This window comes from Sulfurospirillum sp. UCH001 (assembly GCF_001548035.1).
Taxonomy (GTDB): Bacteria; Campylobacterota; Campylobacteria; order Campylobacterales; family Sulfurospirillaceae; genus Sulfurospirillum.
Window position 1 is genome coordinate 115343 of record NZ_AP014723.1, and the last position, 115343, is coordinate 230685.

At 36.7% G+C, this 115343-nt stretch carries 123 protein-coding genes and 1 tRNA gene (2 of these 124 running past the window's edge); 84 read left to right on the top strand and 40 right to left on the bottom strand.

Annotated elements, in window-relative coordinates; all coding sequences use genetic code 11:
• The 3 genes from rpsT to UCH001_RS00580 form a co-directional block, all read right to left on the bottom strand.
• Nucleotides 1-11, bottom strand: the 5' end (the start) of a protein-coding gene (gene rpsT / locus UCH001_RS00570) for a 30S ribosomal protein S20 (RefSeq protein ID WP_067172833.1). The gene continues 265 nt to the left of window position 1, outside the view; the window shows 11 of its 276 coding nt (coding positions 1-11); its start codon is at nt 9-11; its stop codon lies beyond the left edge, outside the window.
• Between the two features lie 111 nt (nt 12-122).
• Entirely contained in the window at nt 123-1835 is a 1713-nt protein-coding gene (locus UCH001_RS00575) for a TrkA family potassium uptake protein (RefSeq protein ID WP_067172836.1), read from the bottom strand.
• Nucleotides 1836-1847: 12 nt separating this feature from the next.
• Nucleotides 1848-2225 (bottom strand): DUF6394 family protein, encoded by a 378-nt coding sequence (locus tag UCH001_RS00580; protein WP_067172839.1) that lies wholly within the window; start codon nt 2223-2225, stop codon nt 1848-1850.
• 119 nt (nt 2226-2344) lie between these two features.
• Between UCH001_RS00580 and glmM the strand changes: the two genes are divergently transcribed.
• The 7 genes from glmM (at nt 2345) to rplT (ending at nt 7454) form a co-directional block, all read left to right on the top strand.
• Nucleotides 2345-3685, top strand: a complete 1341-nt coding sequence (glmM, locus tag UCH001_RS00585) for a phosphoglucosamine mutase (protein WP_067172841.1) — start codon at nt 2345-2347, stop codon at nt 3683-3685.
• Nucleotides 3678-4124 (top strand): signal peptidase II, encoded by a 447-nt coding sequence (gene lspA, locus UCH001_RS00590; protein WP_067172843.1) that lies wholly within the window; start codon nt 3678-3680, stop codon nt 4122-4124. The genes glmM and lspA overlap by 8 nt, the downstream gene beginning before the upstream one ends.
• Nucleotides 4125-4205: 81 nt before the next feature.
• A tRNA-Val gene (locus tag UCH001_RS00595) sits at nt 4206-4281 on the top strand.
• 53 nt (nt 4282-4334) lie between these two features.
• Nucleotides 4335-6152 carry a threonine--tRNA ligase gene (gene thrS, locus UCH001_RS00600; RefSeq protein ID WP_082705632.1) on the top strand — a complete coding sequence of 606 codons (1818 nt, stop codon included), beginning with the start codon at nt 4335-4337 and terminating at the stop codon, nt 6150-6152.
• Nucleotides 6149-6664 carry a translation initiation factor IF-3 gene (gene infC, locus UCH001_RS00605; protein ID WP_067172846.1) on the top strand — a complete coding sequence of 172 codons (516 nt, stop codon included), beginning with the start codon at nt 6149-6151 and terminating at the stop codon, nt 6662-6664. Before thrS ends, infC begins: the two co-directional genes overlap by 4 nt.
• Before the next feature lie 127 nt (nt 6665-6791).
• Entirely contained in the window at nt 6792-6986 is a 195-nt protein-coding gene (gene rpmI, locus UCH001_RS00610; protein WP_014768316.1) for a 50S ribosomal protein L35, read from the top strand.
• A gap of 114 nt (nt 6987-7100) precedes the next feature.
• A complete protein-coding gene (gene rplT, locus UCH001_RS00615) occupies nt 7101-7454 on the top strand; it encodes a 50S ribosomal protein L20 (RefSeq protein ID WP_012855888.1) in 354 nt (117 codons plus the stop codon).
• Nucleotides 7455-7635: 181 nt separating this feature from the next.
• On the opposite strand, the gene ccoG is transcribed toward rplT, so the two are convergent.
• Nucleotides 7636-9006, bottom strand: a complete 1371-nt coding sequence (gene ccoG, locus UCH001_RS00620) for a cytochrome c oxidase accessory protein CcoG (protein ID WP_067172849.1) — start codon at nt 9004-9006, stop codon at nt 7636-7638.
• Entirely contained in the window at nt 8996-9694 is a 699-nt protein-coding gene (locus UCH001_RS00625; RefSeq protein WP_067172851.1) for a recombinase family protein, read from the bottom strand. The genes ccoG and UCH001_RS00625 overlap by 11 nt, the downstream gene beginning before the upstream one ends.
• 202 nt (nt 9695-9896) lie before the next feature.
• Here UCH001_RS00625 and rpsU point away from each other — a divergent pair, with 202 nt between their 5' ends.
• From rpsU to UCH001_RS00670, 9 genes are all read left to right on the top strand, one after another.
• Nucleotides 9897-10109 carry a 30S ribosomal protein S21 gene (gene rpsU / locus UCH001_RS00630; RefSeq protein WP_025343347.1) on the top strand — a complete coding sequence of 71 codons (213 nt, stop codon included), beginning with the start codon at nt 9897-9899 and terminating at the stop codon, nt 10107-10109.
• Between the two features lie 134 nt (nt 10110-10243).
• Nucleotides 10244-10963: a helix-turn-helix domain-containing protein gene (locus tag UCH001_RS00635; RefSeq protein WP_067172854.1), complete on the top strand. Its 720-nt coding sequence runs from the start codon at nt 10244-10246 to the stop codon at nt 10961-10963.
• Between the two features lie 6 nt (nt 10964-10969).
• Nucleotides 10970-11602 (top strand): UPF0323 family lipoprotein, encoded by a 633-nt coding sequence (locus UCH001_RS00640; protein ID WP_067172856.1) that lies wholly within the window; start codon nt 10970-10972, stop codon nt 11600-11602.
• Nucleotides 11603-11604: 2 nt separating this feature from the next.
• The gene (locus UCH001_RS00645) at nt 11605-12786 is read left to right on the top strand and encodes a glutathionylspermidine synthase family protein (protein ID WP_067172858.1); all 1182 of its coding nucleotides are present in this window, start codon (nt 11605-11607) and stop codon (nt 12784-12786) included.
• A 19-nt stretch (nt 12787-12805) separates the two neighbouring features.
• Nucleotides 12806-13303, top strand: coding sequence for a YajQ family cyclic di-GMP-binding protein (locus UCH001_RS00650; RefSeq protein ID WP_067172861.1), 498 nt, complete (start codon nt 12806-12808; stop codon nt 13301-13303).
• 3 nt (nt 13304-13306) lie between these two features.
• A complete protein-coding gene (locus UCH001_RS00655) occupies nt 13307-13609 on the top strand; it encodes a hypothetical protein (RefSeq protein ID WP_067172862.1) in 303 nt (100 codons plus the stop codon).
• 42 nt (nt 13610-13651) lie between these two features.
• Complete coding sequence (locus tag UCH001_RS00660; protein WP_067172865.1) at nt 13652-15241, top strand: phosphoethanolamine transferase; 1590 nt, start codon at nt 13652-13654, stop codon at nt 15239-15241.
• Nucleotides 15242-15250: 9 nt separating this feature from the next.
• Entirely contained in the window at nt 15251-15613 is a 363-nt protein-coding gene (locus UCH001_RS00665) for a diacylglycerol kinase (protein ID WP_067172868.1), read from the top strand.
• 146 nt (nt 15614-15759) lie between these two features.
• A complete protein-coding gene (locus UCH001_RS00670; RefSeq protein WP_067172870.1) occupies nt 15760-17934 on the top strand; it encodes a malate synthase G in 2175 nt (724 codons plus the stop codon).
• Nucleotides 17935-17991: 57 nt separating this feature from the next.
• Here the strand turns inward: UCH001_RS00670 and UCH001_RS00675 are convergent, their stop codons facing one another.
• The 9 genes from UCH001_RS00675 to UCH001_RS00715 form a co-directional block, all read right to left on the bottom strand.
• Nucleotides 17992-18288: a c-type cytochrome gene (locus UCH001_RS00675; RefSeq protein ID WP_067172872.1), complete on the bottom strand. Its 297-nt coding sequence runs from the start codon at nt 18286-18288 to the stop codon at nt 17992-17994.
• Nucleotides 18289-18360: 72 nt separating this feature from the next.
• The gene (locus tag UCH001_RS00680; protein ID WP_067172875.1) at nt 18361-18696 is read right to left on the bottom strand and encodes a hypothetical protein; all 336 of its coding nucleotides are present in this window, start codon (nt 18694-18696) and stop codon (nt 18361-18363) included.
• Nucleotides 18690-19877, bottom strand: coding sequence for a HAMP domain-containing sensor histidine kinase (locus UCH001_RS00685; RefSeq protein WP_067172878.1), 1188 nt, complete (start codon nt 19875-19877; stop codon nt 18690-18692). The genes UCH001_RS00680 and UCH001_RS00685 overlap by 7 nt, the downstream gene beginning before the upstream one ends.
• The gene (locus UCH001_RS00690) at nt 19834-20508 is read right to left on the bottom strand and encodes a response regulator transcription factor (protein ID WP_067172881.1); all 675 of its coding nucleotides are present in this window, start codon (nt 20506-20508) and stop codon (nt 19834-19836) included. The genes UCH001_RS00685 and UCH001_RS00690 overlap by 44 nt, the downstream gene beginning before the upstream one ends.
• A complete protein-coding gene (locus UCH001_RS00695; RefSeq protein WP_067172882.1) occupies nt 20495-20722 on the bottom strand; it encodes a DUF1104 domain-containing protein in 228 nt (75 codons plus the stop codon). The genes UCH001_RS00690 and UCH001_RS00695 overlap by 14 nt, the downstream gene beginning before the upstream one ends.
• Nucleotides 20723-20725: 3 nt before the next feature.
• Nucleotides 20726-21322, bottom strand: coding sequence for an ABC-type transport auxiliary lipoprotein family protein (locus tag UCH001_RS00700; protein ID WP_067172885.1), 597 nt, complete (start codon nt 21320-21322; stop codon nt 20726-20728).
• A gap of 10 nt (nt 21323-21332) precedes the next feature.
• Nucleotides 21333-22286: an MlaD family protein gene (locus UCH001_RS00705; RefSeq protein WP_067172887.1), complete on the bottom strand. Its 954-nt coding sequence runs from the start codon at nt 22284-22286 to the stop codon at nt 21333-21335.
• 7 nt (nt 22287-22293) lie between these two features.
• On the bottom strand, nt 22294-23028 hold the full coding sequence (locus UCH001_RS00710; protein ID WP_082705633.1) for an ABC transporter ATP-binding protein: 735 nt from the start codon (nt 23026-23028) through the stop codon (nt 22294-22296).
• Nucleotides 23025-24155 carry an ABC transporter permease gene (locus UCH001_RS00715; RefSeq protein ID WP_067172889.1) on the bottom strand — a complete coding sequence of 377 codons (1131 nt, stop codon included), beginning with the start codon at nt 24153-24155 and terminating at the stop codon, nt 23025-23027. Before UCH001_RS00715 ends, UCH001_RS00710 begins: the two co-directional genes overlap by 4 nt.
• Nucleotides 24156-24336: 181 nt before the next feature.
• Here UCH001_RS00715 and msrA point away from each other — a divergent pair, with 181 nt between their 5' ends.
• The gene (gene msrA, locus UCH001_RS00720) at nt 24337-24864 is read left to right on the top strand and encodes a peptide-methionine (S)-S-oxide reductase MsrA (protein WP_067172891.1); all 528 of its coding nucleotides are present in this window, start codon (nt 24337-24339) and stop codon (nt 24862-24864) included.
• Between the two features lie 21 nt (nt 24865-24885).
• Here msrA and UCH001_RS00725 read toward each other — a convergent pair whose 3' ends face one another.
• The 3 genes from UCH001_RS00725 to UCH001_RS00735 form a co-directional block, all read right to left on the bottom strand.
• Nucleotides 24886-25491: a MarC family protein gene (locus tag UCH001_RS00725; RefSeq protein ID WP_067172894.1), complete on the bottom strand. Its 606-nt coding sequence runs from the start codon at nt 25489-25491 to the stop codon at nt 24886-24888.
• Nucleotides 25492-25504: 13 nt separating this feature from the next.
• Nucleotides 25505-27196 carry a methyl-accepting chemotaxis protein gene (locus tag UCH001_RS00730; RefSeq protein ID WP_067172903.1) on the bottom strand — a complete coding sequence of 564 codons (1692 nt, stop codon included), beginning with the start codon at nt 27194-27196 and terminating at the stop codon, nt 25505-25507.
• Between the two features lie 191 nt (nt 27197-27387).
• Entirely contained in the window at nt 27388-29079 is a 1692-nt protein-coding gene (locus UCH001_RS00735; RefSeq protein ID WP_067172906.1) for a methyl-accepting chemotaxis protein, read from the bottom strand.
• Nucleotides 29080-29187: 108 nt separating this feature from the next.
• Between UCH001_RS00735 and UCH001_RS00740 the strand changes: the two genes are divergently transcribed.
• The 3 genes from UCH001_RS00740 to UCH001_RS00750 are packed head-to-tail and all read left to right on the top strand — an operon-like array spanning nt 29188 to nt 32392.
• Nucleotides 29188-30378 (top strand): MFS transporter, encoded by a 1191-nt coding sequence (locus UCH001_RS00740; RefSeq protein ID WP_067172908.1) that lies wholly within the window; start codon nt 29188-29190, stop codon nt 30376-30378.
• A gap of 22 nt (nt 30379-30400) precedes the next feature.
• On the top strand, nt 30401-31990 hold the full coding sequence (locus UCH001_RS00745) for an HD-GYP domain-containing protein (RefSeq protein ID WP_067172911.1): 1590 nt from the start codon (nt 30401-30403) through the stop codon (nt 31988-31990).
• A 60-nt stretch (nt 31991-32050) separates the two neighbouring features.
• Nucleotides 32051-32392, top strand: a complete 342-nt coding sequence (locus UCH001_RS00750; RefSeq protein WP_067172914.1) for a hypothetical protein — start codon at nt 32051-32053, stop codon at nt 32390-32392.
• 46 nt (nt 32393-32438) lie between these two features.
• Here the strand turns inward: UCH001_RS00750 and UCH001_RS00755 are convergent, their stop codons facing one another.
• On the bottom strand, nt 32439-33077 hold the full coding sequence (locus UCH001_RS00755) for a class I SAM-dependent methyltransferase (protein WP_067172917.1): 639 nt from the start codon (nt 33075-33077) through the stop codon (nt 32439-32441).
• 121 nt (nt 33078-33198) lie between these two features.
• On the opposite strand from UCH001_RS00755, the gene UCH001_RS00760 reads away from it, so the two are divergent.
• From UCH001_RS00760 to UCH001_RS00785, 6 genes are all read left to right on the top strand, one after another.
• Nucleotides 33199-34362 carry an ABC transporter substrate-binding protein gene (locus UCH001_RS00760; protein ID WP_067172919.1) on the top strand — a complete coding sequence of 388 codons (1164 nt, stop codon included), beginning with the start codon at nt 33199-33201 and terminating at the stop codon, nt 34360-34362.
• Nucleotides 34352-35965 carry an ATP-binding protein gene (locus UCH001_RS00765; RefSeq protein ID WP_067172922.1) on the top strand — a complete coding sequence of 538 codons (1614 nt, stop codon included), beginning with the start codon at nt 34352-34354 and terminating at the stop codon, nt 35963-35965. The genes UCH001_RS00760 and UCH001_RS00765 overlap by 11 nt, the downstream gene beginning before the upstream one ends.
• 1 nt (nt 35966) lies before the next feature.
• Complete coding sequence (locus UCH001_RS00770) at nt 35967-36626, top strand: response regulator (RefSeq protein ID WP_067172926.1); 660 nt, start codon at nt 35967-35969, stop codon at nt 36624-36626.
• Nucleotides 36627-37145, top strand: a complete 519-nt coding sequence (locus UCH001_RS00775; RefSeq protein ID WP_067172929.1) for a peptidylprolyl isomerase — start codon at nt 36627-36629, stop codon at nt 37143-37145. It begins immediately after the preceding gene.
• 47 nt (nt 37146-37192) lie between these two features.
• A complete protein-coding gene (locus UCH001_RS00780) occupies nt 37193-37531 on the top strand; it encodes a P-II family nitrogen regulator (RefSeq protein ID WP_067172932.1) in 339 nt (112 codons plus the stop codon).
• A 95-nt stretch (nt 37532-37626) separates the two neighbouring features.
• Nucleotides 37627-38808 (top strand): ammonium transporter, encoded by a 1182-nt coding sequence (locus tag UCH001_RS00785; RefSeq protein WP_067172935.1) that lies wholly within the window; start codon nt 37627-37629, stop codon nt 38806-38808.
• 31 nt (nt 38809-38839) lie between these two features.
• Here UCH001_RS00785 and UCH001_RS00790 read toward each other — a convergent pair whose 3' ends face one another.
• On the bottom strand, nt 38840-39859 hold the full coding sequence (locus tag UCH001_RS00790; protein ID WP_067172938.1) for an aldo/keto reductase: 1020 nt from the start codon (nt 39857-39859) through the stop codon (nt 38840-38842).
• A gap of 66 nt (nt 39860-39925) precedes the next feature.
• On the opposite strand from UCH001_RS00790, the gene pyrC reads away from it, so the two are divergent.
• The 4 genes from pyrC to UCH001_RS00810 are packed head-to-tail and all read left to right on the top strand — an operon-like array spanning nt 39926 to nt 43614.
• Nucleotides 39926-40933 (top strand): dihydroorotase, encoded by a 1008-nt coding sequence (gene pyrC / locus UCH001_RS00795; RefSeq protein WP_173636804.1) that lies wholly within the window; start codon nt 39926-39928, stop codon nt 40931-40933.
• Entirely contained in the window at nt 40923-41588 is a 666-nt protein-coding gene (locus UCH001_RS00800) for a response regulator transcription factor (RefSeq protein WP_067172942.1), read from the top strand. Before pyrC ends, UCH001_RS00800 begins: the two co-directional genes overlap by 11 nt.
• A complete protein-coding gene (locus tag UCH001_RS00805) occupies nt 41578-42426 on the top strand; it encodes a HAMP domain-containing sensor histidine kinase (protein WP_067172945.1) in 849 nt (282 codons plus the stop codon). The genes UCH001_RS00800 and UCH001_RS00805 overlap by 11 nt, the downstream gene beginning before the upstream one ends.
• 36 nt (nt 42427-42462) lie before the next feature.
• Complete coding sequence (locus UCH001_RS00810) at nt 42463-43614, top strand: PilZ domain-containing protein (RefSeq protein ID WP_067172948.1); 1152 nt, start codon at nt 42463-42465, stop codon at nt 43612-43614.
• Nucleotides 43615-43639: 25 nt separating this feature from the next.
• On the opposite strand, the gene UCH001_RS00815 is transcribed toward UCH001_RS00810, so the two are convergent.
• The 5 genes from UCH001_RS00815 to UCH001_RS00835 all read right to left on the bottom strand — a co-directional run bounded on the left by UCH001_RS00815 (nt 43640) and on the right by UCH001_RS00835 (nt 46922).
• Nucleotides 43640-44605, bottom strand: coding sequence for an amino acid ABC transporter permease (locus UCH001_RS00815; RefSeq protein WP_067172951.1), 966 nt, complete (start codon nt 44603-44605; stop codon nt 43640-43642).
• Nucleotides 44606-44608: 3 nt separating this feature from the next.
• The gene (locus UCH001_RS00820; RefSeq protein ID WP_067172953.1) at nt 44609-45409 is read right to left on the bottom strand and encodes a transporter substrate-binding domain-containing protein; all 801 of its coding nucleotides are present in this window, start codon (nt 45407-45409) and stop codon (nt 44609-44611) included.
• A 26-nt stretch (nt 45410-45435) separates the two neighbouring features.
• Nucleotides 45436-46176, bottom strand: coding sequence for an amino acid ABC transporter ATP-binding protein (locus UCH001_RS00825; protein WP_067172956.1), 741 nt, complete (start codon nt 46174-46176; stop codon nt 45436-45438).
• A 98-nt stretch (nt 46177-46274) separates the two neighbouring features.
• The gene (locus tag UCH001_RS00830; RefSeq protein WP_067172959.1) at nt 46275-46589 is read right to left on the bottom strand and encodes a hypothetical protein; all 315 of its coding nucleotides are present in this window, start codon (nt 46587-46589) and stop codon (nt 46275-46277) included.
• An 18-nt stretch (nt 46590-46607) separates the two neighbouring features.
• A complete protein-coding gene (locus tag UCH001_RS00835) occupies nt 46608-46922 on the bottom strand; it encodes a c-type cytochrome (protein ID WP_067172962.1) in 315 nt (104 codons plus the stop codon).
• Between the two features lie 180 nt (nt 46923-47102).
• Between UCH001_RS00835 and UCH001_RS00840 the strand changes: the two genes are divergently transcribed.
• Nucleotides 47103-48008 carry a DMT family transporter gene (locus UCH001_RS00840; protein ID WP_067172965.1) on the top strand — a complete coding sequence of 302 codons (906 nt, stop codon included), beginning with the start codon at nt 47103-47105 and terminating at the stop codon, nt 48006-48008.
• Here UCH001_RS00840 and UCH001_RS00845 read toward each other — a convergent pair.
• Genes UCH001_RS00845 through UCH001_RS00855 form a run of 3 tightly spaced genes read right to left on the bottom strand, consistent with a single transcriptional unit; the run spans nt 48005 to nt 50460 of the window.
• Nucleotides 48005-48811, bottom strand: a complete 807-nt coding sequence (locus UCH001_RS00845; protein ID WP_067172968.1) for a metal ABC transporter permease — start codon at nt 48809-48811, stop codon at nt 48005-48007. The two genes, UCH001_RS00840 and UCH001_RS00845, sit on opposite strands and share 4 nt — an antisense overlap.
• On the bottom strand, nt 48808-49569 hold the full coding sequence (locus UCH001_RS00850) for a metal ABC transporter ATP-binding protein (RefSeq protein ID WP_067172971.1): 762 nt from the start codon (nt 49567-49569) through the stop codon (nt 48808-48810). The genes UCH001_RS00845 and UCH001_RS00850 overlap by 4 nt, the downstream gene beginning before the upstream one ends.
• Before the next feature lie 12 nt (nt 49570-49581).
• Nucleotides 49582-50460: a metal ABC transporter solute-binding protein, Zn/Mn family gene (locus tag UCH001_RS00855; protein ID WP_067172975.1), complete on the bottom strand. Its 879-nt coding sequence runs from the start codon at nt 50458-50460 to the stop codon at nt 49582-49584.
• Between the two features lie 115 nt (nt 50461-50575).
• Here UCH001_RS00855 and UCH001_RS00860 point away from each other — a divergent pair, with 115 nt between their 5' ends.
• The 21 genes from UCH001_RS00860 to UCH001_RS00960 all read left to right on the top strand — a co-directional run bounded on the left by UCH001_RS00860 (nt 50576) and on the right by UCH001_RS00960 (nt 73267).
• The gene (locus UCH001_RS00860) at nt 50576-50947 is read left to right on the top strand and encodes a Fur family transcriptional regulator (RefSeq protein WP_067172978.1); all 372 of its coding nucleotides are present in this window, start codon (nt 50576-50578) and stop codon (nt 50945-50947) included.
• Entirely contained in the window at nt 50944-51426 is a 483-nt protein-coding gene (locus UCH001_RS00865; RefSeq protein WP_067172982.1) for a hypothetical protein, read from the top strand. Before UCH001_RS00860 ends, UCH001_RS00865 begins: the two co-directional genes overlap by 4 nt.
• A gap of 10 nt (nt 51427-51436) precedes the next feature.
• The gene (nfo, locus tag UCH001_RS00870) at nt 51437-52279 is read left to right on the top strand and encodes a deoxyribonuclease IV (RefSeq protein ID WP_067172985.1); all 843 of its coding nucleotides are present in this window, start codon (nt 51437-51439) and stop codon (nt 52277-52279) included.
• Between the two features lie 19 nt (nt 52280-52298).
• Complete coding sequence (locus UCH001_RS00875; protein WP_067172988.1) at nt 52299-53519, top strand: OmpP1/FadL family transporter; 1221 nt, start codon at nt 52299-52301, stop codon at nt 53517-53519.
• Nucleotides 53520-53521: 2 nt separating this feature from the next.
• Entirely contained in the window at nt 53522-55087 is a 1566-nt protein-coding gene (locus UCH001_RS00880) for a fatty acid--CoA ligase (RefSeq protein ID WP_067172991.1), read from the top strand.
• A 92-nt stretch (nt 55088-55179) separates the two neighbouring features.
• A complete protein-coding gene (locus tag UCH001_RS00885) occupies nt 55180-56913 on the top strand; it encodes an ATP-binding protein (protein WP_067172994.1) in 1734 nt (577 codons plus the stop codon).
• A gap of 76 nt (nt 56914-56989) precedes the next feature.
• On the top strand, nt 56990-57388 hold the full coding sequence (locus UCH001_RS00890) for an NAD(P)H-quinone oxidoreductase subunit 3 (protein WP_371258009.1): 399 nt from the start codon (nt 56990-56992) through the stop codon (nt 57386-57388).
• Nucleotides 57370-57879, top strand: coding sequence for an NADH-quinone oxidoreductase subunit B family protein (locus UCH001_RS00895; protein ID WP_067172997.1), 510 nt, complete (start codon nt 57370-57372; stop codon nt 57877-57879). Before UCH001_RS00890 ends, UCH001_RS00895 begins: the two co-directional genes overlap by 19 nt.
• Nucleotides 57876-58676, top strand: coding sequence for an NADH-quinone oxidoreductase subunit C (locus UCH001_RS00900; protein WP_067173001.1), 801 nt, complete (start codon nt 57876-57878; stop codon nt 58674-58676). Before UCH001_RS00895 ends, UCH001_RS00900 begins: the two co-directional genes overlap by 4 nt.
• Nucleotides 58677-58678: 2 nt before the next feature.
• Nucleotides 58679-59905: an NADH dehydrogenase (quinone) subunit D gene (gene nuoD / locus UCH001_RS00905; RefSeq protein WP_067173004.1), complete on the top strand. Its 1227-nt coding sequence runs from the start codon at nt 58679-58681 to the stop codon at nt 59903-59905.
• Between the two features lie 8 nt (nt 59906-59913).
• Nucleotides 59914-60153 carry an NADH-ubiquinone oxidoreductase subunit E family protein gene (locus tag UCH001_RS00910; protein ID WP_067173007.1) on the top strand — a complete coding sequence of 80 codons (240 nt, stop codon included), beginning with the start codon at nt 59914-59916 and terminating at the stop codon, nt 60151-60153.
• Nucleotides 60153-60998 (top strand): hypothetical protein, encoded by an 846-nt coding sequence (locus UCH001_RS00915; RefSeq protein ID WP_067173010.1) that lies wholly within the window; start codon nt 60153-60155, stop codon nt 60996-60998. The genes UCH001_RS00910 and UCH001_RS00915 overlap by 1 nt, the downstream gene beginning before the upstream one ends.
• Complete coding sequence (locus UCH001_RS00920) at nt 60995-63472, top strand: NADH-quinone oxidoreductase subunit G (RefSeq protein WP_067173013.1); 2478 nt, start codon at nt 60995-60997, stop codon at nt 63470-63472. The genes UCH001_RS00915 and UCH001_RS00920 overlap by 4 nt, the downstream gene beginning before the upstream one ends.
• A complete protein-coding gene (gene nuoH / locus UCH001_RS00925) occupies nt 63465-64457 on the top strand; it encodes an NADH-quinone oxidoreductase subunit NuoH (RefSeq protein ID WP_067173016.1) in 993 nt (330 codons plus the stop codon). The genes UCH001_RS00920 and nuoH overlap by 8 nt, the downstream gene beginning before the upstream one ends.
• A 9-nt stretch (nt 64458-64466) precedes the next feature.
• Complete coding sequence (gene nuoI / locus UCH001_RS00930) at nt 64467-65081, top strand: NADH-quinone oxidoreductase subunit NuoI (RefSeq protein WP_067173019.1); 615 nt, start codon at nt 64467-64469, stop codon at nt 65079-65081.
• A gap of 7 nt (nt 65082-65088) precedes the next feature.
• Complete coding sequence (locus tag UCH001_RS00935; RefSeq protein ID WP_067173023.1) at nt 65089-65643, top strand: NADH-quinone oxidoreductase subunit J; 555 nt, start codon at nt 65089-65091, stop codon at nt 65641-65643.
• Nucleotides 65640-65942, top strand: a complete 303-nt coding sequence (gene nuoK, locus UCH001_RS00940; protein WP_067173026.1) for an NADH-quinone oxidoreductase subunit NuoK — start codon at nt 65640-65642, stop codon at nt 65940-65942. The genes UCH001_RS00935 and nuoK overlap by 4 nt, the downstream gene beginning before the upstream one ends.
• Nucleotides 65943-65944: 2 nt before the next feature.
• A complete protein-coding gene (nuoL, locus tag UCH001_RS00945; protein WP_067173029.1) occupies nt 65945-67801 on the top strand; it encodes an NADH-quinone oxidoreductase subunit L in 1857 nt (618 codons plus the stop codon).
• 9 nt (nt 67802-67810) lie between these two features.
• On the top strand, nt 67811-69337 hold the full coding sequence (locus tag UCH001_RS00950; RefSeq protein ID WP_067173033.1) for an NADH-quinone oxidoreductase subunit M: 1527 nt from the start codon (nt 67811-67813) through the stop codon (nt 69335-69337).
• Nucleotides 69337-70824, top strand: a complete 1488-nt coding sequence (gene nuoN / locus UCH001_RS00955) for an NADH-quinone oxidoreductase subunit NuoN (protein ID WP_067173036.1) — start codon at nt 69337-69339, stop codon at nt 70822-70824. The genes UCH001_RS00950 and nuoN overlap by 1 nt, the downstream gene beginning before the upstream one ends.
• 40 nt (nt 70825-70864) lie before the next feature.
• Nucleotides 70865-73267, top strand: a complete 2403-nt coding sequence (locus UCH001_RS00960; RefSeq protein ID WP_067173039.1) for a hypothetical protein — start codon at nt 70865-70867, stop codon at nt 73265-73267.
• A 52-nt stretch (nt 73268-73319) separates the two neighbouring features.
• Here UCH001_RS00960 and UCH001_RS00965 read toward each other — a convergent pair whose 3' ends face one another.
• Both UCH001_RS00965 and miaA read right to left on the bottom strand, forming a co-directional pair.
• Entirely contained in the window at nt 73320-74738 is a 1419-nt protein-coding gene (locus UCH001_RS00965) for an aldehyde dehydrogenase family protein (protein ID WP_067173042.1), read from the bottom strand.
• A gap of 17 nt (nt 74739-74755) precedes the next feature.
• Nucleotides 74756-75652 (bottom strand): tRNA (adenosine(37)-N6)-dimethylallyltransferase MiaA, encoded by an 897-nt coding sequence (gene miaA / locus UCH001_RS00970; protein WP_067173045.1) that lies wholly within the window; start codon nt 75650-75652, stop codon nt 74756-74758.
• 135 nt (nt 75653-75787) lie between these two features.
• Here miaA and mqnP point away from each other — a divergent pair, with 135 nt between their 5' ends.
• The 3 genes from mqnP to UCH001_RS00985 are packed head-to-tail and all read left to right on the top strand — an operon-like array spanning nt 75788 to nt 77697.
• Nucleotides 75788-76657 carry a menaquinone biosynthesis prenyltransferase MqnP gene (gene mqnP, locus UCH001_RS00975; RefSeq protein ID WP_067173048.1) on the top strand — a complete coding sequence of 290 codons (870 nt, stop codon included), beginning with the start codon at nt 75788-75790 and terminating at the stop codon, nt 76655-76657.
• A gap of 4 nt (nt 76658-76661) precedes the next feature.
• On the top strand, nt 76662-77192 hold the full coding sequence (locus UCH001_RS00980; protein WP_067173051.1) for a hypothetical protein: 531 nt from the start codon (nt 76662-76664) through the stop codon (nt 77190-77192).
• Entirely contained in the window at nt 77182-77697 is a 516-nt protein-coding gene (locus tag UCH001_RS00985) for a DUF6115 domain-containing protein (protein ID WP_067173054.1), read from the top strand. Before UCH001_RS00980 ends, UCH001_RS00985 begins: the two co-directional genes overlap by 11 nt.
• 33 nt (nt 77698-77730) lie before the next feature.
• Here the strand turns inward: UCH001_RS00985 and UCH001_RS13480 are convergent, their stop codons facing one another.
• Nucleotides 77731-79176 (bottom strand): methyl-accepting chemotaxis protein, encoded by a 1446-nt coding sequence (locus tag UCH001_RS13480; RefSeq protein ID WP_067173057.1) that lies wholly within the window; start codon nt 79174-79176, stop codon nt 77731-77733.
• Nucleotides 79142-79654 carry a PAS domain-containing protein gene (locus UCH001_RS00995; RefSeq protein ID WP_067173061.1) on the bottom strand — a complete coding sequence of 171 codons (513 nt, stop codon included), beginning with the start codon at nt 79652-79654 and terminating at the stop codon, nt 79142-79144. Before UCH001_RS00995 ends, UCH001_RS13480 begins: the two co-directional genes overlap by 35 nt.
• A 148-nt stretch (nt 79655-79802) precedes the next feature.
• On the opposite strand from UCH001_RS00995, the gene moaA reads away from it, so the two are divergent.
• Complete coding sequence (gene moaA, locus UCH001_RS01000) at nt 79803-80771, top strand: GTP 3',8-cyclase MoaA (protein WP_067173064.1); 969 nt, start codon at nt 79803-79805, stop codon at nt 80769-80771.
• Here the strand turns inward: moaA and UCH001_RS01005 are convergent.
• Nucleotides 80753-81907: a molybdopterin molybdotransferase MoeA gene (locus tag UCH001_RS01005; protein ID WP_067173067.1), complete on the bottom strand. Its 1155-nt coding sequence runs from the start codon at nt 81905-81907 to the stop codon at nt 80753-80755. The genes moaA and UCH001_RS01005 overlap by 19 nt on opposite strands.
• Nucleotides 81908-81987: 80 nt before the next feature.
• Here UCH001_RS01005 and UCH001_RS01010 point away from each other — a divergent pair, with 80 nt between their 5' ends.
• The 15 genes from UCH001_RS01010 to UCH001_RS01080 all read left to right on the top strand — a co-directional run bounded on the left by UCH001_RS01010 (nt 81988) and on the right by UCH001_RS01080 (nt 94072).
• Entirely contained in the window at nt 81988-82398 is a 411-nt protein-coding gene (locus UCH001_RS01010) for a hypothetical protein (RefSeq protein ID WP_067173070.1), read from the top strand.
• A 1-nt stretch (nt 82399) separates the two neighbouring features.
• Nucleotides 82400-83068 (top strand): 16S rRNA (uracil(1498)-N(3))-methyltransferase, encoded by a 669-nt coding sequence (locus UCH001_RS01015; RefSeq protein ID WP_067173072.1) that lies wholly within the window; start codon nt 82400-82402, stop codon nt 83066-83068.
• Between the two features lie 97 nt (nt 83069-83165).
• Nucleotides 83166-83366: a 50S ribosomal protein L31 gene (gene rpmE / locus UCH001_RS01020; protein WP_025343427.1), complete on the top strand. Its 201-nt coding sequence runs from the start codon at nt 83166-83168 to the stop codon at nt 83364-83366.
• Between the two features lie 12 nt (nt 83367-83378).
• Nucleotides 83379-84191 carry a 16S rRNA (cytidine(1402)-2'-O)-methyltransferase gene (rsmI, locus tag UCH001_RS01025; RefSeq protein WP_067173075.1) on the top strand — a complete coding sequence of 271 codons (813 nt, stop codon included), beginning with the start codon at nt 83379-83381 and terminating at the stop codon, nt 84189-84191.
• Nucleotides 84192-84282: 91 nt separating this feature from the next.
• Nucleotides 84283-84966: a 23S rRNA (guanosine(2251)-2'-O)-methyltransferase RlmB gene (gene rlmB, locus UCH001_RS01030; protein ID WP_067178430.1), complete on the top strand. Its 684-nt coding sequence runs from the start codon at nt 84283-84285 to the stop codon at nt 84964-84966.
• Nucleotides 84959-85888: a hypothetical protein gene (locus tag UCH001_RS01035; RefSeq protein ID WP_067173078.1), complete on the top strand. Its 930-nt coding sequence runs from the start codon at nt 84959-84961 to the stop codon at nt 85886-85888. The genes rlmB and UCH001_RS01035 overlap by 8 nt, the downstream gene beginning before the upstream one ends.
• Nucleotides 85885-86700 carry a hypothetical protein gene (locus tag UCH001_RS01040; protein WP_067173081.1) on the top strand — a complete coding sequence of 272 codons (816 nt, stop codon included), beginning with the start codon at nt 85885-85887 and terminating at the stop codon, nt 86698-86700. Before UCH001_RS01035 ends, UCH001_RS01040 begins: the two co-directional genes overlap by 4 nt.
• Before the next feature lie 12 nt (nt 86701-86712).
• Nucleotides 86713-87924 (top strand): LL-diaminopimelate aminotransferase, encoded by a 1212-nt coding sequence (locus tag UCH001_RS01045; protein WP_067173084.1) that lies wholly within the window; start codon nt 86713-86715, stop codon nt 87922-87924.
• 3 nt (nt 87925-87927) lie between these two features.
• On the top strand, nt 87928-89199 hold the full coding sequence (locus tag UCH001_RS01050) for a homoserine dehydrogenase (protein ID WP_067173088.1): 1272 nt from the start codon (nt 87928-87930) through the stop codon (nt 89197-89199).
• On the top strand, nt 89199-89525 hold the full coding sequence (locus UCH001_RS01055) for a YraN family protein (RefSeq protein WP_067173091.1): 327 nt from the start codon (nt 89199-89201) through the stop codon (nt 89523-89525). Before UCH001_RS01050 ends, UCH001_RS01055 begins: the two co-directional genes overlap by 1 nt.
• A gap of 85 nt (nt 89526-89610) precedes the next feature.
• Nucleotides 89611-89928 carry a thioredoxin gene (trxA, locus tag UCH001_RS01060; protein ID WP_039671931.1) on the top strand — a complete coding sequence of 106 codons (318 nt, stop codon included), beginning with the start codon at nt 89611-89613 and terminating at the stop codon, nt 89926-89928.
• A gap of 115 nt (nt 89929-90043) precedes the next feature.
• Nucleotides 90044-90976 (top strand): NAD(P)/FAD-dependent oxidoreductase, encoded by a 933-nt coding sequence (locus tag UCH001_RS01065; protein ID WP_067173094.1) that lies wholly within the window; start codon nt 90044-90046, stop codon nt 90974-90976.
• A gap of 18 nt (nt 90977-90994) precedes the next feature.
• Nucleotides 90995-91762: a 4-hydroxy-tetrahydrodipicolinate reductase gene (gene dapB, locus UCH001_RS01070; protein WP_067173097.1), complete on the top strand. Its 768-nt coding sequence runs from the start codon at nt 90995-90997 to the stop codon at nt 91760-91762.
• 19 nt (nt 91763-91781) lie between these two features.
• Nucleotides 91782-93119, top strand: coding sequence for an amidophosphoribosyltransferase (gene purF, locus UCH001_RS01075; RefSeq protein ID WP_067173100.1), 1338 nt, complete (start codon nt 91782-91784; stop codon nt 93117-93119).
• Nucleotides 93119-94072 (top strand): TIGR01212 family radical SAM protein, encoded by a 954-nt coding sequence (locus UCH001_RS01080; RefSeq protein WP_067173103.1) that lies wholly within the window; start codon nt 93119-93121, stop codon nt 94070-94072. Before purF ends, UCH001_RS01080 begins: the two co-directional genes overlap by 1 nt.
• Before the next feature lie 6 nt (nt 94073-94078).
• Here the strand turns inward: UCH001_RS01080 and UCH001_RS01085 are convergent, their stop codons facing one another.
• The 5 genes from UCH001_RS01085 to UCH001_RS01105 all read right to left on the bottom strand — a co-directional run bounded on the left by UCH001_RS01085 (nt 94079) and on the right by UCH001_RS01105 (nt 97914).
• Complete coding sequence (locus tag UCH001_RS01085; RefSeq protein WP_067173106.1) at nt 94079-94621, bottom strand: DUF2393 family protein; 543 nt, start codon at nt 94619-94621, stop codon at nt 94079-94081.
• Between the two features lie 10 nt (nt 94622-94631).
• Nucleotides 94632-95168 carry a DUF2393 family protein gene (locus UCH001_RS01090; RefSeq protein ID WP_067173108.1) on the bottom strand — a complete coding sequence of 179 codons (537 nt, stop codon included), beginning with the start codon at nt 95166-95168 and terminating at the stop codon, nt 94632-94634.
• Nucleotides 95158-95841 carry a bifunctional phosphoribosyl-AMP cyclohydrolase/phosphoribosyl-ATP diphosphatase HisIE gene (hisIE, locus tag UCH001_RS01095; RefSeq protein WP_067173112.1) on the bottom strand — a complete coding sequence of 228 codons (684 nt, stop codon included), beginning with the start codon at nt 95839-95841 and terminating at the stop codon, nt 95158-95160. The genes UCH001_RS01090 and hisIE overlap by 11 nt, the downstream gene beginning before the upstream one ends.
• The gene (locus UCH001_RS01100; protein WP_067173115.1) at nt 95838-96932 is read right to left on the bottom strand and encodes an SPFH domain-containing protein; all 1095 of its coding nucleotides are present in this window, start codon (nt 96930-96932) and stop codon (nt 95838-95840) included. Before UCH001_RS01100 ends, hisIE begins: the two co-directional genes overlap by 4 nt.
• A 67-nt stretch (nt 96933-96999) precedes the next feature.
• A complete protein-coding gene (locus tag UCH001_RS01105; protein WP_067173118.1) occupies nt 97000-97914 on the bottom strand; it encodes a branched-chain amino acid transaminase in 915 nt (304 codons plus the stop codon).
• A gap of 211 nt (nt 97915-98125) precedes the next feature.
• On the opposite strand from UCH001_RS01105, the gene UCH001_RS01110 reads away from it, so the two are divergent.
• Both UCH001_RS01110 and bcp read left to right on the top strand, forming a co-directional pair.
• Nucleotides 98126-99544 carry an aldehyde dehydrogenase family protein gene (locus tag UCH001_RS01110; protein ID WP_067173122.1) on the top strand — a complete coding sequence of 473 codons (1419 nt, stop codon included), beginning with the start codon at nt 98126-98128 and terminating at the stop codon, nt 99542-99544.
• A gap of 23 nt (nt 99545-99567) precedes the next feature.
• Entirely contained in the window at nt 99568-100032 is a 465-nt protein-coding gene (bcp, locus tag UCH001_RS01115; protein ID WP_067173126.1) for a thioredoxin-dependent thiol peroxidase, read from the top strand.
• A gap of 18 nt (nt 100033-100050) precedes the next feature.
• On the opposite strand, the gene UCH001_RS01120 is transcribed toward bcp, so the two are convergent.
• The gene (locus UCH001_RS01120; protein WP_067173128.1) at nt 100051-102942 is read right to left on the bottom strand and encodes a DUF748 domain-containing protein; all 2892 of its coding nucleotides are present in this window, start codon (nt 102940-102942) and stop codon (nt 100051-100053) included.
• A 146-nt stretch (nt 102943-103088) separates the two neighbouring features.
• Here UCH001_RS01120 and UCH001_RS01125 point away from each other — a divergent pair, with 146 nt between their 5' ends.
• From UCH001_RS01125 to UCH001_RS01170, 10 genes are all read left to right on the top strand, one after another.
• Nucleotides 103089-104177, top strand: coding sequence for an epoxyqueuosine reductase QueH (locus UCH001_RS01125; protein ID WP_067173130.1), 1089 nt, complete (start codon nt 103089-103091; stop codon nt 104175-104177).
• Nucleotides 104178-104208: 31 nt separating this feature from the next.
• A complete protein-coding gene (gene fabZ, locus UCH001_RS01130; RefSeq protein WP_067173132.1) occupies nt 104209-104658 on the top strand; it encodes a 3-hydroxyacyl-ACP dehydratase FabZ in 450 nt (149 codons plus the stop codon).
• 1 nt (nt 104659) lies between these two features.
• On the top strand, nt 104660-105451 hold the full coding sequence (lpxA, locus tag UCH001_RS01135) for an acyl-ACP--UDP-N-acetylglucosamine O-acyltransferase (RefSeq protein ID WP_067173135.1): 792 nt from the start codon (nt 104660-104662) through the stop codon (nt 105449-105451).
• Nucleotides 105444-106676, top strand: coding sequence for an ATP-dependent Clp protease ATP-binding subunit ClpX (clpX, locus tag UCH001_RS01140; RefSeq protein WP_067173138.1), 1233 nt, complete (start codon nt 105444-105446; stop codon nt 106674-106676). The genes lpxA and clpX overlap by 8 nt, the downstream gene beginning before the upstream one ends.
• Before the next feature lie 15 nt (nt 106677-106691).
• Nucleotides 106692-107726 (top strand): rod shape-determining protein, encoded by a 1035-nt coding sequence (locus tag UCH001_RS01145; RefSeq protein ID WP_067173141.1) that lies wholly within the window; start codon nt 106692-106694, stop codon nt 107724-107726.
• On the top strand, nt 107719-108465 hold the full coding sequence (gene mreC / locus UCH001_RS01150; RefSeq protein WP_067173144.1) for a rod shape-determining protein MreC: 747 nt from the start codon (nt 107719-107721) through the stop codon (nt 108463-108465). The genes UCH001_RS01145 and mreC overlap by 8 nt, the downstream gene beginning before the upstream one ends.
• Nucleotides 108466-108527: 62 nt before the next feature.
• Entirely contained in the window at nt 108528-111785 is a 3258-nt protein-coding gene (gene carB / locus UCH001_RS01155) for a carbamoyl-phosphate synthase large subunit (protein ID WP_067173148.1), read from the top strand.
• A gap of 7 nt (nt 111786-111792) precedes the next feature.
• Nucleotides 111793-112233 carry a Sua5 YciO YrdC YwlC family protein gene (locus UCH001_RS01160; protein ID WP_067173151.1) on the top strand — a complete coding sequence of 147 codons (441 nt, stop codon included), beginning with the start codon at nt 111793-111795 and terminating at the stop codon, nt 112231-112233.
• Entirely contained in the window at nt 112233-112856 is a 624-nt protein-coding gene (locus UCH001_RS01165; protein WP_067173155.1) for a hypothetical protein, read from the top strand. Before UCH001_RS01160 ends, UCH001_RS01165 begins: the two co-directional genes overlap by 1 nt.
• Nucleotides 112857-112985: 129 nt before the next feature.
• The gene (locus tag UCH001_RS01170; RefSeq protein WP_067173158.1) at nt 112986-113537 is read left to right on the top strand and encodes a hypothetical protein; all 552 of its coding nucleotides are present in this window, start codon (nt 112986-112988) and stop codon (nt 113535-113537) included.
• A gap of 68 nt (nt 113538-113605) precedes the next feature.
• Here UCH001_RS01170 and UCH001_RS01175 read toward each other — a convergent pair whose 3' ends face one another.
• Nucleotides 113606-114250 carry a ThiF family adenylyltransferase gene (locus UCH001_RS01175; protein WP_067173161.1) on the bottom strand — a complete coding sequence of 215 codons (645 nt, stop codon included), beginning with the start codon at nt 114248-114250 and terminating at the stop codon, nt 113606-113608.
• Nucleotides 114250-115035, bottom strand: a complete 786-nt coding sequence (gene surE, locus UCH001_RS01180) for a 5'/3'-nucleotidase SurE (RefSeq protein WP_067173165.1) — start codon at nt 115033-115035, stop codon at nt 114250-114252. The genes UCH001_RS01175 and surE overlap by 1 nt, the downstream gene beginning before the upstream one ends.
• A gap of 102 nt (nt 115036-115137) precedes the next feature.
• Between surE and lpxB the strand changes: the two genes are divergently transcribed.
• Nucleotides 115138-115343, top strand: the 5' end (the start) of a protein-coding gene (gene lpxB / locus UCH001_RS01185) for a lipid-A-disaccharide synthase (protein WP_067173168.1). It continues 826 nt past the right edge of the window; 206 of the gene's 1032 nt are visible here — the first part of the coding sequence; the start codon lies at nt 115138-115140; its stop codon lies beyond the right edge, outside the window.

A 115343-nucleotide genomic window follows, 5' to 3' on the forward strand; every position in this document is an offset into this window, starting at 1 on the left:
TGGTTTGCCATAGATAAGCCTTTCGTTTTTAAATTTAGGCGTAGATTATATAAAAATAAAGATTAAATAGAACTTATTTTAAGGGCATTTTAAAATAGAAAAAGCAATCTTTTGAACTCATTTCATAGGTTTTGAGCTGATATGGACTCTTTTTTCCAGAGTTTATTAAAAAAACTTTTTTCTTCTCCATAATAAGCATAATGAAATTCATAAAAATTATTGGCAATATATTCGAGATGATTTTGCGCATTGGCATCACCTACAAATAAAAAGAGATCATTTTTTTCTAATGTACTTTCCCAGCTTGGAAGAAGCTCAACCTTTTTATTGCGTACACGCATTAAAGGAATAAGATTATTCGTTGAATTTCTATTTTTAAGTGAGGTCTTCAATAATGAGAGCTGCACGGTTAAAGTTTGAAGATTTTGAACTAACATAGGTGCTTGCGCATCATCAATTTTAAGAGTGAAGAGAAGAGGGTGTAAATTGATTTCAAGAAGCTTTTTGGTTAAAAGTATGACATCTTCTTCATTAAGGTCGTGAACATGTCGAATAAAAAGATCTAATGCTGGATTTAAAATGGCATTCACTGTTTTATGAATAAGAACTTTTGCTGGTATAAAGATAGTATCAATGTTTGAACTTTCAAAAATAGAAAAATCTTCTAACTCATTTTCTCGCGCGATGGTAATGATATTGGGGTTTAATTTTTTTGCCGTTGCTAGGATGGAAAGGTTATTGGTGTCATCATCTGTACCTGCAATAATGGCAACAGAAGTATCAATACCGAGTTGTTTTAGCATCTCTTTATCATCACCATCACCAATAAGAATCATTGGTTGATTGGTAATAGTATGATTATGGTTCATTTTTTGAGGATCAATTTCTGCAAAAGCAATCTCAAAATGATTTTGTTTAAGGACTTCATAAATACTTTTTCCCATACGACCGTATCCGCAAACAATGTATTTACCACGAGGAAGCATTAAAAGAGGATCATAAAGATTGCAAAGACCATAAATCCAACGTACCAGTCGTAACCTATGAGGTGTATTGATAGCCATATGGATGTGCTCGGCAATAATTTCAAAAGGGTTTTCAACAACTTGTACACCGACATCAATGAGATTTTCAGTCTGATTCTTGGTTGTAGATTTTATTGCCATAAAGATATTAGGATTCAAAACTTTAGAAGTCAGCGCAATGCGAAGATTAAGGGCATCATTTTCAAATAAACTGACAATAGCCCTACAATAAGGTGATTTTATACCTGCAAGTTCAAGTGCTTCAGGATTATAGGCATCAGCATTTAAACAAAAAACAGGCGGAGTAAAATTTTCTAGAAGAAGATGGTCTCTTTTTTCTTCTTCTTTCTCAATCACAACAGCTCTCAATCCATATTCATTCGCTTTTTTAATAATTTCACTTGTAATAGTGTTATAGCCTAAAATGATGATATATTTTTCTTTGAGATAAGCTACTTTTCGTGCAAATTTTGCTCTCTCAAACTCTTCTAAAAAAAGTTTATTTTGTAAAAGAGCTATGAGTGTACCTATACTGTAGAACCACCCTGTAACAGTGAAAAAAATTGACATAGAGACCCAGATACGTTGAGGGTAGGTAAAGGTGAAGGGTGTTTCCCCGAAGCCAATCGTTGTGGCAGTATAACTAATGAAATAAAAAGCATCAAAAATAGTGAGGTGGTAGGTTTTGCCTTCACTATCAACACCATCAATAATTAAAAGTCCAATAATAGAAATCGTATATGTAAAAATAATCACCAAAAATGGTGTACGCATTTTTTGCAAAATAAGCCATAAAGAACTGTGTTTCACGTGTTTATTCTCTTAACGTTTTGATTTGAGTGTATCGCCAATATAGAGTAAGACACTGGTTATATTGGCCAATAACGCTCCTCCACTTAAACTAATGATCATAGATGTAATTTCACGGTCAATACTATAAGCATAAGTAGCAACTGTCCAAATCGTTGCAGAGGCAATAAGTTGGATATCAGCTACAAGGCTTGTTGCTAATAAGACTGAGCCTAGTTGGGTTTTATCTCCAATTTTGAGTGTTGTCGCAATAATGTTTACTATAAGTGCTGCAAACAGTTCATATTTGCTATGTAGTTCAATATCCGTTAAATCACCGTAAAAAAATCCAAAATTAAGTGTCATTGCTAATATAAAAAAGAATCCTGAGATTACTTTGTCTAAATTCATCTATGCTCTCCTGCGGTTATATGTCATCTATACATTATATCCTTTAGATACAAAGATTAAAAAAGTTTTGTTACAATTTGCAAATCATTTTACAATGTAAAGAGAAAATAGGAAAAAAAATGAAACTTTTTGGAACAGATGGCGTAAGAGGCAAAGCAGGTAAAAAACTAAGTGCTTTTATGGCAATGCGCTTGGCAATGGCAGCAGGAATCTATTTTCGAAAAAATTCTATTACAAATAAAATATTAGTAGGTAAAGATACAAGACGTAGCGGTTATATGATTGAAAATGCCATTGTATCGGGATTAACGGCTGTAGGATATGATGTAAGGCAAATTGGCCCTATGCCAACACCAGCGATTGCATTTTTAACGGAAGACATGCGTTGTGATGCAGGTATTATGATTAGTGCTTCACATAACCCCTATTTTGATAATGGAATTAAATTTTTCGATAGCTTTGGCAATAAATTAGGCGAAAAAGAAGAAGCAGAAATTGAAAAAATCTATTTTGATGATGCACTTATTGAAGCAAATCAAAAAATAGAATTTGATATAGGTCGTTCTAAAAGAGTTGATGATGTTATTGGACGTTATATTGTACAGATAAAAAATTCATTTCCAAAAACGCTGACACTCAAAGGATTACGCATTGTCCTTGATACGGCAAATGGTGCTGCATATAAAGTCGCTCCAACGATTTTCAATGAACTTGGTGCAGATGTTATTATTATTAATGATGAGCCAAATGGAAGTAATATTAATCTAAATTGTGGAGCTTTGCATCCTGAAGAATTAGGTGAAGAGGTAAGACGTTTAAGGGCAGATATTGGTTTTGCTTTTGATGGAGATGCAGATCGTTTAGTTGTTGTAGATGAAAATGGCAATCCAATACACGGTGATAAGCTTTTAGGCAAAATTGCAACCTTTTTACAAAGCCAAAACAGACTTCCTAACAAAGGTGTGTGTGTTACTGTTATGAGTAATCAAGCGTTAGAAGATTATTTGGCTAAAACGAGTATAAAAACCTACCGTTGTGATGTAGGTGATAAAAACGTCTTAGAGTGTTTGTATAAAGAGAAAATAAACTTTGGCGGTGAACAGAGTGGGCACATTATTCTTTCAGATTTTGCTAAAACAGGAGATGCGTTAGTAGCTGCCCTTGCTGTTATGCACTGTTTGCTCACAGAAAAACAAAAAGTGAGTCAATTATTCAACCCTTTTGAACTTTATCCTCAATTGCAACAAAATATTAAAATTGATAATAAAATCCCTCTAGATGAACTCAAGGGCTACACTGCTCTTGTCTCAGAATTAGAAGATAAGAAAATTAGAGTTCTCATTCGCTATTCTGGAACTGAAAATTTATTGCGTATTTTACTTGAAGGACAAGATGAAAAACTGCTTGAAGAGTCCATGGAAAAAACAGTTAAATTTTTCAAAAGTGCTTTAAATGAATAAAAAATGGATGAGTATCGTCACTTCACTCTGTTTCATTTTTTTTGTTGACCAAATGATAAAAGCCTTTTTTTTAGAAGGTTTCCGTTGGAAAGGTGAATTTTTCTCATTGATATTGACCTACAATAAAGGTGTAGCATTTTCAATGTTTGCTTTCTTGGAAGAGTATCTGAAATATATTCAATTGCTTCTCGTAGGTGGCTTAGGTGCATATTTATTGTTTCATAAAGAAGTACTTCATCTTTATGCACTGCCTATAGGTATTATTGCAGGTGCTGCTCTTAGCAATATTTATGATCGTTTTATTCACGGTGGAGTTGTTGATTATTTTTTCTGGCATTATGGATTTGAATTTGCTGTTTTCAATTTTGCCGACGTAATGATCGATTTTGGTGTATTATTAATTTTATACCGTTCATGGAAAGCACCTAAAGAGGCTTAAAAGGTCTATTTTGCCTCTTATGATTTAAAAATTGTTGCATTTTTATTTTTTTTTGGTATAATCTCAGCTCTTAAATTGTGTGGTCGCGTAGCTCAGTTGGTAGAGCACTACCTTGACATGGTAGTGGTCGGAGGTTCGAATCCTCTCGTGGCCACCATTTTTTTGTTCTCCCGTCTGTTTGGGAGTTCATACAAGTAAAAGGATCTTATCATGATGAATGATGTTATAGCCTACAAAGAAGGCGCTCTCGTCATCGACACCCAAACTGCTGTTGCTTCCTCAAAGACTTACGAAGACAAAATCCTATTTGACAATTCTAAAGATTCCCTTGAAGTGATTCGTCACTCGTGTGCTCACTTAATGGCTCAGGCGATTAAAGCGTTGTACAAAGATGCACAATTTTTTGTTGGACCAGTTATTGAAGATGGTTTTTACTACGATTTTCGTGTCAATGAAAAGATTGGCGATGCTGATCTTAAAGAGATAGAAAAAAAGATGGCAGAACTCGCAAATGCCAAGTTGCCGATTGAAAAAATTTATACGACTAAAGCGGCTGTTATCAAACATTTTGAACACGACGATCTTAAGCAAGAAGTATTGCTTAGAATTCCTGATGGTGAAGTTTCCATCTATAAACAAGGGGATTTTGAGGATTTATGCCGTGGCCCTCATGTTCCAAATACAAAATATCTTCGATTTTTTAAACTGATTAAAGTAGCAGGTGCATATCTTGGTGGAGATGAGAAACGAGAAATGCTTACTCGCATTTACGGTATCGCGTTTGCAGATAAAGAGAGTCTCAAAGATTATGTTACTATGATTGAAGAGGCAAAAAAACGAGATCACCGTAAAATTGGCAATGAACTGAAACTCTTTACTTTTGATGATGAAGTAGGGGCGGGTCTTCCTATTTGGTTACCAAATGGTGGAAGACTAAGAAGTAAATTAGAACAACTTTTATTTAAAGCACATCGTAAACGTGGTTATCAACCAGTACGTGGACCTGAGATTTTAAAATCAGAGGCATGGAAAGTTAGTGGTCACTATCAAAATTACGGTGAAAATATGTACTTTACTGTGATTGATGAAGCAGAATACGGTATTAAACCAATGAACTGTTTAGGGCACATTAAAGTGTTCCAAAATGAGGTCAGAAGTTATCGTGATTTACCACTTAAATTTTTTGAGTATGGTGTTGTACATCGTCATGAAAAAAGTGGTGTTTTACATGGACTATTCCGTGTGCGCGAATTTACTCAAGATGATGCACATATTTTCTGTACACCAGATCAAATTAAAGAGAATGTTTTAGAAATTTTAAGTTTTGTCGATTCTATTATGAAAACGTTTGGATTTAAGTATGAGATGGAAATCTCAACGCGTCCAGAAAAATCAATTGGCGATGAAAAATACTGGGAAGCAGCGACTGAAGGGCTTAAACGTGCACTGGATGAAAATGGCATTAAGTATGGCATTGATGAAGGTGGCGGAGCGTTCTATGGTCCAAAAATTGATATCAAAATTACTGATGCATTGAAGCGAAAATGGCAATGTGGAACTATACAGGTTGATTTTAACCTACCTGAACGTTTTGATATTTCGTATGTTGATGCAAACAATGAACATGCACGTCCAGTAATGCTCCATCGTGCAATTTTAGGTTCTTTTGAACGCTTTATTGGTATTTTAATTGAACATACTTCTGGTGAGTTCCCATTCTTTATTGCACCAATTCAAGCAGTGATTGTACCAATTTCAGATGCACATTTGGATTATGCTAAGACATTAGCGAATGAGTTGTTAGCAGAAGGAATTGATGTTGAAATTTCATCTAAAAATGAAAGTCTCAACAAACGTATTCGTAACGCGGAGACCATGCGTGTACCGATGATTTTAGTGATTGGTGACGCAGAAGTTGAAGAACAAAGCGTTGCAGTAAGAGATAGAAGAGAAAGAACACAGTATAATTTGACAAAAGAAGCATTACTACTAAAAATGAAGGAGAAACTTAGTGAGGTACACTTTTGAGTAAAGAGAAAGACGTTATTTTAAATGACGAAATCAGGGCAGCTGAGGTAAGATGTGTTGGTGATGATGGCACACAATATGGCATCATTTCCAGAAGTGAGGCTCTTGCAAAAGCAGATGAGCTAGGATTAGATCTCGTTTTAATTGCACCTGATGCGAAGCCACCAGTTTGTAAAATTATGAACTATGGCAAGTTTAAGTACCAGCAAGAAAAGAAGTTAAAAGAGGCACGTAAAAATCAGAAAATTATTGAGATTAAAGAGATCAAGCTTTCTGTGAAAATTGCTGCCAATGATATTAACTACAAAGTCAAGCATGCTAGAGAGTTTTTGGAAGAAGGAAAACATGTACGTTTTAGAGTCTTTTTAAAAGGTCGTGAGATGTCTAATCCAGAGATTGGAGAGCAAGTGTTAGAGAGCCTTTGGCCGATGTTAGAAGATATTGCTGAGCGTGAAAAAACACCAAAGCTTGAAGGACGTTATATCAATATGCTGGTAACGCCTAAAAAATAACCTGAAGTTTTCAGAACCTTTCACTAGTTTTAATCCCCTCTAAGGAAAATTAAGCTATTATAGCCATTTTCTAATGCTAGAGGGGTCTTCCCCTGTTTAGATTTTAGAATAAATACAAGGAGTAAGCATGCCGAAAATGAAAACGGTACGCGGTGCAGCTAAACGTTTTAGATGTGCAAAGAATAAGATCAAAAGAGGGGCAGCCTTCAGAAGTCATATTCTTACTAAAAAACCAACGAAAAGAATGCGTGGTTTGAAAGTCGCTAAAACAGTTGATGCACGCGATGAGAAGTCCGTTAAATTAATGCTTTGTAAAGCGTAATTTAAAAAGAGTTTTTGACAAGAGTCATTCACCCTACATGTAATGTTCCCCTCATAATGAGGGCAAGTTCCCCAGCGGGACACCGACATTGATTTATTTGGTCAAGGAGACACCATGGCAAGAGTAAAAACAGGTATCGTCAGAAGAAGACGTCACAAGAAAATTTTAAAGATGGCTAGAGGCTTCTTTAGTGGAAGAAGAAAACACTTTAGAAAAGCAAAAGAGCAATTAGAGAGAAGTTTAGTTTACGCATTCCGTGATAGAAGACAAAAGAAAAGAGATTTTAGAAGACTTTGGATTACACGTATCAATGCAGCATGTAGACTTAACGACATCAGCTATTCACGTTTCATTAATGCTCTAAACAAAGCAAACATCGATTTAGATAGAAAAATTCTTGCTGATATGGCGATGAATGACCCTGAAGCATTTGCAACTGTTGTAAAACAAGCAAAAGCAGCGCTTTAATAATATCCCTTAGCATGATGATTTAACAATCATCATGCAACTTTTCTACATTATTTCTTTCCGTTTTAAAATATATCCAATATATATGTAATTTTATGTATATTTAAGTAGTATCAAAATAGAAGATTTGTAATTTGTAAGATATGTGCAAGAAGATTCTTTCTTCTTGCACATTAATATTTTATGGTTGAATATCACTTTTTTTAGGATAGATAAAAATTGTTTGACGATCAACAATAATTTTATCTTTTGCATCTGTAGCAAAAGCCTTAATAGTAATCGGAAGATCTTCGCCTTCTACTTTAAGCTCTTTTGGAATAGAAGAAAGAATGACTACTTTTTTTACTTTTTCTCCTGCTTTTAGTAAGAAAGGCTCATTTGGCTTATCAATTTTTATATCGTTATTTGAGACTTCAAAGTAATAAAGGTGATCTTTTGTATCGGTATTTTGGAATAAGAAAGTATATACATTCTCAACAGTTTTGCCATCATCAGCCATTTTATATAATTGACTTGTACGATTAATGTTCAAAAGCATATATTCTTTTTGAGTTCCCATTGCAAAAAGACCAATGAGCGCTATGGTCAGGGCAACCATATAAGCGATTGTTCTGAAACGAAAATATTCTGTTGGTGTTCCTTTTTCTGCTGCATTTGAACTTGTCCACGTAATCAATGAAGGTTTACCAAGTTTTTCCATAACAGGAGTACATGCATCGGCACATTCTAAACAGTTAATACATTCTAATTGCATACCTTTACGAATATCGATATGTGTAGGGCATACACGAACACAAGCTTCACAACCTGTACAGTCATCTGTTGCTAGAGGAGGTTTACTACCAAGTTTTACACCTTTAGCATCGTAGATTTTACCTCCGCGTTTTTCATCATAGATCGTTTGAATAGTGTTTTCATCGAAAAGTGCAGATTGTATACGTGCATAAGGGCAAATATAAACACAAAAATTTTCTTTCAGCGAAACAATGTCATAGACTAAAAAGCCAGTAATACAAATCAAAAAGCCATACATTACACTGTTTTCAAGAGGATCTTTTAGATAAACAAAAAAATCTTCAGGCGGAATGAAATACCATAAGAAGTTAGATGCTGCTAGAAAGGCCAATGCTGCCCAAATAAGAACAGCAAGAACACGTTTACCTAGTTGACCATCTTCTGGTTCTTTCTGTTTATTATTGATGCTTTTACGAATTCTTAAAAGTTTAGTTTGAATAAGATCACGAAAAATGACTCTAAAGATTGTTTGCGGGCATGACCATCCACACCAAACGCGACCACCAAGTGTCGTAATAAAAAAGATACTTAAGAAAAAGAGCATAATGACAAAAGGCATTAAATAGAGCTCTTGCATATCAAAGGTTGTGAAAAGAAGATGGAGCTGTTTTTTATCAAAACTGAGTAAAAAGAAATGATTTCCTTCGATACGAATAAATGGCAATATAAGAGCAATAAGCGTAATAATGCCAAAACTAATGTAACGTTTCGGCCTATAATAAGTAGGCTGAACAGAACAATTGCTATTACAATTCATGATGTATTCCTTCTATATGATCTGTTGGTTGTTTAATGAGTGAGCACTCTTTTGCAACATTAGATTTAGTAGTTATTAATGGTTGTTTATGAGTCGATTGAAGTAGATTGATTTTTGCTTTGACAAGCTCTTTAAGGCCTCTTGAGTTGACGTAATCTTTTAAAGAAGTACGACTGACTTGTAATATTTTCGCTATTTCACTGATAGAAGTGCGATTTTCAAGAAACTCAATAATTTGAGGACGATAGGCATCAAATTTTGATTTTGACATTCGCCCTTTAGGTCTTCCTTGTGCTTTTTCTTTATCTAACTTTTTGTTCAATTCTCTTTGTTTGACAAGAAGTTCAAGAAGCACTAGTGGTTTTGATTCAACATGAATGCAGACGTTGACATCAGCAATATGAACCGAAATAGAACGTTTGAGTAAACATTCAAAGACTTTAACTAACTCTTCAACATTGTTTGAAAACGTAAGAAGATCAAAGATAATCACATGATCATGTTTTGAAAGAGATCGTAGAAAACCTTTAAATTCTTTGCGCTCTTCAAGTTCAAGCGTAGGATCAGAGTTTTCAATCTCTGTCGTATCTATCTTGAGATCATGATGATGTGCGTATTTTAAAATCTGTTTCTGCTGAACGATGATTGGAGCATTATCGCTTCTGCTTTTTAAAAGGACAATATTCATAAAAATGTCACCTTTTTATCATTTTGATAAATAGAAGTATACAGATATTGACGTAGAAAGTCAATATTAAATTACATTTTTACGTCAATATGAGTAAATAAAGCTTATACAGTAAAGAAGTAGTCATACTTTTTAAGCTAATATGTAAAAGGAGTTAGGTACAATGCATGCCTAAATTCATCAGAAAGGTGGTGGATAGAGTATGCCAGGAATTAAAGTACATCCTAACGATTCATTTGATGAAGCGTATAGAAAGTTTAAAAAACAAGTTGATCGTAACCTAGTTGTAACGGAAGTGCGTGCAAGACGTTTCTATGAAACAGCAACAGAAAAACGCAAAAAAGATAAAATTAGTGCGCGCAAAAAACAGTTGAAAAGACTTTATATGCTTCGCCGTTACGAGTCGAGACTCTAACACACACGGCCAAGAAGTTAGCTTCTTGGCTTTTCTTCTTAACCCCTCAAAAAACTTTCTCAAAATAAACTAATCAAAGCTGTGATAACATAAGAGCAAATATATTTCTCTTTGTTAGCAAAAAGGGTCACAAGATGGATAAAAAACTAACGGTTATTGAGGCGGCAAAACTTTTAGGTGTGAGTAAAGAGGCTATCTACAATCGTTTGCGAAGAGGCTCCTTACAAAGTGTTATCGAGAATGGTGTCAAGTACATTTTACTAACAAAAAGCAGTCTAAAAGAAGGACCATCTGCACGCAAAATTGAACATGCTACCAATGAAAGTGCTTATGTAGAACTCTTAAAGATTCAGCTTGAAGAGATGAAGCTAAAGAATGAAAAATTAGAAGCAGACAAAGAGCGTCTCATTGCCGATAAAGAACGTCTACTCATTGAATCTAAAGAAAAAATAGAGATGATTTATAAAGAAAGAGATGAACAGCTTAAAGCGATTTTGTCACTTGCAAATAGACAAATAACACATACCAATAGTGAGACGATGACATCTTCTCATACGTCTAATGCAACTATAAATACTCCAAAAAACTCTAATACATCGCCCTATGCTTTTGAAGAAGCAGATGTTCTTGATGAAGATGACGATGATAAAGCGACAGAAGATATGTTTGAATCGTACAGTGACTGGAGAGATTTGCGTAGTTACCTCAAAGAAAAAGGCTTTTCAAAAAAAGAGAAACAACACATTAGTGATAAGATTGGTAGAAAAGTTGGTCAATTGAATGACGTAATGGATAAAAATGGCAAATTGTTTATAAAAAAAGGGAAAAAGCTTAAAGAGATATTGGGAGAATAATAAGAGATGAAGTATATTCGTAAAATTTCAGATTATATGATTGCTGGGGGAATAGGCGTTCTCGTTATTGCTAGTATGCAAGGCTGTGAAAAGAAAGAGGACAATAAAAACGTTTTAGCAGATGCCGCAAAAACACAAGGTGCTTTGGTTATTGTGGATGAAATTGCTCCAGGTGAGTATAAAATTGCAGAAGAATACCCAAGCTCTACAACAAGAGTTATTGTGCGAAAACCTGATGGAAGCGAACGTATTTTGACTCAAACAGAAATTGATGCACTAGTAAAAGAAGAGGCTGCAAAAATTGATAATAATACCTCTGCTTTGACAAACCCCAGTATAGGCTCAGGGCAAATGGGATTAGGGGGCATTCTTCTTTCGAGTATCGCAGGCGCGATGATAGGTAGTTGGATTGGTGGAAAACTTTTTAACAACCCAACGTATCAGAATCAAAGAGCTGCAAATTATTCGAGCCCACAAGCATACTCTCGTAGTACAACCAGTTTTAATAAACCTATGTCCACATCAAGTACGAGTAGTACAACCAAAAGTAGTGGTTATTTTGGATCAAGCTCGGGAAGTAGTAGTTCGTCATCAAGTGGAACCAGTAGTTCAAGTACTCCAACCAGTTCAGGAAGTTAAGTATGTTACATATAGAAAAAGTTAAACCTTTAAGTAAAGAATTTTTAGAATCGATTGGTTTTTATTGGCATACCGATGCGGATAAAACATCGTATGTTGCAGATGAGTTAGTGCTTGTCAGTAATGATGAAGTAGAAGCGTACTATGAAGCAGCCAATGAGTTGTACGATATGTTTGCAGAAGCAGGGCAATATGTAATTGATAATAACCTTTTTCATGAACTCAATATTCCCTTTAATTTAGTAGAACTGATTAAAAATTCATGGTCAAATGATGTTCACTGGCATTTATACGGACGTTTTGATTTTGCAGGTGGAGTGGACGGTAAACCCATAAAACTTTTGGAGTTTAATGCAGATACGCCAACATCACTGTATGAAACAGCTATTATTCAATGGGCAATGCTTAAAGCGAATGGTATGGATGAAGCAAAACAGTTTAATACTGTTTTTGAGGCACTCAAGGAAAATTTCAAGCGCCTTGTAGTCCTTGGTGGCAATACAGAAGATTTCGCAAAATACTATGATGGTTGGAAAATTCTCTTCTCTTCCATTCGTGGCAATATTGAAGATGAAAATACAACCAGATTACTTCAAAGTGCAGCCAATGAAGCTGGGTTTCATACAGATTTTGCGTATGTTGATGAGGTAGGATTTAGTGGAAGCGAAGGTGTTTTTAAAGGTGATGAAAATTTTGAATTTTGGTTCAAACTGGTTCCTTGGGAAAACATCGCAATAGAAGAGGGTGATTTGGCACTTCTTCTTGATGAAATTGTACAAGAACAACGTGCGATTATCCTGAACCCTGCGTATACACTCTTGTTCCAAAGTAAAGCATTTATGAAAGTGTTGTGGGATTTGTTCCCAAATCATCCACTCTTGCTTGAAACTTCTTATACGCCACTCAAAGGCAAAAAACAGGTTGAAAAAAGAGCTTTTGGACGAGAAGGTGCTAACACGGTTATCTATAATGATGATATGTCAATTATGGCAAAAACAGAAGGTGAATATGGTAATTTCAAACCGATTTACCAAGAATATGTGGAACTTGCAAAAGACAGCGAAGGCAGATCCTACCAAGCAGGTGTTTTCTTTGCCTATGAGGGGTGTGGGCTTGGATTTAGAAGAGGAGGGCTCATTATGGAAAACTTCTCAAAATTTGTGGGTCACCGAATCAAAGACTAAAATAGCATAAGGAGATAAAATGGCGAAAGAGCACAGTTTTGATATTAGTGCTGAGATTGACAAGCAAAAATTTAAAGATGCATATGAGCAAGCTAAAAAAGTGATCACCAATAGATGGGATTTTAAGGGCATTACATGTGAATTTGAACACAATGAAAAGGCGAAGACAGTTACATTGTTAACAACAAGTGATAGTAAAGCCGATGCAATGGTTGATGCATTGATTTCTGAAGCGATTAAGCGGGATATCTCATCTAAAGCCCTTAAAGAAAGTAAACGTGAGCCAGCAGGTGGCGCGAAGGTTAAAGTCACCGTAAGTATTGTGGATGCAATATCGAGTGATGATGCTAAAAAAATTGTGAAAGAAATCAAAGATCTTAAACTTAAGGTTCAAACATCTATTCGAGGTGATGTCGTGCGCGTTGAAGGAAAATCCATTGATGATTTGCAAGAAGCAATAAAAGCCATTCGCGCATGTGATTTTGATTTCCCAGTCAATTTTACCAATCTCAAATAGCCGATGGATGAATTACCACCTGTTATAGAACTTGTCCCAAAAATCCATGGATTTTGGTGTCGAACTGTTATGTTCATTCTTTATGGTACATTGACGTTTGTACCACTTTTGATGGGTATTTGGATAGGTTATATGTACAATCCTTGGATAGGCATTGCATTCTTTCTTTTTTTAACACTCGTGAGTGGTGTCATAAGTTCTAAAATGCGTATCGCTTCTATTCCTTTTGAACAGCGAGAAATGAGCTATTCAACGATGGCGATTGTGAAGTGGTACGTAGCAAAAAATATTTGTTTAAAAAACTAAACTATACTTTAGAGACAAAAAAGAAATTTCAAGTGAGAATGGATGCAATTTAAATTAACCAGTAGTAGACTTATAGTGATCGTAGCACTTTTTTTAGTGTGTGTTGATAATATATCGTTTTTTAAACATGTTTTAGAAGTCTATGAATTTTCTTTATCAAATATAGGTTTTTTACTCTCTTTAGGGGTTGTTTTAACGGCTGTTATTACACTGTTAGTGACTCTACTTAGTAGTCGTTATACGCTTAAACTACTGCTAATTACGTTGGTTTTAATTGCCTCATTGTCAAACTATTTTATGAACACGTATAACGTAATTCTTGATGACACCATGATCCAAAATGCGATGGAAACAAATATCAATGAATCGATGGATCTGCTCACTTGGAAACTTATAGCGTATTTTTTCTTTCTGGGAATTCTTCCTTCATTACTGATTTATCGTGTTCCTGTTGCGTATGGAAGTTTTAAAGAAGAAGTTTGGGGCAAAACAAAATGCATTGCCCTTATGATTCTTATCAGTCTTGTTATGCTTTTTTCATTCAATCGTTTTTACACCTCATTTTTTAGAGAAAATAAGCCTCTTCGTTACTATACAAATCCAACGTTTTGTCTGTATTCAACTGGTAAATATATCTACAATACATTCTATAAAAAAGAGACAACCCTCAAACAGATTGGCTTAGATGCGAAAAGAGCGGAAAATGGGGGGCGAAAATTGACGATTGTTGTTGTAGGTGAAGCTGCACGCGCTAATCGTTTTTCTCTGAATGGATATGAAAGACAAACCAATCCGTTGTTAGAAAAAGAAGAGATTGTTAACTTTTCTAAGGTTTATTCGTGTGGAACATCAACCGCTATTTCCGTTCCATGTATGTTTTCCATGCTAGAGCGCAAAAATTACAGTGATAAAGAGGCGAAAGCAACTGAAAATGTTCTTGACATAGTGAAGCGCAGTGGTGCAAGTGTACTATGGAGAGATAATAATTCGGACTCTAAAGGAGTTGCATTACGCGTTGCTTATCAAGATTATCGATCGTCTCAAAATAATACGCTATGTGATGAGGAGTGCCGTGATGAGGGGATGCTAGTAGGATTACAGGAGTATGTGGATGCTCAAAAAGGTGATGTTGTGATCGTTCTTCACCAAATGGGTAACCATGGACCTGCGTATTATAAACGTTATCCTAAAAACTTTGAAAAATTTACACCAGTATGTCAAACGAATCAAGTAGAAAAATGTACATCAGAAGAGATTGGCAATGCATACGATAATGTTATTTTATATACCGATTATTTTCTATCAAAGACTATTGCCTTTTTAAAACAAAATGACAAAAACTTTCAAACAGCAATGATTTATATGGCAGATCATGGAGAATCATTAGGTGAGAAAGGGCTTTATTTGCATGGAATACCCTACTTTATGGCACCAGATGAACAGACGCATGTAGGGGCATTGATGTGGTTTGGTGAGAAAAGCAAAGAGCGAATTGATGTGCAAACAGTGCGACAAAAAGCTGGAGAAGAGTACTCACATGACAATCTTTTTCACACCATTTTAGGTGTCATGGGCGTACAAACAGCGCTATATGATCAGACAAAAGATATACTAATATACCAAAAAAAGTAAAGGCTTAATGTGAGAAATCAACCAAAATATCATTTTTTTAAAAATACAACGTATGCACTAAAAGGATTAAGAGATATTACTGCGAATGAAACTTCTTTTCGTGTAGAGCTTATCATTGTTGCATGCTTGTTACCAGTGATTTTTTTCGTTCCATTAGAACTTTCATATAAGCTTTTAATGTTTATTGCCCTCATGGGAATGCCTTTAGCGGAAGCAATGAACAGTGCGATTGAGCGTGTAACGGATTTGGTAACTTTAGAGTACCATGAAATGGCAGGACGTGCAAAAGATGCTGGTAGTGCAGTTGTTTTTTTAAGTATTGTAATTTTTGTCGTAGTGTGGGGATTTTGTCTCATAAAGATTTTTATTTAGGCAAAACCGATTTTAAAATAATCTATTAAAACTCAAAAGTTCTTCAAAAAAATCAGCTTATTATCATATTGACATGATACTCTTTCTTTTAGACTTTTTGTATAATATAATCAAAAAGTCTAAAAAACTAAAAAAGGAGTTCATGTATGCCTCAAACAATTACCGTTGGAACACTTAAAATTAATGCCGCTTTATACCATTTTATAGCCAATGAGGCACTTCCTCATACGGGTGTAAGTCTTGAACAGTTTTGGAATGGATTTGAAAAAACACTTCATGAACTTTCTCCTATCAATAAGACTCTTTTAGAGAAGCGTGATGTTTTTCAAGAAAAACTTGATGCGTGGTATTTAGCTCATCGAACAGAACCTTTTACGTTAGAAGAACATCGCAATTTTTTAAAAGAAATAGGTTATTTAGTTGACGTGCCTACCAAAGAGACCATTACAACGCTACACCTTGATCCTGAAATCTCGCATGTTGCAGCACCGCAATTGGTTGTACCAGCGGATAATGCACGTTATGCGCTCAATGCAGCAAATGCAAGATGGGGAAGTTTATTTGATGTTTTCTATGGAACAGATATGATTGATGAGGTTGAGCCTTATCAAAAAAAAGAGCATTATAATCCTGAACGTGGTAAAAAAGTTTTTGAGTTAGCATTTGCTTTTTTAGATCAAGTTGCACCATTAAAAGGACATTCTTATGCCGATCTTCATGGCTTTATACTTCAAGAAGGAAAGCTCTATGGCACTCTTTCTGACCATGAGATCGTAGAGCTTAAAGAGCCTGAAAAATTTGTAGGTTACACTCTTAATGAAAATAAAATAAGCTCTCTTTTACTGAAAAACAATGGTCTACATGTGGAAATTCAGATTGATAAGTGTAGCCTCATTGGACAAAGTCATCCGTCGGGAATTAAGGATGTTATTATCGAGTCAGCACTCAGCGCTATTCAAGATTGTGAAGATTCAGTAGCGGTGGTAGATGCAGAAGATAAAGTAACGATTTATCGAAACTGGAATGGATTAATGAAAGGTGATTTGTCTGCCTCTTTTGAAAATAAAGGCAAGACAATACATCGTGTATTAAACCCTGACAAAACATTCACCTCACCAAAAGGTGAACCATTTAGTTTAAAGGGAAGGGTACTGTTATTGATACGTAATGTCGGAATACATATGTACACTGACGCGGTTACCTTTCACGATAAAGAAATCCCTGAAGGTTTTTTAGATGCTTTTGTAACAACGCTGTGTGCTATACATGATCTTAGAAAAACAGAAGGGAATCGCAATAGTGTTAATGGAAGTGTCTATATCGTTAAACCAAAATGCCATGGCCCTGAAGAAGTAGCTTTTATCAACACTCTGTTTGGACGCGTAGAAGATGTATTGGCATTGCCGCGACATACCATTAAAATGGGAATTATGGATGAAGAGCGACGTACAACAATTAATTTAGAAGCAACGATTCAACAAGCTAAAGAAAGAGTATTTTTTATCAATACAGGCTTTTTAGATCGTACAGGTGATGAAATTCACTCGTGTATGGAACTAGGAGTGGTTGTTCCTAAAGAAGCGATGAAAAAAGAGATATGGCTAAAAGCATATGAAGACCACAATGTTGATGTTGGCTTGAGCATGGGATTTAAAGGGAAGGCTCAAATTGGTAAGGGAATGTGGACGATGCCTGATTTGATGAAGAAGATGGTGGAAACAAAGATCGCTCATCCAAAAGCAGGAGCAACAACAGCGTGGGTACCTTCTCCAACAGCAGCAACACTTCATGCGTTGCATTATCATTCTGTAAATGTACAAAATGTACTTGAAGAGATTGCAAAGCGTCCTAAAGTAAGTATTGATGCTATTTTAACACCACCAATGCTCCAGAATACATTAAGTAAAGAAGAGATCACGCAAGAGATTGAAAATAATATACAAAGTATCTTAGGTTATGTTGTTCGTTGGATTGATCAAGGTATTGGATGTTCTAAAGTACCAGACATCAACAATGTTGAGTTGATGGAAGATAGAGCAACGCTTAGGATTTCAAGTCAACATCTTGCAAACTGGTTGCATCATGGTATCGTAACACAAGAAGAGGTCAAACATGCATTTGAAAAAATGGCAACAGTCGTTGATAAACAAAATAGCAACGATAAACATTATAGCCCTATGGCAGGTCATTTTGAGCAAAGCATAGCATATAAAGCGGCGCTAGATCTTGTTTTTAAAGGAAGAAACCAACCAAATGGATACACAGAATTTATCTTGCATGCAAGAAGAAGAGAAGTAAAAGAACAAAAGGCAAAAAGCTAGATATTTTAATAGTGTTTAGTAGAGTTAGTGAAGGGACTTTAAGTCCCTCACTAAAGATTATTTGATGCTTGAGATATAAGTAGCAAGTGCCTTAATATCATCAGCGCTGAGGTTTTTAACTTGTGGTGTCATTGTACCCTTTAATGGACCACCATATGTGCCATCTTTATATCCATTAAGTGCAGCTGTAATTTTAGCAGCATCCCATCCCGCAATGATTTGAGATTTGTTAAGAGCTGCTTTTTCTGCTTTTGCACCATGACAGGTTGCACATGTTTTAAACAGTGTTTCACCATCTGCTGCAAAAATAGATGTAGCCCATACAAGACTTGCCAAAAACAATACCTTTTTCATTGTAACTCCTTATAAGAATAATAGAAGAATTATATAGATTAAAAGTGAATTTATCGTGAAATAAAAAAGTAATTATTTTAATTTATCAAAAACTTGGTATTGCTCCCAATAAGTATCGAGTGCTTCTTGAAGTTGCTCATCATTGAGCGTTGTTTTTTTCTTGACTCCAAAGCGGTTAATAAGTCCATCAACTAAGATAGAATTCTCAGCTTTAGGGTTTTTGAGGTAACTTTTCATCGCATTTTTCACTTCGACTTCACTGCTGTATTTGAGTAAGTAACGATAAAAAAATTTATCAATTTTAACTGCCATATCTTCATGACATGGAATACAATTTTTTTCATAAACACCCGTTTTGGCATAGATGAATGAAGTTAAAAGGATACAGTAAAGGGCTATTTTTACCATGAAATTCTCACCGTTGTTCCCTGTGATAAAATAGAGTCTATTTTGATATGTAAGTTATACTCTTTAGCGATGGATGCAACGATGCTAAGTCCAATGCCAAAGCCTCCAACACTTCTATCAAAACGCGAATAGCGCTCAAAAACTTGATTGATCTTACTTTTTTCGATGCCTCTTCCACTATCTTTAATTTCAATCTCATGTTGAGTGAGCTTTATATGGATTGTACCACCTATTTTGTTGTATTTGATAGCATTAGAGAGAATATTGTCGATTAATTTTGCCATTTTTTTACGATCAATGGTCAGTACAACACCCTCTGCAAGTTCGGTAAAAAGCTCAATCTTTTTTGATTCAAATAGAAGTGAAAAATACTCTAATCGCTCTTCAATGAGAACTTTCAGATCAATTTCTACATCTTGAGAGAGAATTTGGTGAGACAGTACCAAGTAGGTTAAATCATCATAAAGATTTGAAATGGTCTTAGAGGCAATAGTAATACGCCTTATTTTTTTGAGAAGACTTTCATCTAGGGATTGTTCATCAATCATTTCAATGTTGGTAAGGATAGCATTTACAGGCGTATTGAGCTCATGGGTAGTATCTTTAATAAAACGATCTAAAAGTGCGATAGTGTCTTTCATAGGACGAAGTAATAGATTGAGTAAGAAATAACCGATAACTACTAAAACAGTGAAAATTAATGCGCCATACCCTAACAGTTTTCGAAGTACTTTTTTGTCCCACGAAGATGGCTCAGGCACTTCAATAACAATGTAGCGTGCACCCAAATAGTAAGATTCTAACTCTTTAATAAAGTAAATATAATTGTTTTTGAGGTAAATATCTTCATAAAGATTGACTTTTTTAGCCTTTAATGTTGAGAAGATTTGCTTGAGGCTACTATCATAAATAGCTGAATTAAAACGTTCATCCCTTGGATACGTTTGGTCTTTGTCAAAATTAATATGGAGTGCTTTGAGTTTAGCAATTTGTTCATTTGTTAGGTTGGAGAGTGTCTCTCTTTGGTGTTGAAGCATCAAATCGCGCTCCAAGCCATAATACAAAAATGCGACAAATGCTAAAATGAGTAGGGTTAAAAAAGCATAGAGAAGTAAAAACGACCGAAGCGTTTTCTTCTCACGCGATCGTAAATTTATATCCCAGTTTTTTAATGCTAACAATGCGGTCTTTCCCCATGATTTTACGAAGATTTTTTATATATGTGCGAAGAGTATCGTCACTGCCTTGTTCATCATATTCCCATAAGTGCGCCATTATCATTTCGTGGTTGATAATCTCATTTTTCTTTTGTAAAAAGAGTTTGAGTAGTTTTGCCTCTTTATTTTGAAGTTGTACTGCGTGATTGTGAACTAACAATTGGTTATTAAGTGAGTCATACTCTATACCTTCATCAATGCGTATTTTAGGGCTTGGAGCATGAAAAAACTCACGTTTTAAAATGGTTTCAATACGAAAGAGCAGCTCTTTTAGTGCAAACGGTTTGCGCAAATAGTCATCGCAGCCACTCTCATATCCGTGTTCCAAATCTTCAATAGCATTGAGTGAGGTGAGAAAGATAGCAGGAGTTGTATTGCCTTCTTTGCGAATGGTAGAAAGAAGTGTAAAACCGTTCAGTGAAGGAACATTGACATCGAGCAAAAAAAGATCAAATTGATGCTCATAGATGAGTGTTTCTGCTTCTTCTCCGTCGTATACAGGTGTAACATCATACCCTTTGGATTCTAGAAATTCACATACGGTTTCGCTGAGATTGAGGTCATCTTCTAAAAGGAGAAGTTTAGTTTTTGGCATGGTCTCTCCTTTTTTTATCATCTTCGTAAAGTGCCTTTTGTTCTTCGCTCATCTGTCCAACTCGTTTATCCAGTTCTTGATAAAAGCGTTCTTCTTTGCTCTGGTCAACATAACCGATAAGTGCAATGAGCTCTTCAGTGCTCATTTCGCTAAAGTCTGCTTTTGCCAAAAGTATTGAGCATAAAAAGAGCCAGAGAAAGAAGATTTTTTTCATGGTTTATTTGCGTACCTCATTGATCCACAAAGATAAGCTTTTGATGACTTCAGCGGTAGCTGCATTGAACGCTTCAACCGTACCTGCTGCACCGTTAGTATTTGTTACATCTTTTTTAGAAGAGAGTTTAACACTGCCTAACACTTCTCCACTTTTAATCTCAACAACTCGAAAACGAAGGCTCACATACACGTATGAGCTGCCATCTTCACGGAAAACCTCTTCAAAATTTTGAAGGATGGGCTCTAGCACAAGGTTGTTTGATGCCATAGAAGTACCTGCGATAACGGAGCTAAAATGGTGTTGATCCATGAGTGCTTCTGTGATGAGATGTTGTAGTTTTAATGGAGGTGTTTCACTCCATGTTCCGTATTTGTAAGGTTGCATCGCACCATCTTTTTTGTATAAGATCGCCCTTGTATTGAGCCCACTTGGAGCATCAATGTAAGCAACCTTGAGAACGTCTTTGTTATGTTCACTAAAACGCTCTAATTTGAGCATTGGCTCTAATGTATAGCTGTAAGGCTTTAAAGAGGTCTCTTTAACGCTACAACCGCTAAGGAGCATTAAGGTCAAAATTGCAAGGATGGTCTGTTTCATTCTATTTCCTTTATCGTTCATTTGGAGCAGGTTGAATAGTCTCTTCTTTAAAGAGAAGATCACTTGGGCTATCTTTTAGATTGGTGACTAAGTCTTTTGTTTCATTAAGAAGTATATGCAGCTCTTGGAGTGTTTTCTGTAATGGCATCAGATTTTCTTTTACCAAGAGATCTACGTCAAATGCGCCTTTTTCAATTTTTTGATTGAGTCCTCCCATAACAGTTGAAACACTTTTGGAGGCTTCTCTTACTTTATTCATTGTATCAACACCCGTATCATCAATAGCCGTTCTAAACGAATAAGACATCTCTTTAACGCCACGAGCCGCTGCCGTTGCTTCATGTAAAAGCTGGTTAATTTCTTTATTTTGGGCTTCGATGTTCGACATCGTTTTGCTGGTAGATTCAGCAATTTTCGCGCTATTCTCAATAATAATTTCAAGATTTTTAACGTTTTTTTCACTCATAATGGATTCAGCTCGAGCAAAAATCATCTCTGCTTTTTGACTTAGCGATGTAATGGTTTTATCGAGTCTTGAAAATGTCGATGGGCGAGAATAAATAATACCATATTCTTCTGCTTTACCACTGGTTTTGAGATCTTTCGCTTCATTAGTTCCGCCTTGCAATTGAATAAAGCTAAGTCCTGTAATGCCTTGGGCTTCAATCGTCGCATAGGTATCTTCTTTAATAGGTGCATCATCTTGAACCCGAATAAGGACTAAAACTTCTTCTGCATTTTTAGGGTTGATGGTAATAGTACGAACTTCACCGATTTGTACACCTCTAAGTTTAACAGGTGCTTTTTCATTGAGCCCCGATACAGACTCTTTGGTTGCAACTTTGTAAAATTTAAAAGTACCCTCATCAGAATAATTTCCAAGCCACAGAATGGAAAAAACACCTCCAATGAGCAATACAAAAACAAATGCTCCTACTAAAATATAACTTAGCCTATTTTCCATTTTTCCCTCAACTTAAAAATTTTTTTAATTCGTTGTCAGTTGTCTGTTTTAAAACGTCCATAGTGCCTTCAAATTGTACTTTTTTATTACCTAAAATCACAAATCGATCGAGTACATTTGCAATGGTGTCTTTATCGTGTGTGACCATAACTACGGTAATACCCAATGTATCACGCAGTGTTACAATCAGTTCATCAAAAGCTCTCGCACTTTGTGGATCAAGACCAGAAGTAGGCTCATCTAAAAAAAGAAGCTTTGGATCAAGCGCAAGAGCACGTGCAAGCCCCGCTCGTTTTTTCATACCACCACTCAGTTCAGAAGGGTACATATTTGCCACTTTTGGGGGAAGCCCAACCATAGAGAGTTTCATCAACGCAGATTCTTCGATCAACCAATCAGGAAGATTGGTGTACTCTTTCATCGCAACAGCCACATTTTCCAATATGGTTAAAGAGGTAAAAAGAGCGCCAAATTGAAAGAGCACACCCCATTTTTGCCTGAGTTTTTGAGCCATCTTGGAGGATGTTGTCATAACGTTAGTTCCTAAAACAAGCATTGCACCTGCACTTGTTTTTTGGAGCATAATCATTTCGCGAAGCAGGGTTGTTTTACCACTACCACTACCACCAAGAAGTCCAAAAATTTCACCTTTGTGGATTTTGAAACTCACACCATCGTGAATAACATGTTTGCCAAAACGTGTTACAACGTCTCTGGCTTCGATCATCACATGGTTTTTCATAATCCAAGCTCCGTAAGCAGTACAGAAATAATAGCATCAATGGCGATAACCCAAAAAATGGCATTAACCACACTGATGGTTGTGTATTTACCAACACTTTCAGTACTACTATCGATTTGAAATCCACGAAAACAGCCAATCGTTGCAATAATACAGCCAAAAATAGGAGCTTTGATCAGCCCGATGATAAGATGCTTTAGTGCCACCGTTTGTTTAATACGGTCGATAAATTCCACAAAGCTAACATCCAATTTTGTACTAGCGATAACCATACCTCCAAAAACGGAAACGACATCGGCAAAAAAAACTAAAAGAGGTAAAGAGAGAATAAGTGCAAAAAGACGTGGTAAAACTAAAAAATTCCATGGTGAAAAACCCATAGCACTCATTGCATCGACTTCATCAGTAATTTTCATAACGCCGATTTGTGCGGTATAGGCGGAAGAGCTTCGTCCGGCAACAACAATAGCGGTTAGAAGAGGTGCAAGCTCACGTACTGCAGAAATAGTTACCATCTCAACGATGAAGATATTAGCACCAAATTTTTCAAGTTGTGTTGCACCTTGATAGGCAATAACAATTCCGATGAGAAAAGAGGTCAGTAAAATAATAGGTAATGCCCCAGCACCGCTTTGTTCAATATGATACAGTGTTGCTTTAAGACGAATATTTAAAGGTTTTAAAAAAGCAGCAATTACGTAATGCGTAAGTTCACCTGTAAATGAAAAGAAAGAAGAGAGCGTTTTATACCCTTGAAACATATCCTTGCCAACATTTTCAAGGTATGAGAGCAAAAAAATCTCTTTTTTTTCAACGATTTTTTCTTGTGGGTAGTGTTGCTCACAAATAGTGAGCAGTTTTTCTAACGATTCATTGGCTCCTACTTTGTTGATTGAACATTGCAGTGCCTCAAATTTTTTAACATAGTGCAAAATTAGCATAATTCCATGTGTGTCAAATTCACTAATGCCAGAGAGATCAAACGTGTAGTGCGTATTTGGTTTGCATGTAAGTGCACTTAATGCTGGTTCGAGTTTTTGAATTGATTCTTTTACCCATGTCCCCTGCAATATAACATTAAAACTTTCGTTGTTTTGCGTTACTTGCAGTGAGGGGATTTTTTTCATTGAGGTTACCCCTATTTTTTTGTTTATTATAACATAATTAAATTACTCAAAACGGCACAGAGTGGCTTTTATATGAGCATGCTATAATCGCACAAAAAAGGAGTTTATGATGAAAAGAATACTCTTTTTGGCTCTATTGTTCATAGGTTTTATAAACGAAGTAAGTGCGAAGGAGGCATCAATGAAACAAGAAGTAGCAACCTTTGGTGGGGGCTGTTTTTGGTGTTTGGAGGCAGTTTTTGAAGAGACAAGAGGTGTTTTAGATGTCGTGAGTGGCTACGCAGGTGGTGAAGTAAAAAATCCAACGTATGAGCAGGTGTGTAGTGGTACAACAGGTCATGCTGAGGTTGTTCAAATTACATTCGATCCAATGATTATCTCTTATGAAGAGTTACTTAAAATTTTTTGGTTAATCCATGATCCCACAACACTTAACCGACAAGGAAATGACATAGGGACACAGTATCGCTCTGTTATTTTTTATCATGATGAAAAACAAAAAGAGCAAGCACAAGCATCTATGAAAACATTTTCTTCCAAATTTATCAAACCGATTGTGACGGAAGTGAAACCTTTAGAGGTTTTTTACAAAGCAGAAGCGTACCATCAAGACTACTTCAAAAATAATCCAACACAAGGGTATTGTGTTTTTGTTGTTTCGCCTAAAGTGCAGCATTTTAAACACGAATATAAGGATTTGGTTAAATAGCTAAATCCTTTATATTTGATGTTAGAAAGTATGAACAAGTCCTCTGACACCATCAATAAACATTTGCACTGACATCATCAAAAGGAGCATTCCCATCAAGCGCTCAAGTGCGGAAAGCCCTTTTTCTCGTAACAGTTTGTACAAAATAGGAGAGAGGTACATAATGAGTGCGGAAATAAGCCATGCTAAAATGAGAGCAATAAAAAGACTTCCCATGGCATTGGTATGTGATTTACCTAAAACTAAAAGGGTTGCAAGTGTTGAAGGTCCTGCAATGAGTGGCATGGCAATGGGCACCATAAAAGGCTCTTTGGCTGAGCCATAAAGTGCACTGCTTCCTTCCTCTCCTGGGAAAATCATCTTAATGCCTATTACAAAAAAGATAACAGCTCCTGCGATACGTACCGCTTCTGTTTCAAGATGGAAGATATTTAAAAAGAGCTCTCCCCCAAAAAGGAAGAGCATCAAAATAGCAAGTCCAAAGATCATTTCTCGAAGAATAATGAGCCGTCTTCGCGCGATGTCCACATCTTTTAGGATGGAGAGAATGACAGGAACGGCTCCAAAAGGATCAATAACAAACATCAATAAAATAGCAGTTGAAACAATCGAAAAATCAGCATTCATCAATACAAATCCATCATGTTCTAAACTCAGAGAGTTTTAGGTTGAGTGTTTCAGTCATACGGCTAAGGTGTTCTGCTGCACTTGCTATCTCTTCAACACTGCGTGCATTTTGACTTGAAATGTCGTTAATACGACTCACATCATCGATCATTGATTCTATATCTGAACCAGTTTTGAGATAATTCTCGGCTGTTTTGTCAGAAACTTTTGTTGCATTATTCATCACTTGGAACATATTGTTAATCTTTGTTTCAACATCACATGCTGTGGTTGCTAAAGATTCAACTTTTTTAGAGTTAGACGTCATTTGATCACTACTATCAACAATAGCTTGAACGATAACATTGATCGTAGCATTGATCTCTTGAAGACTTTTTTGTGTACGCTCTGCGAGCTTTCGTACTTCATCGGCAACAACAGCAAAACCACGTCCATGTTCACCCGCACGTGCTGCTTCAATCGCCGCGTTAAGAGCAAGCAAATTGGTTTGATCGGCAATATCGCCAATAACCACCAAAACTTCTTTGACCTGTTCTGCATCGTGACTGAGCTGTTGGATTTTTCTAGCCAGTTCGATTTCTGTAGCGGCACTGCTTTGAATGTCTTTTGTAAGCTCCAAAATCGCACTGTTTGCTTCTTTAAGATAGCCATTTGCTTTAATAAGCTCTTCTTTACCCGCTTTAGCTTCACCCATTCCCGTATTCATCTCCGTTTTGAGGGTAGATGCTTTGCTTGTTGTATTTCCTACAATTTGCATAGAGGTTTCTACAGCACGTCCAACTTCAAGCGATGTAGAAGAGAGTTCATGAGAAATAGACGAGTTTTCGTTGGAAAGGTTTTTTGCTTCACTGATTAAGATGCGTACTTTCTCTATAAAGCGATTAATACTTGTACTGGCTTGTGCAATTTCATCACTGCCAATGACTTCAAGCTTACGTGTAAGATCGCCATCACCACTTGAGAGATTGTCGGCTTTATCGATAAGATCATTGAGTGGACTAGAAATCGTTTTTTTAATGATAAAGGCAGTTGCCGCAATACTTAAAATAACTAAGACCAAAGAGATAAGTAAGAAAGAGCGGATTTGTGATGTAACATTGTCTGAAATTTGTGTTTTGAGTTTTCCTACTTCTGCTTCAACGTTATCGACATAGATACCTGTTCCTAATGTCCATTTATAAGGCTCAAACGGAATTGAGTAGGCATATTTTAAGAAAGGTTGTCCATCTTTCACTTTAGGGAAGAAGTATTTAACAAGCCCGCCACCTTTTTGAGCAGTTTCTATAAGTTCTTTTACAAAGAAGACACCATTGCTATCTTTGAGGTGACTTAGGTTTTTTCCTTGAAGCGATTTATTGGTTGGGAGCATAACGTTTGTTCCATCAGGCTCATAGATGAATAAATAACCACTTTTGTCGTCGAAAAAGCGTAATCCATCGAGTTGAGAGACGATCATCTCTTTTATTTTTTCATCAGGTGTGCCTTTGGCTTTTTCAGCTTTATAGATCGCACTAGCAGTTTGTTGCATGATTTCCATAATGGTTTTGAGTTCATTCTCATAAAAAGAGTAAGCACTCTTTTCATAATCACTTATAAAAATCTCTGCATTGTGTTTCGTATTGGTCGATGAGATCCCAATTAAACAACCGCCTAATATAAGCAAAGATAGGATAAGTGAGACTAAAATCCGCGTTGAGATTTTCATAGTTTCCTCCTGTAAGGCTATTGGTACTTATTGTAACACAAATAGCACCCAATGCGATTAAAATCGTCAGGAATAAAATAGTTGAGGAAGAAAAGTCATGAAAAAAAGGAACATTTTTTGGCAAAAGCTAAGAATATAGTATGAAATGTAAGGATTTAGCAAACAAAGCTAAATCCTTATAAAAGCAGTCTTTACGTTCTAAACTCAGAGAGTTTGAGGTTGAGTGTTTCAGTCATACGGCTAAGGTGTTCTGCTGCACTTGCTATCTCTTCAACACTGCGTGCATTTTGACTTGAAATGTCGTTAATTTGGTTAACGTCTTTAATCATTGACTCAATATCCAAGCCTGTTTTGAGGTAATTTTCAGTTGTTTTATCGGAAAGAGTTGTGGCATTATTCATCACTTGGAACATGTTGTTGATCTTCGTTTCAACATCACATGCCGTGGTTGCTAAAGATTCAACTTTTTTAGAGTTAGAGGTCATTTGATCACTACTATCAACAATGGCTTGAACGATAACATTGATCGTAGCATTGATCTCTTGAAGACTTTTTTGTGTACGTTCTGCAAGTTTTCGTACTTCATCGGCAACAACTGCAAATCCTCGTCCATGTTCACCCGCACGTGCTGCTTCAATTGCCGCGTTAAGAGCAAGCAAATTGGTTTGATCAGCAATATCGCCAATAACTACTAAAATGTCTTTAACTTGAGTAGCATCTGAACTCAGTTGCTGTATACGATGCGCCAACTCAATCTCTGTAGCGGCACTGCTTTGAATGTCTTTTGTAAGTTCTAAAATGGCGTTATTTGCATCTTTGAGGAAATCATTGGCTTTAATGAGTTCGGTTTTTCCTTCTTTAGCCTCACTAATACCTTCTGTCAGTTCATCTTTTAAGGTAAATGCTTTGTTCGTTGTATTTCCCACAATTTGCATAGAAGTTTCTACAGCGCGTCCAACTTCAAGCGATGTTGAAGAGAGTTCATGAGAAATAGACGAGTTTTCATTGGAAAGGTTTTTTGCTTCACTGATTAAGATACGTACTTTCTCGATAAAGCGATTAATGCTACTGCTTGCAACTGCAATTTCATCATTGCCAATGACTTCAAGCTTACGTGTAAGATCACCATCACCGCTTGAGAGGTTATCGGCTCTTGCAATAAGATCATTAAGTGGTTTTGAGATCGTTTTTGAAATAATCACAAAAGTCGCACCGAGGCTTAAGAGCAATAATACTACAGAGATCGCAAGGAAAGATTGGATTTGAGAAGCTGTATTTTCATCAATATTTTTTTGAAGATGTGCAACCTCTTCTTCAACATTATCTACATAGATGCCTGTACCCATCATCCAGTTATAAGGCTCAAAGGAGAGGGCATAAGAGAACTTTGGAAATGGCTTACCATCTTTTGTTTTTGGAAAATGATACTTAACAAGACCACCACCTTTTTTAGCAGCTTCAATCAATTCTTTAATGAGGAAAACACCATTACTGTCTTTTACCGTGATTAAATTTTTTCCCTCTTGTGTTTTATTGGTAGGGAATAAAACAGATGTTCCATCATATTTATAGACAAAAATATACCCTTCTTTGTCGTCGAAAAAGCGTAGGTCATTAAACTTATCTAAGATCGCTTCTTGGATCTTTTCATCACTGACACCCTTTGCTTTTTGTGTTTTATAGATAGATTCTGCTGTTTGCTTCATGATATCCATAATGGTTTTGAGTTCATTTTCGTGAAAAGCATAAGCGCTTTTTTCATATTCTTCGATGAACATACGTGCATTATTTTTTGTGTTGCTGTAGGCCACACCAATAATACAGGCTCCTAACACTATCAAAGATAGTATAAGGGAGATTAAAATCCGAGTCGAAATCTTCATATGGAGGCCCCTTGTTTTATTAGGTTTATGAGTTAAACGTGCATTTTAGCATAAAAAAAGTTTCAATGAAAAGCGCTACAATGGCAATGAAAGAAATTAGGAGCAGAAATGAAACAGTATGTTGAGTTGTTGAAAGACAACACAACGCTTCGTCGTTTAAGTATTGTTCAGTTGATTAGTTATTTTGGTGCGTGGTTTAGTCACATGGGAATTTACACCTTATTAATTCAACTAAACGCCCCTGTATGGGCACTAAGTGCAGCAGCAGCATTGACGTTTTTACCCTCTATGCTTTTAGCACCTTTTAGTGGTGCGATTATTGATAAAGTTGATACTAAAAAGTTTATGCTCTTTTTGACGGCTATTGAGATCATTACCGTTTTTTGGCTAATCTTTATTCATTCTTTGGATGCACTTTGGATTTTATTGGGGCTTATTTTTATTCGTATGGGGACTGGGAGTATCTATTTTCAAACAGAAATGTCTCTTTTGCCAAAAATTTTGAGTAATGAAGAGTTGAAAATTGCCAATGAAATTCATTCTATTATTTGGTCTATTTCATATGCTTTTGGAATGGCAGTTGCAGGATTTTATGTTCACTATTTTGGTACGACAAGCGCGTTTGTTGCTGATATGATGCTTTATAGTATTAGCTTTTATCTTCTTTTAGGTCTAGATATTCCTTCCATTGCAAGTGAACAAGCGTCGAAGGTTAAAGAAATGATTTGGAGTGGTTTTGTCTATATCAAAGAAAATCCAAAAATCATGCATCTTATTTTTCTTCATGCCAGTGTTGGGTTAACCGCATATGATGCACTCATTGCCCTTTTGGCGGACCATCAGTATAAACATCTTTTATCGGTTGCCCTAGTTATGGGTTTTATCAATGCTTCTCGTGCATGTTCACAAGTCCTTGGGCAATTTTTGCTGAGTCGATACATTACTCCTCAAACGCTTTTTTATATTTTTCTCATTCAAGGTGTTGGGATTATGGCATGGGGTGTATTGCAGTACGATTTTTATCTGAGTTTTATTGGAATTTTCTTTTGTGGACTTTTTACAACAAGTTTATGGTCCTATACTTATACCCTTTTGCAGTATGAGACAGATGAGGCTTTTTATGGCCGTGTTATAGCTTATAACGATATGGTTTTTATGGGAATGTGCACATTGGTTTCATTTATGATTGGTGCACTTTTCGAGTGGGGTGCTCCTTTATGGGCAATTACCTCTGGTTTAGGGCTTTTATTTATCTTTTTTGGGTTTTATTGGAAGTGGGTACAAAAAGTGATAAAATAGTTTCTTTTTGAGGAGGAAGTTGATGAATATTCGTACAAAAGTAAAATTGAGCTTTAGTATTATCATTGCGATGTTGCTATTTTTGGGCTTTATTAGTGCGATTATTACCTACCAAATCAAAGAAAATAGCAATTTTAGAGAAAGTATCGCAGCTATTCTTTTGATGCAAGAAGGGATGAACGATATTATCAGAGAAAGTACTCAAAGCACAGAAATCGCCAAGTTAGAACAACTTCATACGAAATTTGTGGCATTTGAAAAGAATTTTGAAGTGATGAGAGAAACACTTTCATCGCATAAAAATTCTTTATTAGCAAGTGTCGTGATGCTAAATATTCGCGAAGATAAAACAATTCAAAACTATTTGAATGAACTCTATACAAATGAACATCGCATTGAGTTGATGTATGATGAGATTTTTAAACTTGCACGTGAAAAATTAGATTATATCACTATTTTTAATGCACTCTATCCAGAAGAAAATCGTGCGCGTCTTGAGATTCAAGAGCATATTTTAAAAACTAACCGTATAGACCAAATCAAAGCCTTAAGTGATTTAAGATATTACAGTAAAGAGACACTTTATCAACATGGTAACGAAGCAACATTGCAAAAATGGCTCGTACCTATTAACCTGCTGATTGATTTAACCCATAAAGAAAACAATGTTATAGCAGAAAATCTGCGACAGTATCGAGAAATTGTGAGTATCATAGCAGATAAAGCTATTAAAATCGAGCAGACAAAAGCTATTGAAAACAAAACGATTTTAGAAGCTTCAAAAGTATTGGAAAGTAACAAAAATGTAAGTGTCTCTCTCGAAGAGACTCTCTCGAAATTATCAAGTGGTTTTATTGACCAGATGCGATTCATTCAGCTTTTTGTAGGAATAGTGACCATTCTTTTTATTATTTTCCTTGCTATCAAAGTTTCTCGCAATGTTTCTTTGACTATGGATGAAGTTGAGGCAAAAATAGAAGAAGGATTACAAGAGGTTAATGCACTCAATCATGAAATTGAAGATACCCAAAAAGAAGTTCTTTTTACGATGGGTGCTATTGGTGAGAGTAGGTCTCGTGAGACAGGAAATCACGTTAGACGCGTCGCAGAGTATTCTAAAATGCTTGCATTGCACTATGGTTTGGATGAAGAAGAAGCAGAAATGCTCAAACTTGCTTCTCCAATGCACGACATAGGAAAAATTGCTATACCTGATGCTGTGCTCAATAAGCCAGGGCGATTTGATGAAGAAGAACGCAAAATCATGGACACGCATGCAATGAAAGGGTATGAGATGCTCCAACACTCGCAAAGACCTCTTTTAAAAATGGCAGCCATTGTTGCTAAAGAGCACCATGAACGTTATGATGGCAAGGGTTATCCTGATAAAAAAAGTGGTGAGGATATTCATATTTATGGACGTATTACAGCACTTGCGGATGTTTTTGACGCATTAGGGAGTGCTAGGGTATACAAGCCTGCATGGGAAGATGAAAAAATCTTTGCTTTATTTAAAGAAGAGAGAGGTAAGCAGTTTGATCCTAAACTGATCGATATCTTTTTTGAACACTTAGATGAGTTTTTAGAGATACGAGAAAAAATGAAAGATTGATTTCACAAAGAGTTCACAATTTTGCGTTAGGATTTCTTCATAAAAGCAAAGGAGTCCCAAATGAAAATCGTAAAAACTGTTTTGATCTCAATTGTGTTAGTCTTAAGTGGCATCACAAGCGCTCATGCAATGGGCGATAGAGAAAAGGGTGCTCTCATGGGTGCGGGAGCTGTGCTCTTGTTACCATCATTACTTGAAGGTGCAGGCAATTTATTTAGTGGAGGACAGAGAACCTATACAACGACAACTTATGTTGAACCAAGACCAACAGTAGTGTATAGAGAACCTGTGTATGTGCAAGAGAGAGTGATCTACATTGATAATCCTCCTCCAAGATACTATTACCCACCACGTCATCATCACCATGATTATGATGATAGATACTACCGCTCTTATCGATAAGATCAAAAAGTTCAAAACACAGGTAGCGACACCCATCGCTACCTGTCTATCTCTTTTGCAATACTGCTATACGTTTTCCATCCGTTTTAATCAACGCTAATCCACATTTTTTTGCCAAGATTTCAAGTGTTCTTGGTGTATAAAAAATAATATGCGTAGGATCTCTGCGATACCACCATTTCAAAAAGTGTTCTTGTTCATTTTGATGAAATAGTGTCATGAGTGCGATGATACCCTTAGGTTTTAAATGATTCGCTAAAAGAGTAAGTGTTGCTTGTGGATCATCTAAGTGCTCAAAGACTTCCGTTGAGGTGATAAAATCATAACTTTGGTTTTCAAAACACTTTATAGGTTGATAAAACTTATCATAACAATCGACATAAGTACCTCTTTTGTGGAGCAATTGGCTAAGTACAGGTGTTGGACCTGAGCCAAAATCAAGCGATCTTTCTTTGTTTGAAAGATCATCCCAAAAATAATCTAAAAAATCTTCAAACATCTTCACATAACCACTGTTTTCAAGTGAATTTTGATGGTTGTTATAAAGCGCATTTTCTTTTTCTAAAGAGAGAAAATACGTTGGATCAAGTGCAATACAATCGCAATTTAGGCAATGATAATAGTGTTTGTTAAGCTGTGGATCGTTAAAAGATTTTGTATCGCAATCGCAAATTTTACATTTCATTGTTTAACTCTTTTTTCTTTTTTCGAAAAAAATTATTTAAGTAAATATTTTTTTACTAATTAAGCATTTTTATAAAAAATACTTGATATTATAGCTACAAAATATTATGAAAGTTCAAAAAATGCGTAAACTTCTTGGAGTTCTCCTTGTAGTATTAGCCCTTTTACTACCTTACTATATCTCCAATACTAAATTTCAAGGTGATGTTATACGTTTAGGCATGAGTGGACCTTTTAGTGGTGGGCTTAATAGCGTTGGAAATGAATTTTTACTTGGTGCCGAAATCTATCTAAAAAATCTTAATGATCATGGCGGCGTGAATGGTAGGAAAATAGAGATCATTGCAAAAGATGATCGATATGAACCTAAAATTGCTGTTGAAAATGTTCATGAGCTTATTAATAAAGAGAAAGTGTTTGCTTTATTTGGGATTATTGGTACACCTGTAGCAGAAGCTGTTTTCCCTATTGCTATTGAAAAACGCATTCCTTTTGTGGGTGCATATTCAGGTGCAGAGTTTTTACGAAATCCCCCTAACCCTATCGTTTTAAATGCAAGAGCAGGTGATCTTGATGAGATCGAAAAGCTCGTGCAGTACTATGCTGATGATCTAAAATATAAACGTTTTGCGCTGTTTTATCAGAATGATGGTTATGGAAGAGCTGGGCTAAATGGTGTTAAGAGTGCGCTTGCAAAGCGCAATTTAGTACTCGTTGGTGAGGGAAGTTATAAGAGAAATACACTCTCCGTAGGTAATGCACTTTATGAAATTGAATTGTGTAATCCAGAAGTTATTTTAATGATAGGCTCAACAACTCCTGTTGCAGAATTTATTAAACGCGCTCGAAAGAGCACAAAAATTCGTAAAGAGGTTCAGTTTGGACTTTTCTCTTTTGTTGAACCAAAACCTTTAATTGATCTTTTAGAAGGCAAAGGAGCAGGGATTACCTTTGCGCAAGTCGTTCCTTCCCCTTGGACATCTGAAGTTGATGAAGTAGAGACTTATCGTATTTTGATGCGAAAATATTATCCAAAAGAAGAATTGGGACATGTCTCTTTGGAGGGATATTTTGCGGCACGTATGATTGCGGAAGTCTTTAAAAGTTTAGGGCGTGATTTTACAAAAGAAGAATTTATCAAAGCATTAGGGGCTTTTTCGAAAACCCTTGATGAAACAGCAGTCTCTAAAAACAGAGATGAGCGTTGCAAATGTTTGCATCGTGTACATTTGAGCGAATATGTGGATGATGACTTTTACTCTGTAGGGAAAAGTGATGAGCGCTAATCCTTTTAATGATTTTATGGGTAGCATCGATGAGATGACCATCGCGAAAAAGACAACGCTTCTTTTTCTCATTATGGTTGTGGGTATGCTGTTCATTGGTAGTTTTGCACATATGAGTATTAACCGTATTAAAGATAACTTTGATATTTTATATACCAAACGTATGCTTCCTACCATTCGTCTTGAAAACCTCAAAGATATTTATACCGTAAATATCTTGGATACTATTCGAGATATTGAAAAGGGCTCTATTAGCGCAAAAGAGGGACAAGTGGTCATAGCTCTTGCCCAAGATTTAATTAAAATCGAACTGCAAGAGTATAAAAATAGCTTGGGAATTGATGAAAGTGACTGGTTGATTAAGCTAGCGCGTTCATGGGGACTTATGCATGAAAGTCGTCAGCCATACTATAAAACAAAAGAGGATGATATCCTAACTTCTAAAATTGAACAGAAAATACATACCATAGATGGAATTTTGCTCAAAATGTTTAGTTATTTTGAAACAAGACAAGGTTTAAAAGCGATAGAAACGTTGCAAAATGAACTATATCCGAGTGTTTATTCGATCAATATTGATTTAACGGGTCTTATCAATCTCAATCTTGACGGTGCAAAAGAAGGATATGCTAGAACCGCTAAAGTATATGACAATACCTTTGAGTGGATTGTTGTTGCTACACTTGGTACTATCGCTTTTGCGGCACTTCTAGCTATTGTGCTTTTACAAAATATTCGTTTACTTCATGCCAGACTTGCCAAAATGGTTGATGCAAAAACACAAGAGTTACAACAGCTGAACCGCGATCTAGAACTCAAAGTGCAATACGAAGTTGAACAAAGTCGCCAAAAAGATCAGATCATGTTTCGTCAATCAAGACTCGCTTCAATGGGCGAAATGATTGGAAACATTGCACATCAGTGGCGTCAACCGCTGAATGCCATTGTGCTTATTATTCAAAGTTTTCAGATGAAGCGTATGGCAGGATTAGAATTAAGTGATGAATTTATTGATAAGCAGGTCAATGAAGGGATTCAGTTAGCCTCACTGATGTCTCGTACCATTGATGATTTTCGTAATTTCTTCAAACCAAACCATAGCGAAGAAGATTTTAGTGTTAAAGAGACAGTGTTATATAGTCTTAAATTGATACAAGAGTACTACGCAAAATCAGGGATTGAGATTTTTCTAAATTGTAGCAATGATATTCAAATTAGCGGCTATCCTAATGAATTTTCACAAGTAGTTATGAATCTTCTTAGTAATGCCAAAGATGCGCTTGAAGAAAAAGAGATAGAAGAAAAACTCATTGAAGTAGTCATAACAAAAGAAGCAAATAATGCAGTTATCAGTGTGATAGACAATGGTGGAGGGATTAGTGAAGAAGTGCAAGATAGGATGTTTGAACCCTATTTTACAACGAAGCATAAAGCCTCAGGAACAGGTATAGGGCTTTATATGTCCAAGCAGATTATTGAAAAACAGATGAAAGGAAGTATTAGTGGAACGAACATTACCTATATTTTCCAAAATGGCAAACGTTATGAAAAATGTGCGATTCTAACAATTTTAGTACCACTTAAGAAGAAGGAGGAAAAATAATATGGATTTTAATAGTTTAAAAGATTGTGTCGTGTTGTATGTTGAAGATGAAAAATCAGTACAAATGCAAACTCAAATGATTTTAAGAGATTTTGTTAAAGAGGTTTACCTTGCATCAAATGGTGAAGAGGGTCTTAAAATAGCATTAGAGAAAGATGTAGATATTATCGTCACTGATATTGTTATGCCTGTAATGAACGGCATAGAGATGCTCAAAAAACTTAAAAAAGAGTATAACCGAGACATTCCTGTCATCATTACAACAGCGTTTACGGAGACAGATTATTTGATTGAAGCGATTACGCTGAAAGTGGATGGTTTTATTATGAAGCCAATCAATGTTAAAGATTTGATTAGCAATATTTACACCGTTATGCTTCCAAAACTTCACAACAAAGAGTTGCAAGGATGTTCTTTTATTATTGAAGGACTTGCAGCGCTTATTGGTGGTAAAAAGATTGAGATTTTGAAGTATATCATCAACCATTTGGATGAAAATAAGATATTTAATGGTTCGTATCAAGATATTATTGATAATATTGGTGTAAGTAAACCTACCGTTGTACATATGTTTCAACAACTCATTAAAGTAGGTATATTAGAAAAAGTGAAAAATAAAATGTATCGATTCCGCAATACAAAACTCATTGGAGATCAATAAATGAAAAAAGTGGTTTTAGTTTTACTCTTAGGCATTTGGAGTGCTCTTGTAGCAAGTGAAGTTGTGTTTGAAACAACACAAGGAAAGATAGTGTTCGCACTTAAACCTGAAGTGGCACCCAAAGCGTGTGAAAACTTTGAAGGATTAGTCAAGAAAGGGTATTATGATGGCATAACATTTCATCGTATTATTAAAAACTTTATGATTCAAGGTGGCGATCCTACTGGAACAGGTCGAGGTGGGCAGTCTATCTATGGTCAACCGTTTGAAGATGAGTTCAAACCCAATGTTATGTTTAATAAAGCAGGCATCCTAGCAATGGCAAATGCAGGTCGCAATACCAATGGAAGTCAATTTTTTATCACCACTGTTCCTACACCACATTTGAATGGAAGACATACAATTTTTGGTGAAGTGATTGAGGGAATGGATGTTGTGCATAAGCTTGAAAATGTTGTAACTGATGGTAGAGATATGCCAATGCAACCACAAAAAATTCTCAAAGCGTATTTAAAATAATTTAAGGTAAAATAGCCCCAATTTTGAAATATATAGAGGAGAGAACCATGAAAAAGATCGAAGCAATTATTAAACCTTTTAAACTTGAAGAGGTCAAAGATGCTCTTGCTAGTATTGAAGTAACAGGTATGACTGTGCATGAAGTAAAAGGTTATGGCAGACAGCAAGGACACTCTGAACTTTATCGTGGTGCTGAGTATGTGGTTGACTTTTTACCTAAAATTAAACTTGACATTGTTGTTGCTGATGAAAATGTAGACAAAGTGATTGCAACCATTACTGAAGCTGCAAAGACTGGTAAAATCGGCGATGGCAAGATTTTTGTAAGTGATATTCAAAGAATTATTCGTATTAGAACAGGTGAAGAAAACGAAGACGCGATCTAAAATTTAAGCCAAGTGATTAAATTTTAACCACTTGGCTTTTCCTCTTTTTTGTACAATTATCCGTTACACTTTATTTCACTCAAAGGGCATATGTAATGGATGTATCTCATATTCAATATGTTATTGACACTTTCTTTCTCCTTTTTGCTTCCGTTTTGATTATTTTCATGGTTCCTGGCTTTGCCATGCTTGAAGCAGGGCTTGTCCGTAGTAAAAACGTTTCGGCAGTGCTTACTGGCAATGTGATGCTTTATGCTATTACCTCATTTATCTTTTTGCTTTGGGGATATAACCTTATGTTTGGAGGCAGTGGCTTTTTCTTAAAAGGCGTTGCTGTTGAAGGGTACAGTGCCTATGCTTATTTTTTCTTCCAGATGGCATTTGTGAGTAAAACAGTCTCCATTATGAGTGGTGGTGTGAGCGAGCGTATTCGTATTATCCCCTTTATGATTTTTGCAGTTTTAATGAGTGGATTTATCTATCCTATGGTTGGTAATGCTATTTGGGGTGGAGGATTTTTAAAAGACGTTCATGATCTTGCAGGATGTACTGTCATTCACTCTGTAGGCGGGTGGGCATTATTTGCTGGTATCTTGGTTTTAGGTGCTCGTCGTGGAAAATACAGTAAAGAAGGGCATGTTAGAGCAATTCCCGCGTCTAATATACCTTTAGTCACTCTTGGTGGGATGCTTCTTTGGATTGGTTGGTTCGGTTTTAACGGCGGAAGTGCATTTAATATATCGAGTCCTGAAAAAGCAGATCTTGTAGGTTCTATTATTGTAAATACCAATACAGCAGGGCTTGCTGGTGCGATTATCGCAGCGTTTATTGTCTATTTTCAGTATAAGAAACTTGATATTACGATGATTCTCAATGGGGCTCTTGGTGGACTCGTCGCCATTACTGCAAGTGCTGATGTGGTAGGTCTTTGGGAACCAATCGTTATTGGTGCTGTTGGTGGTGCATTGGTTGTTTTTGCTGTTCCTCTGTTTGATAAATTTCAGATTGATGATCCAGTAGGTGCGCTTTCTGTTCACCTAGTAAATGGTATATGGGGAACAATTGCAGTAGCTCTTTTTGCTGATTTTTCACTTCTTACACAACTTAAAGGCATTGTATTAACAGGGCTTTTCACTTTCCCTGTCTCTTATATTGCGTTTGTGATTATCAAAAAAGCGATTGGTCTTAGAAGCGATGAAGAGCATGAATATGTGGGACTTGATCTTGAAGAGTGTGGTTTGGAAGCATATCCTGAGTTTGTTAAATCAAAAGTCTAATAGAAAAGAGGGGAGCCTTTTGCTCCCTCTCTTATCCCATTGGATACAAAATCTCTTTTTGAACTTTCTCACACTCGTTTAAAATCTCAGGTGTTAATTTTATTTCAAAGGCTTTGAAGCTCTCTTCTAACTGTGTTGCATAGCGCGCTCCAATAATCGTTGAAGCCACAAAATCAAAATGCATGCTCCAGCTCACGGCAAGCGTTACAGGGCTCATACCGTATTTTTGTGCAATTTCTATATATTTAGCTGTCGCGGTAACGGTTTTATCATTTACAAAACGCTTATACATGGCTTTTTGTCTAGGCTCTCCTGCATGCAAGTATTCTCCAAAACGTGTTTTTGGGTCGATAAAGGCTTGATTGTATTTTCCACTTAAAACACCACCCGCTATAGGAGAATAAGGAAGTAGAGAAACTTTTTCTTTACGGCAGACGTTGGCAAGCTCATCTAAAAATCGTGGGTTTAGGAGAGAAAAGTTATTTTGGATGGACTCGAAGCGAGAAAGTTTTTCATACTGTGAAATTGTGTTTGATTTGGTAAGTCCATAAGCGGTGTCGTTAGACGTACCGATGTAGCGTACTTTTCCTGATTTTACGAGTTCATCGAGGGCTCGCATGGATTCTTCTTTAGGAACAATTTCATCCGGCCAGTGAACTTGGTAAAGGTCGATGTAGTCTGTTTTAAGGCGTTTTAAACTTCCTTCAATCGCTTTTTGAATGTGAAAACGATCGATTGCTGTATACCCATGGCGAATAGGGGGTACAAACCAACCATTTGCAGCACCTGCGATTTTGCTCGCAAGTATGATGCTTTCACGAGGCTTTGTGGCAAGCCATTCACTGATAATTTCTTCAGTAACTCCAGCATAACTCTCTTTGGGAGGAACGGGGTAAAGCTCAGCAGTATCAAAAAAATTAATACCGCGATCAAATGCCGTATCAAGAATTTTAAAAGACTCTTTTTTGTCGCTCCAACTGCCAAAACTCATGGTTCCCATGCAAATAGGGGTAACTCTAAGACCACTTTTCCCAATGTAACGATATTCCATTTTCAACCCTTTTAGTATTTGCTTGTGCAATTTTATCGTATAATTAAATCAAAAAAGGCATTTATAATGACCCATACTCTTATTTCCCCTTTAGATATGCACTTACATGTACGTGACGAAGTCATGCTCAAAGTAGTTGCACCTTTGAGTGCCCATAGTTTTTCAGGTGGAATTATTATGCCAAATATTATTCCTCCTATTACAACAATTGAAGCGGCAATTGCGTATAAAGAGCGCATTATAAATGCTATTGGAAATAATGTGTTTGAGCCTTTGATGACACTTTTCTTTCGCAGCGATTATACGCGAGAGTTTTTAAAAAAAGCTTCTTCACATGTCAAAGCACTTAAGCTTTATCCTTCAGGTATTACAACCAATTCTGAAGGCGGTGTAGCAAGTATGGATATTGAAACATTGCGTCCTGTTTTAGAAGTTATGAGTGAGTTAGGACTCATTTTATGTGTACATGGTGAAACAAATGGCTTTGTCATGGACAGAGAAAAAGAGTTTGGTTCTATTTATGAAAGTCTAGCATCGGCATTTCCAAAACTGAAAATCGTAATGGAACATATAACATCCAAAGAGAGTGTTGCTCTTTTAGATAAATATGAAAATCTTTACGCAACCATTACGTTGCATCATTTGTTGATTACTCTCGATGATGTTGCTGGAGGAATGCTTCAACCCCATCTTTTTTGTAAACCAATTGCAAAACGCTATGAGGATCGTGATGCTCTTTTAAAAGTAGCTCTTGAAGCACATCCTAAAGTAATGTTTGGGAGTGATTCTGCGCCACATCCTATTCATAAAAAAGAGTGTTGTGGTTGTGCTGCGGGTGTTTTTACTGCACCTATTGCGTTGCAAGTTTTAGTGGAGTTATTTGAAAAACATAACGCATTAGCTTCGTTACAAGCATTTGTGAGTAACAATGCACAAACAATTTATGCCTACAAACCCCCTTATAAAGAGGTTGTTTTAGAAAAAAAACCATTTCAAGTAACACACAGTTATGGTGATGTTGTCCCTATGTTTGCAAACGAAACACTCAGTTGGAGTATCAAACATGTCTTATAAAATTCTCATTTTAGAAGATAATACACTTCTTCTTCAAACACTTGAAGATTTTTTAAATGAGCATGGATATGAATGTACATTAGTGAAGAGTGGGAAAGAGGCTTTAAAACAATGTTTTGAGCATAAGTTTGATCTTTATCTCTTAGATGTTAAAGTTCCAGATATGAATGGTTTTGAGTTCCTCCAATCACTGAGAAGCTCAGGAGACCATACTCCTGCCATTTTTGTAACATCATTGAACGATCAAGAAAGTCTGACCAAAGGGTTTATGCTTGGAGGAGATGATTATATTAAAAAACCATTTGAATTAAGTGAATTACTGCTTCGTATCAAAGCACTTTTAGCCAGGGCAAAAGGCATTGTGGATGATTGGCTCATTATTGATGAGGTATATAAATTAAATTTGGCACGCAAACGCCTTTTTTACAAGCATGAAGAGCTTGATATCAATCTTAAAGATTTTGAACTACTCTATTTGCTAGTCAAAGAACGAGGTAAAGTGGTAACCAAAGAGATGATACATGAGTGTCTTTGGAGCAGTAGTGAGGAGATTAATGAGGGTTCTATTAGAGTCTATATCAATAACCTCAAAAAAATTTTTGGAAAAGATGTCATTTTAAATATTCGGGGAATTGGGTATCGCTTTGAGAAGTAGTGATAAAATCTTTTTTATCCGCTCTATCATTGCTTTTAGCATTGCGATGTGTCTTCTTGCCGCTTTTGGAATTCTTTTATGGGAATATTCAGGCGAATCTAAAATCTGGGTTATCGGCTCTATAGTTCTAGCATCATTCATCGGAGGGTATTTAATCGTTTCTTATACACTCTCTTCACTCTTTAAAACGAATCGATTTTTAGATATTTTATTGAAAGATACGCTGCATGAACTCAATATCCCATTATCGGTTATCAATGCTAATCTTCAAATGCTTCAAGCAGAAGAAGATGATGAAAAAAAGATTAAGCGATTAGGTCGCATTGACTTGGCTAGTAAAGATCTTTATACACTTTATAAAGAGGTTGATTATTACATCAAAAAAGAGATTCAAGAAGATGTGCGAGAAAAGTTTTATCTTGATGAACTTATTTGCGGTGTTGTTGAAAAACAAAAAGAGATGGCCGATGGCGTAGAAATTAACTATGATGTTTCTCATATAGAAATATTTGCTGATAAACATGGTTTGGCAAAAGTAATTTCTAACTTGGTGCATAATGCGCTGAAATATAATAAAGATCATCAAGCAATTCGTATTTTTCAAGAAGAAGAGAATTTAATTATTCAAGATCATGGTGTGGGAATGAGTGAAGCAGAGCTTTTCTTAGCCTTTGATCGTTACTATCAGGTCGATACAACGAAAGAGGGATATGGTATAGGGTTGAGCTTAGTTAAGGCGTATTGTGATGAATTTAAAATCCCTTTACGTATTAATTCGCAAAAAAATGTTGGAACCGATGTTATTTTAGATATTTCACACCTTCTAAATAAAAAATGATATAATCAATTCCAAATCATCATTATGGACACTTCGATGGAAAAAGAGACTGTTTCCCAAAGTGACAAAGAGAAATTTTTGGCCACATCTGCGCTTTTTTTAAAAGAGTTTGAGGCATCTTTTGTAGATTACTTTGTTTGCTTGTGCTCAAGCTATGATAAAGCAATTACAAAAGAGGAGTCAAAAAAGATAGCTTTGAACATCTATCAGGGACTTTTCAAATGTGATTATGATATCAGTGAGCTAAGAGAAGATCTTTTCATTCGAATGCATGAAGATGGCATTATGATAGGTTTTCTTATCAATCGCAGTATGTTTTATCTTATTGAGAACTATATCTCTTTTACACGTGAGCATGGTATTCCCCTACAAGTAGAACTTTTAATTGGTTGTCTAAGCCATTTTATTAATCTTATTGAAAATGAAGTAACGCCAAAAGTATGTAATTCTACTGCTGCGTTTGATATTAGTTTTAGTGATGATGTGATGTTTTCACCTACAAACAATATTATTGATGCATTTCATCAAATGAAAGAAGAGAAACAAAATATTGTGTTTCTTAATCTTTATAAGGGCGTGCCGATCAGTTCTGAGGCAAGCATTGTTGAGATTGAGGGCGAGAATGTGACATTTCGTATTGATAAATTACAAGAAATTGCAATGAAGCTTGATGGTCAAGCCTTTATCGTTAAAAATAACTATTTCAATAAACATCTCAAAGCTGACATTGTTTACAACAATTTTCAAGCCAATACAGTCATTCTTACGAATTTTATCTATCTTCTCAATATGCCAGCACTTCAAAGAGAATTTATTCGTGTGCATCCTGATATTGTTGCAAAAGTCTTTTTACATCAATTTGGAAATCTTCAAACGAGCGGAAGACTTTATGATCTCTCTATGAATGGTTTAGGTGTTGTAAGTAATGATAATAATGGCATTTTTGTTGGCGCTAAAGTGCTTGTTGAGTTTGAACTCAATAGTGCTTCTGTTGCAACAGAAGGCGATAGAAGAATTGAAGTACAAGGCGAAGTGATTAATGTTATAGAGTATAAAGACTCATACCGTTATTGTATGCGTATCTTTCCTAATCGAGAGATGAGCCAAAAGATACTTCACTATATCACACAACGAGAACATGAAATTTTAGAAGATTTAAAGAATGAATTGAAAGAGTATATAGTGTAATAAAGAGAAGTATGTAAGCCTAAGCCTACATACCACCTTGTTGTTTCATTTTTGTTTCGATTTTATGTCCAAGTACTGAGAGTAAGAATGTAATCGAAAAATAGACTGCTGCAATAATAAGCCATGTTTCAAAAGGTGAAAAGGTATTTGCAACGATTTCTCGACCTACTTTAGTTAAATCTGTAATAGAAATGACAGAGACTAACGAAGAGTCTTTGACAAGTGCGATCATCTCACCAACAAGTGTCGGAAGTGCGCGCTTAAGTGCTTGAGGCATAATAATATATACCATTGTTTGAGTATAGTTCATACCAAGAGATTTCGCTGCTTCGTACTGACCTTTATCAATAGACTGGATAGCTCCACGTAAAACTTCTGCGATATAAGCTCCAAAAAAGAGCCCCAACGATATAGCGCCTGCTAAAAAGCGTTCTAATTCAAAAATGGTAGCAATAATAAAATAGAAAATAAAAATTTGAACCAGAAGAGGTGTTCCCCTGATAATAGCAATATAAACAGTTGCAATATCTTTTAAGAACTGGAAATTGGAAATACGCATAAATGCAAGCAAAGAGCCTATAGAGAAAGCTAAAATTGCTGCTAAACCTGATATCTCAAGTGTAACGATTAATCCTTCGAGTAAAGGTCCTATTTGCATAGAGGTAATCTGTGCCAAAGTGTCATTTGCATAGACATTATCACCATCTTTGACCTGAAGTACATAACCTTTTTCAATCTCGATTTCTTTACTGTCTTCTTGCCCTTGAATAATAACTTTTGTACCGCGAACTCTAACAGTACCATCTAATGGTGAAGAGACAGTGTCCGTTTTTTCATAAGCAAAATATTTTGGAACACTGGTCCACTTCCAAATGTAATTCATATTGGAGGCAGCCATAAAGAGTAGGTACCCAACAGCAACATAGAAAGCAACGGCCACTACGTGACCGAATGCTTTATTGTGCAAAAGATTTTGTTTTCCTTTAGCCACTGCTTACATTACCTTTTTTTGCCAAGAAGTATCTGTGAACCATCTGTCATAGATTTTTTTGTATGTGCCATCATGTTTTGTTTGATTCAAGAAGTTATTGAGCCAGTTAAGGAAATCTGGATCACCTTTACGAATAGCAAAACCTAGAGGTTCATAAGTGAGTTCTTCGTCAATGTGTACAAGCTTGTCTTTACCTTTTTCAGCAAAGAAAATAGCATTGTATGGTTTGTCATATACTAAACCATCTGCATTACCGTTAAGTACTTCTTGTGCTGCATCTGCTTCAGTTTCAAATGTTCTAATTTTAGCTTTTTTAAACATTTTACGTGTTGCAATTTCACCGGTTACACCAATTTTTGTAACGATAGTGTATTCTGGTTTATCCAAATCACTCCATTTTTTGCCCGCATGTTTTTTAGGTGCAAGAATGGTTTGTCCAACACTGATGTAAGGATCAGCAAAGTTGATTTTGAGATTTCTCTCTTGTGTAATGGTCATACCAGACATAATAATGTCATATTTGCCTGTTAAAAGACCTGCAATAATGCCATCCCAAGCCGTTGGTACAAGCTGTAGCTTAACGCCCATTGCTTTTGCCATTTCATTTGCCATATCAACATCAAACCCGATGATGTTACCTTGTTTGTCTTTCATCTCAAAAGGCATATAACCAGGCTCTAGTCCTACAGTTAAAACACCTTTTTGCACGATGCTATTCAAGGTTGATTTTTGCCATAGGTTGATATCATCAGCCATAGCATTGATGCCTAGCATTACGAGTAATGCTGCTAACAGTTTTTTCATTCCTTCTCTCCTTAAAGATGTAGTTTTTAGTGTGTTAATATTTCTTGTAAAAATTTTTGAGCACGTTCAGTTTTTGGATTAGCAAAAAATGCTTCAGGGGTTGCTTCTTCTATAATGACACCTTCATCCATAAAAACAATACGATCACAAACTTCTTTGGCAAAGCCCATCTCATGTGTAACACAAACGATGGTAAAGTTCTCGTGAGCTAGTTCACGCATAACATCCAAAACACCACCGATCATTTCAGGATCAAGGGCACTTGTTGGCTCATCAAATAAAATGATTTTAGGTTTCATCGCTAATGTTCTAGCAATAGCGACACGCTGTTTTTGACCACCACTGAGTTCATTAGGATAGCCTTCTGCTTTATGCACAAGCCCTACGCGCTCTAACAGTTTAAGTGCTGCTTCATTAGCATCGTGTTTACTCATACCTTTGACTTTTCGTTGTGCAATGGTGATGTTCTCTAGAATTGTAAGGTGAGGAAAAAGATTGAAGTGTTGAAAAACCATACCTGTTTCGGCACGTACTTGGTTAATATTCGTTTTTTTATCATAAAGATTGTATCCATCAATGATGATTTCACCATTGTCAATTTCTTCAAGTTTATTGATGCAGCGAATAAGAGTTGATTTTCCGCTACCACTAGGTCCACAGATGACAACAATTTCACCTTCGGTAACAGAAAAATTAATATTTTTAAGAACATGAAACGTGCCGTAATATTTATCGACATTTTCCATGTGAACGATAGCTTGACTCATTCAAACCTTTCTTTCATTATATGGCGTAAACTATAATTGTAGCAGTAGAATATAAAAGTAAGATAAAGGGTTTTAATATATTTACACGAGAAAATCCTTTAGTTACATGAAGGTACATTACCGCTATCACTAGCGAAGGAACTTAAAAAATGGTACAAATTAGTTAGATCTTTCTCTTCTGTAATTAAGGGAGCATTTGGGCAAAGATCTTTAATGGCAAGATAGAGTTGATTATTGTCATAAAAAGTTTTCCATTCTTTGACCGTATGTTTTTTACCCATAATTTCACCATTAAAACCACACGCAGATTTTAAATTTTGTGCGTAAAAATTTTTTCCTTTAACGGTGCTTGCTTGTAAATGTGTTGAAAGCAATGAAAGTCCTAGAAGCAATGCTATGCATAAAGGCTTCATTCGTCATCCTTTAAAGCGTTATTTTTTTAATTTTGAGATATACGTTGCAACATCAATAATATCTTGCATATTCATATTTTTGACTTGCTTAGACATAACAAGTGATGTACTATGTGTTTTAAATTCACTTTCTTTGTAAAATTTTAGACTTTCCATGAGTTCTTCAACACTTTGTCCAGCGATAATACCACTTTTGCCAAAAGCTTTATTATGTCCATCGGCTCCGTGGCAACCCGCACATTGTTTAAATAGGGCTTCACCATTACCTTGAGCGTTTAAAAAAGAAGAGAGAAGGAGAACTGAGAGAAGGGAAATTCTAATGTTTCGCACCATGACAAAGAGCCTCCAAAATTAAATAAGTATAAAAATATTTTACTAAGTTTTGATTATATCATGTTCTTAGAAGAGAGATAAATAAAATTTTCTCTTTTGTATATTTTTTGATCGAAGTGCTCTGTATTTCTACACTCCATTGTGATACAATTTCGGTTTTTATCAAAGCTGAGGTGTGTATTGATTAGTCATAAATTAAGAGAATTGGGTGCAGATTTTTTACTTTTGATGGTTGCTGTGGCATGGGGCAGTACTTTTTTTGTGGTGCAAGCTGCGGTGAATGAAACACCTGTGTATACGTTTTTATTTTGGAGATTTTGTTTAGCAGGCCTTTTGATGGCTCTCATTTCATTTAAACAACTTCGTTATCTTAATCTTCAGGTTTTAAAAGCAGGCGCTCTTTTAGGTCTTTTTATGTTTTTAGGGTATGCTTTTCAAACGTTTGCATTGACATATACGTACTCTTCAACTGTTGGCTTTATCACAGGACTTAGTGTTATTGTTGTTCCTTTTGTGACTTATCTTATTTTTAAACAAAAAGCATCAATGTTTTCAACGCTTGGTGCTATCGTCGCTTCTGTAGGACTTTACTTCTTAACGCTCAATAATGAGTTAGGTTTCTCATTAGGAGAGTTTTATGCATTTATTTGTGCAATGATGTTTGCTTTGCATATTGTATTTACAGGGCATCTCTCTAGACAACATAATGTATATCTTCTCGTAACGATTCAATTTTTTATGGTGGGGATATGTTCATTAGTGGGTGGTTTAGTGATGGAGGGTTCTATCATTCCTCCTAGAACCGACATGTTGTTTATGAATGCAATCGCGATTACAGTTATTTTTGCAACGATCTTTGCTTTTTGGGTACAAACAGCAATGCAGCGTTTTACCACAGCTGCAAAAACAGCGATTATTTTTACGATGGAGCCTGTAAGTGCAGGTATTTTTGGTTATTTTTTCGCAAATGAATTGTTAACTTTTCCACAAATGTGTGGTGCGGTAATGATTTTATGCGGTATGCTCATTGCAGAACTCGGTTCATACTTTATGGAACAATACCGCAGACGGAAAAATGCAGTCTAGGATTTGATGTATTTACTATAAAGCAGTTGTGCAAAAAAGGTTGTTGTAGCAACTAAAATGATGGAAGCTCCTCCGCTAAGGTTAAAGCTATAAGAGAGATATAATCCTACGATACAGAATAGAGCTGAAAGAAGCGATGAAACAACCATCATCCCTCCTACAGAATTGGTAAACTTTTCTGCAATATACGGTGGAATAGTAAGTAATGCAATAACTAAGATCAGTCCAACTGCACGAATAATAATGACAACTCCAAGTGCGACCATCAACACTAATGCAAAATAGAGCAGTGTAACGTTAATGCCACGAAGTTTAGCAAATTGCGCATCAAAGCTCATCGCTAAAAGCTGCTTGTAAAAGATGATTGCAAAGGCAAGGACTGCAACAAGCACGGTACTCATACCGTAAATGTCTTCTTGTGTTACTGATAAAATGGCACCAAAAAGATAACTCATAAGATCGACATTATAGCCAGGCGTAAGATCTGTCATAATGATACCCAGTGCCATACCAAATGCCCATAATACGCCAATGAGTGCATCAAGCCTTGCATTGTTTTGATGAGTAATATAGGCAATGATTGCTCCTAAAAACAGTGAGAACAGTGAAGCGCCAAGCATTGGTGCAATGCCAAAATAGAGGGCTAACCCAATACCACCGTATGAACCATGGGCAATACCACCTGCAATAAAAACCATGCGGTTAATAACGGTTAATGTTCCAATCACACCGCAAATAACACTGACTAAAAGTGAAGCTAAAAGTGCGTTTTGCATAAAATCAAAGTTTAATATATCGATCATGCGCGCTCTTTATGTGTATGATTACAGCGTGTCGCGCTGATGAGTTCAACAGGACAAACATGTTCATTTTGATTTTCAAAAACTCTGAAATTTTGACTTTTTGGTACATCATGCATGAAAAGTGTTCGATTGACATGCACCACTTTGGTGGCGTAATTGAGAGCAACATTGATGTCATGGCTGATAATGACAATGCCTACGGTTTCATTGAGCGATTTTAGGAGCTTAAACATATCGATTTGACCTGCCGTGTCGATACTTGCGGTTGGTTCATCAAGAAACATGATTTTTGCTTCACACGCAAGAGCGCGGGCAATGAAAACGCGCTGACGTTGTCCGCCAGAAAGCGTATTGATTTTTTGATTTTCAAAGCCTTTCATTCCGACTCTCTCAAGCATACGAAGTGCTATTTCTCGGTCTTCTTTAGAATACGTTGCAAAGGCTTTTGATTTAGAGAGTCTGCCCATAAGAACAACATCCATCACTTTGATGGGGAAGTCTTTATTGGCAATAGTATCTTGAGGAACATACGCGATTTCATGACTAACCTGTAAAGGTTTTTCACCAAAAAGTAACACTTCGCCACGTTCTGGTTCCAACAAGCCTATCATCATCTTCAGCAATGTACTTTTACCACCACCATTGGGTCCAATAATGGCTAAAAATTCATTTTTGTTATATGAAAGGTTAATATCCTCTAAGACAGTAGCGCCATCATAACTAAAATAGAGGTGATTGATTTGAATGTCGTTTTGCATAAAACGATTATATCATTTTAGTTCTGATTGAAAGGTTTTGGCGATACTTAAAAGATTTTCACTCCAAGCGTAAGCAAGGGGATCAATAGGAACAACTTTTCCATTGATTTGTTTTGCAATACTCACGGCGCTTTTTTGTGAGAACTGAGGAGCGACAAAAATCACTTTAGCATTCTCTTCTTTTGCCTCTTTGATGATAGTAGCAAGTTCACTTGGCTTTGGTTCTTTACCACTCACTTCAATAGCAATTTGCTCTAGGTTATAACGTTTTGCAAAATAGCCATAAGAAGGGTGGAAGACGATAAATTTACGGCTTTTAATATCACTCAGTGTTTTTTGGATGGTTGCATCTAGTGCATCTATGGAAACAAGAAACGCTTCATAATTTTTTGTAAATTCATTGGTTTGTGTTGGATAGAGCGCTATTAGTGCTTCATAAATATTTTTAGCTTGAATTTTTACTAACGTAGGATCAAGCCAAACATGGGGGTCAAGACTCTCTTCTTCATGGTCATGATGCACATTTCCTTTTGAATTTGCTTTTTCATCTTCGTGATGGTGCTCTGCCATTGCTATTTTTTCTATACCTTTGACGGTATCGACCATGAGCATTTTTGGATTACTACTTTTAAATTTTGGAAGCCATGCTTTTTCAAAGCCATCACCAATACTAAAATAAGCCTCTGATTTGGCGAGCTCTTTCATTTGAGCAGGTTTTGGCTCATAGGTGTGTTGATTAGCCCCAGGAACTACCATGACATTAACATTGACATAATCTTTTGCAATTTGTTCAACAAAGTATTTTTGAGGAAGAATGCTGACGGTCACCGTTGGAGCAGCACTTAAAAGTGAACCAAAAAGAAAAGAGAAAAAGAGGAAAAAAGATTTCATAACCTATCCTTTGCGACTAAGTTGCATAATTTTGGTGAAATCTTAATCAAATGCAACTTAGTTGTGACTTAATACTTTTTTCGATACCATTCACTATTAACTAATGAGGACAATTATGAGTGAACAGATTAAAACATTGTTTCAAGAACATGACATCAAGTTTACAGCCGCGCGTTCCTCTATTTTAGAGGTATTAAAAGAAGCGCATCATCCCCTTAATTATGAACAAATCAAAGAAAAAATGAACGTTATAATGGATAAAGCGACGTTCTACCGAAACATTGCTATGTTTGAGGAAGCAGGAATTGTACATAAGTTTGAAAGCGATGATCGTAAATGGTATTTTGAACTCTCCAGTACAACACATGCCCATTTTATTTGTGAACATTGCCATCAAATTACCTGTATGGATGTTGATTTGGGAAAAGTCGAGGGAGAAGTAAAGAGTATTGTACTTAAAGGAACTTGCAAGGAGTGCCACGTATGAAAATAGTTTGGTATGCAACTCTTTGGATAGCGCTTTTTTTAAGTGGCTGTGCAACAAAACAGGAGATTACTTCTTCTGAAACCTATGTGATTACGATTAAAAATAAACAGATAGCACTTTCTGATACTGGCTTTATCAATCAAGGTAAAGACTACACCAATGTACAAATTTTTTCTGCAGGAAGTGTACTTTTTAATCTTGAAATGATGGGCAGCAATATTTGTTTGGATGGAAGATGTATGGATAAGTTGGCTTTTAACCAGCAATTTTTTCAAGAAGAACATTATGCAGGATTGATGCAAGACATCATTGCTAAGCAGCCTATTTATGAGAAAAAAAATCTTAAACAAACGAGTATGGGCTTTGAGCAAGAATTGGAGTTTTCAAATAGCCATCTTGTTTACAAAGTCGAAGGACAAAATCTCACATTTAGAGATACAAAAAACGGTATTTTACTACGCCTAAAACCATTACAATAAAGGAATTTTGATGAAATTTGTTGGAGCACACGTGAGTGCAAGTGGTGGAGTATTTAATGCTCCTATTAATGCCACAAAAATTGGAGCAAAAGCATTTGCACTTTTTACAAAAAATCAACGTCAATGGGAAGGAAAATCTTTAACACTAGAAGAAATTGATAGGTTTAAACGTGAATTAGAGATTGCGCAGATTTTACCCAAGCATGTTCTACCTCACGATAGTTACCTGATCAATCTCGGTCATCCAGAACCTGAAGCACGTGAAAAATCACTCAATGCGTTTATCGATGAAGTAAAACGTTGTGAAATGTTAGGCTTAGATAAGCTCAATTTTCATCCTGGAAGTCATCTTAAGCAAATAAGCGAAGAAGGATGTTTAGAGCTCATTAGTGCTTCGATGAATGAAGTGTTGCGTCAAACAAAAGGTGTGACATTAGTTGTTGAGAATACAGCAGGGCAAGGAAGCAATCTTGGTTACAAAATGGAACATTTAAGCTACCTCATGTCTAATTCGATTGATAAAGAACGGGTAGGGGTTTGCATCGATACCTGCCATCTATTTACTTCTGGTTACGATATACGAACAGAAGAAACTTATAGGCAAACGATGGAAAAATTTGCTACAATCGTCGGATTTAAGTATCTTAAAGGCATGCATTTGAATGATTCTAAGCCTGATTTGGGCGCTCGTGTTGATAGGCATGATTCTCTTGGTAAAGGAAAACTAGGAATTGAGCCATTTCAATTTATCATGAATGACGAACGCATGAATGACATCCCTTTAGTACTTGAAACAATCGATGAGTCGATATGGGCAGAAGAAATTGCACTGCTTTATAGTCTTGTCAAATAAAAAATTCTAAGGATAATATATGAAACAAACAGTAAGAGTAGTCACGTTATTAAGTCTTAGTGCGGCGACACTTTTAGCTTCAGGGTATCGCATTCCTGAGCAATCTCTAAACTCAGTAGCACTTAGTGCTGCTTATGTCGCTGGTGCAAATGGTGCAGATGCCAGTTATTATAACCCCGCAAATATGTCTTTTATGGCACAAGGTGCTTATACAGAAATGGCATTAACATATATTAATTTGCCAAAAGTAAAATACACAGATGCGCAAAATAATGCGTTGAGTGGCGACTCTAAAGAAGAAAATTTCTTAATGCCAAACTTACATTATGTCTCTCCAATGGTAGGAAACTGGCGTTATGGTCTATCCATCACAGCTCCTGCAGGTCTTTCAAAACGTTGGGATGAAGCTTTTGCAAAAGCAACAGCTGAAGAATTTACACTCAAAGTCATTGAAGTCAATCCAACGGTCAGTTATCTTGTAAATGATCAATTATCTTTAGGTTTTGGATTACGTGGTGTTTACACAGATGGTGTAGTAAAAAGTAATGCTAATGGTTTAGGTACCAATGCAGTACGAGATTTAACAGGAGATTCGATTGATTTTGGTTATAACCTAGCATTTAGTTATAAGCCTATCAAAGATCTAACATTTGCAGCTACCTATCGTTCAAAAATAGATTTGACGGTTGAAGGCGATGCAACATTGGTGCATCCATTAATTGCTGGTGGCTATAATGGCGGTGCATCTGTTACAATCCCTCTCCCTGCTTCTTTAGCGTTAGCTACAGCATATACGTATGATAAAACAACCGTTGAGTTTGTTTTTGAGCGAACCTATTGGTCATCATATAAAGATTTAGATTTTGATTACGATAGAGCTTTAGCAGGGTTTGATAGTCCAATAGCAAAAAATTGGAAAGATTCTAATGCGTATCGTATTGGTTTAAGTCACCAATGTACTGATAATCTTAAAATGATGTTAGGTTTCGCTATTGATAAATCACCTGTACCTACAAATACTCTTGGATTTGAACTTCCTGATTCAGATGCCAAATTGTACTCCATTGGTTTTGAGTATAAAGTGACTCAAAATCTAAAAATGGGTCTAGCGTATTTATATGATGATAAAGAAGATAGAACAGTTGCAAATAGATCTGGTAGCAATACGACAGCACCTTATGGAACGTTTAGTGATTCAGGGGCTCATCTTTTAACAGCTTCATTTAAATATAAGTTTTAAACATGTTAAGTTATCCGTATCAGAACTTTTATGAGGTCATGGAGGCAAATGCCAAAAATGCCCCTAAAAAGGCAGCTATTTTTATAGATGATCGCAAAGTAACGTATGCAAAGCTCAAGCAAAACATCGATACTTTTGCGCGTTTTTTAGAATTTAGCGGGATTAGAAGCGGAGACAGAGTTGCCATGATTGTTGGCAACTCTGAAGAGTTTGTTGTCTCCTTGTTTGCCATTACAAAAATTGGTGCTATTGCTGTTCCTTTAAATACCTTTTTGAAAAAAGAGGAGTTTGAATACATTCTGAATGATTGTGGTGCACGTATGCTCATTTCATCGGCTTCATTCGCCAATGAGACTAAAAATCTACTTGATACTACAAAAATTGAGAAAATTGTTTGGACAGATAAATACGACAATTTAGATGAGCGCAATTATAGTTTTACAGAAATTGATGCAAGTCTTGAGACACATGAACGTTTAGCAAAAAGCCCTCGTTTAGATGATTTAGCGTGTATCGTCTATACATCAGGAACAACAGGTAAACCTAAAGGGGCAATGCTCTCTTATCGAAACTTTTTTTCTAATGCTATTGCTGGTTCGATCTCATTTCAAATCACAGAAAAAGATCGTTTTATTGTCTTTTTACCAATGTTCCATTCATTTACGCTCTCTATTATGGTACTTCTTCCTATGTTTACATGTTCAAGCATTGTAATTGTTCGCTCTGTTTTTCCTTTTGCGAATGTTCTTAAACAAACACTTCTAAAACAAGTAACAATCTTTTTAGGAGTCCCTACGCTTTACAATGCCCTTTTAAAGGCAAAAATTCCATGGTATTTTATGTGGTTTAACAAGGTGCGTATTTTTATTTCTGGGAGTGCCCCACTCAGTGAGCAATCTTTGAATGAATTCAACGCTAAATTTAAAAAAGCAACGCTTTTAGAAGGCTATGGTCTGAGTGAGTGTTCACCTGCTGTTTCAGTCAATCGCCTCGATCGTCAAAAAGCACTTTCTGTTGGATTACCACTTCCAAGTTATGAAGTCAAAATTGTGAATGAAGAGATGATGGAAGTGAAAACAGGAGAAGTGGGCGAAATTATGGTTAAGGGTGATTGTGTTATGCAAGGCTATCTTAATCATGCAGATGCAACGGATGAAACTATTATGAATGGATGGCTCTTAACAGGCGATTTGGGTAAAAAAGATGAAGACGGTTTTATTTACATTGTTGATCGCAAAAAAGACCTTATTATTTCAAAAGGTATCAATATCTATCCAAGGGAAATTGAAGAGGTTATTTATAAATACGAAGGTGTTGATGCGGTTGCCGTTATTGGGCTTAGAGATGAAACAAAAGATGAAGACGTTCTAGCATTTATCCAACCAAAAGAAGGAGTTGAGCTCCAAGAAATGGAATTGCGCCAGTATCTTAAAAAACATTTGGCAAATTTCAAGTTACCTAAACACATTTACTTTGTTGAAGAGCTTCCAAAAAATGCAACAGGTAAAGTTTTAAAGCGTGTATTAAAGGAAAAAGTACAAGCAGGCGGATTTTTACGTAAAAAATAGAGATTAACTTTTTAATCAAAGGGTTCTTTTATCATCATCTTGTCATTATAAGATACACTATATTTTTTTTACTTGGATTAAAAGGTTTTGTATTGCAGTATTTGGTTGATTTTTTAGAGAGTAAAACGGTTCAAACATCACAAATTTATGAGCACCTGAAATGTTCTATTGACGAAGCAAAATTTTTACAGATGATGACCAAGGAATACGTCCTTGGCAGTGTTGATATGGGTGTTGCAGATGGTTTGATCAAACTTTTTGGTGATAAAAAATATGCCCATTTGCAACAACTCCCTTTAGTCAAAGATTTGATTGAACAAGGGTGGATTGTTCAAAACAGTTTTCTAAGTTCTAAAGTTATGGATGTGTCAAATTTGGAACTTTTGAACAGTACAGTAACACTAAGTTCCGCTTTTTTAAAACTACTAGAGGAAGGAACCCTTGAAGTAGTGTTACCAGATGTTACGCCATATGAAGATCATCTTGAATATTTGAAAGATCAATTTTTTCGCATCGAACTCTATCAAAAACTAAGCCAAACAAAGCATAATGCTACTGAAAATGCACCAAGCATTGGACGCCTGAAAAATAAGCTGGAGCTTTTAGAGAGTCGCATTATTGAGCGTATAAAAGTAACACAAAACGAGATTGTTGTTGAGAATATTTTTAAGGAAAATGAACTCAATCCTAAAGAGCAGCTTATTTTTCTTGCACTTCTTAAAGAAGAGTACGCTGGAGAATTTGAAAGCTTACGCGATATGAACACGCTTATTAGTCTTATTAGCGTTGATGATTATGAGAAGATCAAAAACCGTTCTTTGTTGGAAGAGGGTTCAAAATTGATCGAAAATTTGATTATTGATTATGATGAGATGCTCAGTACTTTTGGTGGTGTGACACGAAGCTTTTTTATCTCTGAAGAAATTTTGCAGAAGATTATGCATCCTAATAAAGAGAAGAAAAGTAAAAAAATCAAGCTTGATATGCTCATTGGTGAGCAAGAGCTTTTTGAGTTGATTGATCCAAAAACCAGCTTGGATGATGTGATTTTGCACCCTAAAACAAAAGAAGTCCTTGATAACCTACTTAAACAGATCGATAAAAATGTAGTGAAATTGCTTCGTGAATGGGGTATTAAAGAGCGTCGTAGTGGTATTGATGCAAAGATCATACTGTATGGACCTCCTGGTACTGGTAAAACGATGACAGCTCTTTCGCTCGCAAAATCAATGAAAAAAAGAGTGCTTAGTTTTGATTGTTCAAAAATTCTCTCAAAATATGTAGGTGAGAGTGAAAAAAATGTACGCAATATTTTTGATACGTATAAAGAATTGTGTAAAAAGACAAAAAGCGAACCTTTATTGCTTTTAAATGAAGCGGATCAATTTTTAAGTGCACGCTCGACTGATAGCGGAGCGAGTGCTGATAAAATGCATAATCAAATGCAAAATATTTTTTTAGAACAGATTGAACGTTTCGATGGACTACTTATTGCAACAACAAACCTTTTAGAGACGATAGATCCAGCTTTCTCACGTCGTTTTGATTATAAAATCGCGTTTGAAAAACCTGATTTGAAACAGCGCATAGAGCTTTGGAAAAAGTTGCTACCTGAAAATGCACAATACGAAGAGGGTTTAGATGTAGAAAAACTTGCTTCGTATCCTCTCACAGGAGGTCAAATCAAGGTGGTACTCAAAAATACAGCGTTAAAGGTAGCGACAAAAGCGAAACCACTGTTTACGTTTGAAGATTTTAAACTCTCCATTGATCGCGAAACTAAAGGTGCTTTTGGCGATACAAAATCTGTTGGTTTTATGAATTAAGATCTTAACAGGTCTTTTTGAGCGTTTAGTTTGAACGTTCAGATGGATTTGTTGTATAAAAAATGAAGGAATGATGATGACCTCTTTGTCGCATATGGATTTTGCCCATCCTTATTTTGGAGCTTTTTTCCTCCTCGCATTTGGTGCAGTTGTATTTTATGGCATCACTGTATTGGCTCGTGTTGTCAGTCGAAGTATGGCACGTCTCGATACAGAAAAGCTTAAACTCACAATTTATGAGTGTGGACCAGAAGTAACCAAGCAGCCCAATAAAATTTCTGCACACTTTTATCTCTTTGCAGTTTTGTTTATTTTGTTTGATGTAGAGATTATCTTTATGTTTCCATGGGCAGTTGATTTTAAAGTTCTTGGTATGTTTGGTTTTGTTGAGATGATTTTATTTGTGATTATTCTGACAATAGGTTTTGTATATGCATGGAAAAAAGGAGCGCTCGAATGGCACAGCATAAGATAAATTATCTTCAAGAAGCAGGGCTTCCTGTGGCACTCACCACAGTGGATAAACTGGTTCAATGGGGTAGAAGTAACTCGTTGTGGCCGTTAACCTATGGACTTGCGTGTTGTGCAATTGAGATGATGGCTACGGGTGCGAGTCGTTATGACTTTGATCGTTTTGGAACAATTTTTAGAGCAAGCCCTAGACAAGCCGATGTGATTGTTATTGCTGGAACATTAACAAAAAAACATGCACCATTTATGCGTCGCTTGTACGATCAAATGCCTGATCCAAAATGGGTCATTAGTATGGGAAGCTGTGCCAATACCGGAGGAATGTTTAACACTTATGCAACGGTTCAAGGAGCGGATCGTATCGTTCCTGTTGATATTTATCTTCCAGGGTGTGCGCCTCGTCCAGAAACCCTTCAATACGCATTGATGCTTTTGCAAAAGAAAATTCGCACTGAAAAAGCATCACGAAGACTTGCTCCTAAAAGGTTGGTATGATGAGAAGTTATAGCGATAAACAAAACGTTCAAAAAAAAGCGTATTACAATGACCGCTATTTTGTAGCACCCCAGATTCCTAAAGAAGATGTAGAAACGGATGAAATTTTTGCCAATGATGTATCGGTTTTAAAAACAAAGTTTGAGATTAAAGAAGCCTATATTCAAAGAGGGCAGTTAGTTATTTATATTGACCCAAGAGACAATGTAAGCGTATTGCAAACTCTTAGAGATGAACTTTCGTATAATTTTTTAAGTGAACACAGTGCGATTGATTGGTTAGCGAAAAGTGGTGAGTTTGAGATTTTGTACCAACTGCTTTCAACCTCAAAGCGTAAACGCCTTCGTGTAAAATGTTTTATTCAAGAAAAAGAAGTACTTAAAAGCGTCATTGGTGTTTATAAAAGTGCCGATTGGGCAGAGCGTGAGATGTATGATATGTTTGGTGTTATCATTAGCGGACATCCGTATATGAAACGTATCTTAATGCCTGATGATTGGTATGATCATCCACTTCGTAAAACGTATCCATTGCATGGTGACGAAGTAGCACAATGGTATGAAATCGATAAAATTTTTGGCAAAGAGTACCGCGATATCATAGGACCAGAAGAAAGAGATAGCGCACGTGTCGATGAGAGCGATACCTATCGTTTTGCACGCCTTAATCACGAAGTTCCTTTTGGTGCAGAACCTAGTAGCGAAAAAACAGTCACTGACTACCAAGAAGAAGGTGGAGTGTTTATCGTGAAAAAGCTCAAAAAAGAAGATGCCAAAATTGTGAAAGAGAGATACTAATCATGCAAAAAGTCAATCGTCTAAAACCGTTTTTTGAAAACATTGCTTTTGAGCGTGAAGACAATCATATGATCGTTAACTTTGGTCCTCAACACCCTAGTGCACATGGTCAGCTTCGTCTCATTTTAGAACTCGATGGCGAAAAAGTGAGCAAAGCAACTCCAGATATTGGCTATCTACATCGTGGTATGGAGAAAATGGCTGAAAATATGATCTATAATGAGTTTTTGCCAACCACCGATAGAATGGACTACATTGCAGCAACAGCCAATAACTACGGCTTTGCCCTAGCAGTTGAAAAGCTCATTGGTCTTGAAGTGCCTCGTCGTGCGAAGGTCATTCGTATGATGCTACTAGAACTCAATCGTATCTCTTCTCATCTTTTCTGGCTTGCAACGCATGCCCTTGATGTGGGTGCTATGACCATTTTCCTTTACGCATTTAGGGAGAGAGAGTATACACTTGATTTGATTGAAGACTACTGTGGTGCACGTTTAACACACTCTTCGGTCAGAATCGGTGGTGTTCCACTTGATTTGCCCAAAGGTTGGATAGACAATCTTAATAAATTTATTAATCATTTACCACTTGATATCGCTGATTACGAAGGCTTGCTAGATCAAAACCGTATTTGGAAAATGCGTTTAGAAGATGTGGGTGTGGTAACACCTGAGCAAGCACAAAGCTGGGGCTGTTCTGGTCCTATGCTAAGAGGTTCTGGCATCGCATGGGATATTCGTAAAGAAGAACCATATGAGCTTTATGATGAAGTCGAGTTTGATGTACCTGTGAGTACAACCTGTGATAGTTATGGAAGGTATAAGCTTCATATGGAAGAGATGCGACAAAGCGTTCGCATTTTAAAACAACTGATTCCAATGTATGCCCAAACATCACCTGAAATTATGGCACATGCACCTGGGTACATTTCCGCTCCAAAAGAGCAAATCATGACACAAAATTATTCATTGATGCAACACTTTGTTTTAGTAACACAAGGTATGCGTCCACCAGTGGGCGAAGTATATGTGGCAACGGAATCGCCAAAAGGAGAATTAGGTTTTTACATTAATTCACAAGGTGATCCGTACCCATACAGATTAAAACTTAGAGCACCTAGTTTCTTCCATACAGCAATTTTGCAAGAAATTTTAGTAGGTGAATACTTAGCTGACGTTGTAGCAATCATTGGTAATGCTAACATCGTTTTTGGCGAAATTGACAGATAGGAGAGGCAATGCAACGTTATGACTTACGCCATTTGGGCGATGATTTTTACGGGCGTATGCTTGAGATTATTGATGAGACTTCTATGGGCGAAGTATCTATCTTTATGTTTGAGATTGGTGATTTCTCTCCTGTTCAAAAAAGTGCAGATGTGATTAAAGAAGCAGGTTGGACATTGATGAATTCGTTGAAGTTCAATGAAGCAGACTGGACGATTGTCGTAAAAAAAGTGAAAAGTGAAGTAGAGTAATGGCAAAGAAGCAATTTATAGAATCTTTAAATCAATCACGTTGTGATCAATTTGCTTTTACCTGTAAAGGATTTGATCTTATTTTGTGTGTAGGAACATTTCCATCACGCCATGACACAGCTCTGTTAGAGAGTTTGCGTGAGAGTAACGCAAAAGTAGTCTATCTGTTCACAATGGAAGATCAAGCACTCGTTGAAAAAAGTACGTTTTTTAGTCGTTATGAAGTAGGTTCTGAAGAGGGTATTTTTGCGCTTTTAGCCAAAAGTTTTCTTGCGCAATCCAAACTTCCAGAAACCATTAAAAATTACTTTGAAGCGTTAGATGAAGGCTATATTAGCGCAGAGAGTAATCTTGGTGAAGAAGAGATCGAAGAGATCGAAGCATTGTATCAAGAAGCTCAAAATGTACTCATTGTCTTAGGTGATGATTTGATCTCTCATCCAAGAGCCTCAAATATAGCGCATCTTGCAGGCTTAATTGCAATGTACGGTAAAGCAAAATTATGTATTGTCGGTGCAACGCCTGAGATGGTAGTTGAAACAAAAAATGAAACTGTTTTAGAAGACGTTGAAGATATAAAAAGTTTTGATGGTGTTGTGGTCTATCAATGCCCTGCAATGAGCAAGGATGAAGAGAATTTACTGATAGGCTCAGCCCAGTTTCAAATGGCAGCCAAAGTTCAAAGTGGCGACAAAATAAATGTTACTATCAACCAAGAGGTCTATCCTCGTACCTTTGTACGTGATGATAGTTTAAAAGGCGTGATCGCTTTAATGTCGTGTGCAAAAGCGGATTCTAGCTATCCCTACCATGTAGTAAAAATAGTGAAGGCAGAAGTGCAATGAGCGATGTTTTAATAACCATAGATGGAAAACAGTGTAAAGCAACGGAGGGTGAGTACGTTTTAGGTGTTGCGCGCAGAAATGGTATCTTTATTCCAGCGCTTTGTTATGTCACCAACTGTTCACCAACCTTAGCGTGTCGTTTGTGTTTGGTGGATATTGATGGTAAGCGTGCTTACAGCTGTAATGCTCGCGCCAAAGAGGGTATGAGCGTCATCACTAAAACGGAAGAGATCGAAAAAGAGCGCAGAGCGATCATGGAGATCTATGACATCAACCATCCATTAGAGTGTGGTGTGTGTGACCAAAGTGGTGAATGTGAACTCCAAAACTACACCTTACATATGGGTGTCGATAGTCAACATCACTGCATTGCTGATACGCATCGCCCGACTAAAAATTGGGGTAAAATCCACTACGATTCTTCTTTGTGTATTGTCTGTGAGCGTTGTGTCACCGTTTGTAAAGATATGATCGGTGAATCAGCGCTTAAAACAGTTCCTAGAGGGGGCGCTGAGCTTGATAAATCATGGAAAGATAAAACCGAAAAAGACGCATACGCGATGTGGAACAAGCTCCAAAAATCCATCATTGGAGTGGCAAGTGGTGCTGAAACACTCGATTGTACGCAGTGTGGTGAATGTACAGCAGTTTGTCCTGTAGGCGCACTCGTTGGAACAGATTTTCAATACACATCCAATGCATGGGAACTTAAAAAAATCCCTGCAGCAAATCCACACAGTTCAGACTGTTCACTTCTTTTTTATGATGTGAAGCATACAAGTATTAGCAATCCTGAACCTAAAATTTATCGTGTCAGTAGCGAACATAACTATGCACCTCTACATACCGCGGCACGTTATGGTTTTGACTTCCACAATGAAGTTGCAGGTAAAGATGAGGCTGCCTTTAATAAAGCCGTTGAGCTTTTAAAAACCAAAGTTGATACCATTGCTTTTGACAGCTATATCACCAATGAAGAGGCGCTCATCCTTCAAAAGCTCAAAGAGAAGTTTGGTTATAAGCTCGTGAATGTTGATGCTAAAGTGTATCAAGATTTCCTCAAGAATTTTGCAAGTACATCAGGAAAAAGCTTATACAGTGGCAATTTAGAGAGTATTCGCTCTTCTAATTTTGTTGTCAGTTTTGGTACAGCGATTAAAACCGATAGCCCAAATGCAGGCTATGCGATGAACAATGCGATTGGTATGAACAAAGGTGCGGGGGTATATCTCCATCCTGTGGCTGATCCTATTGTTTCGGCATATTCTAAAAATTTACTCAGTGTTACCCATAACATTGGTACAGAAGAAGCCATTGCTTATCTGTTGCTCGATCTTTTTGGTGACAAAGAGGCAATGCCTAAGAGTGTTGTAGACTACTTAGCATCTTTTCACACCATAGAGAAGAAAACTATCCAAGAGAGCGTCAAAGAAGAAGTCAAAGAGATGGTGAAAGACGAAGAGAGTGGTGAAGAAAAAGAAGTGGTGAACACCATTACAAAACTGGTAGATAAAGAGATTGAAATCGACACCAATGCTTTAGTCAGTATGATTGGAGCAGAAGCGGACTTAATCGAGAAAATCACAAAACTGCTAGATAAAAAAGATAGCTTTAGTCTCATCGTTGGTGAAGATCTTTACACACATCCAAGAGCTGAAAATATTGCAAAACTTTTAGGCTTGATTGAGCGTTTTACAGCGTTTTCTTTAGTCATCATCCCATCACGCACCAATACACTGGGTGTTTCACTCATCTGTGATTTGGATGATGCCAAGGGCAATTTTACGCTCGGCTATAACGTCAAGGGTGACTTTACACTCAGTAGCTTAGGTAAGGGTGATCTCTCTATGCCTGCTCTGAACCAACAAGAGGGAACATTCTCTTCCATGAACAAGCGCGTTGTTCCTACCAATGCGGCATTGCATTTCAAAGGCTATTGTCTGAATGACATCGCGAATGCTCTTGGATTGGAAGCAGAGTGGACGATTGATTATACGCCGTACTTACCAAGTGAGAAAGGCTTTAAGAACGAGAAGTTTGATAATTTGCCAAATCGTTATGAAAACGATGGTACAGAAAATAGAGGGTATGCACTTTCCTCTTTCAGTGTTACAAGCCATGATGAGGTTGAGCCAATAGCGCCTTTCTCAACAAAAGAGGGCGATGTAGTCTATAGAGCTAACCCTGTACATCAATTTAGCGCCTTTACAAACAAAGCACATCAGCTTAATGAAGCAGGAGCGCTTTATGTTTCATCTGCATTCTTGGAAGCAAAAAATCTTCAAGATGGTTCTGTTGTTACCGTTGAAAATGAGGCAGGTGAGAAACTGGTAATTGCACTCAAAGAAGAGAAAATGATCGATGGACTGATCGCTTATCTTCCAACGTTTGATACCAAAATCGACACCACACCATTCTTTAAAGATGGGTATCGATTTGCGCATGTAGTGATTAAAGGAGTTTCTCATGTTTGAAACCGCTGTCATTATTGAAACCGTTGTCAAAGCGGTAGTGGTTGTAGCTGTTGTTGCAGGTATGGCAGGCTTTGCAACGTTTATTGAACGAAAAGTGCTCGCTTTTATGCAACGCCGTCTTGGACCGATGCACGTTGGACCGTATGGTTTATTACAACTCGCAGCTGATGGTATCAAGCTCTTCACAAAAGAAGATATTGTCCCTCAAAATGCGGTGAAACCAATCTTTATGATTGCCCCAGTTATTGCTGCAGTCACTGCATTTGTTGCGATGGCAGCAGTGCCGTATTTTCCAGAATTCACACTCTTTGGCTATGTGATTCACCCCATTATCTCCGATATTAACGTAGCACTTCTGTATGTCATGGGTGTTGCATCGGTGGGTATTTATGGACCACTGCTTGCGGGTATGAGTAGTGCTAATAAATGGTCACTTTTAGGTGCAGCACGTGCGGTTGTACAGATGCTTTCCTTTGAAGTGGTCAGTGGTTTGTCCGTCCTTGCACCGATTATGATGATAGGTTCACTTTCATTGATTGATATTAACGACTACCAAAATGGTGGTGTAACACATTGGCTTGTTTGGAAACAACCTTTAGCATTTATTTTATTTGCAATGGCAGGATTTATGGAGACCAACCGTGCTCCTTTTGATACCGTAGAGTTTGAAGCAGAAGTTGTTGCAGGTTATGCAACAGAGTATTCAGGTATGCGTTGGGGTCTCTTTTTCATCGGTGAGTATGCCAATATGATTACGATTTCTGTCCTTGTAAGCATCATTTTTATGGGTGGTTATAATCCAATCTGGTTTATTCCTGGTGCTATTGCAATGTTGTTAAAAGTTTCATTGTGGGTATTCCTTTTCTTGTGGGTGAGAGCAGCATGGCCACATATCAGACCTGATCAGTTGATGTGGGTCTGTTGGAAAGTATTAATGCCTTTAGCAGTAATCAATATTTTGATTACTGGCTTTGTGCTAATTTAGGAGGCAGGGATGGAATTAAAAGATTTTAAACAACGTAACATTGCCCCTGGTTACATCTTTTTTGATGGTGAAAAAAAACCAGAAAATGGATGGCAAGCGTTTAAAAAAGTTGTAAGACGAACGCTTAAAAGTGAGCTTTTCGTAGGACTTTGGATTGTACTAAGAGAGATGATTCGTTTTGATATTCATACGATTCGGTATCCAGCAGAAAAATTTGAAATGAGCCCAAGATATAGAGCAATTCACCGTTTGCTTCGTTTATTTGAAAGCGGTAATGAGAGATGTATCGGGTGTGGATTGTGCGAAAAAATTTGTATTGCTAATTGTATTCGCATGGAAACACATGTGGATGAAAAAAGCCGTAAAGTTGTTAGTGAATATAGCATTAACTTTGGTCGTTGTATCTTCTGTGGGTATTGTGCAGAAGTGTGTCCAGAACTTGCTATTGTACATGGGGTGGAGTATGAAAATGCTAGCGAGCAGAGAGCCCATTTTGGCCTTAAAGACGATATGCTTACTCCTCTTGATACTTTTAAAGCCAAACAACAAAAAGAGTTTCCAGGTTTTGGTGCATTAAGTGATAATGCTGACGAAAACGTGAAACAAACACCATTAGCGTATTGAGGTTGCCATGTTTGAAATTATTGCATTTTATATTTTTGCCGCACTCACCATTGGTATGTTTGCGATTGTGGTTATGAGTCGTAATGCACTCTATTCCATGAGCGCATTAGCAGGCGGAATGATCTTTATCTCTGGCTTCTTCTTTATTTTAGATGCAGAGTTTTTAGGGGTTGTTCAAATTGTCGTTTATTCAGGCGCAATTATGGCTCTGTACGCGTTTGGTATGATGTTTTTTGATACAACAAGAGATGTCAGTGAAAAAATGCGTTCTAAAAAAATTGCCTATACGCTTTCTGTCATTAGTGCCATTTTAGTGGTTGCGATTTTATGCGCTCCTCTGGTTTCGGAAAATATTCAAGCTTCGTATCCAAGCATGGATAATGTGGGCAATGTACAGATGATCGGAATTGTTTTATTTACAAAATATTTGGTACCGTTTGAGTTAGCGGCTATTATGCTCTTAGTTGCCATGATTGCGGGCATTGTGTTGGCAAGTAAAAAAATGGATGAATATTTAGCGATTGAAGATGATGAAGTAGAAGAAGCAAAGGAGGTCAAATGATTACCTTAACTCATTACCTTATTTTAACAGGTATCTTATTTTCTATCGGACTTGTAGGTGTTATGCGACGTACAAATCTTTTGATGCTCTTTTTCTCAACTGAAATTTTACTCAATGCTATTAATATTGGTTTTGTTGCAGTTTCTAAATACTACGGGGATCTTACGGGGCAAATGTTTGCCTTTTTTATCATTGCAGTAGCGGCAAGTGAAGTCGCTGTTGGTCTTGGACTTCTTATTTTATGGTACAAGCGCAATGGTTCTGTTGATCTTAATAGCCTTCAGATGATGAAAGGGTAAGCATGGAAAAATATCTTTATACAGCACTTTTTGCACCTTTGGTAAGCTCTTTGTTTGTGGCCATTTTTGCGGCACGCCCGAAGATGCTTTTTACAGGTATTGTGGCTTCTATGCTTATTGCGATTTCAATGATTTCATCGTTTGTGTTGCTCATTGATGTCAATACCTATGGACCGTTACATGTCACGATGATGGATTGGATCGCAGCAGGTAACTTGGAGATTCCATTTGGCTTTGTTGTTGATGAAGTCTCTGTTATTATGATGGTTACGGTAACACTCGTTTCAACGATTGTTCATATCTATTCTATCGGTTATATGGACCATGATAAGAGCTTTAACCGCTTCTTCTCGTACCTTTCAGCGTTTGTTTTCTCAATGATGATTTTGGTCATGAGTGACAACTTTGTAGGTCTTTTCATTGGATGGGAAGGTGTGGGGCTTTGTTCATGGCTACTGATTGGTTTTTGGTACCACAAACACTCCGCTTCGTGGGCAGCAAATGAAGCGTTTATTATGAACCGTATCGCCGATCTTGGCATGCTTATGGGACTTTTTCTTATTTACTGGAATGTGGGCTCTTTCCAATACGATGATGTTTTCGCAAGTGTTAAAGGTATGGATCCTGTACTTCTTGCTACCATCGGTATGTTTTTATTTATCGGTGCAATGGGTAAATCAGCACAATTTCCACTCCATACATGGCTTGCAGATGCGATGGAAGGTCCAACGCCTGTTTCAGCGCTTATTCATGCCGCAACCATGGTAACTGCGGGTGTTTATCTTGTCATTCGTTGTGGAGAACTGTATAGCCTTATCCCAGAAGTGGGCTTTGCGATTGCTTCTCTTGGAGCTTTTGTAGCCGTGTTTGCTGCTTCTATGGCACTCGTCAATAACGATCTTAAACGTATTATTGCTTATTCTACACTCTCACAATTAGGCTATATGTTTGTTGCAGCAGGACTTGGTGCGTATTGGATTGCACTGTTCCACCTTATGACACATGCTTTTTTTAAATCATTGCTATTCCTTGGTGCTGGTAACGTTATGCACGCGATGCATGATGAACTGAACATTAAAAAGATGGGTGGACTTTATGGTTCAATGAAAGCAACCGCTATTTTGATGAGTGTGGCTTCTGTTGCATTAGCTGGAATTTATCCGTTTGCAGGCTTCTTTTCTAAAGATAAGATCTTGGAAGTTGCCTTTAATGAGGGAGCGTATTTTCTGTGGTTTGCACTTTTCATTGGTGCTGGTTTGACAGCGTTTTATAGCTTCCGTTTAGTCATGCTCGTTTTCTTTGGCGAAAAAGAGTATGTGAAGTATGGTTTGCATCCACATGAAGCACAACCGTTTGTTATTTATGCACTGCTTCCGTTAGGACTTTTAGCGGTTATCGCAGGTTTCTTTGAACATACTTTTGAAGGATTTGTTACACGTCTTTTAGCCCAATATGAAATTCACATTGAGCATGGAACAGAAGTCCTTTTAATTGCAGGAACACTTGGAATTGCCCTAAGCGGTATAGCATTTGCCGTTTATATGTACAGACGTGGAGGTTTCCCAAAATCATGGGAGGGAAGTTTTGGTTACAAACTATTGAGTAATCAGTACTACATTCCAAAATTGTATGAATTGTATATTATGCGACCATTTAGTGCATTGGCAACATTTGCATGGCAAAAAATTGATACAAAAATTGTGGACTTTACCGTAGATTTAATTGCAAGAATTATTTATTCAACAGGGCAAAATGCCAGAAAAATGCAAAGTGGAAATCTCTCTGATATGCTCAGGTGGATGATTGTAGGTATGATCGTTTTACTTACACTTGCAATTTTTTATAGACCAATGGTGTAGGGGTAGGAAATGGAGCATATTTTATCACTTCTTGTATTTTTTCCAGCAATGGCAGGACTCTTAGGCTTCTTGGTCACAAAAGAGAGTATTAGAGCCTATGGTATTAGCGTTACAGCTATTGAATTTTTTCTCTCTATTGTTTTATGGATTGGATACGATAGTAACAATGCAGGATACCAGTTTGTTGAGTATTATCCTTTTATTCCAAGCTATGGTATGAGTTATTACCTTGGTGTAGATGGCATTTCACTCTTCTTGGTTATTTTGTCTACTTTTATCACAATGATTTCATTTATTGCTCTGAGCATTAAAAACGAAATTAAAAACTTAATCATCTCTGTTTTATTCCTTGAGATGACAATGGTGGGTGTATTCTTAATTTTAGATGTTATCTGGTTCTATGCGTTTTGGGAGCTTTCATTGGTTCCAATGCTTTATATTATCGGAGCATGGGGTAGTGCGAATCGTATGTATGCGTCTATCAAGTTTTTCCTCTACACCTTCGCAGGTTCAGTGTTGATGTTAGTGGGTATCTTGTATATGGGCTTTTTATACCATGAAGCGACAGGCATTTGGAGCTTTGCATTGCCTGATTGGTATTTGTTGCAGTTACCTTATTCAACGCAATTGTGGCTCTTTGGAGCATTTTTCTTAGCATTTGCAATTAAAGTACCAATGTTTCCATTTCATACGTGGTTACCATATGCTCACGGTCAAGCGCCAACGATAGGTTCTATCATTCTTGCAGCGGTGCTTTTAAAAATGGGTAGCTATGGTTTTGTGCGTTTTTCACTCCCACTTTTCCCTGATGCATCTGTTTATTTTCTGATTCCTGTAGCGGTTATTTGTATTATCATGGTCATTTACGCTGCGATGATAGCCTATGCACAAGAAGATATGAAACAGGTCATTGCGTATAGTTCGATTTCGCACATGGGTATTGTTGTGCTTGGAACCTTTGCTATGAATAGCGAAGGTATCACAGGTTCTATCTTTTTAATGCTAAGTCACGGAATTGTGAGTGGTGCACTCTTTATGTTGGTAGGGGTGATCTATGATCGCCGTCATACAAAAATGATGAAAGACTTTGGAGGTTTAGCCTCTGTTATGCCTAATTTTGCAACAGTGTATGGCATTATGCTGATGGCTTCTGTAGGCCTTCCTCTCACCATAGGATTTGTGGGTGAGTTCTTATCTCTAGTAGGTTTTTACCGCATTAATTGGGTTATGGCACTCCTTGCAGGAACAGGTATTATTTTAGGTGCTGTTTACATGTTAGTGCTTTATAAAAAATCATTTTTTGGTGCAGTAGTACATGAAGAGAATAAAACACTTCCAGATTTGAATGCAAAAGAGCTTACAGCATTGATTCCACTGGTCGCCCTTGTTGCACTTTTGGGTGTTTATCCAAAACCAGTACTCAGTACTATCGATATGAGTGTTCAAAAAATGCTCGTTCTGATGGAGCAAAAAGCGGTTGAACAAAGTACAAAAGATCTGATTATTAAAGCCAATACCATAGGAGGAACACACTAATGTTAGAGCCTATTTCGATTGATGTCGTAAGCCTCAATCTCCCATCACTCCTTCCTATGGCAATTTTAAGCGTAGGAGCACTTTCTGTTATTTGTGCTGATTTGGCAGTAAAAGGGTTGAATCGTAGTTTTTTAACGATGATTACAGTACTTTTTATTATTTTAGATTTTGGTGCAGTCATCGGATATAACGGACCATCACGTGGATTTTTTGATGTCCTTCTTGTCGATGGGATTGCTACTATTGCGCAAGTGATTATTCTTGTTGCTTCAGCATTTTTCTTGCCGTTGTCTCTTAGTCATCGTCACTTTAGAGAATTTAGAATGGCAGAGTTTTATGCGCTCTTTATGTTTATGATTGTGGGCTTTCAGTTTATGGTCGTAAGTGACAATCTGATTTTAATTTTTATTGGGTTGGAAACATCAAGCCTTGCCCTTTACACATTGATCGCCATGCATAATCGTGCAAAAGCATTTGAAGCAGCAATTAAGTACTTTACTATGGGAGCATTGGCAGCTGGTTTTTATGGAATGTCAGCGCTTATTTTTTACGCACTTACGGGAAGTGTTGAAATTTATCAAATTGAAAAAGTTTTAATGCAACGTCATTTTGAGCCTCTTTTAGGTGTGCTTGCTGCAACAGTATTTATGCTCGGAGCGCTTGGTTTCAAACTCTCTTTGGTTCCATCACACACATGGACACCAGATGTGTATGAAGGAAGTTCAGCACCACTTGCAGGCTATATGTCTGTTGTTCCAAAAATTGCAGGTTTTGTCGTTGCAATGCGTCTGTTTGAGATGCTCGTTTTTTCTGGCGTAGTGTGGTTAGAACATATTTTATACGTTGCGGTTGTTCTTACAATGACACTAGCAAACCTAACAGCATTGGTTCAAGAAGATGTAAAGAGAATGTTAGCATTTAGCTCTATTGCACATGCTGGATTTATGATGGCAGCTATTCTGATTGGTACAACACAAGCCAATACAGCACTTTTCTTGTACTGGACACTCTTTATGTTCACCAACTTAGGTGCGTTTACAATGCTCTGGATCGTAAGACACCGTAAAAATCTTTGGGATGAGCGTTATCAGCATCCGTATACTAAGTTTTCAGGACTTGTAAAAATCATGCCAACAACTGCGACTATTATGGGTATTTTTATGTTTGCTCTTGCAGGTATGCCACCATTTTCTGTCTTTTGGGGTAAGCTTTATCTTATCAGTGCAGCCATTAACAGTGAATTCATTTTTCTCGCAGTCATCATTGCCTTTAATAGTGCTATTGCCGTGTATTATTACATGAAATTGGTGATTTATATGTTTTTAAAAGAACCAACAACAGCAGATGCAAGGCTATATGCTACGAATGCATCAACACCTTTAAAAGTCATTGTTGGTTTTGCCGCAATTATCACGATTTTTGCTATTGTATTTGTAGAGCCTCTTTTAACTATTATTACCAAATATGTAACTGCTAGCGGTTTTTAAATAAGGGGTGAAAACCCCCTTATTTTGCTATAATGTAGTTATGAAATCTATTTTAATCTTCCTTTTAGCATCGGTACAACTTCTTGCGCTAGAGATTGTTCTAAACAGCGGTAAAGAGAGCAAAGTCAACTATGCAATCTTGCATGTTATGGATGCAAAACCTTTTTTATGTCAAACTATTCCTGATGCCCTCGATAAAAAACACTATATTTGTAAAATTGATCGCCCGATTAACAAGCCGATTGAATCAAAAAAAATGAAGCTTGCAGAGCTTGATTTTTACGAAAAAGATGGTGAATTTTATGTGACAATCGATCCAAAGGTTGATTCAAAACTGATTCCTGTAGAAGAGAGTCTTTATTTAAACAGTGAGATTTTGACCAAGCCTAAAGAAAAACTTTATAGCCATTGGACTATTTTACTTCAAGAAAAACCTCTTTACGAAGAGAATAGTGCGCGTGATGGACTAGACTTTCCTGTAGATTTTCCTAAATATCAAAAACCTTATATTGGAGCGCTTGATCTTAACGGTGCGCCTATCTCTTATGCGCAAAGTAAAGATATAGGTCTTTATTTAGAAATCAAACAAGAGTATGAAAACGGATATTATGATAGTGTAGTCAAAGATGTTAAACGTGTTTTGACACTTTTCCCTAATTCAATTTTTAGAAGTGAATTAGAGCTTTATCAGATGCGAGCAATGGATAAAATCTTAAGTGCAAAAGGCGAAGATAAATCGGATAATTTGGCATTTAATGATAATGATATCGTCAATGTAGGAAAACGCTGGACAAAAGAGTTTGCAAGTGATGAAAATATCCCAGAAGTGCTAATGTTGATGACTAAAGCTTATATCAAAATAGGCTCTAAATCAGATGCAAATTATTTCATTGATATTTTAGTAAGCGAACATCCAGATAGTCTTTTTACCAAAAGAGCGATCTTACTTTATGCAGATAATCTTTTCCTCAAAAAAGAGAAAGATAAGGCAATGAAGCTTTATTTGGATGTACTCTATAGCGCTCAAGATTTGGATATCGCGTCAGAAGCAGCCATTCGCTTGAGCGATCATCAAATGGATGCTGGTAAGATGAAAGAGGCAAAAGAGTATTTGCTCAAAGTACTCAATGTCAATGCACAATTCCTCCTTAAAGATAAAGACGCAAGCTATAAACTTGCACGTCGTTTGTTTGAGCACCGTTTATACGATGTGGCTGCAAAAATTACAGATTTATTATTGGAAAATACTCCTAAAAAAGCGGATAATCGTGAACTACTTCTGAAAGAAAGTGGTGATTGGCATGCGAAAGCGAATGAAGTTGAAGCGGCACATGCACGTTACCAAGAGTATTTGAGCGATTATAAAAATAGTGGTGAATACGTTCAAGAAGTGAATGAGAGTTTAGATGAACTCTTCTTTAAATTAAGTGAAAATAACGAAACAAAACTTGCCAATTATTATGATAAATTGATCGAAAAATACAGCAATGAAATTGGTCAAAAAGCATTACTGGAAAAAGCAAAACTCCTTCTTAAACAACAACGTTTTGAAGAGGTGTTGGTGCTTCAAAAAGAACTTGAAAAAGTACCAGATCGATTTGAAATTAAACCAGAAGAGCTTATCTATGAGGCTGCAAAATCATTGGCTTTACAAAACCTTCAAAAAGATGAGTGCCAAGCCGTTGTCACTATGATTGAAACGTATAAACTTCAAATAGGCGAAAAAGAGTATGAAGAAAAACTCTTCCAATGCTTTATGCGTACGTCAAGGTTTGAAAGAGCGCGTGAGATTTCAAGTAGCCACTTGAAAGATAGTGCATTGCAAAGCCGTTATAAATGGGCGCAAAAAGAGGTGCAAGCTCTTTTTATGATGGGCAAATACCAAGAGGTTATTGGGTTTAAAGAAGATTTGAAAACACTCTCATTTTCACTTAGAGAAAAAATTGGATTAGAGACCATTCGTGACCTTTTCTTCTCATTGGTAAAACTCAAAAATCTTGAAGGGGCAACATCGCTTGTGGAGAGTATAAAAATTTTATATCCTGATGAATCAACCAATTTAGATATTTACTATGAAATTGTCAAAATGGCGGCAGATGCTAAAAATGACCTTCTTCTTGTAACCTATGCACAAGCTATTATAGAGATGCAAAAGAAGTTTAAATCTACAACGTTAACACCAACGGTTGAGTTTAGCTATATAGATGCTCTTAAACGTCTAGGACGTGATGATGAAGCTTTGAGTATTGCCGAATCCCTTTTACCACTCTCTTTAAATAACAAAGATAAAATACGACTCTTTTACCAAGCAGGAGAACTCAGTCTAAAACGACAAGAGAATGCTAAAGCCAAAGAGTATTTTACGAAGTGTATAGCAATCAATGACAACAGTACGTGGAAGGGTATTTGTCAACAAAACCTTGACTTATTGATCGCACAATAAAAAAAGAAAGGCTTCTCTCATGTCATTTGAAAGAAGCCTAAAGCAGCAACTGTTAAAACAGAATAGACTTAATCTCGCTAAATGCATCCATAGAATACCTGCCACCCATTCTTCCGAGTCCTGATTGTTTCATTCCTCCAAAAGGTGGATGTTTGGCTTTAGACGTGCTTGTGTTGATGAGAACTCTTCCACTTCGTATGTGTCTAGCGAATGCAAGTGCTTTTGCTTTATCGTTTGAAAAGACATAGGCTGAGAGTCCAAACATGGTATTGTTTGCCATGATAAGGGCATCTTGCTCATTTTCATAAGGTAACACACATAATACAGGTCCAAAAATCTCTTCTTGCACAATTTTTAAATTTTGATCATGACAGATAAAAATCGTTGGTTTTACAAAATAGCCTTTTTCAAATCCTTCAGCTTTTCCAAGCCCTCCACAAAGAAGCTTTGCACCTTCATCAATACCGCTCTTTATGTAAGATTGTACTGTATCAAACTGTTTTTGATTGATCATCGGACCTAGTTGTGTCGTTTCACTTTTTGGATCCCCGATGTTAAGGGTATGGATATAATCCAACAAGAGCTGTTCTACTTCTTCTAATTTATGTTTAGGAACTAAAAGCCTGCTACCTGCGTGGCACGCCTGTCCACTGTTGCTATATGCGCTACTAAAAATATGAGGAATGGCATCTTTAAAGTTAGCATCTTCTAAAAGAATGGTTGGGGATTTTCCACCAAGTTCGAGGGTCATACGTTTAATGGTTCTTGAACAGTTTTCAAAAATTTTTTTACCGGTTCTGGTACTTCCTATAAATGAAATAGCATTAATAAGAGGATGTTTGGTGAGCACTTCACCGACACACTCTCCTGTGCCATGTACGATATTGATAACACCTTTAGGAACATTGGCTTTATGCAAGCATTCTAAAAAAGCTTGTGTTTCAAGCGCATTAAATTCACTGGGTTTAATAACAAGAGTACAGCCAAGTGCGATAGCAGGTGCTATATTGCCACAAAGGTGAGCAAGGTTTGCATTCCACGGAATGATAACACCGATGACACCGACTCCTTCCTTTATTGTCATAGAGTAGTCATCTTTTTTAACAAAGTCATATGTTTTTAGTTCTTCTTTGATGGTTAAAAAAAGATTGATGGCATTTTGAGTTCGTCTAGTCGTTGTTTTAATGGTTGCACCAAATTCTAAAACAGCTAAATCTATCAGTCTTTTTTCATCTTTAAGAAGTTCATCATGAATGCGCTGTAAAATCTCCATTCTCTCTTCAATCGATGTGTGTGAGAAAGATTCAAATGCCTTAGATGCGCAGTGTATTGCTTCGTTCATTGCATCAGGGGTGCTTAAATAAATTTGAGCAATTTCTTCTTCTGTGGTAGGATTTTTGAGAATAAGGTTTTCATTAGAATTAATATGTGTAAATTCACCATTGATATAGTTTTGATTAATAACTTTCATCGTATGTACCTGTTTCATTATGATTTAAAATATGTTTCAATTCTTTCAAAGAGTGATGCTACATCACCTTTGATATGGGGTGGAAATTGTGAGGTGTTAAATGTGCGTTGGCGTTTTGCTAAATGAATAGTATTTAAAACGATGCGTTCTTCAAGTCCCTGCATTTTGAATTTTCCATCAAAATAGTCCAAAACCTCTTTAATTCCAATAGCTTTCATACATTGAGGAGCTCTTGTGTAATGCTTTTCCAAATAAAATACTTCATCTATAAGCCCTGCTTTTATCATCATTTGTGTCCGCAGCGCAATTTTTTGTGCCAATACTTCTTTGGGAATATCAATTTCAAATAACGCAACGTCTTTGATAACAGGTTCTTGTTTAGCATGTGTAAGATAAATAGAAGGTATTTCATTTGTGGTTAAAAAGATTTCAAGCCATTTTTCAATACGGTAGCGATCGTTTGAGGCAATTTTGGTTGCATACAAAGGGTCATGTTCTTGCATTAAAGTATATGATGCTTCAAGATTGAGTAAATGATGATCTATGACCTCTTTGACATGCAATGGTATTTCAGGTTTTGTGCTCAAGCCTTCCATCATGGCTTTGAGATAAAATCCTGTTCCTCCCACAATGATAAGATTTTTTCCTTCATTAATGGCAGCTTCATATGCTTCTTTATAAAGTGTAAAAAACATTGTCACATCAAAATGCTCCCTTGGGCTAAGAACATCCATACCAAAATGGTGTATGCCATGTCTTTCTGCAAGTGTAGGTTTTGCAGAGGCAATGTTAATCTCCTTGTAGATACTGAGGGAATCAAGCGATAAAATATGTGCATTATAGTTTTGGGCTAATTCAATAGATAATGCTGTTTTCCCAGAAGCCGTTGAGCCTAAAATAGCGATTGTTTTCAATGGATTTTTCTCTTAGCGTGTCAGTCTTAGCACGCTTTGTACTTTTGCGTCTTTTAGCGGTGCTATGCGTGCAATTATAACACTTTTAAAGGGTTTTGTTGTAAAATCAGCTCATTTTAAACGTAAAGGTTAGTATTGCAGCAACTCTGGCTAAAACTCAAAGATATTAGTGATTTGATTGTTTTTAAACACTCTGTTTTCGCACTTCCGTTTATTTTTACAGCGATGATTGTCTCATCCAAAGCAATCAATGGTAGTATGTGGTTTGGATTTAAACTGTTTATTCTAGGGCTACTCGCAGCAGTGAGTGCTCGTAATTTTGCGATGGCATTTAATCGTTATGCAGATCGTGACATTGATAAGTATAACCCTAGAACAGCAAATCGTCCGAGTGTGGATGGAAGAATTGGTGCAAAAAATATGCAGCTTTTTATTGCACTTAACGCACTTATTTTTATTGTAGTTGCCTATATGATCAATGATCTTGCGTTTTATCTGAGTGTACCCATTTTAATTATTTTAGGTGGGTATTCACTTTTTAAACGTTTTTCTCCTTATGCACATCTGGTACTTGGAGTCTCTTTAGGTTTAGCCCCTATTGCGGGCGTGGTTGCAATACAAGAATCCATTCCAATGTGGTCAGTCCTTCTTTCCATTGGAGTGATGTATTGGGTTGCGGGATTTGATCTACTCTATTCACTTCAGGACATGGAGTACGATAAAGCCAATGGGCTTTTCTCTATTCCTTCTCGTTTTGGTCAAGATGCGACATTTTTTATTTCACGTCTTTTTCATGCACAGACTGTTCTTTTTTGGTTACTTTTTGTGATCAATGCTGAATTAGGATTTTTTGCGTACGTAGGTGTGGTAGTTGCTGCTGTGGTACTTTTCTTTGAGCATCGCATTGTATTGAAAGATTTTTCAAAAATTGATCGAGCATTTTTTACCCTTAACGGTTATTTAGGTGTTATCTTTTTTGTACTGATTTTTTTAGATAGGATATAAAAATATGGAAGATATCCGTTTAGTCCCTGCGTTTTTAAAGGTAGCCTACGAGCCAAGTAGTTTAGAAAATACCTTTTTCATACAAGAGTACTATGCACTTATGCAGCTTAATGACGATCCTTTAGGGCTTTGGCTAAAGTCTTCCAAAATTCGTAAAGAATCTGAACAAAGCGATCAAGTACTCTTAACATTGATGATTGAATTACATCGAAAAATAGATAAACTGACACATCTTGTAACCAGCGATAAACCTTTGTATTTACCTTTAGCGTTACAAGGGAATATAAAAGCAATAGGTCATGGCTATTTGGAATTTGATACAGCAGTACTTATTCCTAAAGAGAGTTATTATGCACGTATTGATATGCCAACATTTCCAAAACGCCAGTTGCCACTCTTTTTTGAGGCAATCAGCGAAAATCTAGGGAAAATAGTCATGATGCATAAAGATGATGAACAAGATTGGAGTGCCTATATGGTAGCATGTGAGCGTGTCATGATACGCCAAATGAAAGGAAATCAAAGTGAGTATTGAGACATTAGCATTTATTGCATTAGCGGCTCTTGTGGTCATCATCTTTTTGATGGTGTATATTCGCGATGTTGAAGTCAATAAAAAGCTGTTGATTTATGAAAAAAGTATTGAAGAGCTTAATTACCAAAATCATGTTCTTAATAAAACATTGAATGAACTCTCTATGGCAACAAAAGAGCCAGCAGTCGATCCTAAAGCTCTTGAGAGCAAAATATTGAATCATGTGAAAGAAGAAATACATCAAAGTGTTTTACCACTGGTTGGTTCACTCAAAGATGTTGAAAAAATCATGCAAAATTTTCGTGATGAACAAAGTGCACGTATTGATCGTTTAGAGAATCGTACGAAAGAGATGAGTTTTGCCTCTTCTTCTCCTTCAAGCTCTAATGAAAAAGTGATTGTCTCTCAATATGCTAAAGGTAGAAGTGAAGCTGAAATTGCTAAAGATTTACGAATTGGTATTGGAGAAGTTGATTTAGTATTGAAGTTGGCTAATTTAAAGTAAGAGGATTGAATCCCCTTACTTCTTAACTATATATCACATTGCGCGTTTAAGCTCTTGAGTGTGTTCTTCAACCATTTTATCGAGTGTTGCAAGAAGGGTCGCACTATTTGCTTCTAGTTTTTTGAAGACATTAATATAATGCGCAACATTATCCACGTTATAGCCCACTTTTGCTAATTGCTCATTTTCATTCATACACTCAATAATTTGTGAAAGTGCTGCATCGAGCATGTGGTAAGATTTTGTATGCTCAAAGCGTTCTTTGATAATTGGACTTGTATGCCATGTTCTAAATTTGCAGTTTTCATTCTTAACAAATTTTCCATCTGCTCTTTCGTTAAGAACTTCTTCATAGGTATTTGTTTTACAGAGAATATGATCTGTTTTAGCTAATGTCGTTCTAATTTTACTATCAAGTGAGTAAGAGATGTTGGCGGTAACATTTGCATCTTTATTAAACTCTTTTAACGCTTCTTCAAATTGAATAACATTTTGTCCACTGTAATTTGCAATAACATTGATACGATCTGAATTAGAATGAATGCCATTGGTTTCTTGTTGGAGTGTTTGAATGGTCATTGCAATTTCTTGTGTCGCTTTTTGCGTACGTTCGGCTAATTTTCTAACTTCATCCGCAACAACCGCAAATCCACGTCCATGCTCACCCGCGCGCGCAGCTTCAATGGCAGCATTAAGTGCCAATAAATTGGTTTGATCGGCAATATCTTTAATCAAATTGACCACGGAAGAGATTTCATTTGTACGATCACTCAGTGAGGTGATCGCTTCGTTAGTGCTCATAAGCAGTTCAAGTAACTCTTTAATACCATTGGATAACACCATAACGGTTTGCAAACTGTCATCAGATTTTTTAGCAGTAGATTTTGACATTTCAGTAATTTTTGCCATCTCCTCAATGCTTGTGAAAAGATCGTGTTGTATACTGTTGATACCTTTGCTACCGCCGCCAAGATCAGAGAGTGCAGAAGAAAGCATTCCTCTAGCTTTTCCTTTTTGCCCTTCAGAAATCCCTTTAACGCCTTCTGAAAGATAGCGTGCATTGACAGCAAAGAGCCCACGAAAACCTTCATTAAAGATATTACGATATGTTTTACCTTGACTTGCCGATTCTATAGATGTTTTTGTCTCTCGCATTAATGCTTCCATTTGGTCTAAAAGGTCATTAATGGCATAAGCAACTTTTCCCAGAGGTTTTTGTGGATCAACATTGACAATACGAGGTTCTAAATTGCCTTGTGCGGCTTCTTGAACGACTCGTAAAACCTTTTCATAAATCTCCGCATCACATTGCATGGTTTTTCGACTTCCAAAAAAAGAGCCAACAGCAACACCTAAAAGGATTCCTGATGTTGTTACGTTCTCAGTATAGCCTGTAACATAACTTCCAATGGCGATGAAGAGAAGGATCGAAAAAAAGACTAGTTTATAATCGTTGCAAAGTGTTAGAAAACTCTTCATAACTGACTCCTTTTTGATTTAATACATCAGTAAGATAAGCTTGTGAAGCTTCCATCCCACCTGTTTTTTCAAGTTCCAAAAGTTTTGCATAAAGAGGTTGGATAATTTCCAATGCTTTTGGATTTGCTTTACGTCTAACAGAGTAATATCCAATGATTTTCCCAGATGGGTCCGTTGATGCGGTGACATTGGCATAAACCCAATAGTAACCTCCATCAAAACTCAAATTTTTAACATAAGCAAAGATTTCTTCTTTGTTTTTGACTTTATCCCATAAGAGTTTAAAAACGATGCGTGGCATATCAGGGTGCCTAATGATGTTATGCGGTTTTCCTAAAATTTCTTGCTCACTTGCCCCTACAATTTTAATGAAAGGTTCATTGCAGTAAGTGATCTTGCCATGTATATCGGTTTTAGAAACCAAAAATGCATCAGCACTTACATTGTGTTCCTTGTTATTCGGTATAGGTTTCTGCATTCCTAATACTCCTTATAAAGAAAAATGTCACATAATTCTAGCTCAATCCATTTTAGAGATAGCTTGGAAATTCTGATACTCATATTCTACAATCTATATTGTTGATATTTATGTATAATACCTTTCGCATTAAATCAAGAGGGAAAACATGTTGGTTGATGGATTTGGAAGAAACGTTACGTATCTTAGAGTTTCAGTAACGGAAAGATGTAACTTTAGATGTCAGTATTGTATGCCTGAAAAGCCCTTTTCTTGGGTTCCAAAAGAAAATTTACTGAGTTTTGAAGAGTTGTTTTTATTTGTCAAAGTGGCAATTGATGAAGGTATCACAAAAATTAGAATCACAGGCGGAGAGCCTCTGCTTAGAACCGATTTAGATAAATTTATTGCCATGATTAATAATCATAAAAGTGGACTTGACCTAGCGCTTACAACAAATGGTTTTTTACTAAAAGACGCTGCACAAAAACTTAAAAATGCAGGACTTCAAAGAGTCAATATCTCTTTAGACAGTCTCAAACCAGATGTTGCTGGTAAAATGGCTCAAAAAGATGTTTTAGCCAAAGTACAAGCAGGTATTGAAGAAGCATTGCGTGTTGGTCTAAAAGTCAAGATTAATATGGTCCCAATTAAAGGCATCAATGATACAGAAGTGTTAGATGTTTTAGAGTACGCCAAAGAGCGTGGCATGTCTATACGTTTTATAGAATATATGGAAAACACCCATGCAAAAGAGAAGCTCAAAGGTTTAAGCGGGCAAGAAGTACAAACTATTATTGCTCAAAAATACCATTTTAAAGAGATAGGTCGCGTAGGACCAAGTCCTGCACATCTTTTTGAGTTTGATGACGGCTATATCTTTGGTATTATTGATCCACATAAGCATGATTTTTGTGAAGATTGTAATCGTATTCGCCTCACTGCAGAAGGAATGCTCATTCCTTGTCTCTATTTTGATGAAGCGATGAGCATTAAAGATGCTGTTCACAATGGAGACGTTGCAAAAGCGGCTGAGGTTTTAAAAGAAGTCTTACGTAATAAACCTGAAAAAAATAAATGGAGCGATGATGATCAAAATGAGACTTCTAATCGCGCCTTTTATGAGACAGGTGGATGAGTGAAATAGAAGAAGGGAATTTCCTCTCCTTCTTCTATAACTTCTCTATCTTCCATCAATGTGTAGCCATTACATTGGCTAAGTATATTTAATCTTCCTGCCTCATAGTATGGCGCACATACAAAGTTTCTTCCATCACTATAGCCTGGAATCGCACTCATACAATTATCTCTGCACGTAATGCGTTTTTGATTAATACAGGTAATAAAATCTGGAATGATACAACGCAAATGCTGGAGTTGTCTGAGTAAAGGAACACCGAGCATTTCAAAGCCTAGCATACATCCAAGAGGCAGTCCTGGAAGATGTAAAATAGGTTTGTCATCGAATAATGTCAGTGAGGTCGGTTTTGCTGGTGCTATACGAACATGATGAAAAAGAGGCATCAATATTTTTGTTTCAAGTAAATGGCGCATAGCGTCATGACGGCTAAGAGCACCTGTTGTCATCACACAATCGGATTTGTTTGCCAGTTGTTTTAACTCACTTAATATCTTTTCTTCATTTTCTTTACAAACGACAATTTCACCGATTTTACCGCCTAACTCAACAATACGCGCAGCTAAACTCATCGCATTAGAGTTGTTGATTTCTCCTGATGCGAGTTGATTACCGATACTTAAAATACTGATTGTTGGTTTTTGAATAACTTTTACTCTGCTAATGCCTTGTGCTGAGAGAGCTGTTATTTTTTGTGCACTGATATGCTCATATTGCTTAAGTAACCACTCTCCTTGTGCGATATCTTCACCTTCTTTTTTAATGTGCTGTGCTTGAGTAACATGTAAAGGAATTGTAATGCGATCTTCGTGTTCTGACGTAACATCTTCTTCTGCAATAATGGTATCAGCACCTTTTGGGATGCGCTCTCCTGTTGAGAGTCTAACACCATATCCTATTGGAATAGGAGTAGGATATGGAGGAGAAAGGAGTGTATAAGAGGTTATTTGAGTATCAAAAGCGATCCCATAACCTTCTTTAAGGCTCATAGGGTATTTTGGGAGTGCAAATTTTGCATAAACATCACCACCTGAAATACGATTGATTGCTTTTAAAAGAGGCAAAGTTTGATCTGTCTGTAAAGGTTTAATGTGTGTTTGAATAATTTTGAGTGCTTCTTGGTACGAAATAGGCATGGTTTAACCTTATGATTTATGGGTAATATTATACTAAAATGGATACAATCTTGGATTATTTTTGTGAAGGATTTTTCATCATGGAAGAGCTGATACGCTTATCGAGTCAACTACACTTAGTATTTGTTATTCTACTTGCTGTATTGATTGCCCTTAACCTTTATCTTCTTAAAAGCGATAAAACATTTCTCAAACTTTCAAAAAGACTTGAACTGATCGCCCCTCAATACTATATTGTACTCTCAGCCATCTTTTTTACAGGTATTATTGTTATGGCCGTACGTCAATTTGCATTCTCTTTTACTGTTTGGGTTATGATAGCAGTTTGGGTAGCCATAATTGCTTTTGGTATCAGAGGACATAAAATGTATAAAAGAATAGAGCGAACAGAAGCTTCTCAAAGCGCTTATAAACGGTATGCAATTAAAAAATATACACTTGATTTTATAGCACTGGTTATCACAAGTTTACTCTTTTATATGGTGCATTAAAATGCAATTTGTTTATCATCCAAACGCGGGATTACAAACTCTTCATGTTGATACAAGAGAGTATGAACATATCTTTAAGGTACGCCGTATAAGTGTTGGAGAAACACTCTGGTGGCGAAATTTAGAAGATTCTTTCGTATATGAATATCAAATTTCTCAAATAGGGAAAAAAGAGGCAGAGCTTGAATGCATTGGACAGAAAGAGCTTCTTATACTTCCTTCAAAAGTATTTCATTTAGGCTGGAGCATTATAGATCCCAAAATTATTGAAAAAACACTGCCCATGCTGAATGAACTTGGTGTTTCTAAGATAAGCTTTGTCTATGCAGAGTTTTCGCAAAAAAATCATAAATTGGATATGGAACGCATCAAGCGCATTTTAATTAACTCATCTCAACAATGTGGAAGAAGTCTTTTAATGCAGATTGAGGTTTTTCCTAGCATTCACCATTACATTGAAGCATATCCAAAGAGCGCTGTTCTGGATTTCGCTGAAAAAAAACTGAACTCAAATGAAGAGATATCATCACTTCTTGTAGGTCCAGAAGGTGGGTTTAGTACAAAGGAGCGTAATTTACTTCAAAATCAGCCCATCGTTGGGTTGATATGTAACACGATTTTGCGAAGTGAAACAGCTGTTGTGGCTGCCGCTTCCAAAATATTGGCATGACTTGAAATAATGAATCTTTTGTGCTATAATTTGCACCCTTTGGCAAGACGTGCCAAATAATAGATTTTATTTTTATGAATAATTAAGGAAAAACATTATGAAAAAAGATATTCATCCAGAATATGTACCATGCGTTGTAACTTGTGCATGTGGCAATAGTTTTGAAACTATGTCTAACAAAGCTGAGTTAAGAATCGATATTTGTAGTTCATGCCATCCGTTCTTCACGGGCAGTGAGAAGATCGTGGATGCTGCAGGTAGAGTTGAGAAATTTAAGAAAAAATATAGCTTAAAATAGTTCTTAAAACCATTGATCTATTTTATTCCTACTCCTATAGGAAATTTAGATGACATCTCTGTTAGAAGTCTTAAACTTCTAGCAGAGTGTAAAACTCTCTTCTGCGAAGATACACGAATTACTAAAAAACTTCTTTCCCTTCTTTCTCAAAGACACAATGTATCTTTTAATATCGAAAATTTTATTTCAATGCACTCTCATAACGAAGATGCTGTTTTATCAAAGATCGATAAAACAGTTTTTGACGAAACTGTCGGTTACTTGAGTGATGCTGGAATGCCAGGAATTAGCGATCCTGGAAGTGCATTAGTACGTTTTTGTCAAGAAAATGCATTGCCTTATGAAATCCTCCCTGGTGCTAATGCCGCACTCTTAGCGTATGTTACCAGTGGTATTGAAGTACACCAATTTTTGTTCTATGGTTTTTTATCACATAAAGGGATAGAGCGTCAAAATGAACTTTTTGAGGTGCTCAATTCACCTTATGCCGTTATCCTCTACGAATCTCCACATCGCATTGAAAAGCTTTTTGAAGAGTTAGCAAAGTTTGGACCAAATCGTCAAATATTCGCCATTAAAGAAGCAACCAAATTATATGAAAAACGCTTTCTGGGAACATCAATAGAAGTTAATGATGCTTCTAAAACAGCGAATCTGAAAGGTGAATGGGTTGTAGTGATTAAACCTGAGGTACAAAGCGGTGGCGAGCCTATTACAAAAGAAGATTTAATAGGACTTGATCTTCCTCCTAAGCAAAAAGCTAAACTTCTCTCCAAACTTACAGGCGAGAGCATTAAAGAATGGTACACTAAACTTCAAAATTAATGTCCCTATTTTGTTACATATAATGTCCTAAAAATAGCGTTTTACATTAAAGATAGTATTATTTTAAGCCAGTTTGGATACAATAATTGCCATGATAATTTATGGAAAACAACTCTTTTTACATCTGTTAAATCACTATCCTTCGAGGATTGAGACGGTATTTTTACCTAAAAAATGTGACCCTAAACTCTTCTCACAGATTGCACGTGTTACACAAAAAATCTGTACAATTGATGAGCGAAAAGCACAGGCTCTTTGTCATGGAGGAAACCATCAAGGCTTCATTGCCGAGATTAGAGATCTTGAGCTGACGTCATTCAATGAGATTAAGCATGGCTCTTTTTTAGTCGTACTGGATGAAGTAACGGATGTAGGAAATATCGGTGCTATTGTTCGTAGTGCATATGCCTTTGGAGCGGATGGTTTGATTTTGAGTGGCATGAAAACATGTAACTTGGAAGCTATTTTACGTACAAGTAGTGCAGCTGCATTTGAATTACCAATTGCATTATGCCCATCAACCCGTGATATGCTGAATGAGCTTAAACAAGTTGGATTTACACTATACGGCGCAGATATGGGTGGTGTAGATGTCAAAGAAGTTTCATTTGCACCTAAACGCGTTTTAATTATGGGAAGTGAAGGCAAGGGATTGTCTCCTAAAGTCAAAGAGAAATTAGACACAATTGTGTCGATTAAAATGGCAAGAGCATTTGACTCTTTAAATGTGAGTGCTGCTGCAGCAGTACTTTGTGATAGGATTGCCAATGGATAATGATATCAGGGTATTAGAAAAGATTGGTTTGCAAGAGGTTTGTAAAAAAACTCATATCGAAGTAAAACAACTAGAGTACATGATCAATAATCAGTATGACAAACTCAATAAAATCAATACACTTGGTTTTGTTAAGATTCTCTCACGCGAGTACAAGCTTGATTTAACAGATTGGCTTGAAGGGTTCCATGACTATTGGGTTGAGCATAAAGCTGAAGAAGATCCAAATAAAGAGAAAATATTTATTCGCGCAAAAAGTGATCGCCCTTACAAAAAAGCAGCATGGATTTTTATACTAATTTTCGCAATAGCTGGGGCGTTTGGCGTATTTTCAATTTTCAAAATTGAGATTAACTTCGACATTATGAATTTTTTAGATAAAACAAAAGTTGAGGCAAATCAAACCAGTGCATTTCAAGCCGCACCCGTAGTACAAGAAGCAGCAACGTCACTTGGCGTAAAAGTTGAAGAACGCGTAATCACAGAAACAAATAGCAGTAATAGTACTGTACAAGCCGTAGTTGTAAGTATTGATGAAAATTTAACACGCAAAACAGAAGCAAACGATACGAATGTTACCAGTAATATACCTCTTCCGATGCTGCCAGAATCCAATACAGTCTTAGTGAACACCGTTCCAAAAAACAATGCAATTCTTATGCCTACAAAACGCATTTGGATTGGATTTATCAATTTAGAAACCTTTGCGCGAAAAGAGAGTACAAGCGATCAAAATATTACAATTGATTTGACAAAACGTCAAATAATCAAAACAGGTAATGGCTTTTTTAAACTTTCCTATGATGGTAGTATTGAAGATTTTACAGAACAAGGTTCGACACGTTTTTTAGTAGAAAATGGAACAATGAAAAAAATATCTGAAGAGAAATTTATAGAGCTTAATCGAGGCAAAAACTGGTGAAAAAATTACTTCTTATCCTAACCCTATCGCTCTCTTTATTTGGTGCACAAACACTTCAAGAAAAAATTAGAAGTTTTGTGGGCGCTTCAAAGTATGAAACACAAAAGAATTTAATTCAAGTGCTTTTTGCACAAAGCAATAGTTTTGTCAAGCCTAATGGTGAAGTAGATAGTGTTAAAGTTATTTCTGTGCTCAAAAAAAATGGACTATTACAACTCTTATACGATAGACCTGTGCAGTTACGTTTAGCATTTCGTACACAACAAGATCCATTAATCTTTTTAAAAATCGTCAATGAGTCTTTGGAAGCCATGGGCTATAACTATTTTTTAACCAATAATGCATTACGCGATAGTGCAGGGTTTGTATGGGAAATTTATTTACAAACAGAACACATTGTTGATCCTGAAGCTTTCTCAAATGCCCTTGAGGCTAGAGGATGCACTATAACGAATATCGTAAAAAATGAAGACCACTATTGGTTTTATGACATCGATTCAAGCAATGCTTATTTAGGCGCAAAAAAATTAGAAAGTGGTGTTACAACTCCACTTGGAAAGCCTCTAAAGCCTTATTGGATTGATGTGAAGGGTATGAAAGAGGTAGCAATAACGGTTCACTCAGGTGATCGTTGGTTTCCTGATGTTGTCTTCTTCGATGAAAATTTACATCTCTTAAGTGATGTAAAGTCTGAAGAATCGACGCGAACTCTGAAGCTAAAAGTACCTAGTAATGCCGTTTATTTAAAAATTGGTGATGCTTTTATGCTTGAGAATATAAAGCATGGATTATCTGTGCATGTAAAAGAGTAATAGGAGAATAAAATGTTTGATGAAATTAGATTTAATACAATTGATAGATTACCTGGGTATGTTTTTGCTCAAATTAATGAATTAAAGTTAGCTGCACGTCATGCGGGAGACGATATTATCGACTTCTCAATGGGAAATCCTGATGGAAGAACACCACAACACATTATTGATAAACTCGTAGAGTCTGCACAAAAAGATGGTACTCATGGTTATTCAGTAAGTAAAGGTATCTACAAACTTCGTCTAGCAATTTGTAACTGGTATGCTCGTAAGTACGGTGTTACTCTAGATCCTAATACAGAAGCCGTTGCAACGCTTGGTAGTAAAGAAGGTTTTGTGCATTTAGCACAAGCGATTATGAATCCAGGTGATGTTGCGGTTGTTCCAGATCCTGCGTATCCAATTCATGCGTATGCATTTATGATTGCAGGTGGTAATGTTCATAAATTTGGACTCGACTATAATGAAAAATATGAACTAGATAAAGAGCAATTTTTCATCAAACTGAAAAAAGTATTTAAAGAATCAGCTCCTAAACCGAAGTTTGTTGTTGTTAACTTCCCTCACAACCCAACGTGTGTCACAACGGATCTCTCTTTTTATGAAGAGCTCGTAGCTTATGCTAAGGAAGAGCGTTTTTATATTATTAGCGATATTGCCTATGCTGATCTTTCTTTTGATGGCTATGAAACACCTTCTATTTTACAAGTAGAAGGTGCAAAAGATGTTGCCGTTGAATGTTATACACTTTCAAAAAGTTACAATATGGCAGGCTGGCGTGTTGGTTTTGTTGTAGGAAATAAAAAGCTTGTTGGTGCACTACAAAAAATTAAATCATGGTTTGACTATGGGATGTTTACTCCAATTCAAGTAGCTTCTACCATTGCATTGGATGGACCACAAGAATGTGTTGATGAAATTAGAGAAAAATACCGTAAACGTAGAGATGTCTTGGTTGAAAGTTTCAACAATGCAGGATGGCCTATGGAGAAACCACAATCAACGATGTTTGTATGGGCGAAAATTCCAAAAGTTGCTGAACATTTGGGCAGTATGGAGTTTGCAAAACAATTGTTAAAAGAAGCAAAAATTGCAGTAAGCCCAGGTGTAGGTTTTGGTGAGAGTGGCGAAGGTTATGTACGAATTGCTTTGATTGAAAATGAAAATAGAATACGCCAAGCAGCACGTAATATTAAAAAGTATTTGAAGAGTTTAGAAGGCTAGAGAATGATCAAAGTTGGAATTATTGGTGTAGGAACTGTTGGTAGCCATGTTGTTAAAATTTTACAAGAGAATGAAGATATTATTACAGCGCGCAGTGGCAAGAAAATTGTTCCTATTATAGGTGTCGTAAAAGATACTACAAAAAAAAGGGATGTTAACATCTCTTTAAGTAGTGATGTAAATGACATTTTAGACAATCCTGAAATCGATGTTGTTGTCGAATTGATGGGGGGTGTAGATGAGGCTTATAAAATAGTCACAAAAGCACTTAAAAATAAAAAAGCCGTTGTTACAGCCAATAAAGCACTTTTGGCTTACCATCGTTATGAATTACGTGATCTTGCAGGTTCAACTCCAATTGGCTATGAAGCCAGTGTTGCGGGTGGAATTCCGATTATCAAAGCACTTCGAGAAGGGCTTAGTGCCAATCATATAGAAGCTATTAAAGGCATCATGAATGGTACGTGTAATTTTATTTTGACGAAAATGATGAATGAAAAAGCAGAGTTTGCAGATGTCTTAAAAGAAGCACAAGCACTAGGTTATGCAGAAGCTGATCCAACTTTTGATGTCGGTGGATTTGATGCAGCGCATAAATTGCTTATCTTAGCGAGTATTGCGTATGGAATTAATGTGAAGCCTGAAGAGATTCTCATTGAAGGTATTGAGAATATCAATAGTGAAGATATTTATTTTGCTAAAGAGTTTGGTTATAACATTAAGCTTTTGACAATTGCGAAAAAAAGTGGCGATCAAGTCGAGCTTCGTGTCCATCCCGCTTTAGTCCCAACCAAGCAAATGATTGCAAAAGTAGATGGAGTCATGAATGGTATTAGTGTTATAGGTGACCGTGTAGGTGAAACCATGTATTATGGTCCAGGCGCAGGTGGAAGTGCAACAGCAAGCGCTGTTGTTTCAGATCTTATTGACATCGCTCGCCACACACAAAATTCACCAATGCTTGGGTTTATAAAACCTCTTGAAAAGAGCGGTTTAACACTCATGAATAGAGATGATATCTGTACACAATACTATATACGTGTTACAGTGGCAGATAAAATAGGTGTCTTATCAAAAATTTCTGAAATTTTAGGCAAACATTCTATCTCTATTAGTAGCTTTTTACAAAAACAAGATGCTAAACGTGAAGAAAGCGCAGTACTGCTTTTTTCAACACATACGTGTAAAGAGAGTAATATTCAAAAAGCATTACACGAGCTTAGTGAACTAGAATTTGTTGAACTCAAACCTGCTATGATTCGCATTGAGGCGTAATGAGTTTAAAAATAGGAAATGAGGCTGAAGATAAAGCCTCTTCCTATCTTCAAAAAAAAGGTTATACCATTCTTGAACGCAATTTTCACTCCAAGTTTGGTGAGATAGACATTATTGCGCAAAAAGAGAATGTCCTTCATTTTTGCGAAGTTAAATTTTCACAAAATTATGATCCAATTACGCGTATTACCTCTTCAAAAATGAATAAAATCATTAAAACAATCAACTATTATTTATTGACACATGCACATTCATGTGATTATCAAATTGATGCAATTTTAGTTACACCAGAAAATATAGAGATAATAAAAAATATTAGTTACTAAAAAAATAACTTTATGTGCTATGGTAATTTTAAAGTTAGAGTGAGTATAATTGATCATCTATAAAATAACGTTTTAGGGGAAAAAAATGGGAAAATATTTAGAGTTAAATGCATCAAATTTTGATAGTACAGTAGCTGAGGGTGTTGCATTAGTAGATTTTTGGGCACCTTGGTGTGGACCTTGTCGTATGATTGCTCCAGTTATTGATGAATTAGCAGGCGATTTTGATGGTAAAGCAAAAATCTGTAAAGTGAATACAGATGAAGAGCAAGACGTGGCGATAAAATATGGCATTAGATCAATTCCTACAATCCTTTTCTTTAAAAATGGTGAATTGGTCGATCAAATGATTGGTGCATCGTCTAAACAAGTTTTAGCTGATAAAATTAATTCACTTCTTTAATCAAAATTTCTCAAGGGAGTCGTTAGACTTCCTTGACTGCAGTACCTCTTTTGGGCTATGAACATGATTTGTATAGCATGTCATTACTCAGTCTAAAAAAAGATAAGGAAAAATCATGTTAGATCTAGCAATTATTGGTGGTGGTCCAGCTGGCCTTAGTGCCGGATTATATGCAACACGTGGCGGCTTGAAAAACGTAGTAATGTTTGAAAAAGGTCTTCCTGGCGGACAAATTACCAGTAGTAGTGAAATAGAAAATTATCCAGGAAGCGCAGAAATATTAAGTGGTTTAGATTTTATGGCGCCTTGGTCAGAACAGTGTATGCGTTTTGGTCTAAAACATGCAATGGAAGAGGTTACTAGAGTTTCTAAAAATAGCGATGGTACATTTCAAATCAGTCTAGCTGGTGGTAAAAGTGAACAGGCTAAAAGTGTTATTGTATGTACAGGTAGTACTCCTAAAAAAGCTAATTTTGAAGGCGAGGCTGAATTTTTTGGCAAAGGTGTAAGTACATGTGCAACATGTGATGGGTTTTTTTATAAAAATAGAGAAGTTGTAGCTCTTGGTGGTGGAGACACTGCCCTTGAAGAGGCTCTTTATCTTTCACATATTTGTTCAAAAGTCTATTTAGTTCATAGACGTGATACGTTTAGAGCAAGTCCAAGTACTATTGAAAAAGTTAAAAATAATCCTAAAATTGAACTTGTTTTGAATGTGAATGTTAAAAAAGCCTATGGTGATAAAATGGGCTTAAATGGCATTATTGTTGTAGATTCAGCGGGCAATGAAAGAGATATTGCTGTACCTGGTGTTTTTGTTTTTGTTGGAATGAATGTTAATAATGCGATTTTAAAGCAAGAAGATGGAAGTTTCTTATGTGATATGGATGAGAATGGCAATGTTGTTGTTGATCTTAGTATGCATACTTCTGTTAAAGGTCTTTTTGCAGCAGGTGATTTAAGAATTAAAGCATCAAAACAAGTTGTGTGCGCAGCAGGAGATGGTGCGACTGCTGGTATTCAAGCATTAGAATATGTGAACCATTAAGAAGAAGGAAAATTGAGAATGATAAATGTTGGAATTCACGGCTCAACGGGTAGGGTAGGCAGACTACTCATTGATAACCTCCTCAAAGATAAAGAGGCAAAACCTCATGTTTTACATGCCATTGAAGATTTTGGCTTTACTACCCCAAAAGATGTAACGATTACCGATGATGTCAGTGCTCTTTTACAAAAAAGCGATGTTGTGATTGATTTTACTATCTCAATGGGAACAGAAACACTTTTAGAAAATGCTCTGAAACATCCAACACCTCTAGTAATTGGAACAACAGGACTCAATGAGCATCAGCAAAACCTTTTAAAAGAAGCATCAAACAATATGCCTATTCTTTACTCGACAAATATGTCTTTAGGCGTTGCAGTACTTAATCGTTTAGTAGAACTTGCTTCTAAAAGCCTCAGTGATTTTGACATTGAAATTGTAGAACAACATCACCGCTTTAAAAAAGATGCACCAAGTGGTACAGCATTAACTCTTGGTGAACATGCTGCTCGAGGACGTGGACTTAATTTAGATGACGTACGTGTGAGTGGACGTAATGGACTTATCGGTGAAAGAACAAAAGATGAAATTGCCATTATGGCACTTCGTGGTGGTGATATCGTAGGACGTCATACCGTAGGATTTTATAATGATGGTGAATTTATTGAAATGAACCATACAGCAACCAGTCGTGATACCTTTGCTAAAGGCGCTATTAAAGCCGCAAAGTGGATCATTAATCAACCTAATGGTCTTTATACAATTAGCGACTGTTTAGGTCTTTAAAAAAAGGTAATATAAATTTATGTGTGCGATTGTTGGTGTATTTGATGTAAAACATGCTTCTAAAATAGCCTATTATGCTCTGTTCGCGATGCAACATCGTGGTCAAGAGGCAACAGGTATCAGTGCCAGCGATGGCAAGAAAATTCGAACACTGAAAGACAATGGTTTAGTCACTGAAGTCTTTAATGAAGAAAAACTATCCTTCTTGCATGGTGATATGGCGATAGGACATAACCGCTATTCTACAGCAGGTAGTGACTCTGTAAGAGATGCTCAGCCCGTTGCTGCCAGTTATAAACTAGGAGATATTTCTATTGTTCACAATGGAAATCTTATCAATAAACACGAAGTAAGAAGTAAATTGGTTGAGCAAGGTGCAATATTCCAGTCATCGATGGATACGGAAAATATTATTCATCTTATCGCTCGCTCTCAACAAGGTAAACTCAAAGCTCGTATTATTGAAGCACTAAATGTTATCAAAGGTGCTTACTGTCTTTTGATTCAAAGCCGATCTAAAATGTTTGCCGTGCGTGATCGTTATGGTGTACGTCCCCTATCGATTGGCAAGATGAAAGAGGGTGGATACATTGTTGCAAGTGAAACGTGTGCACTTGATCTTGTAGATGCTGAGTTTGTAAGAGATGTTAGACCTGGTGAAATGATTATCTTCCAACATGGAAAAGAAGAGTTTGAAAGTATTCAACTTTTTGAGCCTGATCCGCATATTTGTGCTTTTGAATTTATCTATTTTGCAAGACCTGATAGTGTTATTGAGGGTAAAAACGTTTATTCTGTACGTAAAAAAATGGGCATGAAGCTAGCAGAACTCGCTCCTGTGGATGCTGATTTTGTTATTCCTGTACCTGATAGTGGTGTAAGTGCGGCTCTTGGGTATGCACAAGCAAGTGGAATTCCTTTTGAAATGGCTATTGTGCGAAACCATTATGTTGGAAGAACATTTATTGAACCTACGCAAGCAGTACGTGATCTTAAAGTAAAGCTCAAACTCTCACCTATTCATAAAGTCTTAGAGGGCAAAAAAATCGTTGTCATCGATGATAGTATTGTAAGAGGTACAACATCACGACAGATTGTTAAAATGCTTAAACGTGCTGGTGCTGCTGAAGTACATATGCGTATTGCAGCTCCTACAATCGAACATCCTTGTTTATATGGAATTGATACACCAAGCTATAAAGAGCTTATTAGTGCTAATAAAAACGTTGAAGAAGTCAGAGAATACATTGAAGCAGATTCGCTCGCATTCTTAAGTATTGATGCGCTTAAAGAGAGCATTGGGAATGATATGAACTATTCATTGGTTAGTTTTGATGGAAACTATTTCATTAAATAATGCGCGAGATTTTAACCGCAGGACGGTATTTTAGGAGAAAATTTGGGGAAAATGTCTATAAAATCCCCATTTCTATCTCTGGATTTACCTGCCCAAATATTGATGGAACCGTAGCTCGTGGGGGTTGTGTTTTTTGTGAGAACGAATCATTCAGTCCCAATTTAGAGCATAATCAACCTAAACGATTCTTTCTCAATCCAACATCTGAAAATCCTTATTTGAATTTTCAACTTATCCAGCTTGAAGCCCAATACAAAAAAACAAAAGCTGTACTCACTAAGAAATTTGGTGCGAAAAAATTTATTATTTATTTTCAATCCTTTACCAATACCTATGCACCATTGGACACACTCAAAGCACTTTATACAAAAGCATTAAGCTTCGAGGGTGTTGTTGGACTGAGTATTGGTACGCGTACAGATAGTATTACCGAAGAAGTCATTACTTATTTGGCTGAACTTTCTAAAGAGCGTGAGATATGGGTAGAGTATGGTATACAATCTTCTTCCGATGAAACATTAAAACGAATTAACCGTGGGCATGATAGTAGTAATATTGAAAAATATATCAATTTAACACATCAATATGGGTTAAAGATGTGTGCGCATGTTATTTTTGGACTTCCTGGTGAAACACCTCAGATGGCGTTAGAGAGTGTTAAATTTGCACTGAGACTGGGTGTGCATTCTTTTAAATTTCATCCACTGTATGTTGTGAAACGTACTGCATTAGCAAATGATTTCAACCGAGGGGAGTTCACTCCTATCTCTGAAGAGTGTTATATTCAAACATTGATTGAGGCAATTAAACTCTTACCTGAAGATGTTATGCTACAACGTGTTAGTGCAGGCATTGAAGATGATACACTTCTCTCACCAGCATGGTGCTATACCAAACATCAACAGATGTTTAATATCCGTGAAGCGCTCAAAAAAGAGGGATTGGCTTACTAATTTATATTAGTGACAAAAAAGCTCGTAGCGTGTGTACGGTTTAGCGTAAGAAGATGGATAGCGCATAAAAATAGTAAAGTTGCGCATTTCTCCCGTATGTAAGTTTTCTGCAATCACAAACTCTTTAGTGGTTTCAACGGTAGGGCTTTTCTCCCCCCAATTAAAAAGATTGTCTAATGCAGATTTTGGAACAAATATGGCAGAGTCTGCTCCAATTTTCTCAAGCGAATCATTGGCTATTTTGACTTCTAAAACGCACTGTCCTATTTTAAAATTCCCAATATTGCGTATTTGTCCTGAAATAGAAAAAGATTCATTGATGAGGACTTTTTTTTGGACAACATTCTCAAGGCGAGCAATTTTTGTGTATTTATCGATTCCGTAAATAGTAAAAATAGCAAAAATGGTCATAATAAAAAGTGTTGCAAGAATTGGAGCTAGAAGAGAACTTTTACCATCATGATTACGAACACTCAAGACAATAATTAAAATAGTAAGTAAGCCAATAACAATAACAGCAAACCAATGGAGTATTGTAAAATAGGTCAATAGAGCTCCTTTAGTAGCATTCCGCTTTCAGCGTTGCATTTACATCGCCGTTGTATCTAAAATCTTCAAAGACACTTTGAAAGTCTAAAGAGCCTTCTTTAGGGAGATTTTCTTTAACGAATATCGACTGATTGGCAATCGGCTTTAGTTTATTAATAAAGGCTTTCAACCCTTGTGTAGCAACTTGTTTGTAAACAAAAGTTTGAACCAAACAGATAGTGAAATCTTTTTGAGAAGCGTTGTATATAGTTCCTTCAACGATTAACGAATCAGAAAACGTTAATTTTTTAACCATATTGACTTCTGTTGTTGTTGGTCGTATCGTTTCACCCAATTTGATTTTAATAAAAAAAGGTGAAACGACTAATAAAATCAGTGCAAATATGATCAGTAGAAGCGAGGCTACTGCTGAGCGTTTAGCAATAAGACTTGCTAATATAATGAGCACTAAGAAGGTAAAAATGAGCCAGCCAAATGCCAAATAATCATATAGACCAAAATGTTTTATATAGGTCAATAGTGATAATTTGATGGCATCAGTGTTCATTGCGGCTATTTTTCTCCTCTATACCACTTAAACCAAAGCGTCTTTCAAGTTCTTTAGAAATGAGTGATGGATGAATGTTCTTTGCACCTAATGCAACAAGAGCATGGAACATAAGATCAGCAGCTTCGTAAATAATTTCTTTATTATCGTTATCTTTGCATGCAAAACAAAATTCTCCAGCTTCTTCAACCACTTTTTTTAAAATGCTATTATCACCTTTTTGAAGTAAAGAGGCAACATAGGAGCTTTTCGGATCTGCATGTTTACGTTCTTGAATAATATGATAAATTTTATCACTAATGGAGTATGCAGGGATATCTTTAGCAGATTCCTTAGGAGCTTCTTCAACATCAATACGGTTAAAAAAGCATGAGCTTCGTCCTGTATGGCATGCAACGCCTTCTTGTTCAACTTTAAGAAGCAAGGTATCACTATCGCAGTCGAGATAAGCCTCTTTTACATGTTGAATATGCCCACTGGTTTCACCTTTTTTCCAAAGGCTTTCACGACTTCTAGAATAGTAGTGTGCAAGACCTGTTTGCAGAGTCAAAGAGAGCGCTTCTTCGTTCATATAAGCCAACATTAGCACTTCTCCACTCTTTGCATCCTGTGCAATGACAGGAAGCAAAGGTGTTTTATTCCAATTGATAGAATTTAAAAGTGAAGAACTCATTTGGCTACACTAACTGCTTTTTGGCTATCTTTAGTATCTACCCAGATATTTGGGACTGCCCCGCCAGGTGTTAGGAAAATCTTTGCATCTTTGTTTTCACGAAGAGCTTCGTTGAATTTACCTTGAACTTCGATTTGACGTAAGTTCAGAAGAGATCCTGAAATACTTTCAGAGATTTTTTTATTCGCATATGCTTCAGCATCAGCTTCGATTTTTACAGCATTAGCTTGACCTTGAGCATTAATCTCTCTAGCTTTAGCTTGACCCTCAGCTTCTGCAGCACGTTTTAAAGCTTCTTGATTTGCTTTTTCAACTTCATACTTTGTACGCTCAACTTCTTGTCGTGCTACTTGAACACGCTCAATTTGCTCTTTAATTTTGACAGGAAGCACAATTTCACGAAGTTGTACAGTAAGAAGTTCAACAGGTTGACCTGGTTGTGCATCAATGGCTTTACGAATACCTTCTTCGATGTTTACTGCAATTTCATTACGTTTTTGTGGAAGTTCTTCAGCGTTAAATTTACCAACAACACTACGTGTGACATCACGAACAACAGGGTTAATGATTTTATCTTCCCATGACATACCCCATGTTGCAATCGTTTGAGGTGCCGTTGCAGGTTCTAGTTTGTATTGAACGGTGAGTTCGATGGACACAGGTAAACCTCTTGCATCAAGAACCGAGATAGCTGCATTACGTTTAATGCCAGAACCTCTTTGAATCACTTCACCCAAATCTTCGCTTGAGGAGTAGTTCATAATGCGTACTTTTGTATCAACAATAAAGACTTGTTGAATAAAAGGAATAAAAAGGTGGAAACCTGGCTCCATCGGTGTTGGTTGAAACTTACCAGTGGTTGCTTTAATACCCATCTCTCCTGAGTTAATAATCACAAAAGGTTTTGCGATAACTGCAATAACAACAATGGCAATGAGCACATACAATAAGCCTGCCTTTTTACCAAGGTTTTTCATAAAATCAGGAGGATCCATATTGAAAGGTGTGCGATTGTCGTTATCGTTTCCACCGTTATTTCCACTTCCTCCACTGTTTTTCTTTTTAAAATAATCGTTCAAATCTGCTGGCATAATTTTCCTTCGGTTCAATTTTAATACGGTTTTTGAGCAAAGCCAAAAACCTACGCGCCACTAGGGCTTAAATATACGTTAACAAGTGTTTATATTTTGGGTTACGTCCATAAACAACATCAAAATAAGCATCTTGAAGTTGTTTTGTAATAGGTCCTCGTTTACCATCGCCGATGATGTAATTGTCAATATCTTTGATAGGTGTGACTTCTGCTGCTGTTCCTGTAAAGAAAGACTCATCCGCAATATAGGCTTCATCACGCGTAATGCGTCTGCGCTCAATTGGGATACCTGCTTCACGTGCAAGATCTAAAACAGTTGCTTGTGTAATACTCTCAAGTGAAGTGTCATTTGGAGGTGTAATTAAAACGCCGTTTCTAACGATAAAGAAACACTCACCACTTCCTTCTGCGATAAAACCTTCATCATCAAGCAATAATGCTTCTTCATAACCTGCTTCAAGTGCTTCATATTTTGCCATTTGAGAGTTCAGGTAATTTGCTGCCGCTTTTGCTTTACCCATAGTTGAACTTACAGGATTACGTGTGAATGAAGAAATTTTAACGCGAATACCGTTTTCTAACCCCTCATCACCAAGATAGCTTCCCCACTGCCATGCAGCAATGGCTGTATTAACAGGTGCCTTAACATGATTAAGCCCCATAATGCCATATCCAAGGTAGATTAAAGGTCTAATGTAAACGTTTGATGTAAAATCATTGGATTTCAATAATTCAATATGTGCAGCCTCAAGCTCTTCTAGTGTATAGTTCGCTTTTATGCGTGTAATTTTAGCAGAATTGAGTAAACGTTTTGTATGTTCTCTAAGCTTAAAAATTGCCAAACCATTTTCTGTCATATATGCACGAGTACCTTCAAAAACACCGTTACCATAATGAAGTGTATGGGTCAAGATATGTACTTTTGCATCATCCCATGCAACGAGCTTGCCGTCCATCCAAATGTATTTTGCTTTATCCATTGTTCTACCTTCTTAAAAGTCGTTTTCTAAAGAGATACTATGTTAGCCAAAAATTAATTAAAGATAGTTTTAGTATGAAAAGTTGCGTTATACTTCAATTTGAACACGTCTTTAAAGCAAAGCTCTAAAGACTACGTTAACACTGGGTTCTCTTCGGCAGAGTGCCCACGCACCTTTGGTACTTTGAATGACAAAACAAGGAGTAAACATCATGAAAGCAAAACTATATTTCGGTTCTATATGCAAAGATAAAGAAGAGCAAAAAGAGGTACGCTCACCTTATGATGGGCGCGTGGTTTCAAGGTTTAGCGTGAGTAATGAAGATGATGCACGTGAAATACTTCATATAGCGCGTAAAGCATCGTCACAGACAAAATTGGTTCCTATGCATCAGCGTGTCAGTTGGCTTTTGGATGTCGCACAAAAATTAGAATCAATGCGTGCAAAAATGGCACTTTGTATAACAGAAGAAGTAGGAAAACCGATTACATTTTCTCGCATTGAGGTGGATCGTTGCATTGAAACCATCAGACTCTCCGCGAATGCAATAACACATGTTAATGGTGAAACGTTTGATACAACAGCAATGCCAAGCGGTAAAAAAAGTCTAGCTTTCTATAAACGAGAAGCTGTTGGCGTTGTTCTTGCTATTACGCCATTTAACTTCCCACTCAATCTTGTAGCCCATAAAATCGCACCAGCCCTTGTTGCTGGCAATGCGGTTATTTTAAAACCAACATCTCAAGCGCCACGCACAGCGTATGAGTTCGTAAAATTTTTCATCGAAAGCCCTTATGCCCCCAAAGATGCTCTAAGCCTTATTTACAGTGGTGAAGGTGTCAATGAAACGTTGATAACCAGTGATATACCTCGTGTCATTAGTTTTACAGGCAGTGTAGGGGTAGGGCAAGAAATTATGCAAAAAGCAGGGATTAAAAAAGTGGCATTGGAACTTGGCGGAAATGCAGCGACGTATATTGATGCTTCAGCCAATATTGCTCTTGCTGCCAAACGGTGCGCAGTAGGTGCATTTATAAATTCTGGACAGGTATGTATCTCTTTACAACGCATCTATGTACATGAAAGCATTTATGACAGCTTTGCAAAAGCCCTTGTAGAAGAGACAAAAAGCTTACAGGTAGGTTCTCCGTATGATGAGCAAACCTTTATTGGTCCTATGGTCAATGAAGCGGCTGTAGAAAAAGCCAAAAGATGGGTTCAGAGTGCTATGAACGAAGGTGCAAAGCTTCTTTGTGGCGCAAAATTTAAGGATTTGATGTTTGAGCCAACGATTATGGCTGATGTCACCGACGCCATGCAAATTGTATGTGAAGAGGTCTTCGCGCCTATTGTTTCGTTGATAAAAGTCGCTCATTATGAAGAAGCCAAAGAGAAGATGAATGCATCAATGTATGGGCTTCAGTATTCAATTTTTTGTAATGATCTCTCTATGGCACAAAGAGCGATTGATGAGTTAGAAGCAGGTGGTATTGTCATCAATGACATTCCAACGCTCAGATTCGACTTACAGCCTTATGGTGGTATCAAACAAAGTGGTATCGGTAAAGAAGGACCTTATTTTGCGCTTCTTGATGATTATACTCAGATAAAATCTGTGGTAATATGCTAAAAAATATCAATAAAGGAATCCCTATGTTAAAAATTGGCGATCAAGCACCGTTACTCACACTTCCAAATCAAGACAATGTGGAAATTTCACTTAGAGATTTAGAAGGTAAATGGGTAGTATTGTATTTTTACCCAAAAGACAGTACTCCTGGATGTACCACTGAAGCATGCGATTTTACAGCGGCATTGCCAGCATTTGAAGACTTAAATGCTGTTGTTTTAGGTGTGAGCCCCGATAGTACAGCATCTCATCAAAAGTTTATTGCAAAACAAAAACTTGAAATTACATTACTTTCAGATATGGATACAGAAGTAGCCCAGCGCTATGGCGTTTGGCAACTCAAAAAGTTTTGTGGAAAAGAGTATATGGGTATTGTACGTTCAACATTTTTAATTGACCCAAGTGGAAAAATCGCTGGACTCTGGTCAAATGTAAAAGTCAAAGATCACGCAAATGAAGTAAAAAAAGCATTAGAAGCACTTCAATAAAGTGCTTCTTTTTTTGCTTTAGTTGCTAACTGAAATAGCACATCCAATCCATTCTTCACGAATGGCATCGCTAGAAGAGACTTCATTGGTACGGAGTCTCTCTGTCGCAACGTTATGTTTAGTCGTCAAATTCTGAATGATTGCCTCAGCGCGCTTGGAGGCTAGTGATTGAAGTGCCTCAGGTGTAATGGTGACACTTTCTGCAATTTTAGCGATTAAGCGATCATTAATTGCACCCACATCCAAACTCTCTTCTTTGTAGGATTTCATAAGTTTACTGTATGCATCATCAGAATATTTTTGGATGAAAAGTTTTTTGATAGCTTTACCATAACTATCATCTTCTTTACTTTTTTTAGGAATCATCGCTTCAATTTGTGCAGTCACATTTTGCTCTTGCAAAGCTTTCGTATCAAGAGCTTCATTGAAGCTTGGAGTAATGAGCAATTTAAGTTCACTGCGTTTTTCCAAAATTTGTTTATATTGCTCCATTTTCTCTTCTTCTGAATCGATAAGTGCGTATTCACCTGCTGCAAAATCAATACTTTTTAGGTTTTCAGTCTCAATGCCAAGAATTGAGCCTAGGAGTTTGAAAGGAGAAGTAACAACGCTGCCAATTAAATTTCCAATGGCTCGCCATATAATACTTCCATAACGAAATTCGGGGTCATTGAGGTCACCGCTGACTGGTAAATCAATATCAATTTGTCCTTTTGAGTCTTTCAAAATGGCGATGGCAAGCCCTAATGGTAAGTTTGTCGCTTCTTCGCTTTCAATCTTATCTCCAAGAGTAAGTGAGTCAAGATTGATTTTATTATCGCCTTCCATTAACCCTTTTTTAATTTTGTAGTTGAGATCCATGGAGAGTTTTCCCTCTTTGATCGCATATCCTACAAACTTACCAGAATAAGGTGTTAAAGAGGGCATGTCAATATTTTTGAAGAGGATTTTGAGATTGGCTCTATTTTTAAAATCAAACGGTAAAACAGAGCCCTCAATTTTAGCGTATCCGTATTTATCGACTTTTCCTTCAAGTTTTAAGACAGAAGGTTTTGTATTTTTAGTATCAAGTGTTGTGAAATTTCCCTTGAGTTGATTGACAAATGTGGCAAAAGGGATAGGCAGAGAAGCATCTTTGAAATTTGCACTACCTTGCTTCATAGTGACCGTACCAATAAGAAGTGCCATCTCTTCTTCTTTTGGAGGTTGTTTTCCTTTAACTACTTTTTTAGGAGGAGGTGGAGGTGTTTTTGAAGGCTTGATAATATTTGAAAAATTGGTACTTTTGTCTTTTTTGATATCTAAATTGACATACGGCTTAATTAAGTCAATTTTTTTCACCTGTAAAGAAGATGGAGTCGTTGAAAATACTACGCCATCAACATCAAGCTTATCCCACGCGATGATAGGTTTTTTAAAACGATCTAGGACACTTAGTTTATTTAATTCAACGGTACTTTCAAGTTTAATATTTGGTTTATCTCCAAAAGTCGCTTGAATTTTAGAATTGAGGTTCAGTAGCCCTTCTTTTAAAATCAATGTCGTAAAAGGAACAAGGTATGGTTGCGCTTTTGATAAAGAGAGTGCTTTTGTTTGTAATTCTAGAGCAATTTTTGCCGCAGAAGGAATAACAGAGCCTTTGAGATTGATTTGCGCAGTTTTATCAACAGTACTATTGAGCTCGTAGGTGATGGCGCTATTCATATCTTGAGTAATATTTTGAGCTGTTAGTTTCAGGGGCTCAAGGCGAGTTACTGTACTTTTAACATTTTGATCCATTACATCTATAGCAGCGTCATTAATTTCTAATGTTTTAAGCGCAAATTTCCATTCATTGTTTTGCGATGTATCTTTTGCTGACGCTGGTGCTTGCTGTTTTGTTGGAGTGCTATTCGCGGGCACAAAGAGACGAACTAAATTCAGTTGATAATTTTTTTCTAATTTCACATCTACAAAAGGTTTAGTCATTGAGGCTTTATCAATAGTAACTTTTGAAGTTTGTAGGTCAAAATCGATGGTGTCGAGTTTTAGAGAGGGAACGTTTATGATAGTTTTCTTCTCTGTATCAACAAAGCGAATATTCTCTAATGAGGCAGAGGCTTTTTCTAACGTGACAAGAGGTTTTTCTTTGCTAAGATCAATTAAAAAAGGAACACGAAGAGAGAGATCGCCTTCTGAAAGATGCGCTGGGATCGTTGGAAGTGCATATTTCCAAAAAGATGGAAGCGGAAGGTGTGTGATATTAAGTTCACCATAAAATTTTAATGGTTCAATAGAAGCACTACTCGCAACGGTTATTTTCTCTTCATTTTGAAGTGCAATTTTGAGAGCATGAATGCTAAGGTCGTCTTTATGAAAACTAAGGTTATTGACCACATAGTTCATAGGCCCAATTTCAAGTTTAAAAGGCTCGCTAGGTCTTTCATCCGTAAAATTTGTTTTGGCATTTTGGATGTCAATATGCTCAATGGTAAATGGCATAACAAGACTGTCGTCGGTTGTTGCATTATTTTCTGGCGTTGCTGGGGTGGCTGGGAAAAGACTAAGAAGGCTCAAACTTCCTTTAGAGTCAATTTTCAGATCCACAAAAGGTTTTTCAAGAAGAAGTGATTTGACGAAAAACTCTTTTTTGAAAAGATAAGAGGGTTCATAATTGACATAAAGATGCTCAAGTGATGCTGCGTTGTTTCCTGCTTTATCTTGAAGTGCAAAATTATTAAGATGTAGCTCAAAAGTAAAAGGATTAAACAGTACGTTTTCGATTGAAACAAAGATGCCTACCTTTTCTTTTAGCAGAGAAGGTAACTGGGTACGTGCCCACCATGGAAGAATGACAAATCCGCTCAAAGTATAGAGTAGCGGCAGAAAAATCAACCAAAACAGTATATTTTTAAAACACTTTTTTAGCATCGCATACTCCTTTTTTAGGGCTAATTTATTATACAACAAAATGCAAAAGTTCTATTTAAAAGTTCTATTAGTTCTATAGTGTGAGGATGGTTATATGTTACCTATGTTATACTTTTAAAAAATTTATACTTTAATAAAGAAATCTCATGCTCGTTCATATTTGCTGCTCTGTAGATAGCCACTTTTTTTTGCAAAAATTGCAACAAATGTATCCCTCCGAAAAACTTGTAGGCTTTTTTTACGATCCTAATATTCATCCTTTTAGTGAACATGAATTAAGATTATTAGATGTTAAGCGTAGTTGCGCAAAATTGGGTATTCCATTGCATGTAGGTGCGTATAATTACGAAGGATGGTTAGAGGCTGTACGTGGGCTAGAATATGAACCTGAAAAAGGCAAACGCTGCTTGGTATGTTTTGATAACAGGTTAGAAGAAAGTGCAAAAAAAGCTCTAGAACTTGGCGAAAAAGTAATAACAACAACCTTACTAACAAGTCCAAAAAAATCACTTGATCAGTTAGAAAAAGCTCTGCGTATTATTGCTGATAAATATCATTTGGATATTGTTGTACCTGATTTTAGAAAAAATGGTGGTACTCAAGAACAATTTGCTCTTGCAAAAAAAGATATGCTTTATCATCAAGATTATTGCGGTTGTATTTTTGCATTAAGTGTTCAAAGATCACAACAAAACAGATGGGCGGATGAGTTAAGTTGCCCATTAAGACCTCAAGTTTTACCTTCATCCATTGAAGATCGTATAGCACTTTACGAAAGAGTAATGACACTTGAAAATGAAAAAACACCTTTTAAACTTGTACGCGAAAAATTTTTAAATTACAGATTATCTCGTGCATGGATTAAAAACAATAACAAGGAAATTATTCCTAGTTATGTTCTCTTTTATTCAACGTGTAAAAAAGAGTATGTGAAAACAAAAATCGAAGCAATAGTAGAAGGAGTAGGGTTTTCAAATAAAGAAGAAGCCCGTTTTATTTCCATCAATACTTTCAATAAAATAGCGAATACACAATATGCAACTGTCAAAGAGTTACTCCACAATCCTCCGAGTCTTGAAGTGGAAATCACTTTTAGAAACAGTATTACGCAATCATTATTTGCTTCATTAACACCTCTTATCATTGTAGATGAAGTAAAATTAGAATCATATGAGCTCTTTATTCAAAGCAAAACATACCATGACATTAGAGAAAATTTAGTATTAATTAGCTAAAATATTAGAATTTTGTTAGAAGGTTTCAAAGATGTTAATTGATGTTGTAGAGATTCAAAAAATACTTCCCCATCGCTTTCCTTTTTTACTTGTTGATAGAATTACAGCACTAACTCCAGGTGAGTCTATCGAAGGGTTTAAAAATATTACGATTGGTGAGCAGATTTTTCAAGGACACTTTCCAGATCATCCAATTTACCCTGGTGTTATGATTATTGAGGGTATGGCGCAAGCAGGCGGTGTGCTTGCATTTAAAAGCATGGATGAAGAAAAGCAAGAAGATACAAAAGAAAAAGTGGTTTATTTTATGAGTATCGATAATGCAAAATTTAGAAATCCTGTAAAGCCAGGCGATCAATTGGTTTATAAACTGAGTGTCCTAAAACACAGAGGTAACATCTGGGTTTTAGATGCTAAAGCTTATGTTGATGACAAATTAGTCGCAGAAGCCGAACTTAAAGCTATGATAGTGGACAAATAACATGCCAAACATTCACCCAACCGCCATTGTTGAAGAAGGAGCGAGTTTAGCAGACGATGTAAAAATCGGTGCTTATGCGTTTGTATCTAAAGATACCACACTCAAAAGTGGTGTTGAGGTGATGCAAGGAGCGCAAATCTATGGCATAACAAAGATTGCAGAAGATACAAAAATCTGCCCTTATGCTGTTATCGGTATGCCTCCACAAGATACAGGTTATAAGCCTGAAGATGATGTGCGTGTTGAGATTGGTCGTAATGTTATGATCCGCGAATTTGTAACAATCAATGCAGGTACTAAAAAAGGCGGTGGTGTTACACGTATTGGCAATAATTGTTTTATTATGATTTACTGCCACATCGCTCATGACTGCCAAGTAGGCAATAATGTCATTATGGCAAACAATGCGACCCTCGCTGGACATGTTCATATTGGCTCTTTTACTGTTATTGGTGGTATGACACCAATTCATCAGTTTGTCCATATCGGTGAGGGTGTTATGATCGGTGGTGCAAGTGCTGTCAGTCAAGATATCCCTGATTTTTGTCTCGCAGAAGGCAATCGCGCTGTGGTTCGTGGGCTTAACAGTGTTGGATTGAAGCGTCGTTTTGAAAGAGAAGATATTACTGCCATTCAAAGTGCCTACAAGCAACTTTTTAGAAGCGAAAGTCCTATTAAAGAGACAGCTGCAAAATTGCTAGAGAACGAAACGAACGAAAAAGTGTTGCAAATGTGCAATTTTATTATGGAATCCACAAGAGGCATTCCGTATGAGAGGAAAAATAATGGTTAATAGAGAGTGTAGTTTTTGTGGTACTAAAGAGAGTAGCGACACACGTTTAATTGCAGGAGATGATGTATTTATCTGCGAACATTGTGTTATCTCTGCCCATAAAATCTTTTTTGGAGAAATCCCAGAGCCTTCCATGAGCAGTAGCGAAGAGCCTTTTAACCAAGAGCTTCTAGCTCCAAAAGAGCTCAAAAAAGTCCTCGATGATTTTGTCATCGGTCAAGACCAAGCGAAAAAGATTTTTTCAGTAGGTGTTTACAATCATTACAAACGAATTTTTAAACAAAGTACCATTTCGGATGACACTGAAATTTCTAAATCAAATATCTTATTGATCGGACCAACAGGTAGTGGTAAAACATTGATGGCACAAACTTTGGCACGCTTTTTAGATGTACCTATTGCTATCTCCGATGCAACAAGCCTTACAGAAGCAGGTTATGTAGGTGAAGATGTTGAAAACATCCTTACAAAGCTTCTTCAATGTGCGAATGGTGATATTAAAAAAGCGGAGCAAGGTATTGTCTTTATCGATGAAATTGACAAAATTGCGCGTATGAGTGAAAATCGTTCTATCACTAGAGATGTTTCAGGTGAGGGTGTCCAGCAAGCATTGCTTAAAATCATTGAGGGAAGCGTAGTCAATATCCCACCAAAAGGTGGACGTAAACATCCTAACCAAGATTTTATTCAGATCGATACAACTAACATATTATTTGTATGTGCGGGTGCTTTTGATGGTCTAGAAGAGATTATCAAACGCCGTATCGGTAAAAATGTTCTTGGTTTTGAGCAAGAAAAACGTACAAAAAGCCAAGATGAAGGGCTCTTTGATTTGGTTGAGCCAGATGATTTAGTCCATTATGGTTTGATTCCAGAGCTTATTGGTCGTTTGCACGTTACGGCAAAACTCGCTCCTATCACTAAAGATGATATGGTTCGTATTTTGACAGAGCCAAAAAATGCAATTTACAAACAGTATAAAAAACTTTTTGCAATTGATAATGTTGAGCTCTCTTTTGAAAAAGAGGCACTAGAATCTGTAGCAGAGCTTGCGATTAAGCGAAAGACAGGAGCTAGAGGGTTAAGAAGCATTATGGAAGACATCATGGTTGATGTCATGTATGAATTACCAGAATTAGATGGTTATGAAGTTATGATTACCAAAGATGTGGTACTAAAAGGTGAAAAACCACTTTATATCAAAAAAGATAAAAAAAGTGCGTAAAAAAGGATTAATGAAATGATTTTGGATAAGGTTATAGGATTTTTCTCAAGTGATATGAGTATCGACCTAGGAACTGCCAATACATTGGTATTGGTTAAAGGTAAAGGTATTATTATCAATGAGCCTTCTGTTGTTGCAGTACAACGTAACCGTTATGGTAAACAAAATATCCTAGCGGTCGGTAAAGAGGCAAAAAACATGGTGGGTAAAACACCAGGTGATATTGAAGCAATTCGTCCAATGCGTGATGGTGTTATTGCCGATTTTGATATGACCGAAAAAATGATTCGTTATTTCATTGAAAAAGCACACAGAAGAAAAAGCTTTTTACGCCCTCGTATTATTATCTGTGTACCATATGGTTTAACTCAGGTTGAACGTAAAGCTGTACGTGAATCTGCAATGAGTGCGGGTGCGCGTGAAGTTTTCTTGATCGAAGAGCCAATGGCAGCAGCAATTGGTGCTGGACTTCCTGTTCGCGACCCACAAGGTAGTTTAGTTGTTGATATCGGTGGTGGTACAACAGAAATCGGTGTTGTCTCCTTAGGCGGTCTTGTTATCAGCAAATCAATTCGTGTCGCAGGTGATAAAATTGATATGGCGATTGTAGATTACGTTAAGAAAAAATATAACCTATTAATCGGTGAGAGAACAGGTGAAGAGATTAAAATCGCTATAGGTACAGCTGTGCCTATGGATGAACCTATCTCTATGATGGTTAAAGGACGTGACCAAGTCAGCGGACTTTTAAGCCGTATTGAACTTACGAGTGAAGATGTAAGAGACGCGATTAAAGAACCATTAAAAGAGATTGCTGATGCTCTTAAAGATGTCCTTGAAGTAATGCCTCCTGATCTTGCGGGCGATATTGTCGAAAATGGTATTGTTCTTACAGGTGGTGGTGCACTTATTCGTGGATTTGATAAATACCTTTCAGACATCGTTAAATTGCCTGTTTTTGTTGCAGATGAACCATTGCTTGCTGTTGCTAAAGGTACAGGTAAAGCACTCGAAGAGATTGAACTTTTACAACAATTATCGAATGAGTAAATTTAAAATTATTATTTTGCTTGGTATTTTTGTGTTTGTATCGTTTCGGTACAGCACAGATGCTAGGCATATCATAGGTGGCATCAATACAAAAATTCTTGCCTCCTATGTTGATATGAAGATGCGTATTCAAGATAAAATTGATGAGCATCTCTCTCAACAAGAAGAAATTCAGCGATTACGAGCAGAAAATCAAACATTGCAAAAATCAGCTGTTCTTTCTATTGCTTTTGCAAGCAAGCTGAATGATATACTTAAAGAGCACAATATCGCAGGTTATCATCCTAGTGTTACTATGGTTGAATCTATTGGTTATACCAATCTCAATGATTATGGCAAAGTTTGGTTGAAATTTAACGAATTTAATCAGAGTAAGATTTATGGTCTATTACAACAAGGGTACGCTGCAGGAATTGTTGTTTCAAACGATGGACATCCACAAGGTTTACTTCTTAGTGATCCCAAATCTATTTTTGCTGTTTACGTAGGAAACCAAAAGATGCAAGGGATTGCGCAAGGTAACCGTAAAGAGGTATTGGTAAAGTATATTTCTCAATGGCTTCAGCCTCAAGTGGGTGATGAAGTGATTACAAGTGGACTTGATGGAATATTTTTTGAGGGAATTAAAGTCGGTGTTGTGACTGAAGTGATCGAAGAGGAGTCTTCTAAAACAGTTGTAGTAAAACCCTATACGACACCACATGTGCCTTCATATATGCATGTGATTATGCAAAATTAGTCTTGAACCCAGAGCCTAGAAAGGTGTTGGGTTGAATACTACATGTAGATTAAAGGAAAAAGATGCCAAAACGCCAAGATATTAAAACCATATTATTAATCGGATCAGGTCCTATTGTTATCGGACAGGCATGTGAATTTGACTATTCAGGAACCCAAGCGGCAAAAACTTTAAAAGAACTTGGATACAGAGTTGTTCTTGTTAACTCGAATCCAGCGACAATTATGACAGACCCTGAATTTGCAGATCGCACTTATATTGAACCTATTACGCCTGAAGTAATTGCTCGTATTATTGAAAAAGAGGGCGTTGACGCTGTTCTTCCAACGATGGGCGGACAAACAGCGCTAAACGTAGCGATGACCATGCATGAGAAAGGTATGCTTAACGGTGTTCAATTTTTAGGTGCTAATCCAGAGGCGATTAAAAAAGGTGAAGATAGACAAGCCTTTAAAGAGGCAATGATCAAAATTGGTATGGATTTACCTATCAGTGCGTATGCGTATAATCTAGAAGAAGCATATGCAGCAGCTGAAAAAATCGGCTTTCCTTTAATTATTAGAGCATCGTATACCCTAGCTGGTGGCGGTAGTGGTGTAGCCTATAACATCGATGAATTTAAAGAACTTGCAATGGCAGGACTTGATGCAAGTCCGATTAATGAAATTCTGATTGAAGAGTCACTGCTTGGTTGGAAAGAGTACGAGATGGAAGTTATTCGTGATCGTGCTGATAACTGCATTATCGTCTGTTCTATCGAAAACTTTGACCCAATGGGTGTTCATACAGGTGATTCCATTACGATAGCACCTGCATTAACATTGACCGATAAAGAGTATCAACGTATGCGTAATGCTTCGTTTGCAATTCTTCGTGAAATTGGTGTTGATACAGGCGGAAGTAACGTTCAGTTCTCAATTTGCCCTAATACCGGTCGTATGACTGTTATTGAGATGAATCCACGCGTAAGTAGAAGTTCAGCACTTGCTTCAAAAGCGACAGGTTATCCGATTGCTAAAGTGGCAACACTTTTAGCAGTTGGTTTTACACTCGATGAGATTAAAAATGACATCACTGGAACGGCAGCAAGTTTTGAGCCAGTTATTGACTATATCGTAACGAAGATCCCTCGTTTTACGTTTGAAAAATTTCCTCTTGCAGACTCAACACTTACGACTTCAATGAAAAGTGTGGGTGAAGTTATGGCAATTGGCCGTACTTTTAAAGAGTCATTCCAGAAAGCACTTTGTTCACTTGAGACCAACTTAAGTGGTTTTGAGAGCTTAAAAGTTGATGATGATAAACTCAAAAATGAAGTTCGCCGTCCAAACTGCGATAGAGCATTGTATGTAGGCGAAGCATTCCGTAGAGGTTACAGTGTAGAAGAGGTTTTTGCTCTCAGTAAAATTGATCCATGGTTCTTAAATCAAATCAAAGAGATTATCGACTTTGAGAAAAAAATCGATATGTTTATTTTAAATGATGAAACCTTGTTGCGTCAAGCTAAAACGATGGGCTTCTCTGACAAAATGATCGCAAAACTTATCAACAAAGAAGACAATTTAGAACTAACAACGAATGATATTTATTTTGCACGTAATAAGCTGGGTATTGATTTTGAATACAATGAAGTAGATACATGTGCGGCTGAGTTTAAAGCGCTTACACCGTATCTTTACTCAACAACCAATGTGACTAAACTTCCTACGAGTCCAAAAGTTGAGGATAACCAGAAAAAAGTTATGATTATTGGTGGTGGACCAAACAGAATTGGTCAAGGTATCGAGTTTGACTACTGTTGTGTACATGCTGCATATGCGCTGAACGATATGGGTGTTAAAACGATTATGTACAACTGTAATCCAGAAACCGTATCGACAGACTATGATACTAGCGATATTCTCTATTTTGAACCAATTGACTTTGAACACGTTAGAAGTGTTGTGGAAAAAGAACAACCAGATGGCATTATCGTTCACTTTGGTGGACAAACACCTCTTAAACTCGCAAAGCGTTTAACCGTTATCGGGGCAAAAATCATCGGTACAACGGCGCGTGTAATTGATATGGCAGAAGATAGAGAGAAATTCTCACAGTTTATCAAAGAAAACAATATCAAACAACCAAACAACGCAACTGCAACGTCTGAGGAAGAAGCAATCGAAAAAGCAAAAGAGATTGGTTATCCTGTGCTTGTACGTCCAAGCTATGTTTTGGGTGGCCGTGCTATGCGTATTGTTTACAATGAGAGCGAGCTTAGAATCTATATGAACGAAGCAGTAAGTGTAAGCCACAACTCACCTGTATTAATTGATCAATTCTTAGATCGCGCAATTGAAGTGGATGTTGATGCAATTTGTGATGGCAAAGATGTGTATATCGGTGGTATTATGCAGCATATTGAAGAAGCAGGTATTCACAGCGGTGATAGCGCATGTTCATTACCATCTGTTAGCCTAAGCGATGCAATTCTTGCTAAGATTGAAAAACAGACACAACAAATCGCCCTAAATCTTGGTGTTGTTGGTTTGATGAATATTCAATACGCGATTTATCAAGACGATGTTTATATGATTGAGGTCAATCCACGCGCAAGCCGTACGGTTCCGTTTGTCAGTAAAGCGACAGGTATTCCTATGGCAAAAGTTGCAACACGTGTTATGTTCCAAGGAAATCTACGTGAAGCACTTAAATTCTACGATAAATTCAATATGGTAACTGAAGAAAATGGTCTTTTAAAACCTAAAAAACTAAACCACGTTGCAGTGAAAGAGGCAGTATTCCCATTCAACAAGCTTCAAGGCGCTGACCTTATTTTAGGACCTGAAATGAAATCGACAGGTGAAGTTATGGGTATCAGTAAAAACTTCCCAGCTTCATTTGCAAAAAGCCAAATTGCATCAGCAAACGTCCTTCCTAAGAGTGGAGCAGTGTTTATCTCTTTGGTTGACATCGACAAGTCATTTGCAAAAGAAATTGGAACAAAATTTGAAGCACTTGGTTTTAAAGTTGTTGCGACAGGTGGAACACATAAAGCGCTTCAAGATGCAGGCGTAAACGCTGAATTTGTTTATAAAATCTCTGAAGGTAGACCAAACATCGAAGATAAGCTCAAAAATGGAGATATCGCTTTAGTCATCAATACCAGCGATAACAAATCAAGCAAAGACGATGCGAAGAAAATTCGCCAAGCGGTTCTTCGCTTTAAAATTCCATACTTTACAACGGTTGCTGCTGCAGCTGCTGCAACAACAGCGATTGAGTACATCCAAGATAAAAGCGCGCTTGAGCCAAGAGCGTTACAAGACTATTTAAACTAGCAAAACAATGAACCCTGATCTTGTTTATCTCGCACAAACAGAGACAACAGCAGGGTTCCTCTCTCAAAATAACGAAGCACTCGTCAAAACGAAAAATCGTCCTAGCGGTAAATCGTTTTTGATGAGTGTTGATTCTCTTCAAACACTTCGCTCTTTTACACGAGTTCCAAAAGCCCATAAAAACAGAATTAGAAGAGCTTCAAAAACGACGTTTGTTTATGCATGTGGTTTAGCAATTCGTGTGGTCAAGGATGAAGAGCATTTGCAGTTTTTACGAAAACTTACATGGAGTTATTCCACTTCTTCCAATCCCAGTGGCAAAGGTTTTACTGAGTCATATGCCCTTGAAAAATCTGATGTCATTGTTTATACCGCTAAAGGTTTTTTTGAAGATCAACCTTCTTCCATTTATAAGCTTGGAAAAGTAAAAATGAGGAAACTACGCTAATGAACTTAGAAAAACTCAAAAATGCAGAAGAGTATTTTTTAGAATTGTATCCTGAGGGTTTTAAAGATATAGGACTTCAACCTATCGTCAAACGACACAATACTGCAAAAATAGGTGAACACGTTCGTGAGCTATTTGCAAAAAAGAACTTTGCTCAGCCAGAACTCATCTGTGAAAACTTTGCAAAAATCGTCTCAAAATCAACGCTTATTTCACTCTTTGAAAAGCCAAAAATACGAGATATGGTCACGTCCATGAGAATGGAGCGAAGAGATATGCTCAGTATTGGTTTGTATGAAATGCTTTATGGTGACAAAGAAGAGGGCTTTGAAACATTGGTGGAAGTGCTTTCATTTTATGGCTTGGCAAAATGGTCTATCGTAACGCTTATACCGTACTATTTTTACAGAGATACAGAGTTTTTCATCAAGCCTACAACCACTAAAAATATTCTCTCTTTTTTTGAGATAGAAGGTTTGACCTATAAACCTAAACCGAGCTATGAATTTTATGCGGCATATACCACTGTATTAGAAACGATGAAACAAAATGTTGGTGAGAAGATAAGCCACGATGACAATGCCGCTTTTACAGGCTTCTTGATGATGGCAATGGAAGAATAGTCAAGAGCAATGCCAAAAGTTCATTTACTGCGCAGGATGATTTAACACAACATCTTTTGAAGTACATATAAAATTTTTCGTGATACAATTGTTTGTATGAGTTTTATTATCTCACTTAAAGGAGAGGAAATGCAAATAATAAAAATTGTATTATCGATGCTTTTATGTGCTTCGTTATCCTATGCAGAATCAGTTGCAGATAAAAGAAAAGCCATCAATACTGAAAGCCAAGAGACATTAGCTATGCTCTATAAAGCATATCCAAGTTCAAAAAATGATATTAAACAAGCTTATGGGTATGCTACATTTAGTAATATTGGTGTTAATCTTATTTTCTTATCTGCAGAAGGTGGGAGCGGCGTCACCGTAAATAATAAAACAAGCAAAAAAACATATATGAAGATGGCTTCAGGTGGTATAGGTATCGGGCTTGGAGTTAAAGATTTTAGAGCAATATTTGTTTTTGACAATAAAGATGTACTTGAGTCATTTGTGAATAATGGCTGGGAAGCAAATGCTCAAGCAGATGCAGCAGCAAAATCTGACAGTAAAGGCGGTTCATTTGAGGGAGCTGTGACAGTACAACCTGGAATGAGATTGTATAAACTGACTAAAAATGGTTTAGCACTGCAAGCAACTATACAAGGCACAAAATATTGGAAAGATGACGATTTGAATTAAAATCATTTAGAAGATAGATAAAGATGCTTAGTAGCTATCACACGATTAAGCATCTTTTAGTTTAGGTGTTATAGTTTTCCTGTAATCTTTCGAATCGCAAGTGATGCAAGTGTCAAACCAAATGAAGCAGTCACACACATCAAGCTTCCCATTTCTTTACAAATAGGTTTTTCATCAGAAAATACCGTTAAAAATGTCCCTTGAAAGCCTGTTTTTTTAAGCCCATCTCTAAAGCTTTTAGCCAACATATCGCCGTAAGTATCCCAGATAGAAGCATAATGAATTTTTGTAGGATCAATTTTTTTAGCGCCACCTGCGGAACTGAGTAGTTTGGTATGGGCTTTATGTGCTACGGCTATTTTGGCTTCCATATCATCGATGGCATCAATAACGATGTCATAAGGTTCAAAGTCGAAGTTTTCGACCCATTCAGGTGTGACTTTTGCCTCGATAGGTGTTACTCCTTTATAAAGCTTTGCCATATGTAAGACCTTCACTTCACCTACCGCTTCTGAGCCTAGTTGTCTGTTTTGATTGGTCACATCGTAACGGTCAAAATCAACGATGGTGATGTCGCTAATACCTGTGCGATACATGGCATCTAAACACGGGCTTCCTACACCGCCAATGCCTAAAAGGAGGACTTTTGCCTTTTGGAGTTTTTCAAAATCTTCACCAAAAACACGTCTTACACGAGAATAGCGATCTTCCATTACTGTATCCATTTTTTTAAGTTCTCCAGTTCATCGTGTGCAGTCATATCAAGTTTGATAGGTGTAATAGAGATGTACCCTTCATCGATAGCGCTGAGGTCACAGTCTGCTTTTTCACTTTTTTTCCACTCTAAGGTATGAACACCAAGCCAATAGTACTCTTCACCTCGTGGATTACGATGTAGATGTGCATCGTTGCCGTACATTCTATAGCCTGCACGTGTGATTTTGTAGCCTTTACACTCTTGTGGACTAAGAGGAGGAATATTGACGTTTAAAAAACGGCGTTCACCCAATGGGAATGTCCCTTCTAAAATTTTCTTTGCAAGGTCATGTACCGTTTGTTCTGCCAAATCATACCCGTGTGTAAGTTCAATGTTTTGAACACCACCAACATAAACTTGAGAAATGGCAATCGCAGGAACACCATGCAATGCTGCTTCCATTGCCGCACTAGCTGTTCCACTATAGGTAATGTCTTCACCCAAGTTTGAGCCTTTATTGATGCCGCTCACAACCAAATCTGGTTTACTATTGCCCTCAAATAGGGCATTGAGTGAGAGGTAAATACAATCTGTCGGTGTGCCATCATCGAGTTTAAAAAAATCATCTTCAATGGCAACAAAGCGAAGCGGACGTGTAAGGGTTAATGAGTGTCCACAGGCTGATTTTTCAGAAGTGGGTGCTACGATGGTAACATGCCCTAAAGGACGAAGTGCGCGAGCAAGTGCGTGAAGTCCAGGACTCTCAAAGCCATCATCATTGGTAATTAAAATGCGTTTCATGAAAATGCCTATTATTTTTTTAAAACATTATAACGAAAGAGGCTTATATTTTTAAGAGATTTTTGTATAGACTTCGTGTTAAAGAATGTAAAAGGTACTATTTTGAAATTACTCGTTTCTGCTCTAGAACCATCGGCAAATTTGCACTTGGAACCCATTTTAAATGCTTTGGAGAAGTGTGAACTTTATGGTATCTTTGATGAGCGTTTTGGAAAACCATTGATGCCCAGTCGTGCATTTTCGATTATGGGGTTTTTGGATGCTCTGCCTAAAATTCGTAAAGCCAAAAAAGCCATAAAGATTATGGC

Excerpts from the sequence above, each read along its gene's own strand:
- UCH001_RS00915 (WP_067173010.1), top strand. The coding sequence starts at position 60,153 with ATGGCAAAGAAGCAATTTATAGAATCTTTAAATCAATCACGTTGTGAT.
- UCH001_RS00580 (WP_067172839.1), bottom strand. The coding sequence starts at position 2,225 with ATGAATTTAGACAAAGTAATCTCAGGATTCTTTTTTATATTAGCAATG.
- rplT (WP_012855888.1), top strand. The coding sequence starts at position 7,101 with ATGGCAAGAGTAAAAACAGGTATCGTCAGAAGAAGACGTCACAAGAAA.
- UCH001_RS01175 (WP_067173161.1), bottom strand. The coding sequence starts at position 114,250 with ATGGAAGATCGCTATTCTCGTGTAAGACGTGTTTTTGGTGAAGATTTT.
- ccoG (WP_067172849.1), bottom strand. The coding sequence starts at position 9,006 with ATGAATTGTAATAGCAATTGTTCTGTTCAGCCTACTTATTATAGGCCG.
- UCH001_RS00820 (WP_067172953.1), bottom strand. The coding sequence starts at position 45,409 with ATGAAAAAACTGTTAGCAGCATTACTCGTAATGCTAGGCATCAATGCT.
- lpxA (WP_067173135.1), top strand. The coding sequence starts at position 104,660 with ATGCCAAACATTCACCCAACCGCCATTGTTGAAGAAGGAGCGAGTTTA.
- trxA (WP_039671931.1), top strand. The coding sequence starts at position 89,611 with ATGGGAAAATATTTAGAGTTAAATGCATCAAATTTTGATAGTACAGTA.
- UCH001_RS00965 (WP_067173042.1), bottom strand. The coding sequence starts at position 74,738 with ATGAAAGTTATTAATCAAAACTATATCAATGGTGAATTTACACATATT.
- UCH001_RS00880 (WP_067172991.1), top strand. The coding sequence starts at position 53,522 with ATGTTAAGTTATCCGTATCAGAACTTTTATGAGGTCATGGAGGCAAAT.
- UCH001_RS01160 (WP_067173151.1), top strand. The coding sequence starts at position 111,793 with ATGAACCCTGATCTTGTTTATCTCGCACAAACAGAGACAACAGCAGGG.
- UCH001_RS00645 (WP_067172858.1), top strand. The coding sequence starts at position 11,605 with ATGTTACATATAGAAAAAGTTAAACCTTTAAGTAAAGAATTTTTAGAA.
- UCH001_RS00760 (WP_067172919.1), top strand. The coding sequence starts at position 33,199 with ATGCGTAAACTTCTTGGAGTTCTCCTTGTAGTATTAGCCCTTTTACTA.
- UCH001_RS00890 (WP_371258009.1), top strand. The coding sequence starts at position 56,990 with ATGACCTCTTTGTCGCATATGGATTTTGCCCATCCTTATTTTGGAGCT.
- UCH001_RS00780 (WP_067172932.1), top strand. The coding sequence starts at position 37,193 with ATGAAAAAGATCGAAGCAATTATTAAACCTTTTAAACTTGAAGAGGTC.
- nuoD (WP_067173004.1), top strand. The coding sequence starts at position 58,679 with ATGCAAAAAGTCAATCGTCTAAAACCGTTTTTTGAAAACATTGCTTTT.
- UCH001_RS01010 (WP_067173070.1), top strand. The coding sequence starts at position 81,988 with ATGGAAGAGCTGATACGCTTATCGAGTCAACTACACTTAGTATTTGTT.
- UCH001_RS00850 (WP_067172971.1), bottom strand. The coding sequence starts at position 49,569 with ATGCAAAACGACATTCAAATCAATCACCTCTATTTTAGTTATGATGGC.
- UCH001_RS00690 (WP_067172881.1), bottom strand. The coding sequence starts at position 20,508 with ATGCCAAAAACTAAACTTCTCCTTTTAGAAGATGACCTCAATCTCAGC.
- UCH001_RS01125 (WP_067173130.1), top strand. The coding sequence starts at position 103,089 with ATGCTCGTTCATATTTGCTGCTCTGTAGATAGCCACTTTTTTTTGCAA.
- nuoK (WP_067173026.1), top strand. The coding sequence starts at position 65,640 with ATGATTACCTTAACTCATTACCTTATTTTAACAGGTATCTTATTTTCT.
- UCH001_RS00680 (WP_067172875.1), bottom strand. The coding sequence starts at position 18,696 with ATGGTAAAAATAGCCCTTTACTGTATCCTTTTAACTTCATTCATCTAT.
- UCH001_RS00810 (WP_067172948.1), top strand. The coding sequence starts at position 42,463 with ATGGAAAAAGAGACTGTTTCCCAAAGTGACAAAGAGAAATTTTTGGCC.
- rpmE (WP_025343427.1), top strand. The coding sequence starts at position 83,166 with ATGAAAAAAGATATTCATCCAGAATATGTACCATGCGTTGTAACTTGT.
- nuoH (WP_067173016.1), top strand. The coding sequence starts at position 63,465 with ATGTTTGAAACCGCTGTCATTATTGAAACCGTTGTCAAAGCGGTAGTG.
- bcp (WP_067173126.1), top strand. The coding sequence starts at position 99,568 with ATGTTAAAAATTGGCGATCAAGCACCGTTACTCACACTTCCAAATCAA.
- nfo (WP_067172985.1), top strand. The coding sequence starts at position 51,437 with ATGAAATTTGTTGGAGCACACGTGAGTGCAAGTGGTGGAGTATTTAAT.
- UCH001_RS01110 (WP_067173122.1), top strand. The coding sequence starts at position 98,126 with ATGAAAGCAAAACTATATTTCGGTTCTATATGCAAAGATAAAGAAGAG.
- UCH001_RS00855 (WP_067172975.1), bottom strand. The coding sequence starts at position 50,460 with ATGAAATCTTTTTTCCTCTTTTTCTCTTTTCTTTTTGGTTCACTTTTA.
- UCH001_RS01165 (WP_067173155.1), top strand. The coding sequence starts at position 112,233 with ATGAACTTAGAAAAACTCAAAAATGCAGAAGAGTATTTTTTAGAATTG.
- fabZ (WP_067173132.1), top strand. The coding sequence starts at position 104,209 with ATGTTAATTGATGTTGTAGAGATTCAAAAAATACTTCCCCATCGCTTT.
- UCH001_RS00725 (WP_067172894.1), bottom strand. The coding sequence starts at position 25,491 with ATGAATGCTGATTTTTCGATTGTTTCAACTGCTATTTTATTGATGTTT.
- rlmB (WP_067178430.1), top strand. The coding sequence starts at position 84,283 with ATGATAATTTATGGAAAACAACTCTTTTTACATCTGTTAAATCACTAT.
- surE (WP_067173165.1), bottom strand. The coding sequence starts at position 115,035 with ATGAAACGCATTTTAATTACCAATGATGATGGCTTTGAGAGTCCTGGA.
- UCH001_RS00900 (WP_067173001.1), top strand. The coding sequence starts at position 57,876 with ATGATGAGAAGTTATAGCGATAAACAAAACGTTCAAAAAAAAGCGTAT.
- UCH001_RS00790 (WP_067172938.1), bottom strand. The coding sequence starts at position 39,859 with ATGGAATATCGTTACATTGGGAAAAGTGGTCTTAGAGTTACCCCTATT.
- UCH001_RS00710 (WP_082705633.1), bottom strand. The coding sequence starts at position 23,028 with ATGAAAAACCATGTGATGATCGAAGCCAGAGACGTTGTAACACGTTTT.
- UCH001_RS00775 (WP_067172929.1), top strand. The coding sequence starts at position 36,627 with ATGAAAAAAGTGGTTTTAGTTTTACTCTTAGGCATTTGGAGTGCTCTT.
- moaA (WP_067173064.1), top strand. The coding sequence starts at position 79,803 with ATGTTGGTTGATGGATTTGGAAGAAACGTTACGTATCTTAGAGTTTCA.
- rpsU (WP_025343347.1), top strand. The coding sequence starts at position 9,897 with ATGCCAGGAATTAAAGTACATCCTAACGATTCATTTGATGAAGCGTAT.
- UCH001_RS00735 (WP_067172906.1), bottom strand. The coding sequence starts at position 29,079 with ATGAAGATTTCGACTCGGATTTTAATCTCCCTTATACTATCTTTGATA.
- UCH001_RS00950 (WP_067173033.1), top strand. The coding sequence starts at position 67,811 with ATGGAGCATATTTTATCACTTCTTGTATTTTTTCCAGCAATGGCAGGA.
- lspA (WP_067172843.1), top strand. The coding sequence starts at position 3,678 with ATGAATAAAAAATGGATGAGTATCGTCACTTCACTCTGTTTCATTTTT.
- UCH001_RS01145 (WP_067173141.1), top strand. The coding sequence starts at position 106,692 with ATGATTTTGGATAAGGTTATAGGATTTTTCTCAAGTGATATGAGTATC.
- dapB (WP_067173097.1), top strand. The coding sequence starts at position 90,995 with ATGATAAATGTTGGAATTCACGGCTCAACGGGTAGGGTAGGCAGACTA.
- UCH001_RS00670 (WP_067172870.1), top strand. The coding sequence starts at position 15,760 with ATGCCTCAAACAATTACCGTTGGAACACTTAAAATTAATGCCGCTTTA.
- UCH001_RS00755 (WP_067172917.1), bottom strand. The coding sequence starts at position 33,077 with ATGAAATGTAAAATTTGCGATTGCGATACAAAATCTTTTAACGATCCA.
- UCH001_RS01050 (WP_067173088.1), top strand. The coding sequence starts at position 87,928 with ATGATCAAAGTTGGAATTATTGGTGTAGGAACTGTTGGTAGCCATGTT.
- UCH001_RS01100 (WP_067173115.1), bottom strand. The coding sequence starts at position 96,932 with ATGCCAGCAGATTTGAACGATTATTTTAAAAAGAAAAACAGTGGAGGA.
- UCH001_RS00695 (WP_067172882.1), bottom strand. The coding sequence starts at position 20,722 with ATGAAAAAAATCTTCTTTCTCTGGCTCTTTTTATGCTCAATACTTTTG.
- UCH001_RS01080 (WP_067173103.1), top strand. The coding sequence starts at position 93,119 with ATGCGCGAGATTTTAACCGCAGGACGGTATTTTAGGAGAAAATTTGGG.
- UCH001_RS00875 (WP_067172988.1), top strand. The coding sequence starts at position 52,299 with ATGAAACAAACAGTAAGAGTAGTCACGTTATTAAGTCTTAGTGCGGCG.
- msrA (WP_067172891.1), top strand. The coding sequence starts at position 24,337 with ATGAAACAAGAAGTAGCAACCTTTGGTGGGGGCTGTTTTTGGTGTTTG.
- UCH001_RS00895 (WP_067172997.1), top strand. The coding sequence starts at position 57,370 with ATGGCACAGCATAAGATAAATTATCTTCAAGAAGCAGGGCTTCCTGTG.
- UCH001_RS01035 (WP_067173078.1), top strand. The coding sequence starts at position 84,959 with ATGGATAATGATATCAGGGTATTAGAAAAGATTGGTTTGCAAGAGGTT.
- UCH001_RS00800 (WP_067172942.1), top strand. The coding sequence starts at position 40,923 with ATGTCTTATAAAATTCTCATTTTAGAAGATAATACACTTCTTCTTCAA.
- thrS (WP_082705632.1), top strand. The coding sequence starts at position 4,335 with ATGATGAATGATGTTATAGCCTACAAAGAAGGCGCTCTCGTCATCGAC.
- UCH001_RS01045 (WP_067173084.1), top strand. The coding sequence starts at position 86,713 with ATGTTTGATGAAATTAGATTTAATACAATTGATAGATTACCTGGGTAT.
- UCH001_RS00640 (WP_067172856.1), top strand. The coding sequence starts at position 10,970 with ATGAAGTATATTCGTAAAATTTCAGATTATATGATTGCTGGGGGAATA.
- nuoI (WP_067173019.1), top strand. The coding sequence starts at position 64,467 with ATGGAATTAAAAGATTTTAAACAACGTAACATTGCCCCTGGTTACATC.
- UCH001_RS00745 (WP_067172911.1), top strand. The coding sequence starts at position 30,401 with ATGAATATTCGTACAAAAGTAAAATTGAGCTTTAGTATTATCATTGCG.
- UCH001_RS01065 (WP_067173094.1), top strand. The coding sequence starts at position 90,044 with ATGTTAGATCTAGCAATTATTGGTGGTGGTCCAGCTGGCCTTAGTGCC.
- UCH001_RS00700 (WP_067172885.1), bottom strand. The coding sequence starts at position 21,322 with ATGAAACAGACCATCCTTGCAATTTTGACCTTAATGCTCCTTAGCGGT.
- UCH001_RS01055 (WP_067173091.1), top strand. The coding sequence starts at position 89,199 with ATGAGTTTAAAAATAGGAAATGAGGCTGAAGATAAAGCCTCTTCCTAT.
- UCH001_RS00750 (WP_067172914.1), top strand. The coding sequence starts at position 32,051 with ATGAAAATCGTAAAAACTGTTTTGATCTCAATTGTGTTAGTCTTAAGT.
- clpX (WP_067173138.1), top strand. The coding sequence starts at position 105,444 with ATGGTTAATAGAGAGTGTAGTTTTTGTGGTACTAAAGAGAGTAGCGAC.
- UCH001_RS00980 (WP_067173051.1), top strand. The coding sequence starts at position 76,662 with ATGGAAGATATCCGTTTAGTCCCTGCGTTTTTAAAGGTAGCCTACGAG.
- UCH001_RS00785 (WP_067172935.1), top strand. The coding sequence starts at position 37,627 with ATGGATGTATCTCATATTCAATATGTTATTGACACTTTCTTTCTCCTT.
- UCH001_RS00960 (WP_067173039.1), top strand. The coding sequence starts at position 70,865 with ATGAAATCTATTTTAATCTTCCTTTTAGCATCGGTACAACTTCTTGCG.
- UCH001_RS00625 (WP_067172851.1), bottom strand. The coding sequence starts at position 9,694 with ATGAATATTGTCCTTTTAAAAAGCAGAAGCGATAATGCTCCAATCATC.
- UCH001_RS01120 (WP_067173128.1), bottom strand. The coding sequence starts at position 102,942 with ATGCTAAAAAAGTGTTTTAAAAATATACTGTTTTGGTTGATTTTTCTG.
- UCH001_RS00995 (WP_067173061.1), bottom strand. The coding sequence starts at position 79,654 with ATGCAGAAACCTATACCGAATAACAAGGAACACAATGTAAGTGCTGAT.
- hisIE (WP_067173112.1), bottom strand. The coding sequence starts at position 95,841 with ATGAGTTCTTCACTTTTAAATTCTATCAATTGGAATAAAACACCTTTG.
- UCH001_RS00740 (WP_067172908.1), top strand. The coding sequence starts at position 29,188 with ATGAAACAGTATGTTGAGTTGTTGAAAGACAACACAACGCTTCGTCGT.
- glmM (WP_067172841.1), top strand. The coding sequence starts at position 2,345 with ATGAAACTTTTTGGAACAGATGGCGTAAGAGGCAAAGCAGGTAAAAAA.
- UCH001_RS00650 (WP_067172861.1), top strand. The coding sequence starts at position 12,806 with ATGGCGAAAGAGCACAGTTTTGATATTAGTGCTGAGATTGACAAGCAA.
- UCH001_RS00825 (WP_067172956.1), bottom strand. The coding sequence starts at position 46,176 with ATGAGTCAAGCTATCGTTCACATGGAAAATGTCGATAAATATTACGGC.
- UCH001_RS01090 (WP_067173108.1), bottom strand. The coding sequence starts at position 95,168 with ATGAACACTGATGCCATCAAATTATCACTATTGACCTATATAAAACAT.
- UCH001_RS00770 (WP_067172926.1), top strand. The coding sequence starts at position 35,967 with ATGGATTTTAATAGTTTAAAAGATTGTGTCGTGTTGTATGTTGAAGAT.
- UCH001_RS01005 (WP_067173067.1), bottom strand. The coding sequence starts at position 81,907 with ATGCCTATTTCGTACCAAGAAGCACTCAAAATTATTCAAACACACATT.
- UCH001_RS13480 (WP_067173057.1), bottom strand. The coding sequence starts at position 79,176 with ATGAAGAGTTTTCTAACACTTTGCAACGATTATAAACTAGTCTTTTTT.
- UCH001_RS00675 (WP_067172872.1), bottom strand. The coding sequence starts at position 18,288 with ATGAAAAAGGTATTGTTTTTGGCAAGTCTTGTATGGGCTACATCTATT.
- UCH001_RS00830 (WP_067172959.1), bottom strand. The coding sequence starts at position 46,589 with ATGAAGCCTTTATGCATAGCATTGCTTCTAGGACTTTCATTGCTTTCA.
- UCH001_RS00865 (WP_067172982.1), top strand. The coding sequence starts at position 50,944 with ATGAAAATAGTTTGGTATGCAACTCTTTGGATAGCGCTTTTTTTAAGT.
- carB (WP_067173148.1), top strand. The coding sequence starts at position 108,528 with ATGCCAAAACGCCAAGATATTAAAACCATATTATTAATCGGATCAGGT.
- UCH001_RS00860 (WP_067172978.1), top strand. The coding sequence starts at position 50,576 with ATGAGTGAACAGATTAAAACATTGTTTCAAGAACATGACATCAAGTTT.
- purF (WP_067173100.1), top strand. The coding sequence starts at position 91,782 with ATGTGTGCGATTGTTGGTGTATTTGATGTAAAACATGCTTCTAAAATA.
- UCH001_RS01015 (WP_067173072.1), top strand. The coding sequence starts at position 82,400 with ATGCAATTTGTTTATCATCCAAACGCGGGATTACAAACTCTTCATGTT.
- UCH001_RS00635 (WP_067172854.1), top strand. The coding sequence starts at position 10,244 with ATGGATAAAAAACTAACGGTTATTGAGGCGGCAAAACTTTTAGGTGTG.
- UCH001_RS00660 (WP_067172865.1), top strand. The coding sequence starts at position 13,652 with ATGCAATTTAAATTAACCAGTAGTAGACTTATAGTGATCGTAGCACTT.
- UCH001_RS00910 (WP_067173007.1), top strand. The coding sequence starts at position 59,914 with ATGCAACGTTATGACTTACGCCATTTGGGCGATGATTTTTACGGGCGT.
- UCH001_RS00835 (WP_067172962.1), bottom strand. The coding sequence starts at position 46,922 with ATGGTGCGAAACATTAGAATTTCCCTTCTCTCAGTTCTCCTTCTCTCT.
- rpmI (WP_014768316.1), top strand. The coding sequence starts at position 6,792 with ATGCCGAAAATGAAAACGGTACGCGGTGCAGCTAAACGTTTTAGATGT.
- nuoL (WP_067173029.1), top strand. The coding sequence starts at position 65,945 with ATGGAAAAATATCTTTATACAGCACTTTTTGCACCTTTGGTAAGCTCT.
- UCH001_RS00730 (WP_067172903.1), bottom strand. The coding sequence starts at position 27,196 with ATGAAAATCTCAACGCGGATTTTAGTCTCACTTATCCTATCTTTGCTT.
- UCH001_RS00765 (WP_067172922.1), top strand. The coding sequence starts at position 34,352 with ATGAGCGCTAATCCTTTTAATGATTTTATGGGTAGCATCGATGAGATG.
- nuoN (WP_067173036.1), top strand. The coding sequence starts at position 69,337 with ATGTTAGAGCCTATTTCGATTGATGTCGTAAGCCTCAATCTCCCATCA.
- pyrC (WP_173636804.1), top strand. The coding sequence starts at position 39,926 with ATGACCCATACTCTTATTTCCCCTTTAGATATGCACTTACATGTACGT.
- UCH001_RS00935 (WP_067173023.1), top strand. The coding sequence starts at position 65,089 with ATGTTTGAAATTATTGCATTTTATATTTTTGCCGCACTCACCATTGGT.
- UCH001_RS01170 (WP_067173158.1), top strand. The coding sequence starts at position 112,986 with ATGCAAATAATAAAAATTGTATTATCGATGCTTTTATGTGCTTCGTTA.
- UCH001_RS00715 (WP_067172889.1), bottom strand. The coding sequence starts at position 24,155 with ATGAAAAAAATCCCCTCACTGCAAGTAACGCAAAACAACGAAAGTTTT.
- UCH001_RS01105 (WP_067173118.1), bottom strand. The coding sequence starts at position 97,914 with ATGGATAAAGCAAAATACATTTGGATGGACGGCAAGCTCGTTGCATGG.
- UCH001_RS00655 (WP_067172862.1), top strand. The coding sequence starts at position 13,307 with ATGGATGAATTACCACCTGTTATAGAACTTGTCCCAAAAATCCATGGA.
- UCH001_RS00845 (WP_067172968.1), bottom strand. The coding sequence starts at position 48,811 with ATGATCGATATATTAAACTTTGATTTTATGCAAAACGCACTTTTAGCT.
- UCH001_RS00920 (WP_067173013.1), top strand. The coding sequence starts at position 60,995 with ATGAGCGATGTTTTAATAACCATAGATGGAAAACAGTGTAAAGCAACG.
- UCH001_RS00705 (WP_067172887.1), bottom strand. The coding sequence starts at position 22,286 with ATGGAAAATAGGCTAAGTTATATTTTAGTAGGAGCATTTGTTTTTGTA.
- mreC (WP_067173144.1), top strand. The coding sequence starts at position 107,719 with ATGAGTAAATTTAAAATTATTATTTTGCTTGGTATTTTTGTGTTTGTA.